Source organism: Providencia burhodogranariea DSM 19968 (assembly GCF_000314855.2).
GTDB lineage: Bacteria > Pseudomonadota > Gammaproteobacteria > Enterobacterales > Enterobacteriaceae > Providencia > Providencia burhodogranariea.
Genome location: NZ_KB233223.1, coordinates 474,148 through 569,867 on the forward strand (window position 1 = coordinate 474,148; position 95,720 = coordinate 569,867).

Sequence of the window (95,720 nt, forward strand, 5' to 3'; positions counted from 1 at the left end):
GCCGAGCATGATCGTCAAGAAGCACTTCGTTTAGCAGAGGAGCATGCGGAACGCGAACGTCAAGCTGAGCTAGCGGCAATTAAAGCGGCTGAAGAGCAAGCCGAGCATGATCGTCAAGAAGCCATTCGTTTGGCAGAAAAAGAAGCTGAACGTCAAAGACAAGCGGAAGAGCAAGCTAAGCTAGAAGCTCAAGATATTATTGCTTTACGTGATGAAGTTTTTAGTGAGAAAGCCGAAGAATCTAAACAAATTGAACAAGAGAAACCGAAAAAAGAAGGTTTCTTTAGCCGTTTGAAGAAAGGCTTATTAAAAACGCGTCAAAATTTAGGTTCGGGTTTTATTGGCCTGTTTACTGGCAAGAAAATCGATGATGATTTATTTGATGAATTAGAAGAGCAACTGCTGATTGCGGATGTAGGCGTTGAAACGACACGTAAAATTATTAATAACCTGACGGCACACGCAAGCCGTAAAGACTTGAAAAATGCAGAAGCGTTATATGGTAAGTTGCGTGAAGAAATGTCTCATATTCTAGCTGGTGCTGATAAACCACTGGTCATTGAAGACAAAAAACCCTATGTTATTCTTATGGTTGGAGTTAATGGTGTTGGTAAAACGACGACCATCGGTAAATTAGCTCGCCAATATCAATCAGAAGGTAAAACCGTTATGTTAGCCGCGGGGGATACCTTCCGTGCTGCAGCTGTTGAGCAATTACAAGTTTGGGGTGATCGTAACCAAATCCCCGTTGTAGCACAGCATACTGGCGCTGATCCAGCTTCTGTTATTTTTGATGCGATTCAATCAGCTAAAGCAAAAGGTGTTGATGTTCTAATAGCTGATACCGCAGGACGCCTGCAAAATAAAGCGCATTTGATGGAAGAGCTGAAGAAAATTGTCCGCGTCATGAAAAAGCTAGATGAAGAAGCACCACATGAAATCATGTTAACGCTGGATGCAAGTACTGGACAAAATGCTGTCAGTCAGGCGAAACTTTTTAATGAAGCCGTAGGTCTGACAGGTATTACATTGACTAAACTCGATGGTACAGCGAAAGGTGGAGTGATCTTCTCCATTGCTGATCAATTCGGTATTCCTATTCGTTATATCGGAATTGGTGAGGGTATTGAAGATTTACGTCCATTTAAAGCAGATGACTTTATTGAGGCTCTATTTGCCCGAGAGGAATAATTTTCGATGATCCGCTTTGAACACGTCAGTAAAGCTTATCGTGGTGGTCGGCAAGCTCTCCAAGGCGTAGATTTTCATCTACAGCCTGGGGAAATGGCTTTTTTGACTGGCCATTCAGGTGCTGGTAAAAGTACGCTACTCAAACTCATTTGTGGTATTGAGCGACCAAGCGCAGGGCATATACTCTTTAATGGGCACGATATTAGTCGCCTAAAAAATCGGGAGATCCCGTTTTTGCGTCGACAAATCGGGATGATTTTTCAGGATCATCATCTGTTATTTGATCGAACAGTTTATGACAATGTCGCGATGCCCTTGATTATTTCAGGTGCGAGTTCAGAGGATATTCGCAGACGAGTCTCCGCAGCATTGGATAAGGTGGGTTTACTCGATAAAGCGAAAAATCTTCCGATCCAACTATCGGGTGGTGAGCAACAACGAGTAGGAATTGCACGAGCTGTCGTCAATAAACCGACAATGTTACTGGCCGATGAGCCTACGGGAAATCTCGATTGGGAACTCTCCGAAGGGATCATGCGTTTATTTGAAGAGTTTAACCGTGTTGGTGTGACAGTTCTAATGGCAACCCATGATGTTGCACTTATAGAACGACGCAGCTGCCGTGTACTGACTCTGAGCGAAGGAAGAATGATCGGAGGTCAACATGGCTAAGAATGTCCGTAGAGGAAAGCCTGAACGCCCGATGCAGTCAAAAAGTAAGGCGTTAAAAGGTGGATGGCGTGAACAATGGCGTTATGCTTGGTTAAATACGTTAGCTGATATGCTAAGGCAGCCTCTTGCAACGTTCTTAACAGTAATGGTGATTGCAATTTCGCTTGCTCTACCAAGCCTTTGTTATATCGTGTGGAAAAACGTATCTCAAGCAGCGGAACAATGGTACCCAACACCACAATTGACAGTTTATCTGGATAAATCCTTAGATGAACAAGGTGGTCAAAACGTAGTAACACAGCTGCAAGCGCTTGATGGCGTTGATAATGTAAATTATTTATCTCGAGATCAAGCAATGAGTGAATTTCGTAGTTGGTCTGGTTTTAGTACAGCATTAGATATGCTTGAAGAAAACCCACTACCGGCAGTGGCGATTATTACACCAAAACTCAATTTCCAAAGCTCGGATGTTTTATCCACATTGCGCGATAGAGTAAGCCAAGTTAATGGTATTGAAGAGGTTCGTATGGACGATAGTTGGTTTTCTCGTCTAGCGGCATTGACACAGCTTGTCGGGCAAGTTGCCTCAGTTATTGGCATTTTGATGATTGTCTCCCTCTTTTTAGTAATTGGTAATAGTGTACGGCTAAATATTTTTGCTCGTAGAGATACTATTAATGTTATGAAATTGATTGGCGCGACAGATGGTTTTATTATGCGGCCATTTTTACATGGAGGCCTCTTCATGGGCGCCCTTGGTGCTGTGATTTCGCTGATAATGTCATCTTTGCTGGTATGGAAACTGTCGGATGTTGTTACTCAAGTGGCAAGTGTATTTGGCACGCAATTTCATATTGAAGGGCTATTATGGGAAGAGTCATTGCTGGTAATTTTATTGTCAGCAATGATCGGCTGGGTTGCTGCTTGGCTTGCCACGGTTCAACATTTGCGCCATTTTACACCTGAATAATTCAGGTATTCATCGGTACGGCAGCTTGCCGTGCCGATGAATGAATAAAACGGAACTTTTATTATCATCATTTGTCTTACTTTGACCTGCTTTTACAGCACAAGTGTAATATATTTAACTCAATAGAACTGATAGACTATATGTTAACAGTCTCATTTTTTATCATCAAATAATCTCTTTTTCTTTATTTTTCAAAGAGGATCTGCATGACCAAAGATATGCAATCATTAGCACTTGTTCCGCAAGGAAGTATTGAAGCTTATATGCGAGCTGCCAATGCCTACCCTATGCTCACCGCTGAGGAAGAAAAAGAACTTGCTGAACGGCTGCATTACCATGGTGATCTAGACGCGGCAAAGCAACTCATTTTATCCCATTTACGTTTTGTGATTCATGTTGCTCGCAGCTATGCAGGCTATGGGTTACCACAAGCAGACTTAATTCAGGAAGGAAATATTGGCCTGATGAAAGCGGTACGCCGCTTTAACCCTGAGGTTGGAGTTCGCTTGGTTTCTTTTGCTGTTCACTGGATCAAAGCGGAGATCCATGAATATGTTCTACGTAACTGGCGAATTGTAAAAGTTGCGACAACAAAATCTCAACGTAAATTATTCTTTAATTTGAGAAAAAACAAAAAGCGTCTTGGTTGGTTCAATCAGGAAGAAGTTGATATGGTTGCGCAAGAGCTGGGTGTGAGCACCAAAGATGTGCGTGAAATGGAATCACGTATGTCCGCTCAAGATATGGCCTTTGATATGTCTGACGACGATGATAGCGGTGATTTCACGCAGTCGGTTGCACCAGTACTATTTTTACAAGATAAATCATCTGACTTTGCAGGCTCTATCGAAGATGATAACTGGGAAAGTCATGCAACTGACCGCCTTAGTGACGCGTTAGACTCACTTGATGAGCGTAGCCAAGATATTATTCGCGCTCGTTGGCTTGATGATGATAACAAGACAACATTACAAGAATTAGCCGATAAATACGGTGTGTCTGCTGAACGAGTTCGTCAACTCGAAAAAAACGCAATGAAAAAATTACGTGCGGCAATGGAAGAAGACGAAGAAGAATATTAAGTTCTTCGTTTTTTGTTATTCTTATTCGCAATTATTTATTTCCTACACATTGAGCTGTTGTTAGATATATGTGCAGGCGAAGCTCATCATTCGAGTCATATAGTTATCTATACTTCTCGATTTTTTGATTAATAAAGCTTCGCTTGCTGCTCTAATAGGTAACTTAAATTTTTATCTATAAACAAACCTTTCTTAATTTCTAATCACAATATAGTTCTAAAGGTAGCCCATCAGGATCAGCAAAAAAAGTAAATTTTCTGTGTGTATAAGGATCGATTCTAGGTGCTTCGCAGATGATACCTTGTTGATTTAAGTAATCGATCCACTTATCGAGATCATCCACACTAAAAGCCAGATGCCTTAAACCACATGCTTCTGGGTAACTAGGTCTGGTTGGTGGGGTTGGAAAGCTAAATAACTCAATTTGATACAAGCCTTCAAGGGCAAGGTCAGCCTTCCATGAATCTGACTCTGGTCGATAATGTTCTTCTAGTAAAGTGAGTCCAAGAATTTGGCAGTAAAAGTGTTTACTGACGGCATAATTAGAAGCAATGATAGCAATATGATGGATTCGTTTTAGTTTCATTGAGTTAGGCCTTTTTTTCCCATTTATTGCTATCTTGTGTCGTAGTAAAACCACAAGCTAAAAGAAACATTACCAACACGGGTCTTTCTTCTTCAGACACACCGCGTAAGCTAAAAAACCAATGCGTCACTTGAGGCTGCTGGTGGAAAATTTCATCAAGTAAATACAATCCAACACCTCTACGTCGGGTCACGTCACGTACCAAAAAATCATAAATAGTCCCTTGATATTGATCTATCTGAATTTTAGCGGCTCCGAGCAACCGATCATTAAAGCGTGCGGCATAAAATTTTTGCCCTGAAAATAGCAGAGTTTTTATTTGATTTCGACTCTGGTCTGGCCAGATTTTGTACAGGTCAAGATATTGTTGATCAGTAGGATCAACTAAAGGAATAATGGTAAGTTTCATGATGCTTTTATCTATTTCCTTACTTATTTTTCAGTCACTCCTGTCGACAGAGTGATCCATAACCGATTTTTTGATTTTAGAGATAAAGATTTCGTCGCTATTAATATTCCGAGTTTAGCTCGGATTAATTTAAATTTAACTAGAATATAACACTATCATTTATCTAAAACCTACGTAATAACATTAGTTTTTTATTCTGCTTATGATGTAATTACCTACCTTATCCATTTGCTATTTAGCATAATTATCTTGTTTAATGTTATGAAATTTATAGCGTTATTCGCTATTTTTTTAAAATATACCAGTCATTCTTCAAGTTATATGTAAGTGGATAACTCTCAACTAGCTGACTCATATGGTTTATTTATAATTTATGGATCGTTTTTCTTATTGCTTGCATGTAACTCAAGAATAATAAGTCTCAATCCTTACTAACTAATAATCATAATAATCTACAAAAAACCAAACACAAACACTCAGAATCATAGATAGGGACGGCAGAATGATAAAAATGAATAAAGCATTATTAGCGGGTTGTATCGCGATGGCATTTAGCCAATCGGTCTGGGCTAAAGAGATCAAAATTGCAGTTGTTGGTGCTATGTCAGGGCCTGTAGCCCAGTATGGTGATATGGAATTTATGGGCGCTCGTCAAGCCGTTGCTGATATTAATGCTAAAGGCGGTATCAATGGCGATACTCTTGTTGCTGTTGAATATGATGATGCTTGTGATCCGAAACAAGCTGTCGCCGTCGCTAACAAAGTGATCAACGATGGTATTCGTTATGTTATTGGCCATCTTTGCTCTTCTTCTACACAGCCAGCATCTGACATCTATGAAGATGAAGGTATTATCATGATCACTCCTGCTGCAACAAATGCAGACTTAACCACTCGTGGTTATCAGCTGATCATGCGTACAACTGGTCTTGATTCAGACCAAGGGCCAACTGCGGCTAAATATATTGTTGATGAAATCAAGCCAAAGCGTATTGCAGTTGTTCATGATAAGCAGCAATACGGTGAAGGTTTAGCGCGCTCAGTACGTGATAGTTTGAATAAAGCAGGTGTCAAAGAAGTGATGTTTGAAGGTGTGACTGCTGGTGATAAAGATTTCTCTGCTCTCGTCGCTAAATTGAAAAAAGAGAACGTTGATTTTGTTTACTTTGGTGGCTACTACCCAGAAATGGGACAGATTTTACGTCAGGCAAAACAGTCGGGTCTTAATATACGGTTTATGGGACCTGAAGGCGTTGGTAACTCTTCACTCTCAAATATCGCTGGTGATGCTTCTGAAGGTATGTTGGTGACTCTACCTAAACGCTATGATCAAGTACCAACTAACCAACCTATTGTGGATGCACTTAAAGCGAAAAAAGAAGATCCAACGGGGCCATTTGTTTGGACAACTTATGCCGCAATTCAAGGGCTGACGACAGCAATGGAGCGTACGGGCAGTCGTGAACCAGAAGATCTCGCCAAAGATCTGAAGGCTAATCCAGTTGATACTGTAATGGGATCTTTGTCTTGGCAGCCTAATGGCGATCTGAAAGGCTTTGAATTCGGTGTATTTGAGTGGCATGCAGATGGCACGTCAACTGCGGTGAAATAGCCGTTATTGCCGAAATAGAGACAGATACCGAGAGTGAGCTTGCTGACTCTCGGTTTATGCTCTCAATACCCAGAATAAACACAGTTGTATGTAGACTATCAGTGAAGATATCGCTACTAAGTCAATGAGTTAGATTACGAGATAGAGTCAGTGACGATGCAGCTTTAAGTATGACGGGGATATAGAGAGTCAGTAGTATGAAAGGATAGTCGTATGTCAGATCAAATTCTTTATTTTATCCAACAGTTTCTTAATGGCTTAACATTAGGTAGCACCTATGCGTTGATCGCTATCGGCTACACAATGGTTTACGGCATTATCGGAATGATTAACTTTGCCCATGGCGAAGTATACATGATAGGTAGCTATGTCTCCTTCATTGTGATCGCAGGCTTGATGATGTTAGGCATTGATATTGGTTGGATCCTTGTGGCAGCTGCATTTGTGGCGGCAATCGTGGTTTCCAGTTCTTATGGTTGGAGTATAGAGCGTGTAGCTTATCGGCCAGTTCGTCATTCCAAAAGATTGATTGCGCTTATTTCCGCGATCGGAATGTCAATATTCCTACAAAACTATGTCAGCCTTTCACAAGGCTCACGTGATTTAGCACTGCCTAGCTTGATCACTGGCCAATGGGTGTTAGGCGAAAGTGATGGGTTCGAGGCAACAGTTACTAAAATGCAGCTCACTATCTGGGTTGTGACGTTACTGTCTATGTTGGCTCTTACCTTATTTATTCGCTATTCGCGTATGGGAAGGGCTTGTCGTGCTTGTGCTGAAGATCTAAAAATGGCGAGTTTGCTCGGTATTAATACCGACCGTGTTATTTCATTAACTTTCGTGATTGGTGCAACCATGGCTGCGGTAGCTGGGGTTCTGCTTGGTCAATTTTATGGTGTTATTAACCCATATATTGGCTTTATGGCAGGTATGAAAGCCTTTACAGCGGCAGTACTTGGTGGAATTGGCAGCATACCGGGAGCCATGTTAGGTGGCTTGATCCTTGGTGTTGCTGAAGCCATGACATCAGCTTATTTAAGCACTGAATATAAAGATGTTGTGTCATTCGGGTTATTGATTGGTGTATTACTAATCATGCCAACCGGCATTCTGGGACGTCCGGAGGTCGAAAAGGTATGAGAAAAGAAAATTGGATTAATGCGATTGTCGCTTCGGTAACTTTTTTTATTCTCGCCGTGTTTATGATGGGATTACAACTCACGCTTGATGGTACAAAATTAGTGGTCACAAGCGGGGATTCAGTTCGTTGGAATTGGATTTTTGCAGGCATTGCCATTATTTTTATTTTTCAGTTAGTACGCCCATCTCTTGCAAGAGTGTGGAAAGGTGTTCCCACAAAATCATGGGCAATCCCTGATTTTGATGGCTCGACGGCTAGGCAAAAAATTCTTGCCATCGTTATTATTATCGCGGCTATTGCGTGGCCTTTTGTGGTTTCCCGAGGTAGCGTAGATATCGCAACACTGACACTTATCTATGTGATGCTAGGCCTTGGCTTGAACGTAGTTGTGGGGCTTTCAGGATTGTTGGTTTTAGGCTATGCAGGGTTCTACGCGATTGGTGCCTATACCTTTGGATTACTTAATCACTATTACGGGTTTGGTTTCTGGCAGAGCTTACCCATTGCAGGCCTAACTGCAGCATTTGCGGGATTCTTGCTTGGTTTCCCTGTGCTACGGCTACGAGGGGATTATTTAGCGATTGTGACTTTAGGTTTCGGTGAAATTGTCCGTATTTTACTGCTTAATAATACTGAAATCACAGGGGGGCCAAATGGGATCAGTCAATTACCTAAGCCGACTTTCTTTGGCCTGGAGTTTAGTCGAACAGCGAAGGATGGTTGGGATACATTCCATAATTTCTTTGGCATAGACTATAACGCAGGCGATAGGATCATATTCCTGTACTTTGTTGCGCTGCTATTGGTTGTATTAACGCTGTTTGTGATCAATCGATTACTCCGTATGCCTCTGGGACGTGCGTGGGAAGCATTAAGGGAAGATGAAATTGCCTGTCGCTCTTTAGGCTTGTCACCAACTCGGATCAAACTGACCGCATTTACTATCAGCGCGGCCTTTGCGGGTTTTGCTGGAACATTATTCGCGGCACGCCAAGGATTTATTAGCCCTGAATCATTTACCTTTGTTGAATCCGCCTTTGTACTTGCGATCGTCGTTCTCGGTGGTATGGGATCTCAAACATCGGTTATTTTGGCGGCGATTATATTGGTCGTTTCACGAGAAATGATGCGTGATCTTAATGCTTATAGCATGCTATTACTCGGTGCTTTGATGGTCTTAATGATGATCTGGCGTCCACAAGGTTTATTACCAATGAAACGCCGCCAAATGAAGTTGAAAAAGACAGACCAAATAGATAGTGAAGGGGAAAAAGCATGAGTACATCTTTAACCCCGATATTACAAGTTAGTGGTTTAACCATGCGATTTGGTGGCTTGCTGGCGGTCAATAATGTCGAACTTACCTTGAACCAAGGTGAGATTGTTTCATTAATTGGTCCTAACGGCGCAGGTAAAACGACTATTTTTAACTGTTTGACTGGCTTTTATAAACCAACGGGTGGCTCAATCTTATATCGTGAAAAGCACTTAGAAGGTCTGACTGGGCAGGCTATTGCTCGCCTTGGTGTTATTCGTACCTTTCAGCATGTACGCTTGTTTAAAGAGATGACGGTGATTGAGAACCTATTAGTTGCTCAACATCAGCATCTAAAAAGCGGGATTTTTTCTGGATTACTAAAAACCCCTGCATTTCGTAGAGCAGAGTCAGAAGCCATAGATCACGCCGTTAAATGGCTTGAAAGAGTCGATTTATTGCAGTTTGCTAACCGTCAAGCGGGCAGCCTGGCCTATGGTCAGCAACGCCGATTAGAAATAGCACGTTGCATGGTGACGCGGCCGGAGATCTTAATGCTAGATGAACCTGCTGCGGGATTAAATCCCAAAGAAACTAACGATCTTGATGAGTTGATCGCCGAGCTTCGATCTCATCATCAAGTCTCTATTTTGTTGATTGAGCATGATATGAAGTTAGTGATGGGGATCTCTGATAGGATCTATGTCGTAAACCAAGGAACGCCACTGGCAAATGGAACGCCTGATCAAATTCGTCAGCATCCTGATGTGATCAAGGCTTATTTGGGAGAAGCTTACTGATGTTAGAATTTAAACAAGTTTCTGCCCATTATGGGAAAATTCAAGCGTTACATCAGGTTAGTTTGAATATCCAAAAAGGGGAAATAGTGACGCTGATTGGCGCTAACGGGGCAGGCAAAACGACTCTGCTCAGTACGCTTTGTGGCGATCCTCGTGCATCAGAAGGGCAAATCCTCTACCGTGATGTGGATATCACGCAGTTACCGACAGCCAAAATTATGCGTGAAGATATTGCTATTGTACCGGAAGGTCGACGGGTATTTTCTCGCATGACAGTTGAAGAGAATTTGGCAATGGGGGGATTTTTTGCCACTCGTCAGCAATATCAGCAGCGGATTGAGCGCGTTTATACGTTATTCCCTCGCTTACAAGAACGACGCAGTCAGCGGTCGGGAACGATGTCTGGTGGTGAGCAACAGATGTTAGCAATTGGGCGAGCATTGATGAGCCAGCCTGAATTACTGTTACTTGATGAGCCATCCTTAGGTTTAGCACCGATTATTATTATGCAAATCTTTGATACTATCTTGCGGCTACGTGAAGAAGGTATGACCATTTTCCTCGTCGAACAAAATGCGAATCAGGCATTAAAGCTTGCAGATCGAGGTTATGTACTCGAAAACGGACATGTTGTATTAGAAGATAGCGGGAAAGCATTATTGGCAAATGAAGCAGTACGCAGTGCATATTTAGGCGGCTAGCTATTATTTATAACGCCCAATATTTAACTGATTTATATTGGGCGTTTTAATTTTTATAACTCGTTATTTAATTAAATATAAAATGTAAATAAATATAGATAATTAAAATATATTATCTTATTTACATAAAAAAATTATTCTATTATTAGAAATGTCGATAATATTATTGATTTATATCTTAAATTATAATTGTGTTTTATTTTGTTAATGTGGCTGTTACAGAGTCATAATTTTCCATGCGAGCTGTAATTATTTTATATTTTGATCCGGACTCTTCTGTTATTTTAGATTTTTTCTCTTCTGCTGAGGTAACGGTTGTTCCCCAAGATGAGATAGTCTCTGCAAAACGACCAAAAGAGATAATAGATAAAGTTGAAGCTAAAAGTGATTTTTTAATATTATTCATATTAAGATACTTCGTTAATAATTAAAACTTCTATATTTCGGATTGATTGAATTGTACATTTTTCGTCAAATTCTAAACCTTCCATACCCGCTAAATCTATAGCTCCAATGATTCCATTATTATATTTAACAGAAACATCACCACTGAGTAAAAGTAATTCATTTGTTGTATTTAAATTACTTGATTCAGTATCTGATTGAGCTTTTTCATTAGTGTACTTGTTTCAGTTTTAGTTGATAGAGATGTGCATGCTTTACGTTGTGAGGCGATTATATTATGTAGGCCTACATTATTATCTCTCATGACGACAACTTAATTACCTACCCATCTACGACTGAAGCTACACCAAATTTTCCATCTGTATGTATGGCATTGAACAAGCGTTTTAGTTGCTAACTTATTCACTAATTTTAAATGAATATCATATTTAGATAATACTGACTGGAGGACATAGATATGCTCTATATGCTACATAAAAATATAAGATATAATTTCCATTTAATATTATTTTAGTCCATTCATTATATGATTAGTGCTACTGATAAACATAATGACTAACTATTGATGTTATTTTAACTACCACGATAAGTTGAATATCCATATTGGCTTAATAATAGCGGGATATGATAATGTTCTTCTGTATTACTGATGTTGAATTCAACAGGAATTTCGGGAAAGAAACTATTTTGTTTATTATCTGAAAAATAGTTTCCTGTTTTAAATGTAACTCTATATTCTCCGATTTCAGTTTTTATATTATCTGGCCATAATTTTTTTATGCGACCATCTTTATCTGTTTTATCTGAATTTAAAACTTTCCAATTATTAGATTGCTTTTGTTCTAATGTGACTTTAACTCCTGGTGCTGGTTTTCCTGTCTGTTGATTAAGAATATGGACACTTAAAGTATCTGCAGCTTGGGCAAGCGCTGGCACAGTTATGGCAGATAAACAAATAGCTGATAATAAGTATTTTTTCATTTCTCTATTTCCTTTATTAATATTTTATTATGTTTGTCAATTCAGGGTTATATTACAAAAATATTTATTATAAATAGTGACAATAACATTACAATTTAGTCATGTTGGTATTATTTTTTGCATAAATAACACGACAGGATGATTTATCATATTCGCAACTTATGAAAGGCACCGTCAAAAATCATGGGAACATATGCCAACAAGATATTCTTGATTTACGATTGAGCAAATTTTTGCAATATGGCTCAACAGTTCTGTTACTTCCACTGTTCTTATGACTATTTATTCATTTTAAGAATAATTCATAAAAGAGACTTTATTGCTATCCCCCCTGATAATTTTAACCCATTCTAGTAATGTGAAGCCCCTCGCATTTCGGCTATTTACTTGTTTCTGTTTACAAAACCAATTGTATATACAACATCTGTTGGATAAACAGCAATCTACTGTTTGTTGTATAGCTAATGACCCACCGTTTTCTCTAATCTTTGTATAAAAATTCAAATTTAAATGTATATACTTTGTGAATTAAATGTATATATATTTAAAGGGTGGACGTAAACAGATAAGTTTTAAATGATAAAAAATCAGCAGTGATGGAATTTTAACTTATTGAATTTTAAGTGTCTTTGTAAGATTTTTAAACGGTGAGTTTATCAGTGAAAAAACAATGACTCATTATAAATATCATTGATTGTTATTGAAGTGTTAAATTAAATGGGTGAATAGGGGGATATACCAATGTTAAATCGTACTGACTCTGCACGTGTTATCCGTGCACCGCACGGCAGTGAAGTAACGTGTAAAAGCTGGCTGACTGAAGCCGTGTACCGCATGATCCAAAATAACCTTGACCCGGATGTTGCTGAGCATCCACAGAGCTTAGTGGTATATGGTGGTATTGGTCGTGCAGCTCGTAACTGGGAATGCTATGACAAGATCTTAGATGTCTTAAAAACACTTGAAGATGATCAAACCTTGCTCGTGCAGTCAGGTAAACCGGTTGGTGTTTTCCCTACTCATCCAGATGCCCCTCGCGTATTAATTGCTAACTCAAATATTGTCCCACATTGGGCTAATTGGGATCATTTCAACGAGTTAGATAAAAAAGGCCTGATGATGTACGGCCAAATGACGGCGGGGTCTTGGATTTATATTGGCTCGCAAGGGATTGTGCAAGGAACTTACGAGACGTTTATTTCTTTAGCAAAACAACACTTTAATGGCAATCCCGCGGGTCGTTGGATCTTAACGGGGGGTCTTGGTGGAATGGGGGGCGCACAGCCACTTGCAGCAACAATGGCTGGTTTTAGCATGATTGCAGTTGAGTGTGACGAAAGCCGTATCGATTTTCGCTTAAGAACAGGTTATGTCGATAAAAAAGCCACTTCGATTGATGAGGCTCTGCAATATCTTGAAGAAGCCAAAAGTAACGGAACGCCAGTTTCTGTTGGCTTACTTGGAAATGCCGCAGATATCTACAGTGAGCTGGTTAAACGTAACATTATCCCTGATTCAGTTACCGATCAAACCAGTGCGCACGATCCCATTCATGGATACCTGCCACAAGGTTGGACATTAAGCGAATGGCGTGAAAAACAGCAAAGTGCGCCTGCTGCAGTCACTAAAGCGGCTAAAAAGACTATGGCTGTTCAGGTTGAAGCCATGCTTGCTATGCAAAAGAAAGGTTCAGCAGCATTTGACTACGGTAATAACATTCGTCAAATGGCAAAAGATGAAGATGTTAGTAATGCCTTTGATTTTCCTGGATTTGTACCTGCTTATATCCGCCCTCTATTCTGTGAAGGGATCGGTCCATTTCGTTGGGTAGCACTCTCGGGTGATCCGGAAGATATTTATAAAACAGATCAAAAAGTCAAAGAGCTGATCCCTGATGATAAGCACCTCCATAATTGGTTGGATATGGCCCGTGAGCGTATTGCATTCCAAGGTCTACCAGCACGTATCTGCTGGGTGGGATTGAAAGATCGCGAAAGATTAGGCCGTGCTTTTAATGAGATGGTGAAAACTGGCGAGCTAAAAGCGCCTATCGTGATCGGGCGTGATCACTTAGATTCAGGATCGGTAGCGAGCCCACATCGTGAAACAGAATCGATGAAAGATGGTTCAGATGCGGTTTCTGATTGGCCGTTACTGAATGCATTATTGAATACGGCAGGCGGCGCGACATGGGTCAGTTTGCATCATGGTGGTGGTGTTGGTATGGGCTTTTCGCAGCATGCAGGCGTTGTGATTGTATGTGATGGAACTGAGGCTGCGGATAAACGCTTAGCTCGCGTTTTACACAATGACCCAGCAACTGGGGTTATGCGCCATGCGGATGCTGGTTATGACATCGCAATTAACTGTGCAAAACAGCAGGGCCTTAATTTGCCTATGGTGAAGTAGCGTCTTTTCCGGCCTAGGGGCTATTGACCTTTAAAGGTCAGTTCTTATTCGAATTAACAGTCTTTACTTAAGCTAAAAATAAGCAGCGAAGGCCAACAGCCCCTAATAAATAGATCGATTTATTTTAGTCATTCATAAGGACACGGATATGAATACTGTGCCAATTCAAAAAAGACAAGGCGTGCTGGCTGGGATCAAAGTAATTGATTTAAGCCGAGTACTCGCAGGCCCCTATTGTACAGGAATGATGGCTGACCTTGGTGCGGAAGTGATCAAAATCGAAGCGCCTGATCATGGCGATGATAGTCGTCATCTAGGTCCGTTTATTGATGGTGAGAGTGTTTATTATGGGCTCATCAACAGAGGAAAGCGCAGTATTGAACTAGATCTAAAGTCAGATGCCGATCGCGCTATTCTTTATCAATTAGTAAAGGAGAGCGATGTTGTTGTTGAAAATTTTCGACCGGGTGTCACTGCAAGGCTTGGCATTGATTTTGAAAGCTTAAAACAACATAACTCTCAACTCATTTATGCCAGTATTTCAGGTTTTGGGCAGAACAGTCCTCTAGCCAATTACCCGGCCTATGACATTGTTGCACAAGCAATGTCAGGTCTAATGAGTGTTACTGGATTTGAACAAACAGGGCCAACTCGTTGTGGTGAATCGATTGGTGATGTGTGTGCGGGCCTGTTTGCGGCATGGGCGATTAGCAGTGCGTTGTTTGCAAGAGAATATCGCCAAGAGAGTGCACAATATATTGATGTGGCAATGGTTGATGTTTTACTCAGTATGCAATTAACCGGGCTTTCCAATTTATTTGCGAATGACAAAGCGCCCAGCTTAGTGGGTAATCGTCATCCAGTTTCGACACCATTTGATACTTATCAGGCGAAAGATGGATTGGTTGTAATAGCGATTGCAAGTGAAAAACTATTCCAACGTTTTTGTGAATGTATCGAGCAGCCGACACTTCGTGATGATCCTCGCTATAAAGATGACCCGACACGAACCTGCTATCAAGCTGAGCTTAGAACGGAAATCGAGCAATGGACATCACACAAAACAGTTGAAGAAGTTTGTGATCTATTGTTAAACGCAGGTGTTCCTGCTTCACCGATTCATAACCTACAACAGGCAACACAGAGTGAGAATGCGAAAGTTCGTCAAGTTCTCACATACCTCGATGATGGTGGTACACCATTAGTTTCTCAGCCTGTTTTTTTTAATGGACTAAAACCTCATGTTACGCAAAGAGCGCCTAACTTGGGTGAAGCGAATGGTATTTATAAACCGGCAATAAAAACAACTAAAAGCGCGGAGACAATACAATGAGTTTTCAAATAGATGAAACAGAACAGGCAATTGTAGATGCTGTTGAAAAAGTGTGCCGAGATATTCTGCAAGCGAATGCACAACGTTATGATGAAACCGAAACTTTTTGTGCAGAAAGTTTGAGTGCGCTAGGTGAAATGGGCTGCTGGGGAATTAACTTACCTGAGCAATATGGTGGATTTGGTATTAGTAGTATAGCCATGAGTATGATTGTTGAAGCTATAGCTGCTGCCTGTGCATCGACATCATCTGCGTTAACGGCCCACTTTCTCGCAACAGACTCTATTTTTATTGGTGGAACAGAAGAACAAAAACAGCATTGGTTACCCAAAGCAGCAGGTGGTGAAATGCTTGGCGCATTTGGCTTAACAGAGCCAGCTGCGGGTTCAAATCCAGCAGATATGCGCACGATTGCCACGCGTGAAAAAGAGGGATGGCGAATTCGAGGTAATAAGCATTATATTACTAACGCTAAAGAGGCTGATTTCATTGTGTTATATGCTAAAACAGCCCCTGAAGCTGGTGCTCGAGGTATCAGTGCCTTCATGATCCCTAAAGGAACTGAAGGAGTTGAATTTTCTTCACCAGAAAAAACCATGGGGTTACGCGGTAGTACGATTTATGAATTAGCACTAAATTGTTGGTTGCCAGAATCGGCATTACTTGGCGAAGAAAATAAAGGCTTTCATACCGCGATGGAAGTGCTGGATAAAGGGCGTGTGGAAGTTGCTGCAAGCTCATTAGGCATTGCTCGTGCGGCGATGGAAAGTGCTTTGGTTTGGGTGAAAGAACGTCAAATAGGTAAAAAGCCATTAGCCGCTTATCAAGGTACTCAATGGCGTATTGCGGATATGCATACTCAGCTAGAGGCTGCTCGTTTGCTGACTTGGCATGCAGCAGAACGCCGTGATTCGGGTGAACGTTTTAGTTTGCAATCAGCAACGGCTAAATTATTTGCTGCGGAATGTGCAGGCTTTGTCACAGATGCTGCATTACAGCTTCATGGCGGCTATGGTTATATTCGAGATCTACCCCTAGAACGTTATGTACGTGATGCAAGAATTTTACGAATTTTTGAAGGTACTTCGGAAATTCAAAAGATCATTATCTCACGCGCGGTCTTAGATGCCGTTTAATAGTGAGATAAGACAGTATAGGTAGACGGACAGGCGTCTACTCAACATGAGTAAAAACTGCAATAAAATTAACGGCCTGACAACAGGATCATGGAATTAAAAACACAACAACAATCAGGTTTAAGAATGTATTTCAATTTTTAATGACGGGCACTTTATACACCAATAAAACTTCGAATAACCTGTAGAGAACTTACAACGAAATCCTGAGATATATCAATATATAGCTTAGGTAACCAATAGCGGCGTTGTATTCACTATACAGATTATATAACTGAAGTATGTCGGTAATAATAGCTAAAATAGAGCCCGACTTAGCGTCTGATGGCTGTACCTTACAGCAACCATGATGACAAATTGGTCCATTCTTTAAGCCAGCCTTGCTTAAAGAGGAGTTACCATGACAGTTTCAAACGAAATAATCGCAGATAAAAAAAATCGGCAGGAGAATGTTCCATTAATAGAAGCACGTTCCATTGACTATATCCCAGAGTCTGAACGACACGGCACCTTAGCAAGTCAATTTACACTTTGGTTTGGTGCCAATTTACAGATCACCGCTATTGTAACTGGAGCACTTGCCGTCGTACTTGGTGGTGATGTGTTTTGGTCTCTAATTGGTTTATTTATCGGCCAGTTATTGGGGGGAGCTGTGATGGCATTGCATGCGGTACAAGGGCCAAAACTAGGTTTACCTCAAATGATATCTAGCCGAGTTCAGTTTGGTGTATATGGTGCGGTTATCCCGATTCTTTTAGTATGTATGATGTACGTGGGTTTCTCTGCAAGTGGAACGGTACTCGCGGGCCAGGCTGTTGGGCAGTTGCTTCATGTCAGTGATTGGATTGGTATTTTAATATTTGGTGCTGTCATTATTGCGATCACTATCTGTGGTTATCGTATTATTCATATTTTAGGTAAAGTCGCTAGCGTTGTCGGAGTTATTGCTTTCTTTTATCTTTTCTTCCGACTGTTTTATATGAATGATGTGTCGGTTTTGTTAGAAAATCGTCATTTCAGCTGGACTAACTTTTTATTAGCAATGTCATTATCTGCATCTTGGCAAATTGCATTTGGTCCTTATGTTGCTGACTATTCACGTTATTTACCGACTAAAACGCCAACAATCAAAGCGTTCTTAGCCGTGGGTTCAGGCACTGTAATTGGTACTCAAGCATCAATGATCCTTGGTGTATTTGCAGCGGCACTCGCTGGAAGTAAATTTGCTGGTAATGAAGTCTCTTATATTGTTGGGCTTGGTAGTACAGGCCTTATTGCTGCATTACTCTATATCAGTATTTTCTTTGGTAAAGTCACGATTACAGCATTGAATGCGTATGGCAGCTTTATGTCGATGGCTGCGATATTCTGTGGTTTTCGTGGTAAGCATCATATCTCTAGTGGGCAACGGTTATTCTTTATTATTTTTATGGTGAGTTTTTCGACCATTTTAGGCTTAGCTGGGCAACATTCATTCCTAAAACTGTTTTCAGCTTTCTTGCTGTTCTTATTAGCTTTCTTTACACCTTGGAGTGCTATCAACTTAGTTGATTACTATTGGGTCACTAAAGGCCGCTATGACGTACCTCAGTTATCTAACCCCAACGGGCGTTATGGCCGCTGGAATAAAGTTGGCATCATCACTTACATTGTGGGTGTGGTGATTCAATTACCGTTTATTGCGACAGGTTTTTATACTGGGCCTTTTGTTGAAATGTTAGGTGGGGTTGATATTTCATGGATAGTAGGATTAGTTGCGACGAGCATTATCTATTATGCTGCAATTAAAAAATGGCCAATGTCTGTCGCGGATAGGCTGATATTACCATCGTCTAATCCATAAAATTCACTTCAAATAATATGTGTAAAAATAAATTTAAAATAAAAATAATTAGGGCTGATATACACAAAGTAATTTGAATTATATCTAGATGTTCCACAACGCTATCCGATGAATATACAAGAGTATGTAAGTCGGATAGCTGAAAGAACGGAATACAGAAACTATTTTAAATATGGCAATTATAGCAGTGAATAATTCACCGCTAGGTCTTTTCTCAGCCTAAAAATACGGTCTGGTAGAGATTAATTAGGAGTGATTATGAAAATTTTAGTGGCTGTTAAACGGGTTATCGATCATAACGTTAAAGTTCGTGTGAAAGCAGATGGCTCTGGTGTCGAACTAGCGAATGTTAAAATGGCAATTAATCCCTTTGATGAAATTGCTGTTGAAGAAGCTGTGCGTTTAAAAGAATCAGGTAAGGCAAGTGAAGTTGTTGTCGTTTCAATTGGCGATATTAGCTCACAAGAAACATTACGCAGTGCAATGGCAATTGGTGCCGATCGCGCTGTTTTGGTTCAAATACCGATTGATATGATTTTAGAACCCCTTGATATTGCACGTTTATTACAAAAAATAGTGTTTGCAGAGCAACCTGATTTAATTTTACTTGGTAAGCAGGCAATTGATAATGACTGTAACCAAACCGGGCAAATGTTATCAGCATTACTAAAATGCAGTCAGGCAACCTTTGCTTCTTTAATTGAAATAGAAGGCTCTGCGTTACTGGTCACTCGTGAAATTGATGGCGGATTAGAAACGCTTTCTTTACCTTTACCTGCGGTTGTCACAACAGATTTACGCTTGAATGAACCTCGCTATGCAACTCTTCCTAATATTATGAAAGCTAAGAAAAAGCCTCTTGAAATACACGATATTTCACAGATGAGTTTCTCACCGTTAGGGCAAGTAAAAATATTGACGGTGAGTGAACCAAAGAAACGGACAGGCCAATGCACACTATTTAATGATGCGAATGCATTAGTCAGTGAGCTACAAGCGAAAGAAGCGATCTAATTAGGGAGAATTATCATGAACCAGTTATCAGTATTAGTTGTGGTAGAACACGACAATCAAACTATCAAATCTTCAACCTATCACAGTGTGACCGCGGCGAAGCAAATGCTAGCAGGTCAAGGCTATCTACATTTATTAGTCGCTGGTCATCAGTGTGAAAAAATAGCGGAACTTGCAGCAAAAATAGGGGGCGCTGAAAAAGTTATCCTCATTGATAGCAGCGAACTTAGCCATCAACTCGCAGAATCAATGACAGATGCAATAGTGTCCATAGCCAAGGATTATAGCCATTTAATTTTCCCCGCAACGACATTTGGTAAAAACATCGCGCCACGGGTAGCCGCGACACTAGGTATCGCTCAAATTTCTGATATTACAGAAGTGATTGATGCACAAACTTTTATCCGTCCAATTTATGCAGGTAATGCGCTCGCTACAGTACAGAATAATGGCCATCAGGTTGTATTGACAATACGTAGTTCGGCATTTTTAGCTGCCGTAGATACACCAGATATTGTCGCAATTGAAAAACATTCAGTTAGTGGTCTGAACCAATTAGCTCAACTCAAAAGCCAGTCATTAACTCAAGTCAGTCGTGCTGAGTTAAGTTCGGCAAAAATTGTAATATCGGGTGGTCGAGGGCTAAGTTCTGGGGAAAATTTCGCACTGTTAGAATCAATCGCAGACAAGCTAGGTGCAGCTATTGGGGCTTCAAGAGCCGCAGTTGATGCCGGCTATGTACCGAATGACTACCAAGTTGGGCAGACGGGTAAAATTATCGCACCCGATCTATACATCGCAGTGGGGATCTCAGGCGCTATCCAACATATTGCCGGAATGAAAGAAAGCAAAGTGATAGTTGCAATCAATAGTGATCCGGATGCACCTATTTTCCAAATCGCGGATTATGGCATCGTTGGCGATCTGTTTGAGATCTTACCTGAATTCGATAAAGCGCTGGCATAAGGGAGTTGATCATGACTATCGACAATAGTGTCAATATAAATGGGGCTCCCGAGCGGGAATCGATGGAATTTGATGTCCTGATTGTCGGTGGTGGGCCAGCAGGGCTATCAGCAGCTATACGCTTAAAGCAACTTGCGTTAGAAACAAAGACCGAACTGTCTGTCTGTTTGATAGATAAAGGCGCAGAAATTGGTGCTCATATTTTGTCGGGTGCCGTTATTGATCCTCGCGCGCTTGATGAATTATTACCGAATTGGCAACAAATTGTCTCTAACCAATTAACCCAAGTGACAGAAGATAGTTTTCTATGGTTAAAACCGCATAAAGCTAGTCGGTTGCCATTAGCATTGTTACCTGCAAGTTTAAAAAATAGTGGCAATTTGATTGGTAGTCTTGGGCAAGTTTGCTCGGCATTAGCGATAGAAGCAGAGCAACTAGGTATTGATGTATTTGCTGGATTTGCTGCGACAGAGATTCTGTATGATCAATCAGGTTCTGTTATAGGCGTTACAACGGGTGATATGGGGCTTGATAAATCAGGTAACCCAACGTCGATTTACCAAGCGGGTATGAATTTACTGGCAAAAATGACGCTATTTGCTGAAGGTTGTCGTGGGCAATTAGGTAAACAGTTAATTGAGCAATTTGATTTATCTGCTAATTGCGGTAAACAAACTTATGGCCTTGGTTTAAAGGAAATTTGGCAGATCCCAAAAGAGCAACATCAACCTGGATTAGTTGTCCATTCTATTGGTTGGCCCTTAGATAATGATACCTATGGCGGTGGTTTCGCTTACCATTATGGCAATAATCTCGTTGCTGTCGGTTTAGTCGTCGGGCTTAATTATGAGAATCCTTATTTATCACCATTTGATGAATTTCAACGCCTTAAAACACATCCTTCATTTAGTACTTTTTTAAGTGGCGGTGAGCGGGTGAGTTATGGTGCTAGAACGCTTGTTGCTGGCGGATTAGCTGCATTGCCTGAACTTAGTTTCCCCGGTGGGGCTCTGATTGGTGATGATGCGGGTTTTTTGAATGCAGCTCGTATTAAAGGTAGTCACTGTGCGATGAAAAGTGGAATGCTTGCTGCTGAAGCTTTTTTTGACTCCATCACTAATGAAAATATTGATGATGCTAAGTTTAAGCTTCAATATCAGCAAAAATTTGAACAAAGCTGGCTTTATGATGAACTATACCAAACACGAAATTTTAAGCCTTATATGAAAAAAGGCCTATATTTTGGTTCGTTATTATTTGGCGCTGAACAATTTTTGTTAAAAGGCCGCACTCCGTGGACACTGAAATTAAAACAATCCGACCATGAAGTATTAAAAGAGGCTAAAAATTTTCAACCGATTAAATATCCAAAACCAGATGGTATTTTGACATTTGATAAGCCTTCTTCTGTCTTTCTATCAAACACTAACCATGCAGAAGAGCAGCCTTGCCATCTACAATTACGGGATAAACATATCCCTATTAATGTGAATTTATCTAAGTATGCTGCACCCGAAATTCGTTATTGTCCTGCTGGTGTTTATGAAATAGTCGGTGAAAAAGAGCAAGAAAAATTACAGATCAACGCGCAAAACTGTTTGCATTGTAAAGCCTGTGACATTAAAGATCCGACACAAAACATCAGATGGACGGCTCCACAGGGTGGTGAAGGTCCTATTTATCAAGGGATGTGAAATCATTTTGTTGTGATGTACGAATGGAATAGATGTGTTTGTTGATACGGATGTTTTTAAAGCTTTATCAGTCGCTTTGGGGCAGAATTGCCCCTTTTTTTATTGGTTTGCTGATTAAGTCGTATTTACAAACAATTCACGAATTATCTATGCGAGAATGCAGTTTTAATTTGTAACGAGACCCCGCAGTTACCATATTGACATAACTGATCAAAGTTGTACCAGTCCAAGTACGACGGCTAAGCTGTAAACAAGGAGATCCTTCTTTAATTGACAGTGATTGAGCTATGACTTTGGTCGATAAGGCTACTTCTATCATGTGTTCCATTTCACTAACAGGAAAATGCCGTTGTAAATAGCCACTGGGTGTTTCAGTATCACCAAATTGCTGCTTAACAAAATCAGGCACAATAGCATGATTTACATAGCGTTCTTCAAGCATTAATGGAATATCATTTTCAAAGTGTAATACTTTGCAATAGCCAATATCGCTACCTTCCATGACATCAAGCTGTAATGCAATTTCTGCTGAAGCTGCTATTACTTTTAGTTGTAATTGATGACCACTATATTTATTACCACTCAATGATATCTCATCGAAAATATCAAAAGCTTTGGTAACAGGAAGTTCATGCTTTAGCGAGGCTACAAATGTTCCTTTGCCTGCTTTACGGCTAAGAATACCTTTTTGACTGAGCTCAGAAATAGCTTTATTGACTGTCATTCGGCTTACATTAAATTGAGCGCATAGCTCTAGTTCTGTTGGTATTTGTGTTTCAGGTTTAAAAATACCTAAATCAATACTGCGCAAAATATAAGATTGAATTTGTTTGTATGCCGGTTGTGAGGTCATCGTAATTATTTAATCGGTGTCAGTGATAATAAAGGTTAGAGGAAATTCATAATCTCCGGTTTGTGTGGGGCTTATCTGCAGCCTGCACAAGTTTAACAGTAAATGACCGCTTTACTAGGGGCGGTTGATCTTTGGAGGTCGATTTTTATGCGAATTGCGCGTATTTTAATCAGTGTGAGTGGCTCGCCGTCTAGTGAACTAGGTAAGAGCCGCTCAACACTGCGAAAAATCACTTTTAATCAAAGTTAAAGGGCATTTTTTATTCATATTTTGAATTTATAATAATGTTTTTTAATTATCTAAATACGTCACATATTATGTTACGGTTATTTCAATTAACGAATTTAGTTGAATTATTCTGGATATTAAATAACGATAAAAACGGACATAAGCCCGTTTTTATCGATGATTATTCATCGTGATTATGTTTTTTTAGGCAGTAGGAATACCGCTAATGCAGCAATAATTGCGACAATGGAAAAAGCAATAAAGTTCCAACTACTCGCAATACCAAGGCTAGCAATATATGCACCAAACATTGGTCCTGACATTGCGCCTATACGTGAGAAGCTTAGCGCCCAACCCGTAGCAGAAGCTCGTACATTGGCTGGATAGTAATTTGCAATATAGCCCGTGAGTATTAGAGCTGCTGAAATACTACCAACACCAGCAAATGCGACTAATAGATAATTTACAAAGATATTTTGCTTAAATACCAGCGCACCAACACCAATCGCACCGAGTAAAAAGAAGAATGAAACTGAACCTCTGACACCATATTTATCTGCAATTTTTCCTAAGAATAACCCACCTAGTGCAGAAGCTAAACTAAATACAATTAGGAAAGTAAGGCTCGAACCTAAATTATAACCTTCTTTACGCATAATAGAAGGTAGCCAAGTATTTAATCCATAAACAAGCAGCATGCCACAGAATAAAGCAACCCAAAAACAAGTCGTTGCTCGCAAGTGCTTCCATGCGAAGACAACGGATACAATATCTTTGAGGCTTTGTTTTGGTTGTTCTTGTTTAGTTGGAGCTTGATAATTCATATCGAGTTTTTGTGCGAGATCTTTAGCTTGAGAGTGTAATCCTTTATTTGAAAGGTATTCTAAGGACTCAGGTAAAATACGAGCCATTGGCCAAATGAGTAATAATGGTAGAGCGCCAAATGCAATGACACTACGCCAACCAAATTGCTCCAATAACCAAATAGCAACTAATGCAGCACTGAGGATACCAAGAGAATAACCTGAATACATAATACCGTAATTAAAAGAGCGTTTTTCAGGTGGTGAATATTCGATTGTTAATGCTGCGGCTACAGGAATTACGCCGCCTAATCCGATTCCACCAATAAAACGCATTATTCCAAAAACCCAAGGTGTTGGTGCAAGTGCTGCACCTAGCATCGTTAATGAAAACAGAGTCACACACAGAAGTAACATGAGACGCCGACCATAAAGTTCACTTAACGTACCAATAATAAAAGCACCAAAAAACATACCCACTAGCGCATAGCTACTTAATGCGCCAAGTTCTAAAGGTGAAAGATCCCATTGCCTGTATTCTGCTAGTGTTGGTAATACTGCTCCCATCACACCAACATCATAGCCTTCAAATAAAATACTCATCCAGCAAATCAGTAAAACTTTAAACGTCGTTCTTTTGGAGCCGAATGTTGTAACCGCAGGTGCTTGTAATGTCATAATTGATTATCTCATTGTGAGCGATTAATACCGTTTCAAATGGCGCATGTGTTATGTGTTATTAACTAAGAAATGGCATTTACTACACTCAGCTTTTCTATGAAAAAGTACAATCAACTATGTTATTAAAGCGTTAAATTCATGCAGTAAATGGATAGTATCTGCATTCCAACCTTAATAACCATATTATATAAAAGGGTATTTATGCTGAATTTCTAGATTTATGCTGTTTAAATAAATATATATCTAATAATTTTTTAGAAATATCTAAACTAGATTATATTTTATAAATATAGTTAAAATAAAATCTGTCAAATAATTGAAATGATATAAAGGAGATTGAGCTATGTAGGGAATTTAAATAAAACGTTCATATGATTAGATGAATTAAATATAGTAAATACACAATGAAATATTAAAATAAATTAGATTTACTTAAGTTTAATTAATCAGCCTAGTTATTATTATAATTGTTAAATATTAGTGAGATATAGTTTGTTTATATTGTGATGTTGGTCAAATTGTTTTTTCTAAGTTAGTTAATAGTGTGATGTGGATGCAGGAATATGATAATGGTGATTATAATATTTAGCTGCCTGTTATATACATAATACTAGCTGTTGTACTAATTCCTTAATTGAGGAATTATAGCATTTAATTAATTATTGCTATCAAGGGGGGTATATGAAAAAATGGTTTAATATCGATGTTCTTTTAACTTTTATCTCATAAGTAATCCTTAGGTTTTCTATCAAATAATTAATTTGTTAATAATAGGTTATATATTTCATATGATTTCATATTATTTAATTAAAAATCAAAGGTATTATTATGGCTAAAAGAATCGTAGAACCTTTCCGTATTAAAATGGTTGAAAATATTCGTATTCCAACAAGAGAAGAGCGTGAGGCGGCATTAAAGGAAGCCGGTTATAACCCTTTTTTATTACCGAGTAGCGCTGTTTATATTGATTTGTTGACTGATTCAGGTACTAACGCTATGAGTGACCACCAGTGGGCAGCAATGATCACTGGTGATGAAGCCTATGCGGGATCTCGTAACTATTATGATTTAAAAAATAAAATTAAAGAGATGTTTGATTATGATTACACCATCCCAGCCCACCAAGGACGCGGTGCTGAAAATATGTTATTTCCGGTATTATTGAAAGTTAAACAACAGAAAGGTAGAGTTAATCTCCCTGTATTTATCTCTAATTTTCATTTTGATACTACTGCTGCCCATATTGAATTAAATGGCTGTAAAGCAATTAATGTTGTTACCGAAAAAGCGTATGACTCTGAAACGTATGATGATTGGAAAGGTAATTTTGATATTAAAAAGCTGAAAGATAATATCGAAAAATATGGTGATAATAATATAGTCGCAATTGTTTCAACTATTACTTGTAATAGTGCTGGTGGACAGCCAGTTGCAATGTCTAATTTAAAAGAAGTTTATGAAATAGCAAAAGAACACAATATCTTTGTGGTAATGGATTCAGCTCGTTTCTGTGAAAATGCATATTTTATTAAAGAACGTGATCCTAAATATAAAAATTCGACAATTAAAGATATTATTTTCGATATGTATAAATATGCTGATGCATTGACAATGTCAGCGAAGAAAGACCCGTTATTAAATATTGGTGGTTTAGTTGCAATTCGAAATGATGAAAACATTTTTACATTAGCGAGACAGCGTTGTGTACCGATGGAAGGTTTTGTGACCTATGGTGGTTTAGCCGGACGTGATATTGCTGCAATGGTACAGGGGCTTGAAGAGGGGGCTAATGAAGAGTACCTACACTATCGTATCGGCCAAGTAAAATACTTAGGTGACCGTTTACGTGAAGCGGATATTCCTATTCAATATCCTACTGGTGGTCATGCGGTATTTGTTGATTGTAAGAAGCTTGTTCCACAAATTCCTGGGGAGCAATTCCCTGCTCAAGCGGTAATTAATGCACTGTATCTTGAATCTGGTGTTCGTGCTGTTGAGATTGGTTCATTCTTATTAGGCCGCGATCCGGAAACAGGTAAACAAAAATACGCAGATATGGAGTTCATGCGTTTAACTATCGCAAGGCGTGTGTATACCAATGATCATATGGACTATATCGCAGATGCGTTAATTGGCCTTAAAGATAAATTTGCTACTCTGAAAGGGTTTGATTTTGAACATGAACCGCCAGTATTAAGGCACTTCACGGCTAGATTAAAACCCATGAAATAATAGCGAATTGAAGTACCCCATAAAGTTAGCCAATTTTATTCGAATTAAAAGTCTTTTTAGTCAAGCGAGTGGTTCGCTGTCTAGTGAACTAGGATCGGGCCGCTCAATACAGCAAAAATTATTTTTAATCGAACTAGAAAGGGCGTTTTTCATTTATAGTTTAAGTTTGTAGTCATGTTTTTTAATTATTAAAATACGTGACATGATTATGCTGCTGTTATTTAAATCAATTAATGCAGTAGGAATAAGTAGAAATATCAACAGTATAGGTGGATTATGTAATGTGAGAACCTTATACTTTTATTGTTCAACATAGTGTTATTTTCGAGCTTTTTCTAGTCAGTTTCTTATCGTTGAAATGGGTTACTAATAACCTCATCTATCGAAAGCAGCTCAGTATCAAATTATTGAGTTATGTTAACGAAAGGCAGCTAGGACTGAGAAAAATACTTACAGAGCTTAAGTAGAGATTGACAAATATTTATTACCAACAAAAAAGCACTTCCTGAAAAACAGGAAGTGCCTTTAAAAACAGCATACTACTGGACTAGGATCAGTTCATGCCGTATTTTTTCAGTTTCTTACGCAGAGTACCGCGGTTGATACCCATCATTAGGGCTGCACGGGTCTGGTTTCCACGGGTATATTGCATAACCATGTCCAACAAAGGCTGCTCTACCTCAGCCAATACCAGCTCATATAAATCAGTAACATCTTGATTATTTAATTGAGCAAAATAGTTCTTCAGTGCTTGCTTAACTGAATCACGCAACGGTTTTTGAGTTACTTGATCTTGTGAATTTACAGTAGCAACGGTTAGTACGTCAGAATTTACGCGTTGTTCGAACATAGTTCTGTCAGCTCTTATCTTTATTTACGCAATGTATTCAAAAAATGCTTCCAATACCTCCAGCTGTTCGCTGGCATCCTCTATGGCATTGAATGAGCGCCTAAACTGGTCATCAGGTGCATGCTCCTGTAAATACCAAGAGACATGTTTGCGCGCTATACGGGCTCCTTTGCCTTGACCATAAAAGTCGTGCAACTCCTGTACGTGCGCTATCATAATGCGCTTCACCTCTGCCACTGGCATTGGCGGCAACATTTCACCTGTGTCCAGATAATGCTGGATTTCCCGAAAGATCCAAGGTCTTCCCTGAGCTGCTCGTCCTACCATCAGGGCATCTGCCCCTGTGTAATCTAAGACAGCTCTGGCTTTAAGCGGGTCAGTAATATCACCATTGGCAATAACCGGAATGGTAACAGTCTGCTTAACTGCCCGAATATTGACATACTCAGCTTCACCATTAAACAAACAAGCTCGGGTCCTGCCGTGAATGGTCAGCGCTTGAATACCACAATCTTCGGCCAATTTGGCAATTTCTATGCAGTTTCGTTCTTCTGGTGACCAACCTGTGCGGATCTTTAGTGTTACAGGGACATCAACTGCTTTAACCACTGTAGACAGGATAGACTGCACCAAGTCGGGGTAACGCAGCAGAGCTGAGCCTGCTAACTTACGATTCACTTTCTTAGCTGGACAGCCCATATTGATATCAATGATTTGAGCACCACTCTCAACATTAATTTGAGCAGCGGCAGCCATTTCATCAGGATCATTGCCAGCTATTTGAACGGAACGTACCCCCGGTTCATCGCGATGGACCATTCTGAGTCTCGATTTGTCTGTCTTCCAAACCTGAGGGTTAGAAGAAAGCATCTCTGATACTGTCATTCCAGCACCCATGTCATAACAGAGTGACCGAAAAGGTCTATCCGTAATGCCTGCCATGGGGGCAGCAATAAGGCAGTTTCGCAACTGATATTGTCCGATTCGCATAACTAAAGGGGGCCATACTGTGACTGCAAGGGCGCGTATATTACGCATTTTTTCCAAGATATGAAAGGACAAACTTTGAGCAAACTGTTATTTATTACTAACTTTTTTATCTTGATTTTTTTTGAAATCAATAATTAGTCATATATAACAATTGGTTAAGTGAATTTTCATTAATTCACCAAAATCGCTGTAAGTCTGTTCAAATCTTAAGCAGGATAGAATGTAACCAGCAGTTGAACAATATTTGAGCTATAAGATAATCTATTCTTGCATTAATTTCAAAGAAATTATTGTCTGATTTTTATCATAACTCTGTCAATAACGCTTGACACCCGTGATACGACACCATTCTTCTTTCTCTGCGATAGGATCTATTTCAAATAATTCATGATAAGCATCTGCGACACCTTCAGCTTGAGTAGCCAATACACCAGAAAGCCCTAATAACCCACCTGATTTTGGCAGCACGCTAATCATTGGTGCAAGCTCTCGTAAAGGCCCAGCTAAGATATTAGCAACTACCACATCAGCTTGTAGCTCCTCAGGCTGATCTTTTGCTAGGTAGAGTGATAAACGGTTTGAGACGCTGTTACGTTCAGCGTTATCACGACTAGCCGTAATAGCTTGAGGATCTATGTCGATCCCGATCGCTTTTGCTGCACCTAATTTGAGAGCTGCGATCGCGAGAATACCGGATCCACAACCGAAATCTATAACTGTTTTACCTTCAAGATCAATACCATCTAACCACTCTAGACATAATGATGTTGTTGGATGAGTACCTGTACCGAAAGCTAAACCGGGATCTAACATCACATTGACTGCGGTAGGGTCAGGAACATCTCGCCAGCTAGGGCAGATCCACAGGCGTTCACCAAAACGCATTGGGTGGAAGTTATCCATCCACTCTCTTTCCCAGTCTTTATCTTCTATCTGCTCGATTTTATGGATAAAACCTTTTGCGAGAAGAGGCGAGTTTTCTAATTGCGCGATGACCATTTTCATATCAGTTTCAGCATCATATAGCCCGATAACATCCGTATCACCCCATAGGCGAGTTTCACCCGGTAAAGGTTCAAATACTGGGGTGTCATGGCTATCTTGAAATGTGACGGAAACTGAGCCGCTTTCGATGAGTTCATCGCCAAGCGCTTCGGCTTGCTGACCTGTTGAGTTAAGTCTTAATTGTATCCAAGGCATAATATTTTCTCTATATCGTCATATATCGAGCCAACTGCTTTTAGCTACTCTAGTCATCTACAAATGTAGCTAACTAGAAATAGTGTCAGTTACAGTTTAGCGTCAATTCGAATTATTTTGAGTAAACTGTTAGTTCTTTTGGCGCCGATTGTACTGGATTTTTACCAAAAAGATTACCAATTAAAAAGGCAATAAAGCTCAATAATAAAGATGGAACGATAGCATGGAAGTCCATGATCTCTATCTTGAATGAAGCCAGCAATGCATATATAACACCACCAACCACCATTCCGCTGATTGCGCCTCTACTATTCGCTTTTTCCCAATACAAGCCCAAAACTAGCGGCCATAGAAAAACTGCTTCTAGCCCACCAAATGCTAATAAATTGAGCCAGATGATCATTTGAGGAGGATTCCAAGCAGCGATAAGAAGAAGTGCACCTAATATTAAAGTTGAATAGCTTGAAATACGGGCAAGCTTTTTCTCATTTTTAATCGCAGTAGGTACAGAATTTAAATAGATATCTTTGACGATAGTTGCCGAGGATTGCAGTAGTTGGGCATTTATCGTTGACATAATTGCCGCCATTGGTGCTGCTAAGAATATACCAGCGGCAAATGGTGGCAGCACTTGCACCATCAATGTCGGGATCACTTGGTCAGGAATGGTTAAATCGGGCAAAATTGCGCGACCTAATGCGCCAGCTAAATGCATGCCGAACATAAGGATGACCATGACAATCGTACCAAGAATGATACCTCGATGAACGGCTTTGCTATCTTTATAAGAGATACAGCGTACTGCGGTATGTGGTAATCCAATGACGCCGAAGCAAACTAAAATCCAAAAAGAAGCAAGAAAAGGGCCGCTAAGAATATCATCAGCGCCCTCTACAGAAACCAATTTTGGGTCAATAGAGTGAATTTTTTCGACTGCGGCGCCAAGCCCTCCAGCATGATAAATCACTGCGATTAACAAGATCACTGTCCCTAATAACATGACTAGCCCTTGTAATGCATCGTTTAGAACACTAGCACGAAAGCCACCAATTGCAGTATACAGTGCGATAGAGACACCAAAAATCATCAAGCCGTAAGAATAAGGGATACCTGCTGCAGTTTCGAGTAAACGCGCTCCACCAATAAATTGCACCGTCATTGCACCAAAAAAAGCAACTAATAAGCTGATACTTGCAAACCAAACTAAAAAGCGACTTTGATATCGGGCATAAAGCATGTCATTGAGCGTAACAGCATTATAGCGACGCGCTAAAATAGCAAATTTTTTCCCAAGAACACCTAGTGAAAGCCAGATTGCAGGGAGTTGGATCATGGCAAGTAAAACCCATCCAAGCCCATACTTGTAAGCGGCGCCGGGGCCACCAATAAAGGAGCTGGCGCTAACATAGGTTGCTGTGATAGTCATGGCAAGCACGAAGCCGCCCATCGAACGATTACCTAGGAAATATTCATTAAGAAATTCCCCTTTTGTGCGCTTGCGGTAAGCATATACAGATAGCAAAAAAACCAATGCTAGATAACCAATCAAAGGTAGGAGAACTTCAGTTTGCATCATTATCCTCCAACGGAATATCTTTAAATATAATTTTGACCATCATGACGCACAATAAAATGAAAATGATAGGTAGGATCAGACACGACCATTCAAACCATAATGGAAGGCCAGTTATACCAATGGCATTACTAGGAAGATATGCACAAATTACCCAACCCACCAAATAGGCGAGAGTGAGATAAAGTGACCAACGAGCTTCCTTGTTTGATTGAAGAAAACGTTTATCCATACGTATTTCCTCCTCATTAAAATAAAAATAATCAGGGATTGTACGATAATCCAAAGGAGGTGTGTAAAAAAAGCGATAAGGGATGAGTGAAAACTAAATTTATCGATTGGATAATATGATCTAGATATCGAAAATAATTCGGATTATATGAAGTGAACAAATAGCCAATTTGATGTATTGCAAGTACATGCTTATATGAGTAAGTGAATAATCAATAGGATAGACATAGTAAGAATAATGATTGATGTGATGTAGAGAAAGAGAGTGCTATCGATTTTAAGTCCATTATTTTGATAAGCAGTAGAGATGGATCTTTTAAAGCTAATTGCACACAACAGCAGAATTGCAATAATGGAGCCTGTGAGCATTAACCATGAAGAATCCAATAAACCCAGCCGTAGAAATAAGATAGCGTTAATACCGAGCAAGAGTAATGTTCTGCTCCAAGCTTGCTGTGTTCTCTCTGGTTGTAATCCGGGATCGCGCATAAAATTTATCTATAGCAGGATGTATAAAAAAGAAATTAAGGCAATTGCGACAATAAATAAAGTCATCATTGCCAGAAAGGAAGTATATTGCAACGGTTCGTCTTTACGCATTGCTATCTCATTTTGTCGCCAGCGATATAGTGCCATAATAGAGGTTATTCCTCCCGCGGATGCGAGAAAAAGTGCCAGTATGGTTTTTACCCAAGGTTGCGCGGTATCATGTAGGAGCTGTTCAATTGCAATTGCCCCTGCTAACAAGGCGAGTGCGGTTCTTATCCATGCAAGAAAAGTTCTTTCATTGGCTAATGAAAACCGATAATCCGGGGTTTTTCCAATCTTTTTCCATTTTTCATTGTTAAAAGACACGGTTATTTCCACCTTTTTGGCTATATGAATAAGATAATGGATATTTTACTAATTCAATTAAATAGAATTTTAGTCATAAATACTCACGCTATGATCAGTTAAAAAAATACCGGAAAGCGGTGCCTTCCGGTATTTAAATGAATGAGATATCCCATCATATTTCAAGTTGCAGGATGTATATTGTGAATATCACTCAACAGCTAAAATTAGCGTAATGCTAATATGCAACACAAATTACTTTGGTATGAGCAATTCAGAAAATTATTCTTGAATACCCAGTTTTTTCTCCAAATAGTGGATATTAGTACCACCTTTTTCGAAGTTTTCATCATTCATGATCATTTGGTGCAATTCAATGTTGGTTCTAATGCCATCGATAATAAGTTCATTGAGCGCATTTTTCATGCGAGCAATAGCGATGTCACGAGTTTCACCATAGGTGATCAATTTACCGATCATTGAGTCATAATACGGAGGTACAGTATAGCCTGCATAGATATGTGATTCCCAACGAACACCAAAACCACCCGGAGAATGGAAACGAGTGATCTTACCTGGACTTGGTAAGAAAGTTTTCGGGTCTTCAGCATTGATACGACACTCAATAGCATGACCACGAATAACTACATCTTCTTGCTTGACTGATAATGGTAAGCCAGAAGCGATACGCAGTTGCTCTTTAATCAAGTCAACGCCAGTAATCATCTCTGTAACAGGATGCTCAACTTGAATACGGGTGTTCATTTCAATAAAGTAGAACTCACCGTTTTCATACAAGAATTCGAAAGTACCTGCACCACGATAGCCAATTTCAATACAAGCCTTCGCACAGCGCTCACCGATACTACGACGAACTTCTGGAGTAATGCCTGGAGCAGGGGCCTCTTCAACGACTTTTTGGTGACGACGTTGCATAGAGCAATCACGTTCAGCCAAATAAATTGCGTTGCCTTGGCCATCAGCCATCACTTGAATTTCAACGTGACGTGGGTTTTCAAGGTATTTTTCCATGTAAACCATATCATTGTTGAAAGCAGCTTTCGCTTCTGCACGAGTCAAATTAATAGATGACTCTAAATCTTTCTCGTTGCGTACAACACGCATACCACGACCACCGCCACCGCCTGACGCTTTGATGATCACTGGGTAGCCGATACGTAATGCGATAGATTTATTTTTATCACTATCGCTGCCCAATGGGCCATCGGAACCTGGTACACAAGGTACACCGGCAATTTTCATCGCTTCGATAGCCGAAACTTTATCGCCCATTAGGCGGATGGTTTCAGCTTTTGGGCCGATAAAAATAAAGCCAGAACGTTCAACTTGTTCTGCAAAATCAGCATTTTCAGACAGGAAACCATATCCCGGATGAATTGCTTGAGCACCTGAAATTTCTGCCGCAGAGATAATCGCGGGGATATTCAGGTAGCTTTTTGCGGATGCTGCGGGACCGATACAAATAGTTTCGTCTGCCAACAGCACATGTTTTAAATCACTATCTGCCGTGGAGTGTACAGCTACAGTCTTGATGCCAAGTTCTTTACAGGCACGAAGAATTCGTAGTGCGATTTCCCCACGGTTAGCAATGACAATTTTTTCCAGCATGGAAACGCCTCGTTATTCGATAACAACCAACGGTTCGTCAAATTCTATTGCATCACCGTTCTGTAACAGGATAGCTTTCACAACCCCTGCTTTATCTGCTTCGATTTGGTTCATCATTTTCATCGCTTCCACGATGCAAAGAGGATCACCTACGCTTACAGTCTGGCCGACTTCAACGAATGGTTTTGCTTCTGGACTTGGTGCACGGTAGAAAGTTCCAACCATAGGAGAGCGCACTTGATGACCTGAAATAGCAGCAGGTGCAGCAACAGGAGCTTCCTGAGCAGGAGCTACAGCATTTGCCAACGCAGGTTGCGGTGCTGGAGCTGAATAATATTGTTGTGGTGCCGCCATGACCTGAGAAGCAGCTGAAATACGACTGATACGCACTGACTCTTCACCTTCAGAAATTTCCAGTTCAGAAATGCCAGACTCTTCGACCAGTTCGATCAGCTTTTTAATTTTACGAATATCCATGGATATGATTCCGTACTCTTATAATTGAATTTAAGTGATTTGTACTTGTTATACTTCGAGTTGTAGCGTTGTTGACTTCGTTCAATCGCACTAGTCACATAGTTATCTATGCTCCTAGCGACTCATTCACTTGTCGCCTAGCTACACCTCAAATTATTTAGAGTACATACTCGTTATACTTCGAGTTGTAACATTATTGAGTGCTTGCCACTTAGCCTACGCCTCAAATTATTTAGCGTTAGACGATAGATGGTTAAACGCTGCTTGTAACGCGAAACTGTAACCATCAGCACCAAGACCACAAATTACTCCGACTGCTTTATCTGAGAGATATGAGTGGTGGCGAAATGGTTCTCTGGCATGCACATTCGACAGATGAATCTCGATAAACGGGAGTGAAACTGCCAATAATGCATCACGCAAAGCAACACTGGTATGCGTGAATGCAGCCGGATTAATCAGAATGAAATCAACGTTATCCCTTGCAGCATGAATTTTATCGATCAATTCATGTTCTGCGTTAGATTGAAAATGACTCAATTTTACGTCTAAATGCTCCGCTTCTTTTGTCAGTTTTGAAACAATGTCTACAAGAGTCAAGTTGCCGTATTTATCTGGCTCCCTTGTACCTAGTAGATTTAGATTCGGCCCATTGAGGAGTAAAATGTGAATATCTTCTGTCATTCTGCTGCTAACTCCGACGATATGTCAATAACCCGACAACATAACCTGATGTCGATAATTTGTCATCTTTTATCATAAAAAATAAATGAAATCTTTACTGATAAAGATGCCATTATAATTATTTCGTAGCATATGACAGCAAAATACTGGTCTTATCAGAGAAATTACCCGAAATTATTATGTAAATTGTGCGGCAATCCAAGTTTTCGCATTTATCCGCACAAGTTTTAATTATGAATTATAAAGATTCACGAGTGTACGCCCAGTTATCTGATTTTGTAAAAATTTTTGTGCGTATTCTACTGATTGTTCTAATGTGATTTCTGATGTGATTTGTGCATAAAAAGTCTCAGGCAGTAACTCAGCTAGGCGATGCCAAACGGATGTACGCTTAGCGGCTGGAAAGTATACTGAATCAACACCCTGTAGCCGAATATTACGTAAAATAAATGGCATAACGGTGGTTGGCAGTGAAATACTTCTCGCAAGCCCACAAGCAGCAACTGCACCATTATATTGTACCTGGGCAAGTATATTCGCGAGAACATCACCTCCCACAGTATCAATTGCACCAGCCCAATATTGTTTATCTAAAGGTTTTGCATTCACCGTGAATTCGCTGCGTGGAAGGACTTTTTTTGCACCGATTTGCTGTAAATATTCGCTATTTTCTAAACGACCAGAAATCGCCACAACATCATAGCCCAGAATAGATAATAGCTGTACAGCAGTACTTCCCACTCCGCCACTCGCACCACTGACGATGATTTCACCTTTGTCAGGAGTGATACCGGCTTCTTGTAAGGCATTAACGCATAACATTGCGGTAAAGCCCGCGGTGCCAATAATCATAGCTTGGCGAAGAGATAAATTTTCAGGTAATGGTGTTAGATAATCTGCCGGTACTCTTGCTTGGGTCGCTAAGCCTCCCCAATGAACTTCACCGACGCCCCAACCGGTAAGCAAAACGTGTTGACCAACACTAAAACGAGGGTCTTCGCTATGACGTACGACCCCCGAAAAATCAATTCCTGGCACCATAGGATAATGTCGAACAACACCTGCTTTTCCGTTGATAGCTAAAGCGTCTTTATAATTTAATGTTGACCAGTGGATATCAATGACGACATCACCTGCAGGTAATTGCTCTATTGGGATAGACATGATTGACGAAGTGACTTGGCCATCTTGTTGCTGGAGAACGAGGGCTTTCATAGATCTCTCCTGATTGTGAGGTATTAATCCTTTACCCTTAATACTTCAAGATGCAGGATTGTTAACTATTCTTCGCGACTCAAATTACACACTTATGAATATGTATTGTGATTGCTTTGCTAGTCGCTTAGATGCGTCTCAGATTATTTTGAATATATAGTAGCAAATTTAAATACATTACTTTAGCTGTAACGTGTCACTATTGTGATTGTAATTAATTTGTAAAAATGCAATTTTTTCTGGCGTAAACACTGTTTTATCGTGCAAAATATCACGTTACGAAGATTTCCGTTTATGAAGAAGTAGTATAATACGGGTTCTTTAGTGAATAATGGAAGTAACATACAGATAATACACATATTTAGCTGTAAATCTGGTCGATGTATAATCATCACAAAAATAACAAAATATTATTTGAACTTGTAGCCGTAAAGACTTGTCAACATAGTTGCAAAGAAAGAGGGAGTATATAACAACCAAAAGTCTATTTTTTATTGGTGTATTTATTCATTAATAGTTTAAATAACCGATCAATTAATAGCTATTTTTAAGGGTTGTTATCTGCTTCATTTTTTAAAGAAGTAAGTACAGTATTTGTACTGTAACAACAGATGGATTAACCATATTTTTAGAAGCGGCTCATTAACGCCTTGAGACGTCTTCAAGTGGTTGGTAGAGTAGGCGAGTTTTTATTCGTCCCAAGCTTGCAGGATAACCCTTTCGTTATGTTTAAAAAATTTCGTGGCATGTTTTCTAATGACCTGTCAATTGACTTGGGTACTGCCAATACCCTCATTTATGTCAAAGGACAAGGCGTAAAATTAAATGAACCTTCTGTTGTCGCTATTCGTCAAGACCGTTCGGGTACGCAAAAAAGCGTTGCTGCAGTTGGTGGTGAAGCCAAGCAAATGCTGGGGCGTACACCTGGTAATATCTCAGCGATTAGGCCGATGAAAGATGGTGTCATAGCCGATTTTTTCCTAACTGAAAAAATGCTACAGCATTTTATCAAACAAGTTCACAGTAATAGTTTTCTTCGCCCAAGCCCGAGAGTGCTTGTTTGTGTGCCTGTAGGTGCAACTCAAGTTGAGCGTAAAGCTATTCGCGAGTCTGCATTAAGTGCGGGCGCGCGTGAAGTTTTTCTGATTGAAGAACCAATGGCAGCCGCGATTGGTGCCGGTTTGCCAGTTTCAGAAGCAACTGGCTCAATGGTTGTTGACATCGGTGGTGGTACAACTGAAGTCGCGGTTATCTCTCTGAACGGTGTTGTATATTCATCATCAGTTCGTATTGGTGGGGACCGTTTTGATGAGGCTATCATCAATTATGTTCGCCGGAACTATGGTTCATTGATTGGCGAAGCGACTGCCGAGCGAATTAAACACGGTATTGGCTCCGCTTATCCGACAGATGAAGTATATGAAATTGAAGTTCGTGGACGTAATCTTGCCGAAGGTGTACCACGCGGCTTTAAAATGAATTCAAATGAAATTCTTGAAGCATTGCAAGAACCACTTTCAGGTATTGTTAGTGCCGTGATGTTAGCTTTAGAGCAATGTCCTCCTGAATTAGCATCAGATATTTCAGAACGTGGAATGGTGCTAACCGGTGGTGGCGCACTACTGCGTAATCTTGATCGCTTACTCATGGAAGAAACGGGTATACCTGTTATTGTTGCTGAAGATCCTCTGACCTGTGTTGCTCGTGGCGGCGGCAAGGCATTGGAGATGATCGACATTCACGGTGGCGACCTGTTTAGCGAAGACTAAATAATGCCATAAGCAGGCTGGGGTTTGATGCTCCAGCCGCTGCTTTGCTTACTTTTGATCTTTTGAACATAAAATCTATTGGTCTTTATGTTTACTCTTGCAGTCATTTGTTAGGTACAAACTTTAAAATTACAATAACAATCTTAGAATTGTACCAAAGTGTGAGTACTCATCTGAATTCGTAATAACAGCACCCTTACGAGTTCGGCTAAAGGACGTTTTACGCCATATTGGAGGATGTTTTGTCTAGATGACTAGATGGCAGCTCTCTTATTTTGATGAAAACGCTTTTATCTCGAGCTAAATTTAACCTAAAAGGTCAATAGACCCAGTGAAATACAGCCATACATGAAGCCGATTTTTAGACGAGGTCCATCCCTTCAGTTGCGTATTTTTATTGCTGTTTTTGTCGCGATAGCGCTTGTAGTGATTGGCCATCGTTTCGAACCGTTCAATAAAATCCGTAACTATTTAGACACGGCGGTTAGCCCATTCTACTTTTTAGCAAATGGCCCTCGCCAGTTCCTTGATAACATCTCTGAAAATTTTTCTTCACGCCAGCAACTCCAGTTTGAAAATAAAGCATTGCGTCAGGAACTGCTGCTGAAAAAAGCAGATAACCTTTTACTTGAGCAATTGAAGCAAGAAAATGCTCGTTTAAGGGAACTACTTGGCTCACCACTTCGTCAAGACGAACATATGATGGTGACGCAGGTTATCTCTGGCACCAATACGCCTTATCGTGATCAAGTTATTATTGATAAAGGTGAAAATGACAATGTTTATGAAGGGCAACCTGTTATCAGTGATAAAGGAGTTGTGGGGCAAGTTGTTGGTGTTAGTAAATTTAATAGCCGTGTGCTGCTCATTTGCGACACCACTCATGCATTACCTGTACAAGTTCTACGTAATGATATCCGAGTGATTGCCGCAGGGTCGGGATGTACTGATGATTTACAGCTAGAGCCATTGCCTGAAAATACTGATATTCGTGTTGGTGATGTGTTGGTAACTTCAGGCTTAGGTGGGCGTTTCCCTGAAGGTTATCCGGTTGCGGTCGTTTCTAGTGTTAAACATGATACGCAGCGCGCCTATACAATGATTAGCGCAAGACCAAGTGCTGAACTACAGCGTTTACGCTATCTACTGCTATTGTGGGGTAATGACACTGACTCAGTAGTGCCATTACAGCCTTCAGAAGTGTATCGGGCAGCGAATGAACGCCTGATGAAAGTACTCCCTCAGGTATTACCAAATCCGAGCGAAATTCAGGGGCCACCATTACCTCCGTCAATATCTCCAGCAGCCCAACCATAGAAGGATAAGAATAATGGCCATGGATAAGAGGATAAGCTAAATGGATGATTATCGTGGTAATGGTTGCAGTATTATTTGGATCTCTTTTTTTATTGCATTAATTTTGCAAGTGATCCCATGGCCGGAACAATTAGTGTTTTATCGTCCGTCATGGTTGTTGTTGATTCTCATTTATTGGGTCATGGCGCTGCCGCACCGAGTTAGCGTCGGTACCAGTTTTATTCTCGGTATTATTGTTGATTCCATCCAAGGAGCAACCTTGGGTGTTCATGCACTTTCATACAGTATTATTTGTTATCTTGTCTCATATAAACACCAATTATTGAGAAATATGGCGCTTTGGCAGCAAGCATTAATGATTGTTTTGCTGACGTTGATACTGGATATGACGGTATTTTGGGCGGAGTTCGTTTCTTCACAAGTATTATTCCACCCACAAGTATTCTGGAATAGCCTTGTGAATGGTATCCTTTGGCCATGGTTATTTTTACTATTGCGAAAAATTCGTCGCCAGTTTTCAGTGTGTTAAGATTTTAGCAATAGCTCAATTATCTCTGGAATATTATGGATTATATTTATTTGGCTTCTGGTTCACCGAGAAGAAAAGAGCTTGTTCAGTTATTAGGATATCATTTTGAGATTTTACGCCCTGAAGTGGAAGAACAGTGGCAGGAAGGTGAAACGCCAAATACATATGTGCAACGTTTGGCACGAGATAAATCACAAGCGGGTGTTAAGATAGCACCTGAAGATCATCCCGTTATAGGTGCGGACACCATAGTCGTACTCAATAATAAAATCTTAGAAAAGCCTCGTAATGAGCAACATGCACAAGAAATGTTACTAGCACTTTCAGGAAATACGCATCAAGTAATGACAGCCGTCGCAATTGCGGGCAAAAATCGCATACTCGATACATTAGTTGTGACAGATGTGACGTTTCGCGAATTATCTTTAATTGAAATACAGGATTATATACAGTCAGGAGAGCCAATGGATAAAGCGGGAGCATATGGAATTCAAGGGAAAGGCGGCTGCTTTGTAAGACGAATTAATGGTAGCTATCATGCTGTTGTCGGTTTACCTTTAGTTGAAACAAATGAGTTAATACAACGATTTTTAGCGTTAGGTGATGGTAAGGGGATGTCATGACTGCTGAGTTATTAGTAAATATTACACCATCAGAAACGCGAGTTGCTTATATTGATGGCGGAATTCTGCAAGAAATCCATGTAGAGCGAGAATCAAAAAGGGGAATTGTAGGGAATATCTACAAAGGTCGTGTGAGCCGAGTGTTACCGGGCATGCAGGCGGCCTTTGTTGATATTGGCCTTGATAAAGCCGCCTTTTTACATGCATCCGATATTATGCCGCATACAGAATGTATTGCGGGTGAAGAGCAAAAGAATTTTCATGTTAGGGATATCGCAGAGCTAGTTAAACAGGGACAAGATTTAATTGTACAAGTTGTTAAAGATCCATTAGGTACTAAGGGTGCCAGATTAACAACTGATATTACTTTGCCTTCTCGTTATCTAGTATTTATGCCTGGCGCATCGCATGTTGGTGTATCTCAACGCATTGAAAGTGAAATTGAGCGTGAACGTTTAAAAGAATGCGTAGCACAGTATTGTGATGAGAATGGTGGTTTCATTATCCGTACTGCCGCAGAAGGCGTTGGTGATGATGAGATAAAACAAGACGCTGCATTTCTTAAACGTTTATGGGCTAAAGTAATTGAACGTAAAAAACGCAATGTTACTCGAACTAAGATTTATGGTGAATTATCATTAGCTTATCGAATTATTCGTGATTTTGCAGGTGCATCATTAGATAGGATCCGTGTTGACTCACGTCTAACCTATCAAGAATTACAAGAGTTCATCAAAGAATATGTGCCTGAAATGACGGCAAAGCTCGAACTTTATCAAGGTAACCAACCAATCTTTGACTTGTTCGATGTTGAAAATGAAATTCAACGAGCGATGGACCGGAAAGTTGAGCTGAAATCAGGGGGATACCTGATTATTGATCAAACTGAAGCTATGACGACGATTGATATCAATACAGGCGCATTTGTTGGTCATCGCAATCTCGAAGAAACGATATTCAATACTAATATTGAGGCAACTCAAGCGATTGCACGCCAATTGAGACTGAGAAACCTAGGCGGTATTATCATTATCGATTTTATCGACATGAATGATGTAGAACATCGTCGTCGAGTTTTAGCATCGTTAGAACAAGCATTAAGTAAAGATAAAGTAAAAACCACCATTAATGGTTTCTCTCAGCTAGGCTTAGTTGAAATGACTCGCAAACGGACGAGAGAAAGCCTAGAGCACGTATTGTGTGATGTATGCCCAACATGTCAAGGACGAGGAACTGTAAAATCTGTTGAAACGGTATGTTATGAAATTTTACGGGAAATTGTCCGTGTTCACCGCAGTATCGACGCAGATAGATTCTTAGTTTACGCTTCTCAATCGGTGGTTAATGTTCTAAAAGGTGATGAATCTCATGCCTTAGCCGAAGTGGAAATTTTTGTCGGTAAACAAGTTAAAGTTCAGACTGAGCCTTTATACAGTCAGGAACAATTTGATGTTGTTATGATGTAGTTTTGCTGAAGGAGAAGGGAGTGAAACGACTGCCACGGGTAGTTTGGATTACGACGGCTATCGTGCTGCTGCTCTGTGCATTGTTGTTAACTGCGCTTCGTTTCTTATTACCGAATATTGACCATTATCGGCAAAATATCATCACTTATATTGAAAAAAAAGCTGATATCTCGTTGCAAATTGGCCAAATTGAAGGTGCTTGGCAATCTTTTGGGCCTGTACTCACACTCACCGATGTTGCTGTTCATCATGCTGATGCTGATGCCAAAGCAAGTAAAATCGCGGTTGAACTTGATGTATGGAACTCGTTACTTTCATTAACATGGCGTTTTCGAGATATTACTTTTTATCAAATGAATGTGGATTACAAATCCCCGTTTGATTTTGAAGGAAGTGATCAACCTATAGATAGTGATAGTATAGAAGGGTTATTTTTAAAACAATTTAATCATTTCACACTCAAAAATAGTCAATTAACATTCTTCACGCCGTCTGAGCAAAAAACAACCCTTATCTTACCTGAATTATCATGGCTTAATGAACAAGGCCGTCACCGTGCCCAAGGTTTTGTGAGCCTTGAGACTCTCAATAAGCAACATGGTTATTTACAAGTCAAAATTGATGTTAATGATAAAAATGGCATTTTGAGTGATGGTACCGTTTATTTACAAGCAGACAATATTGATATGCAGCCATGGTTAAACCGGTGGTTACGTGAAAATACTGGGTTACGTGATGCTAATTTCAGCCTGTCATCTTGGATTACCATCAAAAATAATCGTATTGATAGTGGATTGCTTCAATTGCGTCAAGGGGAAGCAAATTGGGGTGAGGGCGCTCTTGCACAGAATCTACAAGTTAATGATTTACTGCTGCGCATGAGAAGGCAGGGAGAAGGGTGGTTATTTAATATCCCTGAACTCAATACACTAAAAACAAATGAATATATTTGGCCCGAAGGCAGTGTTTCTGTCCTTTATTTACCATCATCAATGAAATATAACCAAAAAGATCATTGGCGAATTCGGGCTAAAAATATTGAACTTGAACGATTAAGCGAAGTGTTGCCAACGTTTTCATTTGTCACGCCAGAAGCAGTGCAAGAATGGGAACATCGTCAGCCCAAAGGGCTATTGTCACTATTTTCTTTAGATATCACGCCAGAGCAAACTGACCATACTGAAATAGATATGGATTGGCAGGGAGTTAGTTGGAAAAAGTGGAAACAGTTACCTTCGGTTGATAATTTCTCGGGTGTGTTAGTCGGAAATATGCAGCGGGGTGTCCTGAATGCTTCGCTAGAAAATAGTGAAGTTGACTATGAGCCCGAATTTAAAGCACCTTTCCAAATAAAGAAGGCGCAAGGGCAAGTGTATTGGCAAAATGATGAGAATCAGTTCAAATTATGGAGTGATGATCTTGATGTTCAAGCAATCTCATTATGGGCCAACGGGCAGTTTAGTTTTTTAAAATCCAAGACGAGTGATGATGAAGACCTCAGTATTTTGACTGGGATCCGTGTAGATAATGCTGGCGATGCATGGCGCTATTTCCCTCAGCAATTAATGGGACAGGATTTAGCAGGTTATTTGTCAAAAGCAATTATTGCAGGCCAAGTTAATGATGCGACATTAGTTTTCAAGGGAAACCCAGAACATTTTCCATTTGACCGAAATGATGGTCAATTCCAAGTCCTTGTGCCGCTGCGGCAATCAACCTTTCAATATGATGAAGAATGGCCCGTTTTATCTGATTTAGATATTGACCTTGATTTTCAACGTTCAGGCCTTGCAATGCATGCTGATAGAGTCAAATTAGGTGATGCTATTGCGACTAATTTAAGTGCAAATATTCCAGAATATCGAAATGAAATGTTGTTTATTAATTCAGATATCGCTGGAACTGGTACACAAATACAGCAATATTTCACAATGACACCAATGAAGCATTCTATTGGAGATACCTTAGAAGAATTGCAAATTGGAGGTATTGTTAATGGTGATCTTACTCTCTCGATTCCTCTATCTTCAGGGAAAATGGTTGTTGCTAAAGGCAATGTTATTCTAGATAAAAACGATTTATTTATTAAACCAATTAATAGCAAACTCACAGCTTTAAACGGGCGTTTTCAGTTTAATAATGGTGATTTGGTGGGTGATGAATTGAAAGGGCAGTGGTTTGGGCAGCCTGTCGATATCAATTTTTCAACATCAGATAATTTAAAGGATTATCAAGTCAATGTTGACTTAGGTGGTAGTTGGGCTTTGGATGAAATTTCGCAGTTGCCTGATTCATTGAAACAAAAATTGGCTGGGACCAGTGATTGGAAAAGCCATGTGGAGATAAATCTTCCCAATTCTGGAGCAGGAAAAACGGCACTCAAGGTGGATTTTACTGCGGGGTTAGAAAAGCTAACAAGCCACCTACTGGCATTTGATAGTGGTTTACTAAAGGCATTAAGTACTCTAAATGTGACGGCTCAAGGCACGACAGAACATCTAATTGTCGGTGGTGATATTGGAAAACGCATCGGGTTCAATACACAATGGGATCTTAGTAAACCGAAGCTACAATTAGATAAAGCAACGTTATCCGAATGGAAAGGAAAAATCCCAGAATTACCAAAATCGTCAGTTATTTTGGCTAATTTTCCTGCTATCAAGGATACAGCTTGGCTTAAATTAGTTGATACACTATTTTCTTCTAGCCAAGGTGGTGAGCCGATAAATATAGGTTTTCCCGATACTGTAACCGTAACAACTCCAGCCCTATCTTTGGGTGGACAGTCATGGAAAGATTTAAATCTTTCATTCAATTTATCGGCGGCGGATCAGCAAATCAATGTATCGAGTGAAAACTTAAAAGGGGATTTACAGATTTTTTCCAAGCAACCTTGGGTGTTAACGGTTGATTATCTGTACTACAACCCAATGACTTTTCCAGCTGAAGAGACAACGAGACAAAACGAAACGTCATCATTTGATTTTAAATATTGGCCTGAAATCAATGTAAATTGTCGTGATTGTTGGGTTGCTGGCCAGAAGTTAGGCGAAATAAAAGCTCACCTAAAACCTCAGGGCGATATTTTACAACTGACAGGCGGAACGTTAACCAACAGTGCAACCCAATTAAAGCTAGATGCAATTTGGCAAAGTGGCTCAAAAAATCGTACGGAAGTAGCAGGTTCTTTGTCGGGAGCGGAATTCGATGAGACGGCAGCGTATTACGGTGTACTAGTGCCAATTATCGATTCACCTTACTCTGTAGAATTTCAACTGAGCTGGCTCGATGTACCTTGGTCTCCAGATATTGCGACTCTCAATGGTAAATTATCGGTTGATTTTGGTAAGGGAGCAATTGCTAAAATGGGGGGCGGTAGAGCTGGCCAATTATTAAGATTAGTGAGCTTTGATGCACTGTTGCGTAAACTTCAGTTTGATTTTCGCGATACCTTCAGCAATGACTTTGATTTTGATTCAATTAAAGGCAAGGCAGATATACATAATGGTATCCTCACATCAAAAGATTTGTACATTGATGGGCTGGTAGCGGATATTGCTTTAAATGGCCAAATTGATTTAGTTAAACGCCAAATTAATGGTGAAGCCGTCGTTACACCTGAAATTTCTGCTACAGTAGGAGTTGCTACGGCATTTGCACTTAACCCAATAGCAGGCGCAGCTGTTTTCGCCGCTTCGAAGGTATTGAGTCCACTATGGAGTAAGATTTCTGTGATACGTTATCGTGTGACAGGTAGTTTGGACGAACCTAAAATTGATGAAGTTTTGCGTCAACTAAAGGAGACTCAAGAGTAATGAAAAATGGCAATGTTGCACTTTTACAGTTATGCAGTGGTAAAAATACTAAACATAATCTGGCACAAATTGAGCAGCAGATTAAACAGTTGCCAGAGACTGTTGAGCTAGTATTGACACCTGAAAATGCGTTATTGTTTGCTGATGCTGCAACGTATCGTAAACAAGCAGAAATAGAAGGACAAGGGCCCTTACAAGACGCCATAGCGAATATGGCAAAACGCTATAATGTTTGGATCTTAATTGGTTCAATGCCATTAATTAGCCGCGAAAACCCTGACCGCATAACGAGTAGTAGTATTTTGATTGATCCCCAAGGAAAAATTCAAGCACGTTATGACAAAATTCACATGTTTGATGTGAGTATTAAAGATGAGCAGCGGACTTATAATGAATCTCTTATTTATCAACGTGGCGAGCATATTACAGTTGTAGATACACCCGTTGGCCGTTTAGGGATGACAATTTGCTATGATCTTCGTTTTCCAGGATTATTCCAAGCATTGCGTGAACAAGGCGCTGAAATTATTTCTGTTCCTGCGGCATTTACTCGCTTAACAGGAAAGGCGCATTGGGAACCGTTGCTGCGTGCAAGAGCGATTGAAAATCAATGTATTATATTAGCGCCTGCACAAGTTGGTGTCCACGGAACTCGTAGAACGTGGGGACATACCTTAGCTGTTGATGGCTGGGGGAAAGTGATTAAAAAGAATGTTGATGCAGTAGCTTCGACAATTTTAAATATCCGAACAGACAGTTTGAATGGGATGCGTGAACAAATTAAAGTGGTAAAACATAATCGCTTTAGGCCGCAACTCACTTCATTGATTCAAAAAACAACGACAACAAAAGAGTAACCAATATGAGTTTAGCTTCCGTCAGCGAGCATTTGCTGGCTGCCAATGGTCTTGATCACCAGAAATTGTACGATACATTAGGCCTTTTATCTGAGCGTAAGCTCGATTATGCCGATCTTTACTTTCAGTCTAGTTACCATGAGGCGTGGGTACTGGAAGATCGAATCATCAAAGATGGCTCTTATAATATCGACCAAGGTGTAGGTGTTAGAGCTGTAAGTGGTGAAAAAACAGGTTTTGCTTATGCAGATCAAGTTTCCTTGATGGCATTGCAGCAAAGTGCAGAAGCGGCTCGTAGCATCGTTAACGAGCAAGGCAGTGGTAAATCACAGATCTTGACTGAAATTGGTTATAAGAAGCTTTATTCAGAAGCGGATCCGCTACACAGTTTATCGCGTGAAGACAAAATAGCTTTGCTGCATCGCGTTGATCAAATTGCTAGAGCAGAAGATCATCGAGTAATAGAAGTTAACGCTAGTTTAACGGGTGTGTATGAGCAAATTTTAGTGGCTGCGACCGATGGCACATTAGCTGCTGATATTCGACCATTAGTCCGTTTATCTGTGAGCGTGCTGGTTGAGCATGACGGTAAACGTGAACGTGGTGCAAGCGGTGGCGGTGGTCGCTATGGCTATGAATACTTCCTTGAAGTTCATCAAGGGCAAATGATAGCTGAGCAATATGCGAAAGAAGCAGTACGTATGGCGTTAGTTAATTTATCTGCAATTGCTGCACCTGCTGGCATGATGCCTGTTGTACTCGGCGCAGGTTGGCCGGGCGTATTGTTACATGAAGCGGTTGGCCATGGGTTAGAAGGTGATTTTAACCGCCGTGGAACCTCTGTTTTTTCTGGGCAAGTTGGTGAGTTGGTTGCTTCCCCACTTTGTACTGTTGTTGATGACGGTACGATTGTCGGTCGTCGAGGTTCTTTAGCTATCGATGATGAAGGTGTTCCGGGTCAATATAATGTATTAATTGAAAACGGTATTCTGAAAAATTACATACAAGATAAACTCAATGCTCGGTTGATGGGCGTTGCGCCTACTGGAAATGCGCGCCGGGAATCGTATGCTCATTTGCCTATGCCACGAATGACCAATACCTATATGTTAGCGGGAACGTCGGCGCCTGAAGATATTATTGCTAGTGTAGAGAAAGGCATTTATGCACCAAACTTTGGTGGTGGTCAGGTTGATATAACCTCGGGCAAATTTGTCTTCTCAACATCAGAAGCGTATCTGATCGAAAATGGTAAAATTACTTCTCCAGTAAAAGGGGCGACCCTGATTGGTTCTGGTGTTGAAGCAATGCAACAGATCTCTATGGTTGGTAATGACCTAGCACTCGATAATGGTGTTGGTGTTTGTGGTAAAGAAGGACAAAGTGTCCCTGTCGGTGTAGGACAGCCAACCTTGAAACTAGATAAGTTAACTGTGGGTGGTACAGCTTAAGCCATTCATTAAGCAAAGGATATTTTATGAATAAACGTATTATTTCCATGTTGCTTATGGCTGTCTTGATAGCGCTCAGCCTCTATTTTAATGCGAGCGACCAACAAGAGAAAGAACAGGCCGAAAGGCCTGTTTCTCCGCCAGAACAATCGATACGCAACCTAAATGCGCAAAAAATTGATGAACTGACTAAACAGCAAAATGTGGTTAGTTATGTTCAAAAACATCACCAATTGCCGAATTTTTATATTACTAAAAAAGATGCTCGTCAGGCAGGTTGGAACCCTAAACTGGGCAACCTGTGTGAAGTGGCACCCGGTAAAGCGATTGGCGGTGATCGGTTCTTGAACAGAGAAAAGCAGTTACCGAATTCGCCTAATCGTCAATGGTTTGAAGCTGATATCAACTACAATTGTGGCCATCGTGGATCAGATCGCCTGCTATATTCTTCTGACGGCATGGTATATGTCACAATAGATCATTATAAAAGTTTTCAACTCGTAAATTAAAGGGCATATCGATGAGTAATATTGTCATCTTTAATTTTCAACAAATAGATAGCATTGATGATTTTTACCGGCAGTTTGAGCTGCAATTTTCATTACCAGCTTGGTTTGGTAAAAATCTTGATGCGCTATGGGATATGCTCTCGGCTGGTATTGAATTACCAGTCGCTATTGTTTTTACTCATATGAGTGAAGAACAGCAAATTGAGTTTGAAGACATTATTGCAATCATGCATGATGCAAATGCTTTATGGGGGGATGAATTGATATTTGTGTGTGAGAACGGTGATATCAAGCATATCAATGAGTAGTTGTTTACGGTTAATTAAATGATGAGCTTAACTTGCAGTAACAAGATAGATTAACCTGAATTCGCGATAATATAGGCATTAAAAGTAAGTTTAGTGATTAGATATATGAGTTAGATGGCTAACCGATCTACGTCTTTATTGCATAATTACAATTTGAATGAAGCGATAATTATTTAATAGTTTTGTAAGTTGGAATGATAAAACAATCAAAATATAACTATCTGAAAAAAATAGAATTAATAAGGTTTTTCTTGAAAAATTAGAGTAATAAAAAAGAATCCTTACCACAAAACGTGACATGTCACGCTGCACATTTAATGCCAAGATTACTTTTTATCATCGCCATTATGATGTTATCAATAACGATTAGACTTGAACCGTGATTGGTTTTTTTACCTATAATGGCATCATACGATAAACGCTTAGCTATCTTGCTGTAAACCCTGACTTTATGAGAGCTCTATCCTCTAAGTAGCTCAATTGTTTCCTGAATCAATTTAATTGCTTTTTGTTTATCCTTTTCGTCTAGACGATTTGGTAAATATAATGTTCTGTTATCCGTAACGATAATATTCTTTCTGTCGTCACTAAGCTTTAAGTTAAGTGTTTCACTGAGTTCGGTAATAGGGAAGCGTTTCGGAGACTCAAATAACTCTTTGCTATAAAGTGCATTTTTAGTTACAGCGACACCATATGCACCGCCGAATAACGCATTATCTGTAATGGAATAAATAATTTCCTCCATCGCCGGGACTGCAAATTTTTTTGCTACGTTTGCCAAGGTTTTTTTCTGTTTATTATCTGTTTTTGCATGCAAAGAGCTTGGCTTGTATAGCTGTAAAAGCCTTTCTAATATTATTTCCGGCTGAGGCTTTATCAAAGAGTTACATTGTTTATGGTGGTTTAAAATAACAGATATCATTGCAATAAGGGTGTGTTCGATTTTGATACCAATAGCAGGTACATTTTGCTTATCGCTCCAATGATAACCAACGATAATTTGATGTATAAATGAATTAATATCTTCATTCTTATTAGGTAAAGCATATGAACGAGGTAATGATTGCTCAAATAACGTACTAAAATTATCTTGAATATACAACGTTTGATCCGTCAATAAAAAACCCTTTGTTTGCTGTTTTTTAGATAAGCGGTTTTGAGCATGATAGCCAATAAATATAACAGGAATTTCTTCTGGTAAGCGTGGTTGACGAAGAGCTAATTCTTGAAATGATTTTGAAAAGACTTGGTGCATATTTGTATGGATAGGGTGTAACCCTTCAGGTAAAAAAATAAAATCATTAATCGAATCTTCATTTTCAGTGGTTGCTGTTTGAAGTAAGTTCATTTCTACCAATTTAGCCGCAATATCGTCGATGATAAACGTGTAGCGTTGCTGATTAATAGCTGAAAGGTTAGTAATATAGTCATGGATATTGACTGTCGTGTGTTCCATCGAAATTCCTTTTCTATACATTTTTATTCTTAGTCGAGTGTTTTGGGCAATACTAATTTTTCATTTAAATTTAATTATATAGTCAATGTAACAATATCAGGCACGCTTTCCTTTAAAATCAGAATTAATTCAGGGTCCATATACTGATATTCGTCAGGGATCTCCAACACGTGAATGGGTTTATAATCGAGTAAACGAGTAAAGTCGGCAATTAGCCGACTTTTATGTTTTTGTTCCATAACAAATATAATATCAGCCCAACGAATATGTTCGGCAGTGACTCGGCGCTTAGCATTACGACTGGTTCCCGCAGAGCTGACCGACCAAGTCGCATGGTTACGCCAAATTTGTTCTGCAGTTGGGCTACGCCACTGGTTACGGCTACAAATAAATAGAATATTCATTCATTACTTAATATTTCATCCAGCCCTTTACGCACAAGTTGTATATTACTGACTTTGGGATATTCCATGCCTAATTGTGCTGCGCGGATCATCTTTTCACTACGCCCATACATTTGTTTCCAATTTTTCTTAGCAGAAAAAATGTTTTGAAAGCGAATTGTTTGATGTTTGCGCGATGAATTGGTTTTGTTCTTGGCTCTTCGCCAAGCTCGGTCTCTTGTATTATTCATATCTTACTCTCTGAGTTATCGGGTTCAGCAGCCGCGATAATACGGATAAAAATATGACTAACAGCAATATAATACGTAGGCGCCTACACGCTATCAAGTTAAGGTAAGAGGAATATCAAATTTTCGGATAGTTACCCTATTACGAGGGGGAATAGAAGGGAATTCGGTCCCCTAAACCATCTCGTGGTATAGGGGAATATATTAGGCTGTTTCTGACAATTCTTTCAAATATTGGAAGATTTGACGAAATGCTTTCGGTGGTTTGTTGCCTTCACGCTCTTTTTTAGCATTACGCACCAATACTCTGAGCTGCTGCCTGTCGGTATGTGGAAATAGGTTCACAACCTCTTCGATAACATCATCCCCATTATCAATAAGTCGCATGCGTAAATCTTCGAGCTTATGCATAATGATAACTTGTTGGTTATGACGATTTTTCAGTTTATCTAACGCTTCAGTGATTGGCTCAACATCACGTGAGCGTAGTAATTTACCAATAAACTGCAGCTGACGGCGACGACCTTCGCGTGTAATTCTTTGTGCGATTTCAATTGAATCAAGTAGCTGAGAATCTAATGGGATACGCTCAAGTTCATTTTTACTGAGCTCAACAAGTTCAGCTCCCAATTTTTTGAGAATTTCAGCATCGCGTTTAATTTCGCTTTTACTGACCCAAATGATCTCGTCATCGTCTTCATCTTGCGGCGCTGGGATATCATCCAGCCAGTCTTCAGGCTGTTTGGCCATATCAATTTCCTTTTTACGGAACGCAGTGATGTAATTTTGATGATTCGCTGCGTTGTGGATGTTAACATTCTCTATTCCCGTCATACTTCAAATTGAATCATTGTGACCTGCATGTGCGATAAATGGCAACTTGAAGTATGATAGATATATATTTTGGCTATTGTAGCTGGGAAAAAGGCCTAATGACTACCTGACATTTGTGTGTTGGCGTAAAAAAGGTGTTTTTGCCTCACTTTATTTGGATTGAGCATATGAGTTTAACTGAACAAGTCAACGAACAACGTAAAAAATTAGAAGATGCGGTTGCGCAAGCACTCTCTTTTGCCAAAAGCCGTTGTGATGCAGCTGAAGTTGCTGTAAACAAAAGCACTGGAATTAGCGTAAGCACTCGCCAAGGTGAAGTTGAAAATGTTGAGTTCAATAGTGATGGCGCACTCGGGATCACTGTTTACCATAATCAACGTAAAGGCAGTGCATCTTCAACTGATTTAAGCCCAGAAGCTATTGAGCGTACAGTACAAGCGGCAGTTGATATTGCACGCTATACCTCAGAAGACCCTTATGCAGGTCCTGCCGAAAAATCATTATTAGCTTTTGATTCACCGGAATTGCAGCTATTCCAAGCTAGTGAGATTACACCTGAGGATGCGATTAAGTTGGCTTCGCAAGCTGAGATGGCCGCGCTTGCTGTAGACTCACGTATTGTAAATACAGAAGGTGGTAGCTTTAATGGTCATTATGGTGTGCGAGTGTTTGGTAACTCGCATGGCATGTTGCAAAGTTATTGCTCAAGTCGCTATTCGATGTCTAGCAGTGTGATTGCAGAGCAAAATGGTGAAATGGAGCGTGACTATGCCTATACCATTGGCCGTAGTCTTAGCGCATTACAATCAGCTGAATGGGTTGGCCAAGAATGTGCTCGTCGTACATTAGCGCGTTTATCGCCAAGAAAACTCCCCACGATGAAGGCTCCAGTCATTTTTGCATCTGAAGTTGCAACAGGGCTATTTGGACACCTTGTTGGTGCAATTAGTGGTAGCAGCATCTATCGTAAATCATCTTTCCTGTTAGATAGCCTAGGTAAGCAAATTTTACCTGAGTGGCTGACCATTAATGAACAGCCGCATTTGATTGGTGGATTAGCCTCTTCACCTTTTGATAGCGAAGGTGTTCGTACGACAGAGCGTAATATCATTGAAAATGGTGTGCTGCAAACGTGGTTAATGACCTCTTATTCTGCTAGAAAATTAGGGTTACAGAGCACAGGTCATGCTGGTGGTATTCATAACTGGCGTATTGCAGGTCAAGGCCTTTCATTTGATGCATTATTAAAGCAAATGGGAACAGGTCTTGTTGTCACAGAGTTGATGGGGCAAGGCGTTAGTGGGATCACGGGTGATTATTCACGTGGAGCATCCGGTTTCTGGGTTGAAAATGGTGAGATACAATACCCTGTAAGCGAAATCACGATTGCTGGTAATCTGAAAGATATGTGGTTGAATATGGTTACGGTTGCCGATGACATTGAAACACGCAGTAATATCCAGTGTGGCTCAGTACTATTGCCTGAAATGAGTATCGCTGGTCAATAACTCGATATTATAAATTCAAAAGGCACTCGGATGAGTGCCTTACATATTGGTTATAAATTTTATTATTTACAACCAATTAGCAAAATAATAAAAATAAAGTAAAAAAATAGATTAACTATTTTTAATACCTAGGGGCTATTTTTTGCAGATCCTATCATTAATTACATTGCGATGAATTGTACTTCAAAGCTAAATCTAAAATTCAAGTCACATGGTTATTTTATCAGTGAGCGCCGTAAAACCCCGTCTTTATGAACTGCACCCCAAAAGTTGGACTCTTTTAGTCTAAATTGAAGGGAGCATTTTATGTTAAACCATACGCTAGAGTTTAAACTTGAAATTATTCAGGCTTACCTAAATGATGAAGGCGGGCCTAAAATACTCAGTAAAAAATTTAAAATTAATCATGCCACAATCCGCCTATGGATTGAAAATTATCGATTACATGGAGTAGATGACTTAAAAGTTAAAACGTCAAAACAAGTTTATTCTCCTGCGTTCAAATTTTGTGCAGTTCAAATGATCCTTAATGGAACATCTCTATATGAAGTTCGCAGGCAACTTGATATCAGTGATAGATCAATACTTAGAAATTGGTTGCACCAATACAAAGAACAAAATAGAGGCGTAACAATCAATCATAAGTGCGTCCAGCGATTGATGAAGCTATTAGGCCTTAAGTCCTGCATTAGGGCGACGAAATATCGTTCTTATAAAGGTCAAGTGGGTAGAATTGCAAAGAATATTTTAAAGCGAAAGTTTAAATCTAAGAAGCCCAATCAGAAGTGGGTCACTGATGTGACGCAGTTTAATGTTCAAGGTGAAAAGTTTTATCTTTCCCCCATAATGGACTTATTTAATGGTGAGATTGTTTCCTACCACATGTAACATCGTCCTACATATAAGCTAGTTGATGATATGCTAAAACAGGCAATTACAACGCTAAAAGCAAATGAAAAACCACTCATTCACTCAGATCAGGGATGGCAGTATCAAATGGCTCATTATCAACAGCAGCTAAAGGAAAGAGGCTTAAAACAAAGCATGTCACGAAAAGGAAATTGTTTAGATAATGCGTCAATGGAAAGCTTTTTTGGGATACTTAAATCTGAGTGTTTTCACGGAAAAGAATTTAAATCGGTTGATGAATTAGAGCAGACCGTGAAAGAATATATACATTACTATAACCATGAACGAATCAAGGTTAAATTGAAAGAACTAAGTCCTGTAGAGTACAGAACTCAGTTCTTGAAAGCCGCTTAATGGGATCACTTCATTTAGGGAGGGGAGCAGTCAAGCTGACCATATAGCTTTGCTTTTACCTACACGAATTTCAAATTATTTTGGATATGTAAACCATTAACGGTGAAATTCACCCGCAGCTTCTGGTTGATAAACAATTTCAAGTACTTTGACGCGAGTTTTGACACCGTTTGGTAAGGCCCAACTGATCTCATCATTAACACGCAAGCCTAGCAATGCAGCACCAATTGGCGCCATCACTGATAGTTGCTCAGTGCTATTTTTCAAAGAAGCAGGGTAAACTAAGGTACGTGTACGCTCTTCATTGCTGATCAAATCAAGAAAACGAACAGTGCTGTTCATTGTGACGATATCAGCAGGGATCTCTTGAGGTGAGACAATATCTGCACGATCAAGTTCTTCATTCAGCGCTTCTGCTACTGGTGTTCCCGCATAAGCAGCTTGTTCCATCAGTGCATCAAGGCGTTCTGCATCTAAATCATTAATAATAATTGTTGGCTTTGTCATACCACACTCCAATAGAAAAATACAAAGCAAACACCCCCCACCCAATTAGGCAGGGGGTGTCGCTGTAATAAATTTATATGAAATATTAGGCTCTTCGGGCATTAAAGGGAAGAGATCGGGATCACGATCTACGAGCCAATGCCTGTAAAACTATTGATATCAATTGATACCCTTTATACTTCAAGTTGCCTCGTTGTTGACTGCACTCACAAACACGAGTCACAGAGTTATCTATGCTCCTAGCGATTTGCTCGTTTGTCGCCTAGATGCAACTCGAATTATTTAGGGTATCTACCCAGTATATTCCAAGCTGCCTCGTTGTTGAGTGCATTCATAAACACTAGCCACAGAGTTATCTATGCTCTTAGCGATTTGCTCGTTTGTTGTCGCCTAGATGCAACTCGAATTATTTAGGGTATAGATGCTAAATAGTGGGTTGATAATATTAATTTTCATCAAACCCACTATCGAAGAGGCTAATAATCGCCGATAAAGCCTGAACTTCATCGGGGCCGCTGACCTCAATATCAATGGTGCTACCTTGTTCCGAGTCTAACATCAACATTGCAATAACGCTATCAGCCTCAGCTTCAATGTGGTTATTATTACGCAATATAACTCTAGAGTTATATTTTTGAACTAATTCATAAAGTAATATCGCTGGCCTAGCATGCATGCCAAGACGATTTTTTAACGTAATTGTAGACTTTAGTACCATTACTTACGTTTTTCTAAAGTTCTGTGACGCGATTGAACATTCTTACCACGAGAACGAAAGTAATCTGCTAATTGTTCTGCAACGTATACTGAACGGTGCTTTCCTCCGGTACAGCCAATTGCAACAGTAAGGTAACTACGATTGTTGGTTTCAAGCATAGGTAACCATAACTCAAGATAGCTTCGAGTTTGGTAAATAAAGTTATGCACTTCAGTATGCCTATCTAAGAATGCCGCAACAGGACGATCAAGTCCTGTCATTGGACGCAATTTAGGATCCCAATGCGGGTTCGGTAAAAAGCGCACATCAAATACGTAGTCAGCATCAATAGGGATACCATGTTTAAAGCCGAAGGACTCAAACACCATCGTGAGTTCACGTTCACGTTTGCCCATTAAACGTGTTCTTAGCATTTCTGCTAATTCATGAACTGACATCTCGGAGGTATCAATCACTAAGTCAGCACGAGACCGAAGTGGCTCTAAAAGCTCGTTTTCTTCATCAATAGCACTTTCAAGTGATAAATTTTTACTTGAAAGTGGGTGCAACCTACGGGTATCACTATAACGGCGAATTAATGTGTTGCGATCAGCATCCAGAAACAGTAGTTGAGGCGAAAAACTTGACGGCAGTCTATCAAGAGCCTCTTCGAAGATCTCTGGGTTATCTGGCATATTGCGCACGTCAATGCTCACAGCGGCTGAAATATTACGATCTGCGAGCGAATTCGCCAGTTCTGGAAGCAGCACAACTGGCAGGTTATCTACACAATAGAAACCCATATCTTCCAGCGCACGTAAGGCAACGGATTTTCCCGAACCGGAACGGCCGCTGACAATCATCAGCACCATGAGCTAACTCCCTTTGTTTCTTTTTATGATCATATGATCACGATGTGTTGAATAGATTTTTAATCACTTTGGCTGACATTACAGTTTATGTCTACACCTATATATCTATTTAATCTTGAGTTACTCGTAATTATCTTTGAGCAATCCGAACCATAATATTATCAATGTGATTTGGGTCGCTAAGAGCTGTTTTACTGGCCGTAACCATAATCGCTCAAGTTATTTTGGTTGTATGATAAAAATACCAAAATTTCATAAATGTGTAACCATATGATGGCAAAGTAATTTAATTATATGCTACTCAGTAATTATGCTATACAACTCACCGTCGCTTTGTGCAGATCTCAAACGTTTGCAGAACGATTTATCCGCTAGTTTTTTCGCAATCAGCGACAGTGTGTGCAAATGCGTTTTGCACTGATCGGCAGGTACAAGCAACGCAAAAAGCAAATCAACCGGTTGGTTATCTATAGCATCAAATGTAATTGGGTCTTCTAGGTGTAAAAACACACCTACAGCTTGTGTATGTTCGCCTTCGGCTAACTTGCCATGAGGAATTGCAATTCCTCCACCAATGCCTGTTGTTCCTACTTTTTCTCTGGTCAGTAAAGCTTCAAATACCGTGTTTTCCGGTAATCCCAACTCAGCGGCTGCTAGTTCACTAATAACCTCTAACGCTTTTTTCTTACTCGTACAAACGAGATTGTTACGTGTACAGGTTTGAGATAATACGGCGCTTAATTGGATTTCTATATCACTATTCATTTTATTGTTCACTTAGGACTACAAAACCAGGTGGGCTACCACCTGGCTTGAAACATTTATACCCGTCATACTTCAAGCTGCCTCGTTGTTGACTGCATTCACAAATTCGAGTCACATAGTTATCTATGCTTCTAGTAATGTGTCGCCTAGATGCAACGCGAATTATTTAGGGTATATAAATGTGTTAATGTTGTCTGAGTTTTTCTTTATGCTTGGTTAATTGGCGTGACAGCTTGTCTACCAATTGATCGATTGCAGCGTACATATCACTTTCTTCCGCTGACGCATGGAGTTCTGCACCATTAACCTGCACGGTTGCTTCAGCAATTTGCTGAACTTTTTCAACTTTTAAAACGACTTGAATACCATTGATACGATCAAATAATTGTTCCAATTTTCTGACTTTTTTCTCAACAGTTTCGCGTAATGCAGGGGTCACTTCGATATTGTGTCCAGTAATCTGAAATTCCATACAATCTTCCTTATTTTATCAATTAAACCAATTTTTTACGTTGGTTTGAGGGCGGAATGGATAACGATTCACGATACTTAGCGACAGTTCGACGCGCAACCTGAATACCTTGTTCGGCTATCATGCTTGTCAATTTACTATCACTTAATGGCTTCGCTGGATTTTCAGCTGCAACCAATTTTTTGACTAGCGCACGTATAGCTGTGGAGGATGCTTCCCCTCCAGTATCGGTGCTAACATGACTAGAGAAAAAATACTTCAACTCAAAAATACCTCTAGGACTATGGAGAAACTTTTGAGTTGTTACTCTTGAAATTGTCGACTCATGCATATCCACTTGATACGCAATATCTGCCAGTATCATTGGTTTCATGTATTCATCACCGAGCTCAAAGAATTCTTGTTGTTGCTCAACAATACAGGTAGCCACTTTTAATAATGTTTCATTACGGCTTTCCAAACTTTTTATCAGCCATTTTGCATTTTGCAAATTACTACGAATATATTGTGAATCACTTTCGTTTACTGAATCTTTTATCAGAGAAGCATAATGATTATTAATACCTAGTTTTGGAATGCTATCTGTATTTAATTCAACTTGCCAGTGCCCGCTGATTTTTTTCACCAAAACATCTGGAATGACATACTCGGATTCCCCTGTATTGATGGATTGCCCTGGTTTGGGATTCAATGCCAATATCAAGTCAATAGCTGTTTTTAGGGCATCTTCTTTTAAACGAGTCAATTTAGTCAGTTGGCGAAAATCACGATTTGCAAGTAAATCAATATGCTGGCTGATGATGACCCGCGCTTCTGCTAACCCTTCAGTTTCTTTCGGATAAAGAGATAGTTGGATCAACAGACATTCTTTGAGATCTTGTGCTGCGACCCCAAGTGGGTCAAAGTGCTGAATGCGCTTTAAAACAGCAACCACTTCTTCAATTGTAATATCTGGGTTATCTATTCCCTCATGAATATCGCCAATTGGCGAAGTGAGGTAGCCTGAGTCGTCAATTGAATCAATAATAGCGGTGGCAATTGCACGGTCTGTATCAGTGAATGGAGTAAGTTCTGCTTGCCAAATCAAATAGTCTTGCAGTGTTTGAGTGGTTTCCCCTTGATACACGGGCAGTTCATCATAACTATAATCATTGCTGGTTCCTGAGGGAGTACCTGCCGAATAAATTTCATCCCAATCAGCATCAAGAGGCAGTTCATCAGGCATATCTGCCTTTTCGAGGGCATCTTTGGTATCGATTTCACTACTGTCTGTGCCGCTATCGATTTTATCAAGAGAGTCTAATTCAGTAGCATTTTCTTCTTGTTCTAGAAGTGGGTTAGTTTCCAATGCGAGTTGAATTTCTTGTTGTAGCTCAAGTGTAGAGAGTTGCAACAAGCGAATAGCCTGCTGCAATTGGGGAGTCATTGCCAGTTGTTGGCTGATTTTGAGCTGCAAACTTTGCTTCATGTATACGTTTTTATCTCCACCTCAATTAAGATACGACCGACAACTTACAGTCGGAAACCTTCACCTAAATAAACACGTTTCACTTGTTCGTTTGCAAGGATCATCTCTGGTGTTCCGTGAGCGATCAGATGCCCTTGACTCACAATATAGGCTCTTTCACAGACATCAAGTGTTTCGCGTACGTTATGGTCAGTGATCAGAACACCTAATCCATAATCGCGTAAATGTTGAATAATTTTTTTGATATCCAGAACAGAAATAGGGTCAACACCAGCAAATGGCTCATCTAATAAGATAAATTTAGGATTTGCCGCCAATGCGCGTGCAATTTCTACACGGCGGCGCTCCCCGCCAGATAGTGATTGCCCAATGCTATTACGCAAGTGGGTAATGCTAAATTCTTCCATTAACTCTTCTGCACGCTCTTTGCGTTGCTCAGAGTTAAGGTCATGGCGTATTTCTAGCACAGCCATCAAATTATCATAAACACTTAAACGACGAAAAATTGAGGCTTCTTGAGGAAGATAACCAATTCCACGACGTGCACGCTCATGAAGTGGCAGTAGGCTAATATCTTCGCCATCAATGGTAATTTTACCCGCGTCCCGCTGAACAATTCCGACCACCATATAAAAGGTGGTCGTTTTACCTGCGCCATTGGGACCTAGAAGGCCGACAATTTCCCCAGATTTAACTTCTAGGCTGACGTCTTCAACCACCTTGCGCTTTTTATATGCTTTTGCCAGATTTTCTGCGGTTAATGTAGCCATAACAATTATTTACCCTTTCCGTTGTTAGCCGCAGGACCTTTTTCTTGAAGCTGGGATGGCAGCAATACTGTTGTGACACGTTTACCTTTATCACTAAAAGCTTCCATTTGCTGTGTCGGTACAATATAGGTGATTCTATCACCTTTAATATTGCTGTCTAATTGCTCAAGATACGCATCACCCGTTAATGTGAGAAGTTTTTTATCCACTTCATAGCGAGCTTTAGTCGCATGGCCTTTAATCGGCTTACCATCATCTTGTAATTGATAGAAGGTAACGGGTGTACCATAAGCTTCTACAACGATTTTATTTGGGTCGTTAGTTGAGCGTGTAATGACTACTTTGTTTGCTCGAATATCGATAGAGCCTTGTTTAAAAATCACATCGTCTGTAAAAGTGGTGATGTTTTTTGCTGAATCAAGGGATTGCTTGACAGAATTTATCGTCATTGGTTGTTGAGTATCAGTTTTCAAGGCCAAAGCCGGTACGCTAAGAGCAAAAATTGCGCTGGCAACAGCTCCTTGAATAAAACGCTTTTTATTTATTTGATTCATTTTTTTGCTCTTCATTTTGTAGCACGTAATGTGTTTTCACATCTTCAATTAACTCTGCAGTTCTTGAACGCAGGTTACCGCGCATTTTTAAACCAGTCGAATTAAGGCCTTGCCCGATAATAGTAACTTTGTCATCAGATGAGACATCTTGTGTGACTAGATTGATGACGGCACTTTGTGTTGAAATTCGTTGAATTTGAGAATCAGGACTTAAACTATCTACTTCTACAGTATCATATAGATAGAGAACTCTATCATTTGTCAATTTAGCTTTTTGTGATCTTACAGTCCAGGTTGGAACACCGGCTTCGTTATAAGTTGTTAAAACGGGTTTAGTGAACCAAGTGACTTTTTCCGCAGTATAGTTATCAATTTTTTCTGATACTAATTTATAGGCCAAGTCACCTGTTAGATTATAGACGAAAGTCACTGAATCATCAGTTTGATAATTAGGTTGGCTGTTATCTACCGTAGTGTCTGCTGGGGCATCGGCATTATTGCCAGCTAAGTTCCAGCCAATCAGACCAAGTGCTACTAAAGATAATAGGATGATTAACCACTTTTTAGTGTTGCTCATGAGTATATTTATTCTTTAAATCGATAAGCCTTTAGCTTCTTCCAGTTTATTTTGGGCAAGAAGGATTAGGTCACAAAGTTCACGAACAGCACCTTTACCACCATTAATTCGGGTGATGTAATCTGCTTTCGGTAACAGTATCGGATGTGCATCAGCGACTGCGACAGAGAGACCTACTTTAGCCATCACTGGCCAATCAATAAGATCATCTCCAATATATGCAATCTCTTCACCAGTTAACTGCAGTGTATCTAACAGTTCATTATACGCCAAAAGCTTATCGCTTTGTCCTTGGTAAAGATATGTAATGCCGAGTGTTTTTGCTCGATCTTCAAGCAATTTGGCTTTCCTGCCAGTAATAATGGCAACTTCAATATCTGACGTGAGTAAACAACGTATTCCATAGCCATCACGGACGTTAAATGCTTTAAATTCTTCGCCATTATTACCCATGTAAATTAGTCCATCAGACATGACACCATCAACATCACAGATTAATAATTTAATCTTAGCCGCTTTTTGCAAAACAGTCTGGCTTACAGGGCCATAGCAGGTATTTTGATAATGAGGATCCATAATAATTCCTTTTTTTTACACAACGCCAGCTTGTAGAAGGTCATGCATATGAAGTACACCAACTAATTTATCATTTTCAGCCACCATCAATGAAGTGACATGTTTGGATTGCATAAGGTTTAAAGCCTCTACAGCGAGAATATTTGGTGAAATTCTAATTCCACCAGGGGTCATGACATCCGCAATTTTGGCGTTATTAAGGTCAATACCCATATCAAAAATTCGACGCAAATCACCATCAGTGAAAATACCTGAAATATTCATATCATCATCACAAATAACGGCCATTCCTAATTTTTTGCGAGTCATCTCAATCAATGCTTCACGCAACGTCGCGGTTTGAGGAATATGGGGAATATCATCACCAACGCTCATTAAATCACGAACTAAAAGTAAAAGTTTGCGCCCAAGTGCGCCACCAGGGTGAGAGAGAGCAAAATCTTCGGGTGTAAAGCCTCTCGCTGTCAGTAAAGCAATGGCTAATGCATCTCCCATAACTAATGCAGCCGTTGTACTTGTCGTTGGAGCTAGCCCTAATGGACATGCCTCTCTTGGAACTTTAACGCATAGATGAATGTCAGCATATTTACCCATATTGCTATTCGGATTATTCGTCATACAGACCAATGGGACTTTAATACGTTTTAAAACAGGTAGTAATGCAAGTATTTCACCTGATTCGCCTGAGTTGGAAATTGCTAATACAATATCCCTACTGCTGATCATTCCTAAGTCACCATGGCTAGCTTCGCCTGGGTGGACAAAGAATGAAGGAGTACCTGTACTCGCTAATGTCGCTGCAATTTTTCGCCCAATATGACCCGATTTCCCCATACCCATGACTACGACCTTTCCTTGACAGCTAAAAATTAGCTGACAAGCACGGCTAAAGTCGTCATTAATGTATTGTTCTAAATTTTTTAGGCCTTCACTTTCGATATGGAGAACTTCTTTTCCTACCTGCTGAAAATCGATGTTTGACATTTTCTGTTCCATGAGTAGCTTTTCAGTTAATCGGATTAGCGAGCGCGAATTGTATAACGAATACTTACTGTCAGTAAGTGCTTTGTCAAATCAGTCGAATATTAATTGTACTTTAATGAGTAAAGACTGCATTGCAGTCGACAAAATCGAATAAGACGAAAGGTTTACCTTTTATTAGCATAATAAACTAAATAAAAAATGATAAACTTTAGTATTCTCAAACAATAACAAAATTTTAAAGTCTAAGAGATATCTGCTTCAATTGCATAAAGTAATGATTAACTATAAATAATGTCTTTGTTTACGTATCGTTTAAATGTAAGCATGTGTTATTTAGATGGAGATACGTGTTGCTGTTATTTGTTTGGGCATTTTTACGTAACAAATCACGGTGACAATAACCTTAAAAGGCTAATAGCTCTAAGCTATAAAAGTATAGATTCAAACTCTTGTAGATATATCTTGAGCGTTAAATATCTAAAGTAGCTTTAGTTTAGCTTAATGAGAAAGATAAGTTTATTTATCTCTGCATAAGTGACTGTTTTTAGATGCTAAAATCAGTTAATAACGATACAATTTGAAGTATGACGAGTATAATACTATTAATAAAAATCGAGTACATATTAGACGCTTTTTGTTTTATCTTTGTGTAAGATCGTATCCCTAGCGCGATTAAAAATAAAATTCATGAAGTAACGAGTTATCAAACAAATGCAAGCACAAACAGACAACTTAATTGAAGTACGTAACATGTCTTTTATTCGTGGCACTAGGACAATATTTGAAAATATTAACCTGACAGTACCGCGAGGAAAGATTACAGCCATTATGGGGCCATCGGGGATTGGTAAGACAACCTTGTTGCGCCTAATTGGTGGGCAGTTACGCCCAAATCAAGGTGAAATTTGGTTTGATGGTGATAACATTCCTGCTTTATCGCGTTCAAAACTTTATCAATCCCGTAAAAAAATGAGCATGCTATTCCAATCTGGTGCTTTATTTACGGATATGGACGTTTTCAATAACGTGGCATTTCCATTACGTGAACATACTAATTTACCTGAATCACTGATTCATACGACAGTGATGATGAAATTAGAGGCTGTAGGGCTACGTGGTGCCGCTAAATTAATGCCTTCTGAATTATCTGGGGGGATGGCAAGGCGGGCCGCATTAGCGCGATCAATTGCACTTGATCCCGATTTAATTATGTTTGATGAGCCTTTCGTCGGACAAGATCCGATTACGATGGGCGTGTTAGTTAAGCTTATCGATGAACTCAACCAAGCATTGGGGGTCACGTGTGTGGTTGTTTCTCATGATGTGCCTGAGGTGCTTAGCATTGCGGATAAAGCCTATATAGTAGCTCAGCAGCACGTAATAGCGCATGGCACTGGTGATGAACTCCGAAATAACCAAGACCCTCGCGTTAGGCAATTTTTAGATGGTATCGCTGATGGACCTGTGCCATTCCGTTTCCCCGCCAATGATTATCTGGCTGATTTATTAGGGTAAAATAAGATGATAGTAGAGGCAATCGCTGCCTTCGGACGTCGGTGGATTGAAATTTTTGCGGCTTTTGGTCGAGCTGGCTATATGCTGTTTCGTGCATTGTTTGGAAAACCCGAATTTTCCAAACAATGGCCATTATTGATTAAACAATTGTATGCAGTTGGCGTTCAGTCACTGATCATTGTTGCTGTTTCTGGGCTCTTCATTGGTATGGTGCTGGGATTGCAGGGGTATTTAGTCCTGACCACTTTTAGTGCAGAAGCTAGTCTTGGTATGATGGTGGCATTATCACTATTACGTGAATTAGGCCCTGTGGTAACAGCACTGTTATTTGCAGGTCGAGCTGGCTCTGCGCTCACCGCAGAAATTGGCTTGATGAAAGCGACTGAGCAAATTTCTAGCCTTGAAATGATGGCTGTAGATCCGCTAAGACGAGTTATTGCTCCGCGTTTTTGGGCTGGTTTCATTAGTATGCCATTATTATCGTTGATATTTGTTGCTGTCGGTATCCTCGGTGGGGCACTCGTTGGCGTTGATTGGAAAGGGATTGATGAAGGGTTCTTTTGGTCTTCAATGCAATCTTCTATTGATTGGCGCATGGATATTGTGAACTGCTTTATCAAGAGCTTAGTCTTTGCCATAGCGGTGACTTGGATAGCCTTGTTCAATGGTTATGATGCGATTCCGACATCAGAAGGGATTAGCCAAGCCACAACACGAACTGTTGTTCATGCATCATTATCGGTTTTAGGTTTAGATTTTGTACTTACAGCACTGATGTTTGGGAACTAAGTCATGCAAAGCAAAAAAAGTGAAATATGGGTAGGTTGTTTTATGTTGCTGGCGATAGCCGCAATTATTTTTCTGTGCCTAAAAGTGGCTGATTTAAAATCAATTGGTAGCCAGTCAACCTATCAAATATCTGCTCCTTTTGAAAACATCGGTGGTTTAAAAGATGGTTCACCGGTTAAAGTGGGTGGGGTTGTGGTAGGCCGAGTATCCAGTATTACACTCAATAAAGATAACTATGTACCTGAGGTTAAAATTGATTTATTGAGTGAATATAACAATATTCCTGATTCAAGCTCCTTATCTATTAGAACATCGGGTTTATTGGGTGAGCAATACATAGCAATGAATATCGGCCCTGATGATGAAGAGCTGGGTATTGCTATTTTGAAAAATGGAGGCCGTCTTGAAGATACTAAGCCAGCAATAGTTTTAGAAGATTTGATTGGGCAATTCCTATATAAAAGCGGCGATAGCCAAAGTGCTGAACCTGCAACGCATTGATTCGACATTAAATACAAGTTTAGAAGGAATAAATTATGTTTAAGCGCTTAATGATGGTCGCAATGCTAGCTATTGCACCTTTTGCAATGGCGATTGATCAAACTAACCCATATAAACTGATGGATGAAGCAGCTGAGAAAACGTTTACAAGGTTGACGAAGGAACAGGCTCAAATTCGTAAAGATCCTAATTACTTGCGAACTATTGTACGTGAAGAACTGTTGCCTTATGTGCAAATTAAATATGCTGGAGCATTAGTTTTAGGCACCTATTATAAAAATGCGACCCCTGCTCAGCGTGATGCCTACTTTACTGCTTTTGAAGACTATCTTGAGCAAGTTTACGGTCAAGCATTAGCAATGTATCACGGTCAAACGTATCAAATTGCACCAGCTCAACCACTGGGTGATCAAAATATTGTGGCAATCCGCGTTACCATTGTCGACCCTAATGGTCGCCCACCTGTTCGCCTTGATTTTCAATGGCGTAAAAATAGTAAAACAGGTTACTGGCAGGCATACGATATGATTGCAGAAGGTGTCAGCATGATCACCACAAAGCAAAACGAGTGGGGTGATATCCTACGTAAACAAGGTATTGATGGCTTGACAAAACAGCTTGAAATCAGTGCTAAGGCTCCAATTACGCTCGACGAGAAATAGTCAGATGAGTAATGCTCTAACATGGGAAACCTCAGCAAATACTCTGTCCATCTCAGGTACGCTGGGCAGAGAATCACTGATGGCGCTCTGGGAGAAAAGGCAGTCTTTATTTGTGAAGATTGATCAACTCGATGTGTCAGGATTAAGTCACGTTGATTCTACAGGGCTTGCCATGTTGGTGCGCCTTAAGGGGGAGTTTGAAAAACAGCAACGCCCATTAAAAATAGTAGGAATGAGTGATAATTTAATGACCTTGATGGATCTATACGGCGTTGGAACATTATTACTAAATTAAGTCAGTTTATGTAAAAAAAGCGCCTCTATGTGTTTTTATGCACCAGAGGCGTTTTCTTTGGTTTAAGAATCGAGTCGGATCCTTTAGGATAGTCGTCTATTTATACCAATTACGAATAATCATAAAATTGAGTCATTATGGAAACCAACGAAATAAAACAAGTATTGATGGAGAAACTTTCTCTGGATGAAGCCATCGTTAAAGGCGAAGGCAATCACTTTCAAGTTATTGCCGTCGGTGCCATATTTGAAAATATGAGCAGAGTCAAACAGCAGCAAGCTGTTTATGCACCTTTGATGGAGTATATTGCAGATAACCGCATTCATGCTCTTTCAATTAAAACATATACTCCCACTGAGTGGGAACGCGATCGCAAGCTAAATGGTTTTTGATAAAAAACCTGCGAACAGTATTTAAAATCTGAAATACGAGAGTAACTGAATGGATAAGTTTTTAGTTAAAGGGCCCACTCGTTTAGAGGGTGAGGTGTCAATATCAGGTGCGAAAAATGCCGCGCTACCAATTCTGTTCGCTGCGCTACTAGCCGAAGAGCCGGTAGAAATACAAAATGTCCCTAAGCTTAGAGATATTGATACGACAATTAAACTCCTGAGTCAGTTGGGAACTAAAATTGAGCGTAATGGCTCAATTTATGTCGATGCAAGTAATGTTACAGAATACTGTGCTCCTTATGATTTGGTCAAAACTATGCGTGCATCAATTTGGGCGCTGGCACCTTTGGTTGCGCGTTTTGGTCATGGGGAAGTTTCGTTACCTGGTGGCTGTGCTATCGGTGCGCGTCCTGTCGATCTGCATATTTCGGGTCTAGAGCAACTAGGAGCAAATATTGTTCTAGAAGATGGCTATGTTAAAGCAACAGTTGACGGGCGTTTAAAAGGCGCTTGTATCGTGATGGATAAAGTTAGCGTAGGAGCAACAGTCACAATTATGACTGCTGCAACATTAGCTGAAGGCACCACGACCATTGAAAATGCAGCGCGTGAGCCTGAAATCGAAGATACAGCCAACTTCTTGAATACCTTGGGAGCAAAAATCACAGGAGCGGGTACAGACCGTATTGTGATTGAAGGTGTTGAGCGTTTAGGTGGCGGAACTTATCGTGTCCTACCTGACCGTATTGAAACAGGGACTTTCTTAATTGCAGCAGCGGTTTCGAAAGGAAAAGTCATTTGTCGTAATGCATGCCCTGATACCTTAGATGCTGTTTTGGCTAAGCTACGAGAAGCAGGCGCTAAAATTGAAGTCGGTGAAGATTGGGTTAGTCTTGATATGGAAGGTAAGCGCCCTAAAGCTGTAACTTTACGGACGGCTCCACATCCTGGATTCCCAACGGATATGCAAGCCCAATTTAGTTTACTGAATTTAGTTGCTGAAGGTGCTGGAATGATCACTGAAACGATTTTCGAAAACCGTTTTATGCACATTCCTGAGCTAATTCGCATGGGTGCACATGCTGAAATCGAAAGTAATACTGTGTTATGCCATGGTGTTGAGAAATTAACGAGTGCACAGGTAATGGCAACCGATCTGCGTGCATCAGCGAGCTTGGTGATTGCAGGCTGTATTGCTCAAGGAACAACAACGGTTGATCGTATCTATCATATAGATCGTGGATATGAGCACATTGAAGATAAGCTGAGAGGCTTAGGTGCTAATATTGAGCGTATTCATTCAGACGATTAAATTTCTGGCATACAGCCATTTGTGAGTGTGTTCGCTTCATTCGTAGACCCTAGTGATATATATATGTCACTAGGGTTTGTTGATCTTTGAAGGCTAATTATTTTTCGCCATATTGCAGTCATCTCAATCAATGAGCACAGCAAAAACAAGTAGCAAAGAACAACAGCCCTTATTAATAACCTCATTTATCGCCTAGGTACAGTTCTAATTATTTGTTCATGATATCAATTCATCTAGTTATCTATATCATTCCTAATTATTTTAGCAAGTTACATTATACTCATCGTATCGTTTGATAAAAAATAGACTTTTTTCTATAATTTATGATTGGAATAAAATATGTGATGGCGATATTTAATGAATAATATTTTCTGGTTATATGTTACAAATAAGTTATTTTATTTTATCTAATATAATTCAGGAATAATCACTTTATATAAATGCTAGTTCAAATTAGTATTATAACACTAATCATATTCAATGCAGTTATATGATGAAAGTGTATAACTAAATGTAAAAGAAAAATAATTAACTTCAATTATTTATAGTTAATTATTCATATTAGCGTACTAGCGCTTAATAAATTTGAACATTAACCTTGGAGCTACGTTTAAAAATGTCAATGATGAAAATAAATTTTTCAGATAAAGCCATTGCGTGTATTTATAATTTAATGGGGCGTAATATATCATCAAAAACTGCAGGAAATCTTATTGCAAAAATTAAAAACATAAATCAGATAAATTTTGAAGGTGATAAAAATAATGAAAGTTATAAAATTTCCGAATCAATTTTTAAAGCTCTAAAAAGGAAAGCAGATATTTCAAAAAAATCTAAATTTCCAGTTAATATAAATCCGTTATTATCAAATGGTGTGAGTAGTTTATTTACGATTAAAACTAATACTTTATTTTTAGATAGGATGAAACTTTCAAATGAAATAAATAATAGCTTGAAAAATCATGATATTAAACAGGGTGGGTTAAATGAAAATTCTTGTTTAAAAAAGATATATCCTGATGATTTGGAACCTAGCGTGATAGTTTCAGATAATTTAGAGCTTAGTGAGCTAGATTGGGATATTTTTTCATTTGCTGTGACATACCCGGAAAAAATAGAATCCATACCTAGTATTCTTGAGAATAAAAGTAAGAGAAATAAACCAGTATAATAGAATATTAAATTTGGTCATCTGAATAAAGCTATTTATATATACCTAATGATTTAACGAGTATAATTTATTACTAAGTAAACTCGATATAATTCTAGTGTTTAATTTAAACTCTAAGCAGTATAATACACTGTTGACCAAAGCTATTAAGAATAAGCAATAATTAGTTAGTCATTATTGCCTATATAAAGCACCTGATGTACCCCATTAGGTGCTTTATATTTACGTGATAGGCTTTAGACAAAAAAGAAAATTTAACCTGATTGCTCTTCAGCAACTTCTTCAATAACGATATCGAAATTTTTAATCACACCATCACGCAATATTTTTACGGGGATTTTAGTGCCGGGGCGGATCTCTGCAACTAAATCCATTGTTTCTGAAGCCGAAATAGCCGGTTTGCCATCAACGGAAAGAATGATATCCCCTTGAATAATTCCAGCTTTAGCCGCAGGACCATTAGGTGCAATTTGGAATATTCGCAACCCTTTAATTTGGCTGATATTGTTATTGCTGGTTCTAATTTGAGGTAACTCACGAGCTGTAATGCCAATATAGCCTCGGATCACTCGTCCATCACGGATAAGCTTTTCCATGATTTTGGTTGCGAGTTCAGTTGGGATAGCAAAGCTTAACCCTTCAGCATTAACACCTTGCCCAGCACTGAAGGAGAGGGTGTTGATACCAACAAGTTCGCCTTCACTATTAATCAATGCCCCGCCTGAATTACCTGAATTAATAGAGGCATCTGTTTGTAAGAAATTTTGCCTACGGGTGGAGCTTAGGCCAACTCGCCCTGTTGCGCTAATAATTCCCTGAGTAACTGTTTGGCCTATATTATATGGATTACCAATAGCTAAAACGACATCACCGATATGGGTTATTCTTGCTGTATTGATTGGGATTACGGGGAGTTTTTCAGCTTCAATTTTGAGAACAGCTAAATCGGTTAAAACATCAGAACCAACTAGAAGGGCATCAAAAATTGAACCATTTTGTAACGCAACTAAAATTTGGTCAGGGTTATCAACAACATGTTTATTAGTGATGATATAGCCATTTGAGCTCATGATAACCCCAGAACCAAGAGATTTTAATTCACGACCAGACTGAGAAAAACTACCTTTAGAGCTGCTATAAACATACACAACGGCAGGTGCCGCTTTACGAACAGCATTATTATAGCTAACAGGTTCTCTCTCTAACTGACCATTAAGTAAGTTTGTGAAGCCTTGTGGGCGTAAGGAAGGGACCGCAATAATAATAATAATGGCGGTTAATAGGCCTAGCATTGCTGACCAGATAAGCTTCTTCACCATAAGATATCAATATTCAGCTGTTAATAAACGGAGCCTGAGCATACCACAAAAAAATAGGCACAGCAGTTTTGCTGTGCCTATTTTACTCATCAAGTTTCAAGTTATATTAGTCTTGTCACTCTACTACCCGAATCAGGCAATATAATTGCCGGAATAGTACCGTTTATTGCCTAACTGCACCTTGAATGACTTGAGGTATCAAAGCGATTGATATTGCTAATTAGTTTTTCATCAGCAGATATAACGTTTCATTACCACGTAATACTTTCATCGCTAGAACTGGCGGTTTAGCATCAATGACTTTACGGAATTGATCGATGTTTTCTACTCGAATATCATTGACACCAAAGATTAAGTCACCTTTCGCCAAACCAGTAGCCGCAGCTGGTGATTTAGGGGCAACACTGTCAATTTGAACACCTTTGGTATTGCTGATTGTTGCATTAGACAATGTTGCACCGAGCAAGTACTCACTCAGTTTTTCTGCTCTAGTTGCTTCGCCTTCATCATTTTCTAGTACCACTTTGACATCGAGTGGTTTACCTGAACGAATTAAACCAATAGTAATTTCTTTACCAATTTGGCTAGTACCAATTTTAGCTCTTAACTCGGCAAAGCTATTGAGAGGTTTACCATCAACAGAGACTATTATGTCACCTGCCTTGATACCTGCTTTAGCCGCTGAGGATTTCGGTAATACTGCACTGACAAACGCACCCCGCTGAATATTCGCATTAAAGACTTTTGCGATATCAGAAGTCAAATTTTTACCGGTAATACCTAAAATACCTCGTTTGACTTCACCATTTTTAATGAGTTGTTCGCTTAGATTTTTTGCCATATTGCTTGGGATAGCAAAACCAATACCGATATTACCGCCACCAGGTGCTAAAATTGCGGTATTAATACCGATCAATTCACCATTTAAGTTAACTAGTGCACCACCAGAGTTACCACGGTTAATAGAGGCATCAGTTTGGATAAAATTTTCTAACCCTTCTAGATTTAAGCCACTACGTCCCAGTGCAGATATAATTCCTGAAGTAGCTGTTTGACCAAGACCAAATGGGTTACCAACAGCGACTGCAAAATCACCGACACGTAGTTTATCTGAATCTGCAATGCTAACTGCAGTTAGATTTTTAATATCTTTATCATTGGTAATCTTCAACAAAGCGATATCGGTTTGTGCGTCTTTACCAATCAGTTTAACTTCAATCTCACGGCCATCATTTAGCTGAATTTGAATTTTATCAGCGCCATCAATAACATGGTTGTTGGTTAAAATGTAACCTTGCACAGCATCAATGATGACACCAGATCCTAAGCCTTCAAACGGTCGAGTACTTTGTTGTTGAGGCAGATTTGGACCAAAGAAAAATTTCAGTTCTTCTGGTATCTGTTGGTTTTGTACACGAGTCCCTGAAACATGAATACTAACGACAGCAGGAAGTACTTTTTCAAGCATTGGTGCCAAGCTTGGTAAATTTTGGCTTTGTGCTGATGCAGGTAGTGTAGCCGGTAAAGCAGCACTGCTAATTGAAGGTAATACTGAAAGGGATAACCCTAGGCTCAATGCAGCTGCAGTGAGAAAAAAACTTTTTCTTTTCATCATTCTGTATATTCTCTCAAGAATAAAATTTATCAGGTTGTAGCGATAGCTACACGAATCAAGATATCTTTTGCATATCAGATTTAATTTACTGATGTTTATGACCACGGATTATGCGCAAAAGTTCAGGCAACGGGTAGCAGTTATCCATTCTTTTACATCTATTTACATGGGCTATAGATGAGATTTTAATTTCTATACACTTTTGAAATAAAAAGAAATATTTTAAATGGATGGATATTTTGTAGAATATATTTAACTGATAGTTAAATAGCAGCAAACTCGTTATTTATGCTTAGAATAAAAACTATATTTGGAATTCACCAGTAAATTGCTTACTGGTGAATTAAAATGAAAGATTACTTCTCTTTTTCGTCTAATGGACGAAATAACCCTGATGCACCTTCAGAATAATCTCTTGGTGGCATTTTCACTGGTGCTTGATCATTATCTGCTTCAGACTCGGTTAAGCGATAACTGAATGGGTTGTCTTGCGCTGGTAAGTCAGGCATCAGTTCAGAAGAACTTTGCGCCATATGTTGATAAAGTTGACGATAATCACGAGCCATTTTATCAAGTAACTCTGCACTACGGGCAAAGTGGCTGACGAGTTCTTTACGATACTCTTCTAGCTCGGTGCTTTTTTTATCTAATTCAGCTTGCGCTGTTTTTTGTTGGCGAAGTTTTGGGTTCCCATAACGGACAACCAATGCGCCGATAATGAAACCAACTACTAATCCAATTAGTGCATACTCCCAGGTCATGCTGACTCCTTCGTTTACTTCACTGTTCGCAGAAATTAAGCTTGGTTATCTATAACTATACTCAAAATAATACAAAATGCATGTAGACAGCAAGCAACACTATTTCTATGAAAAAAGCCCGATGAGCATAGTAAACTGTATTTCGGGGCGCTGAGTGCTGCAATATATTGACATTTGTAGCACACTCCATGCAACTTGAAGTATGACGAGTATATACCTGTTAATAACTAAAAAGTGGAATACTAAGGGTAAATTCCTTACTCTTTTAGTATTTGTTAACCGGACGTTAAGTGATAAGTTGAATCTGGTTATAATAAGGGCAGTGTATATCATATAACGGAAAAAAAACCGAAATTTTTAAGGATTATTCAGTTAATGTCGCCGATTACCCCTACTATGCGTTATCAACAGGCTCTTGCTGAAGGTAATTACCAGCCTGATGATGTGCAGAAACGTGCCGTTGCACGTTTAGATGAAATTTATCAGCAGTTGATTGCTACATCTTTCAGTGAACAACAACATGAGAAGCCCTCCAGTTTTAAAAAGCGTTTAGGGCGTCTACTCGGCAAAACGCAAACAGCAGTGCATACACCCGTACAAGGACTTTATATGTGGGGTGGTGTTGGGCGAGGTAAAACTTGGCTCATGGATATGTTCTATGAAAGCCTGCCGGGGAATCGCAAATTACGTTTACACTTTCATCGATTTATGAAGAAAGTTCAGGAGGATTTGATGGCGCTTCAAGGCCAAGAAAATCCACTAGATATTATTGCTGATGAATTTAAAAAGCAGACAGATATTCTCTGTTTTGATGAATTTTTTGTCTCAGATATTACGGATGCAATGATTTTAGGAACGTTACTCGAAGGCTTATTTGCGCGCGGGATCACCCTAGTTGCAACCTCAAATATAATCCCTGATGATCTGTATCGTAATGGTTTACAACGTGCCCGATTCTTACCAGCAATTGAGCAAATTAAAAAATATTGTGAAGTGATGAATGTCGATGCGGGTGTTGATTACCGATTAAGAACATTAACGCAAGCTCACCTCTTTTTATCACCTATTGACGAAGGTAGCCGCCAACATCTTAATGAAACCTTCGTTAAGTTAGCAGGCAAACGTGGTGAGCAACAACCTATGTTGGAAGTGAATCATCGAAAAATGCAGGCGATTAACTCAGCAGAAGGTGTGTTGGCAATTAGCTTCAAGACGTTATGCGAAGAACCTCGTAGTCAAAACGACTATATTTTTTTATCAAACTGTTATCATACCGTGCTGCTCTACGATGTTCCTGTATTGGGCGTTAAAGAAGAAAACGCAGCACGACGTTTTCTAGCGTTGGTCGATGAATTTTATGAACGAAAGGTGAAGTTGATTATTAATGCGGAAGTACCAATGGAATCACTTTATCAAGGTAAGCTGTTAGCCTTTGAATACCAACGCTGCCTTTCTCGTTTGCAAGAAATGCAAAGTGAAGAATATTTAAAAATTCCTCATTTGGCCTAAAAGTATAAATGCAGTGTGTTGGTTAATATTTGCACACAAATACATCTATTATTTGAACATATAGAAAAAAAGTGTTTTTGGGGTCGATTTTTGTCGCTGACTTCTCTATAATCTTGCGACCCCACGTTACAGCGATGTTTTTTATTTCCCAAAAAATATCGCATAATGCCGGCTAGGCTGCTCGAAGGGGTGGGTTTGCTGGACAAGAGTCATGTGAACCTCACAAAGCTTATGAACATGAGTGTTCACAAACGTGTAACTTCAATATTGGGTAAGTTTTAATGAAAACTTTTACAGCTAAACCAGAAACCGTAAAACGTGACTGGTACGTTGTTGATGCAGATGGCAAAACTTTAGGCCGTCTTGCAACAGAAATTGCTAGCCGTCTGCGCGGTAAGCATAAGCCGGAGTATACTCCGCACGTTGATACTGGTGATTACATCATCGTTCTTAACGCAGAAAAAGTTGCTGTTACCGGCAATAAACGCGAAGACAAAATCTACTATCGCCACACAGGCCATGTAGGTGGAATTAAGCAAGCGACTTTCGAAGAAATGATTGCTCGCAGTCCTGAGCGTGTGATTGAAATCGCGGTTAAAGGCATGTTGCCAAAAGGGCCTCTGGGTCGTGCAATGTACCGTAAACTGAAAGTTTACGCAGGTAACGAGCACAACCACGCGGCACAACAACCGCAAGTTCTTGACATTTAATCGGGATTATAGGCAATGGCTGAAAATCAATACTACGGCACTGGTCGCCGCAAAAGCTCTTCCGCTCGTGTCTTCATTAAGCCAGGTAGCGGTAACATTACAATCAATCAGCGTACGCTGGAACAGTACTTTGGTCGCGAAACTGCGCGCATGGTCGTTCGTCAGCCGTTAGAATTGGTTGAAATGTTAGGAAAATTTGATCTGTACATCACTGTTAAAGGTGGTGGTATTTCAGGTCAAGCTGGTGCAATCCGTCACGGTATTACTCGTGCACTGATGGCTTATGATGAGACTCTTCGTTCTGATCTGCGTAAAGCTGGTTTTGTTACTCGTGATGCGCGTTCTGTTGAACGTAAGAAAGTGGGTCTACGCAAAGCGCGTCGTCGTCCACAGTTCTCCAAGCGTTAATTTATTACCCTTTGGGTATAAAATTGATGAAAAAACCCGTCTTTATGACGGGTTTTTTATTATCTAAAATAAGCATGCAACCCTCGAATGCCGGACTCTTAACATCTTAATTAAAAAATAAGATTATTTTATTTCCCTCTTCAAATTACCTGGCCGATGTTGGAAATATGGAACATCTCGTGACCTAATTATGGTATATATTTCTAGTTGTCATGCTTTTTTCATCAAAATAACACCACAGTTAACTCCCATGAATTTTGAGTCGTATTGGTGAAAATGAAAATGAAAATGAAAATGCCAAGGTCAGCTGGGGCGGTAATTTAATTTACAACCTATTTTTTACAATAAGGTACCGTGGCTTGACGTATTGCGAATATAAAGCGACTATAGGAAAGGTTAGCTCGCGGTAATTCATTATTTTAAGATGACATTTATATTTTAAAATGGTAAGTCTAGAGTTTTATCCAAGGTTTTATCACTGAATAATCATAACTATTTAATTTTATATTCTAATTTTTGGTTCGGTATTTATTCTAAATAATATTAAGTTATGATTTTTTCACCTATGCCCCCCTAAGTAGTGCAAAATCTGCTAGAATACGCGACTGCTTTTTATTTTGTTATTTCTCGCTTTATTGTCGCGAGAGGGTTGTGCTGACTTTCGATATGGATAGATGAAGGTTCTTGCACTGGGGATTTTAAAGTGAATGGGCTCGTAATTATTAAAAAACTAATTACAGTTTAATTCATTTTTATGCAATTTGGAGGTTTTAATGGCTGTCGCTCCTAACAAACGTTCGGTAATGACATTATTTTCAGGCCCAACCGACATTTTTAGTCATCAAGTACGTATTGTTTTGGCTGAAAAAGGGGTTAGCGTTGAGATTGAGCATGTCGAACAAGGTCATCTGCCTCAAGATCTGATTGATCTAAACCCATACCAGAGCGTGCCAACGCTTGTTGACCGTGATCTGACCCTATATGACCCACACATTATCATGGAATACCTTGATGAGCGTTTCCCTCATCCACCTTTAATGCCTGTTTATCCTGTTGCGCGCGGTACAAGTCGCCAATTGATGCACCGCATTGAAAAAGACTGGTATTCACTGATGAATAAAATTGAGAAAGGAAGTGCGCAGGAAGCCGACCATGCACGCCGTCAGCTAGCAGAAGAATTAATTGCAATTTCTCCTGTATTTGCTGAAATGCCTTTCTTTATGAGTGATGAATTCAGCTTAGTCGATTGCTACCTAGCACCGCTATTATGGCGTTTACCTGTACTGGGTATTGAATTGAAGCCATCAAGTAGCAAACATCTACAAATGTACATGCAGCGTGTATTCGAACGCGATGCATTCTTGGCTTCACTGACTGAGCTAGAACGCGAAATGCGTCTATCTGCGCGAGGCTAAGTATGATGGAAATGGCACCAATGACACCCCGACGCCCCTATCTGTTACGTGCGCATTACGAGTGGTTGCTCGATAACGATATGACGCCGCATTTGGTGGTTGATGTCAATGTCCCTAATATCAATGTACCGATGGAATTTGCTCGTGATGGGCAAATTGTGTTGAACGTGGCTCCACGTGCAGTCGGTAACTTTGAGATAACCGATGACGAAGTGCGCTTTAATGCCCGTTTTGGCGGTGTACCTCGTCAGGTATATGTTCCGATGGCGGCTATCATTGCTATCTATTCCCGTGAGAATGGTGCGGGTATGATGTTTGAGCCTGAAGCTGCTTACGAAGACCAGCTATCTGGTGAGCTTGAGGTGGTTGAACGCAATCCAACGGAAGGCATAACGTTAGTTCATGAATCAGAGCCAACAAGTGAGCCGTCATCTTCATCAGATGATGAGCCACCACCGCCGCCACCGAAGGGTAGGCCATCACTGCGAGTCATCAAGTAACCCGTCATACTTCACGTCGTAGCGTTATTGACTGCATTCATAAGGTTAGTCACGTACTTTGGTATGTTCCTAACCTTCATTCATTTGCTGTAACCTGCCAGATTCCGTGCCATAGCGTTTTGTTGACCGCATTCATGAATTATTTAGGTTTTAAGTACAGGTAATGAAAAATTAGTAAGCGTGACATGTCACGTTTTTAGTCGATTATAACTAATTTAATATTAAAAACACATTTAATTTCATTATGTTATGAGGTTTTTTTATATCCTTGGAATTTCGATGATTAGGATATAAATGATAGACAGAGAGGGATTCCCTCTGCCATTTCATTTCAATTAATTAATGCTAGGCAATCACACGCCCATGTAACATAAAATTCCATCAGCAGCTTTACGCCCTTCAGCAATAGCCGTGACGACTAAATCTGAACCTCGAACGATATCACCGCCAGCAAATATCTTTGGATTCGATGTTTGATACGGAAGCAGTGCTTCGCTATTAGCGATAATTCTTCCTTGATTATCCAACTGAACATCATGTTCGATTAGCCAAGGCATCGCATGAGGACGGAAGCCAAAAGCGGTGATCACAGCATCTGCCGGTAAAAAGTGCTCTGAATCTTCGATGATTTCCACTTGAGAGCGACCATTTTTAGTGCTTGCTATACGGGTATTCACTACTTTAACACCACATACTTTGCCTTGTTGGTCGACTTCAATGCTAACTGGCTGCAAGTTAAAGATAAATTCTGCACCTTCTTCACGCGCATTTTTCACTTCTCTTGGTGAACCTGGCATATTGGCTTCATCTCGTCGATAAGCACAGCTCACTTTTGTTGCACCTTGTCGAATTGCTGTACGTACGCAGTCCATTGCAGTATCACCGCCCCCGAGCACGACAACGTGCTTGTTTTTGAGGTCGGTATAAGGCGTATTGGATTCATCAGCAAATCCCATTAGTTGACGCGTGTTAGCAATAAGATAAGGAAGTGCATCATATACACCTTCAGCATCTTCATTGGCTATTTGCCCTTTGGTTGACTGATAGGTTCCTGTGCCAATAAATACCGCGTCATATTCCTCTATCAAGCTGTTTAAGGAGATATCTTTGCCTATTTCGGTATTGAGTTTGAATTCAATTCCCATCGAGGTGAAAATTTCCCTGCGACGAGTCATAATTTCTTTTTCAAGCTTAAATGCAGGTATTCCAAAAGTGAGTAAACCACCTATTTCAGGATGACGATCATAAACGGTCGTTTGTGCACCATTGCGAGCTAACACATCTGCACATGCAAGACCAGCGGGACCCGCACCAATAATAGCAACGCGTTTATTGACGGGTACCACATTGGATAGGTCAGGGCGCCAGCCCATTGCAAATGCGGTATCATTAATGTAACGCTCAATATTACCGATAGTCACTGCACCAAAGTCATCATTCAGAGTACATGCACCTTCACATAAACGATCTTGCGGACAAACGCGTCCACACACTTCCGGCAAGCTATTAGTTTGATGAGAAAGCTCTGCTGCTTCGATAATTCGCCCTTCATTAGCCAATTTTAACCAATTAGGAATATAGTTATGAACAGGGCATTTCCACTCACAGTAAGGATTGCCGCATGAAAGGCAGCGATCAGCCTGTGTTTGTACCTGAATGGCATTAAATGGCTCGTAAATTTCAACAAATTCAATTTTACGGATATTCAATGTTTTTTTAGGTGGATCAACACGTTGTAAGTCGATAAATTGATAAACATTCTGGCTCATTTTTTTCTCCTTACTGTGCTTGAACGCGTAGTTCAGCCGCGGAACGGCTACGATGACCTAACAGCGCATTAATATCACTTGATTTTGGTTTAACCAGTACAAAACGACTTACCCAGTGTTGCCAATTCGCTAAAATGGTTTCAGCATGAGTTGAATGAGTCAGACGGACATGCTCAGTAATTAGTCCTCGTAAATGCTCTGCATGGATAGGCAAATCATTCACCGATAAAAGCTCAACCATTTCTGAATTAACACGGCGTGAGAAAGTATCTTTTTCATCAAGAACATACGCAAAGCCGCCAGTCATACCAGCACCAAAGTTAATACCAGTGTTGCCAAGTACGCAGACTATCCCACCAGTCATATATTCACAGCCGTTATCACCGATACCTTCGATGACTGCTGTTGCACCTGAATTACGTACAGCAAAACGTTCACCAGCAAGACCTGCAGCATAAAATTTACCGCCAGTTGCACCATAAAGACAGGTATTGCCCGCAATAGTTGTTTTATGGGTGGCAAATGACGAGCCAACTGGAGGGCGAATGGCGATAATCCCCCCCGTCATTCCTTTGCCCACATAATCATTGGCATCGCCAGTTAACAGCAACTCGACACCACCTGCATTCCAGACACCAAAGCTTTGTCCTGCGGTTCCTGTAAAATTCAGTTGTAATGGCGTTGCTGCAAAACCTTGGTCACCAAAGCGACGAGCAATCTCACCAGATAATGTCGCGCCAATTGAACGATCAGTATTCATGATATCGTAGAAAAATGCTTTGGATTGTTGTTGTGCCAAATAAGGTTCAGCATCACGTATAATGCGTTGATTCAATAAGCCTTCATCAAAAGGTGGATTGGTTTCCGTACAAAAGACCGCGGCACCTACATGTGGTTCACTCGTTTCTAACAAGCTATGCAGGTTAATTTTATTTTGTTTTGCTGTTGTACCTTCAATAATTTCGAGCAAATCAGTACGACCAATTAAATCAGTGAGCTTAGTGACACCAATAGCTGCCATCAATTCACGGGTTTCTCTCGCAATAAAGCGGAAGTAGTTGATCACGCGTTCAGGCAAACCATGATAATGATGTTGTCTCAACGTATCATCTTGAGTTGCTACCCCTGTCGCACAGTTATTGAGATGGCAAATTCGTAAGTATTTACAGCCAAGAGCGACCATTGGACCTGTACCGAAGCCAAAACTTTCAGCCCCTAAGATAGCAGCTTTGATGATATCAAGCCCTGTTTTGAGACCGCCATCAGTTTGTAAGCGAATTTTATGACGAAGGCCGTTGGCAACAAGCGCCTGCTGAGTTTCAACAAGGCCAAGCTCCCATGGGCAGCCAGCGTACTTTACAGATGAGATTGGACTGGCTCCTGTTCCGCCATCATACCCAGCAACGGTAATCAAATCGGCATAAGCTTTAGCAACCCCAGTTGCAATAGTACCTACACCCGGCTCAGAGACTAATTTAACCGAGATTAACGCCTGTGGGTTGACTTGTTTGAGGTCAAAAATCAGCTGTGCCAAGTCTTCAATCGAATAAATATCATGATGTGGTGGTGGTGAGATTAAGGTAACACCCGGTACCGAATAGCGTAACCGTGCAATATAAGGAGTTACCTTATCACCTGGAAGCTGACCACCTTCACCCGGTTTTGCACCTTGAGCTACTTTGATTTGAATAACATCGGCATTGACTAGATAAGCGGGTGTTACACCAAATCGACCTGAAGCAACTTGCTTAATACGGGAACGTTTTAGAGTTCCGTAACGTGCTGGATCTTCACCACCTTCTCCTGAATTAGAGAAGCCACCTAATGTATTCATCGCAATAGCTAGAGCTTCATGTGCTTCAGGGCTAAGAGCACCAATTGACATGGCCGCAGTGTCAAAACGTGAGAATAAAGCTTCTTCTGGTTCGACGTCAGCAAGTGAAATGGCATTATTTGTCGTTTTCAATGACAGTAGGTCACGAAAAGTTGTTGTCGGGCGGTTATTGACTAACTGAGCATATTTCAGATAATCATCATAATCGCCACTATGAACCGCTTCCTGTAATGTTTTGACTACATCAGGATTATAAGCGTGGTATTCACCATTGTGGCTATATTTGAGTAGCCCGCCTTGTTCTATTGGTAAACGAGGCAACCATGCTTTACGTGATAAATTAAATAAATCTAATTCAAAATCACTAAAGCTAGCGCCACTTAATCGGCTAACTACACCGTTAAAACACAGCTCAGTAATTTCTTCATGTAAACCAACTGCTTCAAATAATTTTGCACAACGGTAAGAGGCAATTGTCGAAATACCCATCTTCGACATGATTTTATACAGCCCTTTATTAATACCATTGCGATAATTCAACATAACATTTGCGAGTGGCTTATCAAAAAGTTGATTTTCGGCCATCGCAGCTAATGATTCATAGGCTAAGTAAGGATAAATAGCGGTCGCGCCAAAGCCTAATAATACCGCAAAATGATGTGGATCTCTTGCACTTGCGGTTTCAATAATTAAGTTAGCATCGCAGCGTAAATTGTTTTCAACTAAGGCATGGTGCACTGCACCAATCGCCATTGCTGCTGGAATAGGTAGGCGATCTGGTGAAATTTGGCGATCGGAAAGAACTAATAATACCGCGCCATCACGCACTTTTTGCTGAGCCTCTTGGCAGAGGTTTTCAATAGCTTGTTTTAATGAATGAACAGCCGGTTGGTAGGTTATGTCCACAACTTCTGTTTTGTAGTAGCGGCTATCTTGTTCACATAACTGTTGAAAGTCGGAATAGAGTAAAATAGGCGATTTAAAGCTTAATCTATGTGCTTGCCCTTCAGCTTCACAAAAAACATTCATTTCGCGACCAATACAGGTAGCGAGTGACATGACATGTGCTTCTCTCAGTGGGTCAATCGGTGGGTTAGTCACCTGCGCAAACATTTGGCGGAAATAGTCATAGAGGATACGTGGGCGTTGAGAAAGCACTGCAAAAGGAGTGTCATCGCCCATTGAGCCTGTTGCCTCCTGACCATTTTCGCCTAATACACGAATGAGCTGATCAAGTTCTTCGCTGCTGTAAGCAAACTGTTTTTGATAAGCAGCGAGGGTTTGGTTATCCATCGAACGATGGCCAACAGCCTCTTCAGCTTGTTCCATTGCTTCGAAAGGCTTCAGGCGGATCACGTTTTTTTCAAGCCACAATTTATATGGATGACGGCTTTTTAAGTCATGGTCGGTTTCCGCGCTATGTAGGATCCGCCCTTCTTGGGTATCGATAAGCATCAGCTCACCGGGGCCAACACGGCCTTTTTGTACTACTTCATCGGGTTGGTAATCCCAGATACCGACTTCAGACGCACAGGTAATGAGTTTATCTTTGGTGATGACATAACGAGCGGGACGCAAGCCGTTTCTATCAAGATTACAGGCAGCGAAACGCCCATCTGACATAACAAGCCCAGCTGGACCATCCCAAGGCTCCATATGCATTGAATTGAAATCAAAGAAAGCTTTGAGATCTTCATCCATATCTGGATTATTTTGCCAAGCAGGTGGAACCAATAAACGGATTGCACGAACTAAATCCATACCACCACTGAGTAACAGCTCAAGCATATTATCGAGGGAGCTAGAATCTGAACCTGTTTCATTGACAAAGGGGGCCGCAGATTGCAAGTCAGGTATTAGTGGCGTACGAAATTTGTATGAGCGCGCGCGCGCCCACTGGCGGTTAGCTGTAATGGTATTAATTTCGCCATTGTGTGCTAAATAGCGGAATGGTTGTGCTAATGGCCAGCGTGGAACTGTATTGGTTGAAAAACGCTGATGGAATAAGCAAATCGCTGATTCCATGCGTAAATCAGCGAGATCTGGGTAAAAGCGTGGTAAGTCTGCCGCCATACATAACCCTTTGTAAATGGTCACAAGGTTAGACAGGCTACAAATATAAAAATCACTATCACTAATGCGCTTTTCGATACGACGACGAGCAATGAATAAACGCCTTTCAAGATCACGAGGACGCCATCCCGCAGGGGCATTGATAAAGACTTGTTCTATTTGAGGTAGGCTAGAAAGTGCAATGCTACCAAGGATGTCGCGGTTAATAGGAACTTTACGCCAGCCGACAATAGCAAGCGTTTCATCAAGGATTTCTTCTTCAATAATTCTGCGACACTCGGAAGCAATTGCCTCATCTTGACTTAAAAAGATCATACCGACAGCATAGTTTCGAGCGAGTCGCCAGCCGTTTTCCTCTGCGACTAAATGAAAAAAACGGTCAGGTTTTTGTAATAATAATCCGCACCCATCCCCCGTTTTTCCATCGGCGAGTATCGCGCCACGATGCTGCATTCTAGCGAGAGCATGAATCGCTGTTCTGACTATTTTATGGCTAGGTTCGCCTTCTATATGGGCAATAAGTCCGAAGCCGCAATTGTCTTTTTCAAGCCTTTTATCATACAACATACATTCTCCGTCATCTTTCGCGCTACAACGTTGTTGCCTACGGTCTCTCACCCTAGTCACATAGTTATCCTATGCTCCTAGGGATTCGCTCTCTTGTCGCCTAGTTGTCGCGTGAAATCTTTAGGAGAATGAACTCTTGTATTTTTCACGCTACAACATTGTTGGCTATGTTCTCTCACCCCAGTGATATCTTATGCTTCTAGGGATCTGCTCTCTTGTCGCCTATTTATTGCTATTGCTCACTAATTCCGTGGTAAGTCTTCCGCGCACACAAAACAGCAGCGCCAGTGAGTCGCTGTTATCCGTTATTAATAAATATAAACTGCGTGTATGGGATGAACAGTTATGTATACGTCATCAGAAGAGAGGGCGGCACACGGTAAGGTTTTAAATTAGCGAGATTTTTTTTCTAGGTCAAATAGCGCGTAATAAACATTATTTGCAAGATAAAATAATGTCATTTATTTGATAAAGAAAGAAAAAGTCACCAAAAATGCTTTTGTGATAGAGGTCTTACTTTTAAAAATACTGTGACACACATCACTGTCAAGTTGGGTTTTCTTATTGTTACTCTGTTGAATTTAACTTATTAGTTGGCGTTATAAACTTAGTTTCTGTCTACGTCTGGTTTTATATTCTGTTTTTTGTTGTTTTATAAATTTAATAATATGGTAAGCCACCATCACAAATGCTTATGTTATTGAAAAATATTTTTTTATTGGCATTCTTTGTGTGGTTATTTGAGTTTAAGTTTATTTTATACAAAATAATTAAAGTTGCCTTTAAGCGATAAATGACGCTCTCGCTAAAGATTTAGCGGCCGTTTTTCAGGATAAGTTTTGGTTGTTTTTTCGCGAACTGTAATTTTAAGTCGCATTGAAATGAATATGGCAGAGATAAATATAAATCTTAATTATTTTTTAAATAGCCTAAATTTAATATCAATACAATAATTAGATTTAATGATAAAAGTTTTGCGATTCAGCTAAAAATAGCCACTTTTAATGAGCAGGATCGACATTTTTTATTAACGAACATTCGAATTTGCCATATTTGATATATGATTCAATGAGAATCAAATTAAGGGGTGGTTATGAAAGTACTTCGCGGTCTTGCGCAATATTATGTCGACCTAATGATGAAGCTGGGGTTAGTCAGATTCTCTCTTTTGCTTGCATCAGCTTTGGTTATTCTTGCAATGATTATGCAAATGGCCGTTACCATTGTGTTGAGAGGGCAGGTTAATAGTGTTGATTTGGTTGGTTCCATTTTTTTTGGTCTGATTATTACGCCTTTGGCAGTCTATTTTTTATCCGTTGTTGTTGAGCAACTTGAAGAGTCTCGCCAACGCCTTTCTCGCATGGTTGATAAACTGGAAGTCATGCGCAAACGTGATGCGCAACTAAATACTCAACTACAAGGAAATATTGAACAGTTAAACCAAGAAATTAGTGAGCGAGAAAAAGCAGAAAGCGCACACCTTGAATTGCTTGAGCAACTAAAGCAAGAGATGAAACATCGTGAACAGACTCAAATTGAGCTTGAGCAGCAGTCTGTATTATTGCGATCTTTCCTTGATGCCTCTCCAGATTTAGTTTATTACCGTAATGAAAACAATGAGTTTTCAGGATGTAACCGTGCAATGGAATTGCTGACTGGCAAAAGTGAGAAACATCTTGTTGGGTTAACTCCATTGGATATTTATGATGTTGAAATCGCATCTAAAGTGATGGAAACCGATGAAAAAGTTTTTCGGCATAATGTATCGTTAACCTACGAACAATGGCTAGTTTACCCTGACGGGCGAAAAGCATGTTTCGAACTTCGAAAAGTACCGTTTTATGATCGGGTCGGAAAACGACATGGGCTTATGGGCTTTGGGCGCGATATAACGGAACGTAAGCGTTATCAAGAAGCGTTAGAGAATGCTAGTAGGGATAAGACGACTTTCATCTCAACGATTAGCCACGAGCTTCGTACGCCACTTAACGGCATTGTCGGATTAACGCGTATCCTCCTAGATACAGAACTGACCTCAGAACAAACAAGCTACCTCAAAACGGTTTATGTCAGCGCTGTCACATTGGGGAATATTTTTAATGACGTCATCGAAATGGATAAGATTGAACGCCGTAAAGTTCAACTTGATAATCAGCCCGTTTCGCTACCTGAATTTGTTAATGATTTAAATAATTTAAGTGGTTTATTAGTACAGCCTAAAGGGCTCAATTTTGTCATGGATGTTGCGGCAGAACTTCCAGAAAAAGTGCTAACAGATGGTACTCGATTACGTCAAATTTTATGGAACCTGATCGGCAATGCCGTCAAATTTACACAAAATGGCAAAGTTAAGCTAAGTATATGGCGTGAAAGTGATAATAAACTGTTCTTCCGTGTTAGTGATAGTGGAATTGGTATACCGAAGGATGAACTCGATAAAATTTTTGCTATGTATTATCAAGTGACTGATAGCGCTGGTGGAAAGCCTGCTACAGGGACGGGTATTGGGCTAGCTGTATCACGTCGCTTAGCCCAAAATATGGGGGGAGACATTCAGGTTGAAAGTGAGATTGGTAAAGGTTCAACCTTTACACTTTCTATCGTAGCACCAGTTATTGAAGAAGAAATTATCGATACGCAAGAAATCGAAGAGGATTACCCATTACCTGCTTTACATATTTTGCTCGTAGAAGATATTGAGCTGAATGTGGTTGTTGCGCGTTCAGTACTTGAAAACTTAGGTAACTCAGTTGATGTTGCTATGAATGGCCAAGATGCTTTATCGATGTTTACACCCGGAGAATACGATTTAGTTTTACTGGATATCCAACTTCCCGATATGACGGGAATGGATATTGCGCGTGAATTGAATAAGCGTTACCAAAAAAACGATTTACCACCATTGATAGCACTCACCGCAAATGTGTTGAAGGATAAAAAAGAGTACTTCGATGCTGGAATGGATGATGTACTGAGTAAGCCCTTATCCGTTTCTGCGCTGACACAAGTGATTGAGCAATATTGGGGTGAGAATACGCATGAACATGTTCAGGAGCGCGCTGAGAACGTTTCCACTGATACGAATGAGTCGGTGTTAGATTGTGACATGTTAGAGCAGTACCTTGAGCTAGTGGGGCCTAAATTAATTTATGATGGTCTTGAAGTTTTCGAAAAAATGTTACCCGGCTATCTTGCTATCCTTGATTCGAATATGGTGGCAAAAGACCAAAAAGGTATTGTTGAAGAAGGCCATAAAATTAAAGGTGCAGCGGGTTCTATCGGGTTGAAAAATCTACAAAGAATCGCACAACAAATTCAATCACCAGAACTGCCTGCTTGGTGGGATAATGTTCAAGAATGGGTTGATGAGTTAAAGCAAGATTGGAAGTCAGATATAGAAAGTTTGAGAAACTATGTTGATGTACGTACCAAAAAATAACCCCAACCGAAGTTGGGGTGCGCGAATACTGCGCCAACACCAGGGAAATCGTTGATCCACCTATATTTTTTTTGGGGGGTAGATCTTTAAAACCTATTTACTGCCTAAGAGGATAACACCAAGATACCAAATATTAGCGTTTTTGTTACAAGATTCATTAAAATCTGTGATGAAGATTGATGTTTATTCTCTTTTAGCGGTTGAGATACAATTTACTACAAATGGAGCCAGATATGAAATCAATTGCGGTTATTTTGAGTGGATGCGGTGTTTTTGATGGAAGTGAGATTCATGAATCAGTATTAACTATGCTTGCTTTAAGTAAAAACAATGCTGAAGTTCACTTTTTTGCGCCTAATGAAAATCAAGCTACTGTTATTAATCATATTACAGGTGAAGAAAAAAAAGAAAATCGCAATCAAATGGAAGAGGCTGCTCGTATTTCTCGTGGTAAAATAGCACCTTTGTCGTCTGCGGATGCCAATAAGCTAGATGCTCTCATAATACCAGGTGGTTTCGGTGCAGCAAAGAATTTATGTGATTTCGCAATGAAAGGAAGTGACTGTGAAATTAATAAGGAACTATTAAGTTTAGTCCGAAAAATGCATGAGCAGAAAAAACCGCTTGGGCTGATGTGTATTGCCCCCGTGATGCTTCCTAAAATGTTAAATACATCAGTTGAATTAACAATTGGTGATGATAAAGAAATAATCATTCAAATTGAAAAAATGGGTGGTAAGCATATTCCCTGTTCTGTTGACAATATTGTAGTAGATCATACTAATAAAGTTGTTACAACACCTGCATATATGCTGGCACAATCTATTTCGGATGCTGAGCTCGGTATTAATAAACTTGTTGAGAAAGTATTAGAAATGGTGTGATTAACGGAATGGGAATCGTATTGTCTCGAACATGGTATTGGTTAAAGAGAGTTTTTCTTTTGTTAATCGTTTTTTGGTTTGGTACTGTAATTACGTTTAAATACGTACCAGTACCATTTTCTGCTGTCATGATTGAACGACAATTATCAGCTTGGATAGACTTAAATTTTTCTTATGTATCACGATCTGAATGGGTGAATGAAAATCACATTTCTCCCTATTTATACTTGGCTGTAATCGCAGCAGAAGATCAAAATTTTCCACATCATTGGGGTTTTGATATTGATGCAATTGAAAGCGCTTTAAAACATAATTCGGCTAAAAAAAGTACAGTTAGAGGGGCTTCAACGATCTCACAACAAACAGTTAAAAACTTATGGTTATGGGATGGTAGAAGTTGGTTTAGAAAAGGGATTGAAACGGTCATGACACCAATTATGGAGGTTACATGGTCAAAAACAAGGATACTTACTGTTTATTTAAATATAGTGGAGTTTGGAGATGGGGTTTTTGGGGTTGAAGAAGCATCAAAACAATTCTTTAAAAAGTCAGCAAATCAATTGACTATGGAGGAAGCGGCTTTGTTAGCAGCAGTTCTACCAAACCCACATAGATTTAAGGTTAAAAGTCCATCATCTTATGTCTTAAAAAGGCAAGCTTGGATCCTTCATCAGATGAGCTTATTAGGTGGTAAGAATTATCTGAAAAATAATCATATAGGTCCCACAAAATAAAAAAGCCATGAATTTCTAGTCATGGCCTTTGTTGTTATAACTATATATTATTGTTTATTATTAATTGAGATAGGTGAAAGCAGTTGTAACGCGACGAACTCCATCTGTTTCACTGGCAATTTTCGCGGCAGCATCACCTTCTTGTTTTGTTAGAACGCCCAACAAGAAGACTTCACCATTTTCAGTTATCACCTTCACGTTTGACGATTTCACGGTATCGCTCGTGAGGATCTTCGATTTAATCTTAGTTGTTAGCCATGTATCTTTTGATGCCGTTCCTAAATCAACCGGCTCACCTTGGCGTACTTCATTATAGACCGCACTGGTGCCATCAACTCTCGATGCTATCTGTTTTGCTCGTTCAGCCCATGATAGGTCAGGGCTTTGCCCTGAGAGTAAAACGTTTCCTTTATAGGCAGTTGCGATAATACGTGCTTTACCGGTGATATCTTTATCTTTATTGAGCTCGCCACTAACGCGAGCTTCTAGTGTGCCATCATCAACTTGCTGACCGACAGAACGTGGATCAGTTGCACTCTTAGTAGCAATAGCAGCAGAACCGACAACCGCAGCGCCGATACAGCCTTGTAGCATCGTCATACTCAATAATATGGCAGCTATTGGGAGTAATCGCATTTTTGCTCCTTAATCATCCTGATGGGGAAAAAGTGTATTATCAATGAGATCACAGAGACAATTCACTGTAAGAAGGTGAACTTCCTGAATTCTGACACTACGCTGGGATGGGATACGAATTTCAACATCTTGTGGCCCTAATAGGCCAGCAAGCTCCCCTCCATCATAGCCTGTCAGTGCTACAATCGTCATATCACGTGTTACCGCAGCTTCAACAGCTTTGATAATATCGCTGCTATTACCATGCGTTGAGATAGCCAACAAAACATCACCATGCTGACCTAATGCTCTTACCTGTTTAGCATATATTTCAGTAGGCTGCTTACTACTAGAAATTGCGGTTAAAACTGCGTTGTCCGTATTAAGAGCGAGTGCAGGGAGACTTGGACGTTCAGTTTCAAATCGATGGATCATACTGGTCGCAAAGCGTTGTGCTGTTGCAGCAGAGGCCCCATTACCACAGCACAAAATTTTGTTGCCGTTGAGCAGTGATTGAACCATCATCATTGCTGCGCGTGATATTGCATCTGGCAGAGCTTCTGCTGCTGCTATCTGAGTTTGAATACTCTCTGTAAAACAGACTTTAATTCTATCCAGCACTTGCTTATTTTCCTGTGAAATTAACCAACATGTTCACTATCGTTAAAGGCATTTTGTATCCATTCAAACTGATTTTCAGTAATTGCACAGATATCAAAGCGACAAGCGGTAGTTTCGAAGCTTTCTTGTTTCTCGGCAAGCCAATATTTAGCGGCTGCGATAAGTTTTCTTCGCTTGCACCGATCTATTGATAACAGTGCACCACCATACTGCTTGTCTTGACGAAAACGCACTTCAACAAATACCCATCCAGTATCATCGCGCATAATAAGATCAATTTCACCATGGCGGTTTCTGGCATTACGTTCAATGAATGTTAACCCCTGTTGTTGCAGGAAAGCCAGTACTTGATTTTCATAGTACCGGCCAGTTAACCATTTTAATGTTTTTTTGAGAGGTTGCATGACGTCCTTGTCTGAAAAGTATGGCAATCATCCTAATTGCACGGCAACATTATTTGGCCAAATTGACTTGCCCTTTACTGAATTGCAACCAAGGCAGATCACGATAAACAACACAGTTTTCTTTTACGGTTAAGGTGCCAGATGCCCCTTGTAAATTAAATTGTGAATTTTGCTGTAATTGGTCATAGTTATTTGCCAGTGACCAAGCATCAATTCCTAATGCATATAGGCGGAATAGCGAATAGTCATTGTTCAGTTTTTGCTGAGCTTGTTTACGCAAATTATTGTTTGCACCCGCTAGCAATGGAATATCACTGAATTTAACGCCATCCATTTCAAAACGATAATCAGCACCACTTCCTGCTTGGTTACTACGAGAGCTAGCATACAAGGCTGGGCGTTGCTTGGTACTTATGGCCATTTCAATCATTGGTTTTATTAGCGTTAACTCATCTTGAGTTGCAACAATATAAACCGCATCTATAGCGCCTGAAGACGTTATTTCAGGTTGAGGCTGAGAAATGGCTGGATAATTTTGCTCATTAACCGATTTACCCACGACAGGTGTATCCACAATAACGGGCGTACCCGTCATATTAATGCCGACACCACGATTAATAGACTCTTTCAATGAAGGGATTGAGCCAAAAGATTGCTTCAGTACAGTTGATCCACCTTTAGATTGCCATTCTTCGGCAAATGCTTTAGCCACTCGTTCACCAAAGTCATTAGATGGGACCAAAATTAGTGGTGCATGTTTGCCATCAACCATCATGTGTGCAGCGGCATTTTTTGCTTCATCTTCAGGCGATAATGAAAAATAGCATAAATTAGGGCGAGGCTGTAACTTGTCAGCATCTAATTCATTCAGAGCAAGAATGCTTAATGGTGAACTTGTCTGTGCGATAGTTTGTACATCTGTTTTAAGCAGCGGCCCAACGACTAAATTGAACCCTTCGTTTTGTGCTTGTTGCAGTAGCTGAGGGATCTGTTTACCCGTTGTATCAAATACTTTGACAGTTTGTGTATTAGTCGGCACCGCGGCAATGCTTAATGATGAATTTACTACATCTGTATCATTGGTTGCTGGACTGTTGCCTGTGGTTGCGGCAACCTCAGCATAAATTTGTTCTAAAACATCATCACTCTTGCTTTGTTCAGGCACAGATGCTGTTGTTGATGCGGGTTGAGAAGTTGGAGCTTGTGGTAAACCTTTTTGCGCATCCATAAAGCCTTGCATGATAGCTTCACCAAAAACTTTACCTTGCCCACTCATCGGTAGGAATAGCGCAATTTTTGGTGTTTTTCCAACTGGTGGCATCATTGATTGAATGAGCTGATTAGGTGGCGTTTGTACGGCAGGATTATTCGGATAGCGAATCTTCCAATCCTCAATGCCTGCGCGCAGTGTATCGGCATCATCTCGATTGTTGAGGTAAATATCGAGAAGGTCGACCCAACCCGCTAACGTATTTTCTTCAGCACCAATTCCCTGAACCTGATCAGGGGTCATCTGTGTTAACATTTGCCACATGCCATCAATATTGGCTTGATGTGCAGCTTGCTCAGTTAACAACGGTTCTTGGCTAATATAAGCACGTAGAACCTCAATAGAAGGCTTACCCTGTGCGGAATCAATGATAGACTGATAACGACTCACTTCAGAGCTAATTTGTTCAGGCGTTGTTGGGGCTGTTGGTGCTTGGTTATCCCCAGTGAGTTGACAGCCAGACAACGCTAAAGCAGATAGCATTGCTGTGCAGATTAACCCTTTTTTTACATGCAAAAAAATTGAAGGACGCATACTGTATCCAGTGGTGTATTTTCAGTTGCTTAATTTTAAACCGGCTATTCGGATGAAACAATGAATCAACCTAATCAAGCAGTGGTTATGGCATCCACGCTGTATATTGTGCCGACCCCTATCGGTAATATGGGCGATATCACGCAACGTGCGCTGGATGTTCTTAAACATGTTGACCTTGTCGCTGCAGAAGACACACGGCATTCGGGAATGCTATTGCAGAATTTTGCCATTAATGCGCGTATGTTTGCCTTGCATGATCATAATGAACAGCAGAAGGCAGATCAATTAATTAGCAGACTTCAACAGGGCGATAGTATCGCATTAGTTTCCGATGCAGGTACACCTTTAATTAACGATCCTGGCTATCATTTAGTCACTCGTTGTCGTGAAGCTGGTATTCGTGTTATCCCACTACCGGGCGCTTGTGCCGCTATTACCGCGCTGAGTGCAGCGGGTTTACCATCTGATCGCTTTTGCTACGAAGGTTTTTTACCTGCCAAAACGAAAGGCCGTAAAGACGTTTTAAAGGCACTTGAGCAAGAAACTCGTACACTTATTTTCTATGAATCAACACATCGGCTACTCGATAGTTTAGCTGACATGGTTGAAGTGTGGGGGCCAGAGCGTCATGTTGTCCTCGCGCGTGAAATAACAAAGACTTGGGAATCGATAGAAGGGCGACCTGTCGGTGAGTTATTGGCATGGGTAAAAGAAGATGAGAATCGCCATCGCGGTGAAATGGTTCTAATCGTTGAAGGTTATAAAGCCAATCAAGATGAAGATGAAATATCTCCTGATGTCATCAGAACATTGAATTTATTGCAGCAAGAATTACCGCCAAAAAAAGCAGCCGCGATTACGGCAGAAATATACGGCTTAAAGAAAAATAGGTTGTATAAGTTAATGCTTGAACAATAAAAAGCTGATGATTCGAGTTGCTTGAGTGCGGTATTCGCTCAGCGGCTACAAGCAATTCGAATTATTTTGGGTGCATAAACCATTAAACCCGAACTTGCTGCAATAAATATCGCTCTTTATCCTGATAAACAACAAGATTATGATGGGGATATTCACAAGCAAGCGACAAAGCGACCGCATGACGGGCGATGCTCCCTTTACCTAAAAACATATCAGTATCATAAAGATGTTCAGACAAATAGGCGACATTCTGTACTGTATAGCTTGTTATACAGGTTCCTTTATTGTTATCAGTGATCCCACTTTGCCAGATCCCATCTAATCTCTGTCCTGAACATTGAAATTCACATTGTGTTTTTAGCGCATCAGAAAACGTATTAGCATCAGTGGAGATAGGACGTAACAATTTTGCTTTAACTGGAGTACGTAAACGCTCATAGATCCCTTGAGGTGCCAGTAATAAACTGGAGACCTCTTCACTTCCTTTCAATGAATTTAACTGGAAAGCCAAAATTGCGTATAATTTTGGCTCAAATGGTTTGTCATAAAGCGCTAATAGCCATTCACTGAGAGACTCGTATGGCAATGCTTCAACTGACTCAAGATCTAATGATAAACGCGCAGTTTCATATTGAATTAATGTCAGCCAGTCGGTATCGCCTTTCTCCGCTTGCCAATATAGGGTGATAGGTTGTGTAAGACCATATTGTTGATAATACTCAGCTATAGGTAATAATAACGTTTGGATCATGATTTCAGGCTTGTCCCATTCCGGTAACGATTTCAGTGTATTCAACGTTAATTTATTTTCTTTATTGGGAGTAAGTGATGATAAATTGAGTTTTCCATTGTTCTCTTCATCAATTTGCGTGAGCCGTGAATGTGCTAATACTCCAAGGTGTTTATCTGCCCAATAACGCCATTCCTGCTTAGCGTCATCTAACATATTGGTAAAAAGTTGATGGCGATAAGATGCTAGTGAATAGACAAGTAAGCGTATTGCAAAAGTCAATAGAATGGGGGCGACGACAAAGACTAGGATGAACCCACTATTTCCCATATTAGGCGGTATCATTCCATTTTCGGATAGATAAATACCCAAGCCAAAGCCACAGATACCAATAATAAACATAATGAATAACCAAACCATCAATTGAGGTATTTTAGGTTTTGGTGGGTGCTCTAATGAGGGGACATTCCAACTTATCATGATTGCTCACCTGACGATGACAAGCTGGCAATTAATGTACAGCCACATTCAGTCTGAAAACCATGTAATGTGGCCTGACGACCGGATATAACAATACGGGTGGAGCCGGGTAAAATGGCATTGATACCATGCCCTTTCTTGGGGCAGTTAATTTTATCACCAACCAACGCAATCGGTTTTCCGTACATCACAGATCCTGAGGCCGAGATGACTTCACCGCCATGTGTTGTTTTATCGCCTAATCGAACAAATGCTCGCATACTAAGATCCTTTTATTGGTTATCTTGTTTTTGATATTCAAAGGTGCCATCCCATTCAGGAAGTTCGGTGGGAGGAAGAGGAACGATTTTGTCAATGTCGGGGAAGGTTGCTCTAGGGTTGCGTTTAAGCGCTTGTTCTACCATTTTATAGCGACGAACCCTTTCAGGATCAACGTGTTGCCCTAGATAATATATTTCATTTTTGGGGTCTGATGTATTAAAGCTTTTAGCAAGTTGATAAGCAGATCTATCATTTCCATAACGAATAGCTAGTTGGTAGTATTTAAGTGCTTGGTTATAGTTTTTATCACGTACTTCATAGTTTAATGCAAGGGAATAAGCAGCATCAGTATTGCCTTGCTGGGCGGCGCAATCAAGCATTTGTCGCCCTAGATCTAGACGGTACAAAGAAGTTCTTCCATCAAGAAACAATTCACCAATAGCCAGTTGCCC

89 protein-coding genes and 1 pseudogene are annotated in these 95,720 nt (G+C 40.0%); 46 read left to right on the forward strand and 44 right to left on the reverse strand.

From position 1 onward, the window contains the following. From ftsY to rpoH, 4 genes are all read left to right on the forward strand, one after another. A partial coding sequence (ftsY, locus tag OOA_RS12790; RefSeq protein ID WP_008912571.1) for a signal recognition particle-docking protein FtsY occupies nucleotides 1-1,191 on the forward strand: 1,191 nt, incomplete at its 5' end. A 6-nt stretch (nucleotides 1,192-1,197) separates the two neighbouring features. Further along, the gene (ftsE, locus tag OOA_RS12795) at nucleotides 1,198-1,863 is read left to right on the forward strand and encodes a cell division ATP-binding protein FtsE (protein WP_008912572.1); all 666 of its coding nucleotides are present in this window, start codon (nucleotides 1,198-1,200) and stop codon (nucleotides 1,861-1,863) included. Continuing rightward, nucleotides 1,856-2,833 (forward strand): permease-like cell division protein FtsX, encoded by a 978-nt coding sequence (gene ftsX / locus OOA_RS12800; RefSeq protein WP_008912573.1) that lies wholly within the window; start codon nucleotides 1,856-1,858, stop codon nucleotides 2,831-2,833. The genes ftsE and ftsX overlap by 8 nt, the downstream gene beginning before the upstream one ends. Nucleotides 2,834-3,039: 206 nt before the next feature. Continuing rightward, on the forward strand, nucleotides 3,040-3,915 hold the full coding sequence (gene rpoH / locus OOA_RS12805; RefSeq protein WP_008912574.1) for an RNA polymerase sigma factor RpoH: 876 nt from the start codon (nucleotides 3,040-3,042) through the stop codon (nucleotides 3,913-3,915). A gap of 199 nt (nucleotides 3,916-4,114) precedes the next feature. Here the strand turns inward: rpoH and OOA_RS12810 are convergent, their stop codons facing one another. Both OOA_RS12810 and panM read right to left on the reverse strand, forming a co-directional pair. After that, nucleotides 4,115-4,501 carry a VOC family protein gene (locus OOA_RS12810; protein ID WP_008912575.1) on the reverse strand — a complete coding sequence of 129 codons (387 nt, stop codon included), beginning with the start codon at nucleotides 4,499-4,501 and terminating at the stop codon, nucleotides 4,115-4,117. A gap of 4 nt (nucleotides 4,502-4,505) precedes the next feature. After that, a complete protein-coding gene (gene panM, locus OOA_RS12815; RefSeq protein WP_008912576.1) occupies nucleotides 4,506-4,910 on the reverse strand; it encodes an aspartate 1-decarboxylase autocleavage activator PanM in 405 nt (134 codons plus the stop codon). 502 nt (nucleotides 4,911-5,412) lie between these two features. On the opposite strand from panM, the gene OOA_RS12820 reads away from it, so the two are divergent. The 5 genes from OOA_RS12820 (at nucleotide 5,413) to livF (ending at nucleotide 10,419) form a co-directional block, all read left to right on the forward strand. Then, the gene (locus OOA_RS12820) at nucleotides 5,413-6,522 is read left to right on the forward strand and encodes a branched-chain amino acid ABC transporter substrate-binding protein (RefSeq protein WP_008912577.1); all 1,110 of its coding nucleotides are present in this window, start codon (nucleotides 5,413-5,415) and stop codon (nucleotides 6,520-6,522) included. A 213-nt stretch (nucleotides 6,523-6,735) separates the two neighbouring features. After that, nucleotides 6,736-7,662 (forward strand): high-affinity branched-chain amino acid ABC transporter permease LivH, encoded by a 927-nt coding sequence (gene livH / locus OOA_RS12825; RefSeq protein ID WP_008912578.1) that lies wholly within the window; start codon nucleotides 6,736-6,738, stop codon nucleotides 7,660-7,662. Then, the gene (locus OOA_RS12830) at nucleotides 7,659-8,942 is read left to right on the forward strand and encodes a high-affinity branched-chain amino acid ABC transporter permease LivM (RefSeq protein WP_008912579.1); all 1,284 of its coding nucleotides are present in this window, start codon (nucleotides 7,659-7,661) and stop codon (nucleotides 8,940-8,942) included. Before livH ends, OOA_RS12830 begins: the two co-directional genes overlap by 4 nt. Further along, nucleotides 8,939-9,718: a high-affinity branched-chain amino acid ABC transporter ATP-binding protein LivG gene (livG, locus tag OOA_RS12835; protein WP_008912580.1), complete on the forward strand. Its 780-nt coding sequence runs from the start codon at nucleotides 8,939-8,941 to the stop codon at nucleotides 9,716-9,718. The genes OOA_RS12830 and livG overlap by 4 nt, the downstream gene beginning before the upstream one ends. Then, nucleotides 9,718-10,419: a high-affinity branched-chain amino acid ABC transporter ATP-binding protein LivF gene (gene livF, locus OOA_RS12840; protein ID WP_008912581.1), complete on the forward strand. Its 702-nt coding sequence runs from the start codon at nucleotides 9,718-9,720 to the stop codon at nucleotides 10,417-10,419. Before livG ends, livF begins: the two co-directional genes overlap by 1 nt. 196 nt (nucleotides 10,420-10,615) lie before the next feature. Here livF and OOA_RS12845 read toward each other — a convergent pair whose 3' ends face one another. Together OOA_RS12845 and uraH are read right to left on the reverse strand one after the other, a co-directional pair. Then, a complete protein-coding gene (locus OOA_RS12845) occupies nucleotides 10,616-10,825 on the reverse strand; it encodes a hypothetical protein (protein ID WP_008912582.1) in 210 nt (69 codons plus the stop codon). Between the two features lie 572 nt (nucleotides 10,826-11,397). Beyond that, nucleotides 11,398-11,805, reverse strand: coding sequence for a hydroxyisourate hydrolase (gene uraH / locus OOA_RS12850; protein WP_008912583.1), 408 nt, complete (start codon nucleotides 11,803-11,805; stop codon nucleotides 11,398-11,400). 741 nt (nucleotides 11,806-12,546) lie between these two features. Here uraH and hutU point away from each other — a divergent pair. The 7 genes from hutU (at nucleotide 12,547) to OOA_RS12885 (ending at nucleotide 22,200) form a co-directional block, all read left to right on the forward strand. Then, on the forward strand, nucleotides 12,547-14,214 hold the full coding sequence (gene hutU, locus OOA_RS12855) for a urocanate hydratase (protein ID WP_008912584.1): 1,668 nt from the start codon (nucleotides 12,547-12,549) through the stop codon (nucleotides 14,212-14,214). Between the two features lie 148 nt (nucleotides 14,215-14,362). Beyond that, complete coding sequence (locus OOA_RS12860; protein WP_008912585.1) at nucleotides 14,363-15,547, forward strand: CaiB/BaiF CoA transferase family protein; 1,185 nt, start codon at nucleotides 14,363-14,365, stop codon at nucleotides 15,545-15,547. Beyond that, nucleotides 15,544-16,683, forward strand: a complete 1,140-nt coding sequence (locus tag OOA_RS12865) for an acyl-CoA dehydrogenase family protein (RefSeq protein ID WP_008912586.1) — start codon at nucleotides 15,544-15,546, stop codon at nucleotides 16,681-16,683. The genes OOA_RS12860 and OOA_RS12865 overlap by 4 nt, the downstream gene beginning before the upstream one ends. Nucleotides 16,684-17,083: 400 nt before the next feature. Further along, the gene (locus OOA_RS12870) at nucleotides 17,084-18,526 is read left to right on the forward strand and encodes a purine-cytosine permease family protein (protein WP_008912587.1); all 1,443 of its coding nucleotides are present in this window, start codon (nucleotides 17,084-17,086) and stop codon (nucleotides 18,524-18,526) included. A 258-nt stretch (nucleotides 18,527-18,784) separates the two neighbouring features. Next, nucleotides 18,785-19,540: an electron transfer flavoprotein subunit beta/FixA family protein gene (locus OOA_RS12875; protein WP_008912588.1), complete on the forward strand. Its 756-nt coding sequence runs from the start codon at nucleotides 18,785-18,787 to the stop codon at nucleotides 19,538-19,540. 15 nt (nucleotides 19,541-19,555) lie between these two features. Next, nucleotides 19,556-20,506 (forward strand): electron transfer flavoprotein subunit alpha/FixB family protein, encoded by a 951-nt coding sequence (locus tag OOA_RS12880; protein WP_008912589.1) that lies wholly within the window; start codon nucleotides 19,556-19,558, stop codon nucleotides 20,504-20,506. Between the two features lie 11 nt (nucleotides 20,507-20,517). Beyond that, nucleotides 20,518-22,200, forward strand: coding sequence for an electron transfer flavoprotein-ubiquinone oxidoreductase (locus tag OOA_RS12885; protein WP_008912590.1), 1,683 nt, complete (start codon nucleotides 20,518-20,520; stop codon nucleotides 22,198-22,200). A gap of 136 nt (nucleotides 22,201-22,336) precedes the next feature. On the opposite strand, the gene OOA_RS12890 is transcribed toward OOA_RS12885, so the two are convergent. Next, nucleotides 22,337-23,053, reverse strand: a complete 717-nt coding sequence (locus OOA_RS12890) for a UTRA domain-containing protein (RefSeq protein WP_008912591.1) — start codon at nucleotides 23,051-23,053, stop codon at nucleotides 22,337-22,339. A gap of 422 nt (nucleotides 23,054-23,475) precedes the next feature. Then, nucleotides 23,476-24,762, reverse strand: coding sequence for an MFS transporter (locus OOA_RS12895; RefSeq protein WP_008912592.1), 1,287 nt, complete (start codon nucleotides 24,760-24,762; stop codon nucleotides 23,476-23,478). Nucleotides 24,763-25,593: 831 nt separating this feature from the next. Between OOA_RS12895 and OOA_RS12900 the strand changes: the two genes are divergently transcribed. Then, nucleotides 25,594-26,997 (forward strand): tryptophanase, encoded by a 1,404-nt coding sequence (locus tag OOA_RS12900; RefSeq protein ID WP_008912593.1) that lies wholly within the window; start codon nucleotides 25,594-25,596, stop codon nucleotides 26,995-26,997. A 553-nt stretch (nucleotides 26,998-27,550) separates the two neighbouring features. Here the strand turns inward: OOA_RS12900 and fis are convergent. The 11 genes from fis to acuI all read right to left on the reverse strand — a co-directional run bounded on the left by fis (nucleotide 27,551) and on the right by acuI (nucleotide 36,680). Further along, complete coding sequence (gene fis, locus OOA_RS12905; RefSeq protein WP_008912594.1) at nucleotides 27,551-27,847, reverse strand: DNA-binding transcriptional regulator Fis; 297 nt, start codon at nucleotides 27,845-27,847, stop codon at nucleotides 27,551-27,553. 24 nt (nucleotides 27,848-27,871) lie between these two features. Then, nucleotides 27,872-28,837: a tRNA dihydrouridine synthase DusB gene (gene dusB / locus OOA_RS12910; RefSeq protein WP_008912595.1), complete on the reverse strand. Its 966-nt coding sequence runs from the start codon at nucleotides 28,835-28,837 to the stop codon at nucleotides 27,872-27,874. Between the two features lie 315 nt (nucleotides 28,838-29,152). After that, complete coding sequence (prmA, locus tag OOA_RS12915; RefSeq protein ID WP_008912596.1) at nucleotides 29,153-30,037, reverse strand: 50S ribosomal protein L11 methyltransferase; 885 nt, start codon at nucleotides 30,035-30,037, stop codon at nucleotides 29,153-29,155. A 112-nt stretch (nucleotides 30,038-30,149) separates the two neighbouring features. Beyond that, nucleotides 30,150-31,610: a sodium/pantothenate symporter gene (panF, locus tag OOA_RS12920; protein WP_008912597.1), complete on the reverse strand. Its 1,461-nt coding sequence runs from the start codon at nucleotides 31,608-31,610 to the stop codon at nucleotides 30,150-30,152. Continuing rightward, nucleotides 31,600-31,842: a YhdT family protein gene (locus tag OOA_RS12925; protein WP_008912598.1), complete on the reverse strand. Its 243-nt coding sequence runs from the start codon at nucleotides 31,840-31,842 to the stop codon at nucleotides 31,600-31,602. Before OOA_RS12925 ends, panF begins: the two co-directional genes overlap by 11 nt. A gap of 191 nt (nucleotides 31,843-32,033) precedes the next feature. Beyond that, a complete protein-coding gene (locus OOA_RS20120; protein ID WP_008912599.1) occupies nucleotides 32,034-32,330 on the reverse strand; it encodes a DUF202 domain-containing protein in 297 nt (98 codons plus the stop codon). A gap of 9 nt (nucleotides 32,331-32,339) precedes the next feature. Further along, nucleotides 32,340-32,696 carry a YidH family protein gene (locus tag OOA_RS12930; RefSeq protein ID WP_008912600.1) on the reverse strand — a complete coding sequence of 119 codons (357 nt, stop codon included), beginning with the start codon at nucleotides 32,694-32,696 and terminating at the stop codon, nucleotides 32,340-32,342. A gap of 261 nt (nucleotides 32,697-32,957) precedes the next feature. Then, nucleotides 32,958-34,304, reverse strand: coding sequence for an acetyl-CoA carboxylase biotin carboxylase subunit (accC, locus tag OOA_RS12935; protein WP_008912601.1), 1,347 nt, complete (start codon nucleotides 34,302-34,304; stop codon nucleotides 32,958-32,960). Between the two features lie 12 nt (nucleotides 34,305-34,316). Further along, on the reverse strand, nucleotides 34,317-34,781 hold the full coding sequence (gene accB, locus OOA_RS12940; RefSeq protein WP_008912602.1) for an acetyl-CoA carboxylase biotin carboxyl carrier protein: 465 nt from the start codon (nucleotides 34,779-34,781) through the stop codon (nucleotides 34,317-34,319). 228 nt (nucleotides 34,782-35,009) lie between these two features. Next, entirely contained in the window at nucleotides 35,010-35,465 is a 456-nt protein-coding gene (gene aroQ / locus OOA_RS12945) for a type II 3-dehydroquinate dehydratase (protein WP_008912603.1), read from the reverse strand. Between the two features lie 231 nt (nucleotides 35,466-35,696). Further along, nucleotides 35,697-36,680 (reverse strand): acrylyl-CoA reductase (NADPH), encoded by a 984-nt coding sequence (gene acuI / locus OOA_RS12950; RefSeq protein ID WP_008912604.1) that lies wholly within the window; start codon nucleotides 36,678-36,680, stop codon nucleotides 35,697-35,699. Between the two features lie 725 nt (nucleotides 36,681-37,405). On the opposite strand from acuI, the gene OOA_RS12955 reads away from it, so the two are divergent. The 10 genes from OOA_RS12955 to OOA_RS13000 all read left to right on the forward strand — a co-directional run bounded on the left by OOA_RS12955 (nucleotide 37,406) and on the right by OOA_RS13000 (nucleotide 49,324). Further along, the gene (locus tag OOA_RS12955; RefSeq protein ID WP_008912605.1) at nucleotides 37,406-38,449 is read left to right on the forward strand and encodes a rod shape-determining protein; all 1,044 of its coding nucleotides are present in this window, start codon (nucleotides 37,406-37,408) and stop codon (nucleotides 38,447-38,449) included. Nucleotides 38,450-38,797: 348 nt separating this feature from the next. Next, nucleotides 38,798-39,766 (forward strand): rod shape-determining protein MreC, encoded by a 969-nt coding sequence (gene mreC / locus OOA_RS12960; protein WP_008912606.1) that lies wholly within the window; start codon nucleotides 38,798-38,800, stop codon nucleotides 39,764-39,766. Nucleotides 39,767-39,806: 40 nt separating this feature from the next. Next, complete coding sequence (gene mreD / locus OOA_RS12965; protein WP_008912607.1) at nucleotides 39,807-40,295, forward strand: rod shape-determining protein MreD; 489 nt, start codon at nucleotides 39,807-39,809, stop codon at nucleotides 40,293-40,295. A 35-nt stretch (nucleotides 40,296-40,330) separates the two neighbouring features. Continuing rightward, nucleotides 40,331-40,918, forward strand: a complete 588-nt coding sequence (locus tag OOA_RS12970; protein WP_008912608.1) for a Maf family protein — start codon at nucleotides 40,331-40,333, stop codon at nucleotides 40,916-40,918. Next, nucleotides 40,915-42,384, forward strand: a complete 1,470-nt coding sequence (gene rng, locus OOA_RS12975) for a ribonuclease G (protein ID WP_008912609.1) — start codon at nucleotides 40,915-40,917, stop codon at nucleotides 42,382-42,384. Before OOA_RS12970 ends, rng begins: the two co-directional genes overlap by 4 nt. Nucleotides 42,385-42,404: 20 nt before the next feature. After that, the gene (yhdP, locus tag OOA_RS12980; protein ID WP_008912610.1) at nucleotides 42,405-46,199 is read left to right on the forward strand and encodes an AsmA2 domain-containing protein YhdP; all 3,795 of its coding nucleotides are present in this window, start codon (nucleotides 42,405-42,407) and stop codon (nucleotides 46,197-46,199) included. Then, on the forward strand, nucleotides 46,199-47,056 hold the full coding sequence (gene nit1, locus OOA_RS12985; RefSeq protein ID WP_008912611.1) for a deaminated glutathione amidase: 858 nt from the start codon (nucleotides 46,199-46,201) through the stop codon (nucleotides 47,054-47,056). Before yhdP ends, nit1 begins: the two co-directional genes overlap by 1 nt. A gap of 5 nt (nucleotides 47,057-47,061) precedes the next feature. Continuing rightward, complete coding sequence (tldD, locus tag OOA_RS12990) at nucleotides 47,062-48,507, forward strand: metalloprotease TldD (protein ID WP_008912612.1); 1,446 nt, start codon at nucleotides 47,062-47,064, stop codon at nucleotides 48,505-48,507. 26 nt (nucleotides 48,508-48,533) lie between these two features. Continuing rightward, complete coding sequence (locus OOA_RS12995; RefSeq protein ID WP_008912613.1) at nucleotides 48,534-49,016, forward strand: ribonuclease domain-containing protein; 483 nt, start codon at nucleotides 48,534-48,536, stop codon at nucleotides 49,014-49,016. 11 nt (nucleotides 49,017-49,027) lie between these two features. Continuing rightward, nucleotides 49,028-49,324: a barstar family protein gene (locus OOA_RS13000; protein ID WP_008912614.1), complete on the forward strand. Its 297-nt coding sequence runs from the start codon at nucleotides 49,028-49,030 to the stop codon at nucleotides 49,322-49,324. A 460-nt stretch (nucleotides 49,325-49,784) separates the two neighbouring features. Here the strand turns inward: OOA_RS13000 and OOA_RS13005 are convergent, their stop codons facing one another. The 4 genes from OOA_RS13005 to yjgA form a co-directional block, all read right to left on the reverse strand. Further along, complete coding sequence (locus OOA_RS13005; RefSeq protein ID WP_148284541.1) at nucleotides 49,785-50,801, reverse strand: hypothetical protein; 1,017 nt, start codon at nucleotides 50,799-50,801, stop codon at nucleotides 49,785-49,787. 53 nt (nucleotides 50,802-50,854) lie between these two features. Further along, entirely contained in the window at nucleotides 50,855-51,184 is a 330-nt protein-coding gene (locus OOA_RS13010) for a low molecular weight protein tyrosine phosphatase family protein (RefSeq protein ID WP_008912616.1), read from the reverse strand. After that, entirely contained in the window at nucleotides 51,181-51,414 is a 234-nt protein-coding gene (locus OOA_RS21285; protein WP_008912617.1) for a hypothetical protein, read from the reverse strand. The genes OOA_RS13010 and OOA_RS21285 overlap by 4 nt, the downstream gene beginning before the upstream one ends. 201 nt (nucleotides 51,415-51,615) lie before the next feature. Next, nucleotides 51,616-52,161: a ribosome biogenesis factor YjgA gene (gene yjgA, locus OOA_RS13020; protein WP_008912618.1), complete on the reverse strand. Its 546-nt coding sequence runs from the start codon at nucleotides 52,159-52,161 to the stop codon at nucleotides 51,616-51,618. Nucleotides 52,162-52,412: 251 nt separating this feature from the next. Between yjgA and pmbA the strand changes: the two genes are divergently transcribed. Together pmbA and OOA_RS20330 are read left to right on the forward strand one after the other, a co-directional pair. Beyond that, nucleotides 52,413-53,753, forward strand: a complete 1,341-nt coding sequence (gene pmbA / locus OOA_RS13025) for a metalloprotease PmbA (RefSeq protein ID WP_008912619.1) — start codon at nucleotides 52,413-52,415, stop codon at nucleotides 53,751-53,753. A gap of 624 nt (nucleotides 53,754-54,377) precedes the next feature. After that, nucleotides 54,378-55,016, forward strand: a pseudogene (locus OOA_RS20330) (IS3 family transposase); the annotation flags it as partial. Nucleotides 55,017-55,112: 96 nt separating this feature from the next. Here OOA_RS20330 and rnk read toward each other — a convergent pair. The 11 genes from rnk to kdsD all read right to left on the reverse strand — a co-directional run bounded on the left by rnk (nucleotide 55,113) and on the right by kdsD (nucleotide 63,258). Beyond that, nucleotides 55,113-55,523 (reverse strand): nucleoside diphosphate kinase regulator, encoded by a 411-nt coding sequence (gene rnk / locus OOA_RS13035; RefSeq protein ID WP_008912622.1) that lies wholly within the window; start codon nucleotides 55,521-55,523, stop codon nucleotides 55,113-55,115. A gap of 445 nt (nucleotides 55,524-55,968) precedes the next feature. After that, nucleotides 55,969-56,241: a PTS phosphocarrier protein NPr gene (gene npr / locus OOA_RS13040; RefSeq protein WP_008912623.1), complete on the reverse strand. Its 273-nt coding sequence runs from the start codon at nucleotides 56,239-56,241 to the stop codon at nucleotides 55,969-55,971. Then, on the reverse strand, nucleotides 56,241-57,092 hold the full coding sequence (gene rapZ, locus OOA_RS13045) for an RNase adapter RapZ (RefSeq protein WP_008912624.1): 852 nt from the start codon (nucleotides 57,090-57,092) through the stop codon (nucleotides 56,241-56,243). Before rapZ ends, npr begins: the two co-directional genes overlap by 1 nt. Before the next feature lie 297 nt (nucleotides 57,093-57,389). Then, nucleotides 57,390-57,857, reverse strand: a complete 468-nt coding sequence (gene ptsN / locus OOA_RS13050; RefSeq protein WP_008912625.1) for a PTS IIA-like nitrogen regulatory protein PtsN — start codon at nucleotides 57,855-57,857, stop codon at nucleotides 57,390-57,392. Nucleotides 57,858-58,041: 184 nt separating this feature from the next. Then, entirely contained in the window at nucleotides 58,042-58,329 is a 288-nt protein-coding gene (gene hpf / locus OOA_RS13055) for a ribosome hibernation promoting factor (protein ID WP_008912626.1), read from the reverse strand. A 22-nt stretch (nucleotides 58,330-58,351) separates the two neighbouring features. After that, entirely contained in the window at nucleotides 58,352-59,797 is a 1,446-nt protein-coding gene (rpoN, locus tag OOA_RS13060; RefSeq protein WP_008912627.1) for an RNA polymerase factor sigma-54, read from the reverse strand. A gap of 44 nt (nucleotides 59,798-59,841) precedes the next feature. After that, the gene (lptB, locus tag OOA_RS13065; protein ID WP_008912628.1) at nucleotides 59,842-60,567 is read right to left on the reverse strand and encodes an LPS export ABC transporter ATP-binding protein; all 726 of its coding nucleotides are present in this window, start codon (nucleotides 60,565-60,567) and stop codon (nucleotides 59,842-59,844) included. 5 nt (nucleotides 60,568-60,572) lie between these two features. Then, entirely contained in the window at nucleotides 60,573-61,121 is a 549-nt protein-coding gene (gene lptA / locus OOA_RS13070; RefSeq protein WP_008912629.1) for a lipopolysaccharide ABC transporter substrate-binding protein LptA, read from the reverse strand. Beyond that, a complete protein-coding gene (gene lptC / locus OOA_RS13075) occupies nucleotides 61,105-61,698 on the reverse strand; it encodes an LPS export ABC transporter periplasmic protein LptC (RefSeq protein WP_008912630.1) in 594 nt (197 codons plus the stop codon). Before lptC ends, lptA begins: the two co-directional genes overlap by 17 nt. Nucleotides 61,699-61,713: 15 nt before the next feature. After that, nucleotides 61,714-62,274, reverse strand: coding sequence for a 3-deoxy-manno-octulosonate-8-phosphatase KdsC (gene kdsC, locus OOA_RS13080; protein ID WP_008912631.1), 561 nt, complete (start codon nucleotides 62,272-62,274; stop codon nucleotides 61,714-61,716). 15 nt (nucleotides 62,275-62,289) lie between these two features. Continuing rightward, nucleotides 62,290-63,258, reverse strand: a complete 969-nt coding sequence (gene kdsD / locus OOA_RS13085; RefSeq protein WP_008912632.1) for an arabinose-5-phosphate isomerase KdsD — start codon at nucleotides 63,256-63,258, stop codon at nucleotides 62,290-62,292. Between the two features lie 711 nt (nucleotides 63,259-63,969). Between kdsD and mlaF the strand changes: the two genes are divergently transcribed. From mlaF to OOA_RS13125, 8 genes are all read left to right on the forward strand, one after another. After that, nucleotides 63,970-64,773, forward strand: a complete 804-nt coding sequence (gene mlaF / locus OOA_RS13090; RefSeq protein ID WP_008912633.1) for a phospholipid ABC transporter ATP-binding protein MlaF — start codon at nucleotides 63,970-63,972, stop codon at nucleotides 64,771-64,773. A 6-nt stretch (nucleotides 64,774-64,779) separates the two neighbouring features. Next, nucleotides 64,780-65,562, forward strand: coding sequence for a lipid asymmetry maintenance ABC transporter permease subunit MlaE (gene mlaE, locus OOA_RS13095; RefSeq protein WP_008912634.1), 783 nt, complete (start codon nucleotides 64,780-64,782; stop codon nucleotides 65,560-65,562). Nucleotides 65,563-65,565: 3 nt separating this feature from the next. Further along, nucleotides 65,566-66,063: an outer membrane lipid asymmetry maintenance protein MlaD gene (gene mlaD / locus OOA_RS13100; protein ID WP_008912635.1), complete on the forward strand. Its 498-nt coding sequence runs from the start codon at nucleotides 65,566-65,568 to the stop codon at nucleotides 66,061-66,063. Between the two features lie 35 nt (nucleotides 66,064-66,098). Then, entirely contained in the window at nucleotides 66,099-66,725 is a 627-nt protein-coding gene (mlaC, locus tag OOA_RS13105) for a phospholipid-binding protein MlaC (RefSeq protein WP_008912636.1), read from the forward strand. A gap of 4 nt (nucleotides 66,726-66,729) precedes the next feature. Then, nucleotides 66,730-67,020 carry a lipid asymmetry maintenance protein MlaB gene (mlaB, locus tag OOA_RS13110; RefSeq protein WP_008912637.1) on the forward strand — a complete coding sequence of 97 codons (291 nt, stop codon included), beginning with the start codon at nucleotides 66,730-66,732 and terminating at the stop codon, nucleotides 67,018-67,020. A 137-nt stretch (nucleotides 67,021-67,157) separates the two neighbouring features. Beyond that, nucleotides 67,158-67,412 carry a BolA family iron metabolism protein IbaG gene (ibaG, locus tag OOA_RS13115; RefSeq protein WP_008912638.1) on the forward strand — a complete coding sequence of 85 codons (255 nt, stop codon included), beginning with the start codon at nucleotides 67,158-67,160 and terminating at the stop codon, nucleotides 67,410-67,412. A 49-nt stretch (nucleotides 67,413-67,461) separates the two neighbouring features. After that, complete coding sequence (gene murA, locus OOA_RS13120; RefSeq protein WP_008912639.1) at nucleotides 67,462-68,724, forward strand: UDP-N-acetylglucosamine 1-carboxyvinyltransferase; 1,263 nt, start codon at nucleotides 67,462-67,464, stop codon at nucleotides 68,722-68,724. 616 nt (nucleotides 68,725-69,340) lie between these two features. Then, nucleotides 69,341-69,895 carry a hypothetical protein gene (locus tag OOA_RS13125; RefSeq protein ID WP_008912640.1) on the forward strand — a complete coding sequence of 185 codons (555 nt, stop codon included), beginning with the start codon at nucleotides 69,341-69,343 and terminating at the stop codon, nucleotides 69,893-69,895. A gap of 254 nt (nucleotides 69,896-70,149) precedes the next feature. Here OOA_RS13125 and degS read toward each other — a convergent pair whose 3' ends face one another. The 3 genes from degS to zapG all read right to left on the reverse strand — a co-directional run bounded on the left by degS (nucleotide 70,150) and on the right by zapG (nucleotide 73,590). Further along, nucleotides 70,150-71,214 carry an outer membrane-stress sensor serine endopeptidase DegS gene (gene degS / locus OOA_RS13130; RefSeq protein ID WP_040691459.1) on the reverse strand — a complete coding sequence of 355 codons (1,065 nt, stop codon included), beginning with the start codon at nucleotides 71,212-71,214 and terminating at the stop codon, nucleotides 70,150-70,152. A gap of 220 nt (nucleotides 71,215-71,434) precedes the next feature. After that, nucleotides 71,435-72,826 carry a Do family serine endopeptidase gene (locus OOA_RS13135; RefSeq protein WP_008912642.1) on the reverse strand — a complete coding sequence of 464 codons (1,392 nt, stop codon included), beginning with the start codon at nucleotides 72,824-72,826 and terminating at the stop codon, nucleotides 71,435-71,437. A 359-nt stretch (nucleotides 72,827-73,185) separates the two neighbouring features. Further along, nucleotides 73,186-73,590 (reverse strand): Z-ring associated protein ZapG, encoded by a 405-nt coding sequence (zapG, locus tag OOA_RS13140; RefSeq protein WP_008912643.1) that lies wholly within the window; start codon nucleotides 73,588-73,590, stop codon nucleotides 73,186-73,188. Nucleotides 73,591-73,965: 375 nt separating this feature from the next. On the opposite strand from zapG, the gene zapE reads away from it, so the two are divergent. From zapE to sspB, 5 genes are all read left to right on the forward strand, one after another. After that, complete coding sequence (zapE, locus tag OOA_RS13145) at nucleotides 73,966-75,099, forward strand: cell division protein ZapE (protein WP_008912644.1); 1,134 nt, start codon at nucleotides 73,966-73,968, stop codon at nucleotides 75,097-75,099. Between the two features lie 281 nt (nucleotides 75,100-75,380). After that, on the forward strand, nucleotides 75,381-75,809 hold the full coding sequence (gene rplM, locus OOA_RS13150; protein ID WP_008912645.1) for a 50S ribosomal protein L13: 429 nt from the start codon (nucleotides 75,381-75,383) through the stop codon (nucleotides 75,807-75,809). Between the two features lie 15 nt (nucleotides 75,810-75,824). Next, nucleotides 75,825-76,217 carry a 30S ribosomal protein S9 gene (rpsI, locus tag OOA_RS13155; protein WP_008912646.1) on the forward strand — a complete coding sequence of 131 codons (393 nt, stop codon included), beginning with the start codon at nucleotides 75,825-75,827 and terminating at the stop codon, nucleotides 76,215-76,217. A gap of 773 nt (nucleotides 76,218-76,990) precedes the next feature. Next, entirely contained in the window at nucleotides 76,991-77,632 is a 642-nt protein-coding gene (sspA, locus tag OOA_RS13160; protein ID WP_008912647.1) for a stringent starvation protein SspA, read from the forward strand. Between the two features lie 5 nt (nucleotides 77,633-77,637). Then, nucleotides 77,638-78,132: a ClpXP protease specificity-enhancing factor gene (gene sspB / locus OOA_RS13165; RefSeq protein WP_008912648.1), complete on the forward strand. Its 495-nt coding sequence runs from the start codon at nucleotides 77,638-77,640 to the stop codon at nucleotides 78,130-78,132. Nucleotides 78,133-78,485: 353 nt separating this feature from the next. Here the strand turns inward: sspB and OOA_RS13170 are convergent, their stop codons facing one another. Then, the gene (locus tag OOA_RS13170) at nucleotides 78,486-79,901 is read right to left on the reverse strand and encodes an FAD-dependent oxidoreductase (protein ID WP_008912649.1); all 1,416 of its coding nucleotides are present in this window, start codon (nucleotides 79,899-79,901) and stop codon (nucleotides 78,486-78,488) included. A gap of 10 nt (nucleotides 79,902-79,911) precedes the next feature. Next, a complete protein-coding gene (gltB, locus tag OOA_RS13175) occupies nucleotides 79,912-84,375 on the reverse strand; it encodes a glutamate synthase large subunit (protein ID WP_008912650.1) in 4,464 nt (1,487 codons plus the stop codon). Nucleotides 84,376-85,468: 1,093 nt separating this feature from the next. Between gltB and arcB the strand changes: the two genes are divergently transcribed. The 3 genes from arcB (at nucleotide 85,469) to mtgA (ending at nucleotide 89,432) form a co-directional block, all read left to right on the forward strand. Continuing rightward, the gene (gene arcB, locus OOA_RS13180) at nucleotides 85,469-87,814 is read left to right on the forward strand and encodes an aerobic respiration two-component sensor histidine kinase ArcB (RefSeq protein WP_008912651.1); all 2,346 of its coding nucleotides are present in this window, start codon (nucleotides 85,469-85,471) and stop codon (nucleotides 87,812-87,814) included. Between the two features lie 233 nt (nucleotides 87,815-88,047). Then, nucleotides 88,048-88,698 carry an isoprenoid biosynthesis glyoxalase ElbB gene (gene elbB / locus OOA_RS13185; RefSeq protein ID WP_008912652.1) on the forward strand — a complete coding sequence of 217 codons (651 nt, stop codon included), beginning with the start codon at nucleotides 88,048-88,050 and terminating at the stop codon, nucleotides 88,696-88,698. Nucleotides 88,699-88,706: 8 nt separating this feature from the next. Then, nucleotides 88,707-89,432 carry a monofunctional biosynthetic peptidoglycan transglycosylase gene (gene mtgA, locus OOA_RS13190; RefSeq protein WP_040691462.1) on the forward strand — a complete coding sequence of 242 codons (726 nt, stop codon included), beginning with the start codon at nucleotides 88,707-88,709 and terminating at the stop codon, nucleotides 89,430-89,432. A gap of 60 nt (nucleotides 89,433-89,492) precedes the next feature. Here mtgA and dolP read toward each other — a convergent pair whose 3' ends face one another. The 4 genes from dolP to OOA_RS13210 are packed head-to-tail and all read right to left on the reverse strand — an operon-like array spanning nucleotide 89,493 to nucleotide 92,876. Further along, a complete protein-coding gene (gene dolP / locus OOA_RS13195) occupies nucleotides 89,493-90,068 on the reverse strand; it encodes a division/outer membrane stress-associated lipid-binding lipoprotein (protein ID WP_008912654.1) in 576 nt (191 codons plus the stop codon). A 9-nt stretch (nucleotides 90,069-90,077) separates the two neighbouring features. Then, nucleotides 90,078-90,668: a DnaA initiator-associating protein DiaA gene (diaA, locus tag OOA_RS13200; protein WP_008912655.1), complete on the reverse strand. Its 591-nt coding sequence runs from the start codon at nucleotides 90,666-90,668 to the stop codon at nucleotides 90,078-90,080. 20 nt (nucleotides 90,669-90,688) lie between these two features. Next, nucleotides 90,689-91,072, reverse strand: coding sequence for a YraN family protein (locus tag OOA_RS13205; protein ID WP_008912656.1), 384 nt, complete (start codon nucleotides 91,070-91,072; stop codon nucleotides 90,689-90,691). A gap of 49 nt (nucleotides 91,073-91,121) precedes the next feature. After that, the gene (locus OOA_RS13210; RefSeq protein WP_008912657.1) at nucleotides 91,122-92,876 is read right to left on the reverse strand and encodes a penicillin-binding protein activator; all 1,755 of its coding nucleotides are present in this window, start codon (nucleotides 92,874-92,876) and stop codon (nucleotides 91,122-91,124) included. A gap of 60 nt (nucleotides 92,877-92,936) precedes the next feature. Between OOA_RS13210 and rsmI the strand changes: the two genes are divergently transcribed. Next, nucleotides 92,937-93,797 carry a 16S rRNA (cytidine(1402)-2'-O)-methyltransferase gene (gene rsmI, locus OOA_RS13215; RefSeq protein ID WP_008912658.1) on the forward strand — a complete coding sequence of 287 codons (861 nt, stop codon included), beginning with the start codon at nucleotides 92,937-92,939 and terminating at the stop codon, nucleotides 93,795-93,797. Between the two features lie 82 nt (nucleotides 93,798-93,879). On the opposite strand, the gene OOA_RS13220 is transcribed toward rsmI, so the two are convergent. The 3 genes from OOA_RS13220 to OOA_RS13230 form a co-directional block, all read right to left on the reverse strand. After that, on the reverse strand, nucleotides 93,880-95,007 hold the full coding sequence (locus OOA_RS13220) for a hypothetical protein (RefSeq protein WP_008912659.1): 1,128 nt from the start codon (nucleotides 95,005-95,007) through the stop codon (nucleotides 93,880-93,882). Continuing rightward, nucleotides 95,004-95,267, reverse strand: a complete 264-nt coding sequence (locus OOA_RS13225; RefSeq protein WP_008912660.1) for a PAAR domain-containing protein — start codon at nucleotides 95,265-95,267, stop codon at nucleotides 95,004-95,006. The genes OOA_RS13220 and OOA_RS13225 overlap by 4 nt, the downstream gene beginning before the upstream one ends. A 12-nt stretch (nucleotides 95,268-95,279) precedes the next feature. Next, on the reverse strand, nucleotides 95,280-95,720 hold a 441-nt coding region (locus OOA_RS13230), incomplete at its 5' end, for a DUF6396 domain-containing protein (RefSeq protein ID WP_008912661.1).

Excerpts from the sequence above, each read along its gene's own strand:
- ftsE (WP_008912572.1), top strand. The coding sequence starts at position 1,198 with ATGATCCGCTTTGAACACGTCAGTAAAGCTTATCGTGGTGGTCGGCAA.
- ftsX (WP_008912573.1), top strand. The coding sequence starts at position 1,856 with ATGGCTAAGAATGTCCGTAGAGGAAAGCCTGAACGCCCGATGCAGTCA.
- rpoH (WP_008912574.1), top strand. The coding sequence starts at position 3,040 with ATGACCAAAGATATGCAATCATTAGCACTTGTTCCGCAAGGAAGTATT.
- OOA_RS12810 (WP_008912575.1), bottom strand. The coding sequence starts at position 4,501 with ATGAAACTAAAACGAATCCATCATATTGCTATCATTGCTTCTAATTAT.
- panM (WP_008912576.1), bottom strand. The coding sequence starts at position 4,910 with ATGAAACTTACCATTATTCCTTTAGTTGATCCTACTGATCAACAATAT.
- OOA_RS12820 (WP_008912577.1), top strand. The coding sequence starts at position 5,413 with ATGATAAAAATGAATAAAGCATTATTAGCGGGTTGTATCGCGATGGCA.
- livH (WP_008912578.1), top strand. The coding sequence starts at position 6,736 with ATGTCAGATCAAATTCTTTATTTTATCCAACAGTTTCTTAATGGCTTA.
- OOA_RS12830 (WP_008912579.1), top strand. The coding sequence starts at position 7,659 with ATGAGAAAAGAAAATTGGATTAATGCGATTGTCGCTTCGGTAACTTTT.
- livG (WP_008912580.1), top strand. The coding sequence starts at position 8,939 with ATGAGTACATCTTTAACCCCGATATTACAAGTTAGTGGTTTAACCATG.
- livF (WP_008912581.1), top strand. The coding sequence starts at position 9,718 with ATGTTAGAATTTAAACAAGTTTCTGCCCATTATGGGAAAATTCAAGCG.
- OOA_RS12845 (WP_008912582.1), bottom strand. The coding sequence starts at position 10,825 with ATGAATAATATTAAAAAATCACTTTTAGCTTCAACTTTATCTATTATC.
- uraH (WP_008912583.1), bottom strand. The coding sequence starts at position 11,805 with ATGAAAAAATACTTATTATCAGCTATTTGTTTATCTGCCATAACTGTG.
- hutU (WP_008912584.1), top strand. The coding sequence starts at position 12,547 with ATGTTAAATCGTACTGACTCTGCACGTGTTATCCGTGCACCGCACGGC.
- OOA_RS12860 (WP_008912585.1), top strand. The coding sequence starts at position 14,363 with ATGAATACTGTGCCAATTCAAAAAAGACAAGGCGTGCTGGCTGGGATC.
- OOA_RS12865 (WP_008912586.1), top strand. The coding sequence starts at position 15,544 with ATGAGTTTTCAAATAGATGAAACAGAACAGGCAATTGTAGATGCTGTT.
- OOA_RS12870 (WP_008912587.1), top strand. The coding sequence starts at position 17,084 with ATGACAGTTTCAAACGAAATAATCGCAGATAAAAAAAATCGGCAGGAG.
- OOA_RS12875 (WP_008912588.1), top strand. The coding sequence starts at position 18,785 with ATGAAAATTTTAGTGGCTGTTAAACGGGTTATCGATCATAACGTTAAA.
- OOA_RS12880 (WP_008912589.1), top strand. The coding sequence starts at position 19,556 with ATGAACCAGTTATCAGTATTAGTTGTGGTAGAACACGACAATCAAACT.
- OOA_RS12885 (WP_008912590.1), top strand. The coding sequence starts at position 20,518 with ATGACTATCGACAATAGTGTCAATATAAATGGGGCTCCCGAGCGGGAA.
- OOA_RS12890 (WP_008912591.1), bottom strand. The coding sequence starts at position 23,053 with ATGACCTCACAACCGGCATACAAACAAATTCAATCTTATATTTTGCGC.
- OOA_RS12895 (WP_008912592.1), bottom strand. The coding sequence starts at position 24,762 with ATGACATTACAAGCACCTGCGGTTACAACATTCGGCTCCAAAAGAACG.
- OOA_RS12900 (WP_008912593.1), top strand. The coding sequence starts at position 25,594 with ATGGCTAAAAGAATCGTAGAACCTTTCCGTATTAAAATGGTTGAAAAT.
- fis (WP_008912594.1), bottom strand. The coding sequence starts at position 27,847 with ATGTTCGAACAACGCGTAAATTCTGACGTACTAACCGTTGCTACTGTA.
- dusB (WP_008912595.1), bottom strand. The coding sequence starts at position 28,837 with ATGCGAATCGGACAATATCAGTTGCGAAACTGCCTTATTGCTGCCCCC.
- prmA (WP_008912596.1), bottom strand. The coding sequence starts at position 30,037 with ATGCCTTGGATACAATTAAGACTTAACTCAACAGGTCAGCAAGCCGAA.
- panF (WP_008912597.1), bottom strand. The coding sequence starts at position 31,610 with ATGCAAACTGAAGTTCTCCTACCTTTGATTGGTTATCTAGCATTGGTT.
- OOA_RS12925 (WP_008912598.1), bottom strand. The coding sequence starts at position 31,842 with ATGGATAAACGTTTTCTTCAATCAAACAAGGAAGCTCGTTGGTCACTT.
- OOA_RS20120 (WP_008912599.1), bottom strand. The coding sequence starts at position 32,330 with ATGCGCGATCCCGGATTACAACCAGAGAGAACACAGCAAGCTTGGAGC.
- accC (WP_008912601.1), bottom strand. The coding sequence starts at position 34,304 with ATGCTGGAAAAAATTGTCATTGCTAACCGTGGGGAAATCGCACTACGA.
- accB (WP_008912602.1), bottom strand. The coding sequence starts at position 34,781 with ATGGATATTCGTAAAATTAAAAAGCTGATCGAACTGGTCGAAGAGTCT.
- aroQ (WP_008912603.1), bottom strand. The coding sequence starts at position 35,465 with ATGACAGAAGATATTCACATTTTACTCCTCAATGGGCCGAATCTAAAT.
- acuI (WP_008912604.1), bottom strand. The coding sequence starts at position 36,680 with ATGAAAGCCCTCGTTCTCCAGCAACAAGATGGCCAAGTCACTTCGTCA.
- OOA_RS12955 (WP_008912605.1), top strand. The coding sequence starts at position 37,406 with ATGTTTAAAAAATTTCGTGGCATGTTTTCTAATGACCTGTCAATTGAC.
- mreC (WP_008912606.1), top strand. The coding sequence starts at position 38,798 with ATGAAGCCGATTTTTAGACGAGGTCCATCCCTTCAGTTGCGTATTTTT.
- mreD (WP_008912607.1), top strand. The coding sequence starts at position 39,807 with ATGGATGATTATCGTGGTAATGGTTGCAGTATTATTTGGATCTCTTTT.
- OOA_RS12970 (WP_008912608.1), top strand. The coding sequence starts at position 40,331 with ATGGATTATATTTATTTGGCTTCTGGTTCACCGAGAAGAAAAGAGCTT.
- rng (WP_008912609.1), top strand. The coding sequence starts at position 40,915 with ATGACTGCTGAGTTATTAGTAAATATTACACCATCAGAAACGCGAGTT.
- nit1 (WP_008912611.1), top strand. The coding sequence starts at position 46,199 with ATGAAAAATGGCAATGTTGCACTTTTACAGTTATGCAGTGGTAAAAAT.
- tldD (WP_008912612.1), top strand. The coding sequence starts at position 47,062 with ATGAGTTTAGCTTCCGTCAGCGAGCATTTGCTGGCTGCCAATGGTCTT.
- OOA_RS12995 (WP_008912613.1), top strand. The coding sequence starts at position 48,534 with ATGAATAAACGTATTATTTCCATGTTGCTTATGGCTGTCTTGATAGCG.
- OOA_RS13000 (WP_008912614.1), top strand. The coding sequence starts at position 49,028 with ATGAGTAATATTGTCATCTTTAATTTTCAACAAATAGATAGCATTGAT.
- OOA_RS13005 (WP_148284541.1), bottom strand. The coding sequence starts at position 50,801 with ATGTATAGAAAAGGAATTTCGATGGAACACACGACAGTCAATATCCAT.
- OOA_RS13010 (WP_008912616.1), bottom strand. The coding sequence starts at position 51,184 with ATGAATATTCTATTTATTTGTAGCCGTAACCAGTGGCGTAGCCCAACT.
- OOA_RS21285 (WP_008912617.1), bottom strand. The coding sequence starts at position 51,414 with ATGAATAATACAAGAGACCGAGCTTGGCGAAGAGCCAAGAACAAAACC.
- yjgA (WP_008912618.1), bottom strand. The coding sequence starts at position 52,161 with ATGGCCAAACAGCCTGAAGACTGGCTGGATGATATCCCAGCGCCGCAA.
- pmbA (WP_008912619.1), top strand. The coding sequence starts at position 52,413 with ATGAGTTTAACTGAACAAGTCAACGAACAACGTAAAAAATTAGAAGAT.
- rnk (WP_008912622.1), bottom strand. The coding sequence starts at position 55,523 with ATGACAAAGCCAACAATTATTATTAATGATTTAGATGCAGAACGCCTT.
- npr (WP_008912623.1), bottom strand. The coding sequence starts at position 56,241 with ATGGTACTAAAGTCTACAATTACGTTAAAAAATCGTCTTGGCATGCAT.
- rapZ (WP_008912624.1), bottom strand. The coding sequence starts at position 57,092 with ATGGTGCTGATGATTGTCAGCGGCCGTTCCGGTTCGGGAAAATCCGTT.
- ptsN (WP_008912625.1), bottom strand. The coding sequence starts at position 57,857 with ATGAATAGTGATATAGAAATCCAATTAAGCGCCGTATTATCTCAAACC.
- hpf (WP_008912626.1), bottom strand. The coding sequence starts at position 58,329 with ATGGAATTTCAGATTACTGGACACAATATCGAAGTGACCCCTGCATTA.
- rpoN (WP_008912627.1), bottom strand. The coding sequence starts at position 59,797 with ATGAAGCAAAGTTTGCAGCTCAAAATCAGCCAACAACTGGCAATGACT.
- lptB (WP_008912628.1), bottom strand. The coding sequence starts at position 60,567 with ATGGCTACATTAACCGCAGAAAATCTGGCAAAAGCATATAAAAAGCGC.
- lptA (WP_008912629.1), bottom strand. The coding sequence starts at position 61,121 with ATGAATCAAATAAATAAAAAGCGTTTTATTCAAGGAGCTGTTGCCAGC.
- lptC (WP_008912630.1), bottom strand. The coding sequence starts at position 61,698 with ATGAGCAACACTAAAAAGTGGTTAATCATCCTATTATCTTTAGTAGCA.
- kdsC (WP_008912631.1), bottom strand. The coding sequence starts at position 62,274 with ATGGATCCTCATTATCAAAATACCTGCTATGGCCCTGTAAGCCAGACT.
- kdsD (WP_008912632.1), bottom strand. The coding sequence starts at position 63,258 with ATGTCAAACATCGATTTTCAGCAGGTAGGAAAAGAAGTTCTCCATATC.
- mlaF (WP_008912633.1), top strand. The coding sequence starts at position 63,970 with ATGCAAGCACAAACAGACAACTTAATTGAAGTACGTAACATGTCTTTT.
- mlaE (WP_008912634.1), top strand. The coding sequence starts at position 64,780 with ATGATAGTAGAGGCAATCGCTGCCTTCGGACGTCGGTGGATTGAAATT.
- mlaD (WP_008912635.1), top strand. The coding sequence starts at position 65,566 with ATGCAAAGCAAAAAAAGTGAAATATGGGTAGGTTGTTTTATGTTGCTG.
- mlaC (WP_008912636.1), top strand. The coding sequence starts at position 66,099 with ATGTTTAAGCGCTTAATGATGGTCGCAATGCTAGCTATTGCACCTTTT.
- mlaB (WP_008912637.1), top strand. The coding sequence starts at position 66,730 with ATGAGTAATGCTCTAACATGGGAAACCTCAGCAAATACTCTGTCCATC.
- ibaG (WP_008912638.1), top strand. The coding sequence starts at position 67,158 with ATGGAAACCAACGAAATAAAACAAGTATTGATGGAGAAACTTTCTCTG.
- murA (WP_008912639.1), top strand. The coding sequence starts at position 67,462 with ATGGATAAGTTTTTAGTTAAAGGGCCCACTCGTTTAGAGGGTGAGGTG.
- OOA_RS13125 (WP_008912640.1), top strand. The coding sequence starts at position 69,341 with ATGTCAATGATGAAAATAAATTTTTCAGATAAAGCCATTGCGTGTATT.
- degS (WP_040691459.1), bottom strand. The coding sequence starts at position 71,214 with ATGGTGAAGAAGCTTATCTGGTCAGCAATGCTAGGCCTATTAACCGCC.
- OOA_RS13135 (WP_008912642.1), bottom strand. The coding sequence starts at position 72,826 with ATGAAAAGAAAAAGTTTTTTTCTCACTGCAGCTGCATTGAGCCTAGGG.
- zapG (WP_008912643.1), bottom strand. The coding sequence starts at position 73,590 with ATGACCTGGGAGTATGCACTAATTGGATTAGTAGTTGGTTTCATTATC.
- zapE (WP_008912644.1), top strand. The coding sequence starts at position 73,966 with ATGTCGCCGATTACCCCTACTATGCGTTATCAACAGGCTCTTGCTGAA.
- rplM (WP_008912645.1), top strand. The coding sequence starts at position 75,381 with ATGAAAACTTTTACAGCTAAACCAGAAACCGTAAAACGTGACTGGTAC.
- rpsI (WP_008912646.1), top strand. The coding sequence starts at position 75,825 with ATGGCTGAAAATCAATACTACGGCACTGGTCGCCGCAAAAGCTCTTCC.
- sspA (WP_008912647.1), top strand. The coding sequence starts at position 76,991 with ATGGCTGTCGCTCCTAACAAACGTTCGGTAATGACATTATTTTCAGGC.
- sspB (WP_008912648.1), top strand. The coding sequence starts at position 77,638 with ATGGAAATGGCACCAATGACACCCCGACGCCCCTATCTGTTACGTGCG.
- OOA_RS13170 (WP_008912649.1), bottom strand. The coding sequence starts at position 79,901 with ATGAGCCAGAATGTTTATCAATTTATCGACTTACAACGTGTTGATCCA.
- gltB (WP_008912650.1), bottom strand. The coding sequence starts at position 84,375 with ATGTTGTATGATAAAAGGCTTGAAAAAGACAATTGCGGCTTCGGACTT.
- arcB (WP_008912651.1), top strand. The coding sequence starts at position 85,469 with ATGAAAGTACTTCGCGGTCTTGCGCAATATTATGTCGACCTAATGATG.
- elbB (WP_008912652.1), top strand. The coding sequence starts at position 88,048 with ATGAAATCAATTGCGGTTATTTTGAGTGGATGCGGTGTTTTTGATGGA.
- mtgA (WP_040691462.1), top strand. The coding sequence starts at position 88,707 with ATGGGAATCGTATTGTCTCGAACATGGTATTGGTTAAAGAGAGTTTTT.
- dolP (WP_008912654.1), bottom strand. The coding sequence starts at position 90,068 with ATGCGATTACTCCCAATAGCTGCCATATTATTGAGTATGACGATGCTA.
- OOA_RS13205 (WP_008912656.1), bottom strand. The coding sequence starts at position 91,072 with ATGCAACCTCTCAAAAAAACATTAAAATGGTTAACTGGCCGGTACTAT.
- OOA_RS13210 (WP_008912657.1), bottom strand. The coding sequence starts at position 92,876 with ATGCGTCCTTCAATTTTTTTGCATGTAAAAAAAGGGTTAATCTGCACA.
- rsmI (WP_008912658.1), top strand. The coding sequence starts at position 92,937 with ATGAATCAACCTAATCAAGCAGTGGTTATGGCATCCACGCTGTATATT.
- OOA_RS13220 (WP_008912659.1), bottom strand. The coding sequence starts at position 95,007 with ATGATAAGTTGGAATGTCCCCTCATTAGAGCACCCACCAAAACCTAAA.
- OOA_RS13225 (WP_008912660.1), bottom strand. The coding sequence starts at position 95,267 with ATGCGAGCATTTGTTCGATTAGGCGATAAAACAACACATGGCGGTGAA.